The organism is Candidatus Hydrogenedentota bacterium, assembly GCA_035450225.1.
Lineage (GTDB): Bacteria > Hydrogenedentota > Hydrogenedentia > Hydrogenedentales > SLHB01 > DSVR01.
In genome coordinates this window covers 1-106,669 of sequence record DAOTMJ010000013.1, presented here as the reverse complement: position 1 = coordinate 106,669, position 106,669 = coordinate 1, and the positions used below count along the sequence as shown (strand labels likewise).

The 106,669-nt window shown below is 59.7% G+C and carries 97 protein-coding genes and 1 pseudogene; 39 read left to right on the top strand and 59 right to left on the bottom strand.

Annotation, left to right across the window (positions count from 1 at the left end; all coding sequences use genetic code 11):
• The first annotated feature begins 634 nt into the window (after positions 1 to 634).
• The 5 genes from P5540_09725 (at position 635) to P5540_09705 (ending at position 5,837) form a co-directional block, all read left to right on the top strand.
• Positions 635 to 1,897: a lipoprotein-releasing ABC transporter permease subunit gene (locus P5540_09725; protein HRT65096.1), complete on the top strand. Its 1,263-nt coding sequence runs from the start codon at positions 635 to 637 to the stop codon at positions 1,895 to 1,897.
• Entirely contained in the window at positions 1,890 to 2,585 is a 696-nt protein-coding gene (locus P5540_09720; protein HRT65095.1) for an ABC transporter ATP-binding protein, read from the top strand. The genes P5540_09725 and P5540_09720 overlap by 8 nt, the downstream gene beginning before the upstream one ends.
• A 16-nt stretch (positions 2,586 to 2,601) precedes the next feature.
• Positions 2,602 to 3,510, top strand: a complete 909-nt coding sequence (locus P5540_09715; protein HRT65094.1) for a class II fructose-bisphosphate aldolase — start codon at positions 2,602 to 2,604, stop codon at positions 3,508 to 3,510.
• Positions 3,511 to 3,689: 179 nt separating this feature from the next.
• Positions 3,690 to 4,298, top strand: a complete 609-nt coding sequence (locus P5540_09710; protein HRT65093.1) for a hypothetical protein — start codon at positions 3,690 to 3,692, stop codon at positions 4,296 to 4,298.
• 414 nt (positions 4,299 to 4,712) lie between these two features.
• Complete coding sequence (locus P5540_09705; GenBank protein ID HRT65092.1) at positions 4,713 to 5,837, top strand: trypsin-like peptidase domain-containing protein; 1,125 nt, start codon at positions 4,713 to 4,715, stop codon at positions 5,835 to 5,837.
• A 10-nt stretch (positions 5,838 to 5,847) separates the two neighbouring features.
• Here the strand turns inward: P5540_09705 and P5540_09700 are convergent, their stop codons facing one another.
• Positions 5,848 to 6,765 (bottom strand): prepilin-type N-terminal cleavage/methylation domain-containing protein, encoded by a 918-nt coding sequence (locus P5540_09700; protein ID HRT65091.1) that lies wholly within the window; start codon positions 6,763 to 6,765, stop codon positions 5,848 to 5,850.
• Between the two features lie 225 nt (positions 6,766 to 6,990).
• Between P5540_09700 and P5540_09695 the strand changes: the two genes are divergently transcribed.
• Together P5540_09695 and P5540_09690 are read left to right on the top strand one after the other, a co-directional pair.
• Positions 6,991 to 7,221, top strand: a complete 231-nt coding sequence (locus tag P5540_09695) for a type II toxin-antitoxin system HicB family antitoxin (GenBank protein ID HRT65090.1) — start codon at positions 6,991 to 6,993, stop codon at positions 7,219 to 7,221.
• Positions 7,196 to 7,696, top strand: a complete 501-nt coding sequence (locus P5540_09690; protein HRT65089.1) for a methylated-DNA--[protein]-cysteine S-methyltransferase — start codon at positions 7,196 to 7,198, stop codon at positions 7,694 to 7,696. Before P5540_09695 ends, P5540_09690 begins: the two co-directional genes overlap by 26 nt.
• Positions 7,697 to 7,740: 44 nt before the next feature.
• Here the strand turns inward: P5540_09690 and P5540_09685 are convergent, their stop codons facing one another.
• The 4 genes from P5540_09685 to P5540_09670 are packed head-to-tail and all read right to left on the bottom strand — an operon-like array spanning position 7,741 to position 11,359.
• Positions 7,741 to 8,895 (bottom strand): glycosyltransferase, encoded by a 1,155-nt coding sequence (locus tag P5540_09685; protein HRT65088.1) that lies wholly within the window; start codon positions 8,893 to 8,895, stop codon positions 7,741 to 7,743.
• A complete protein-coding gene (locus P5540_09680) occupies positions 8,892 to 9,410 on the bottom strand; it encodes an acyltransferase (protein ID HRT65087.1) in 519 nt (172 codons plus the stop codon). Before P5540_09680 ends, P5540_09685 begins: the two co-directional genes overlap by 4 nt.
• A gap of 9 nt (positions 9,411 to 9,419) precedes the next feature.
• Positions 9,420 to 10,847 (bottom strand): hypothetical protein, encoded by a 1,428-nt coding sequence (locus tag P5540_09675; GenBank protein HRT65086.1) that lies wholly within the window; start codon positions 10,845 to 10,847, stop codon positions 9,420 to 9,422.
• The gene (locus P5540_09670; GenBank protein HRT65085.1) at positions 10,847 to 11,359 is read right to left on the bottom strand and encodes a hypothetical protein; all 513 of its coding nucleotides are present in this window, start codon (positions 11,357 to 11,359) and stop codon (positions 10,847 to 10,849) included. The genes P5540_09675 and P5540_09670 overlap by 1 nt, the downstream gene beginning before the upstream one ends.
• A 609-nt stretch (positions 11,360 to 11,968) precedes the next feature.
• Between P5540_09670 and P5540_09665 the strand changes: the two genes are divergently transcribed.
• The 5 genes from P5540_09665 (at position 11,969) to rnc (ending at position 17,348) form a co-directional block, all read left to right on the top strand.
• Complete coding sequence (locus P5540_09665) at positions 11,969 to 14,131, top strand: UvrD-helicase domain-containing protein (protein ID HRT65084.1); 2,163 nt, start codon at positions 11,969 to 11,971, stop codon at positions 14,129 to 14,131.
• The gene (gene pheA, locus P5540_09660) at positions 14,128 to 15,198 is read left to right on the top strand and encodes a prephenate dehydratase (GenBank protein HRT65083.1); all 1,071 of its coding nucleotides are present in this window, start codon (positions 14,128 to 14,130) and stop codon (positions 15,196 to 15,198) included. Before P5540_09665 ends, pheA begins: the two co-directional genes overlap by 4 nt.
• A gap of 3 nt (positions 15,199 to 15,201) precedes the next feature.
• Positions 15,202 to 16,026: a glycosyltransferase family 2 protein gene (locus P5540_09655; protein HRT65082.1), complete on the top strand. Its 825-nt coding sequence runs from the start codon at positions 15,202 to 15,204 to the stop codon at positions 16,024 to 16,026.
• An 89-nt stretch (positions 16,027 to 16,115) separates the two neighbouring features.
• Positions 16,116 to 16,361: an acyl carrier protein gene (acpP, locus tag P5540_09650; protein ID HRT65081.1), complete on the top strand. Its 246-nt coding sequence runs from the start codon at positions 16,116 to 16,118 to the stop codon at positions 16,359 to 16,361.
• Between the two features lie 210 nt (positions 16,362 to 16,571).
• Entirely contained in the window at positions 16,572 to 17,348 is a 777-nt protein-coding gene (rnc, locus tag P5540_09645; GenBank protein ID HRT65080.1) for a ribonuclease III, read from the top strand.
• Here the strand turns inward: rnc and P5540_09640 are convergent, their stop codons facing one another.
• The 4 genes and pseudogenes from P5540_09640 to P5540_09625 all read right to left on the bottom strand — a co-directional run bounded on the left by P5540_09640 (position 17,349) and on the right by P5540_09625 (position 21,499).
• Complete coding sequence (locus tag P5540_09640) at positions 17,349 to 18,704, bottom strand: aspartate aminotransferase family protein (GenBank protein ID HRT65079.1); 1,356 nt, start codon at positions 18,702 to 18,704, stop codon at positions 17,349 to 17,351.
• An 837-nt stretch (positions 18,705 to 19,541) separates the two neighbouring features.
• A pseudogene (locus tag P5540_09635) lies at positions 19,542 to 19,727 on the bottom strand (ATP-binding cassette domain-containing protein).
• Between the two features lie 156 nt (positions 19,728 to 19,883).
• Positions 19,884 to 21,026: an iron-containing alcohol dehydrogenase gene (locus P5540_09630; protein HRT65078.1), complete on the bottom strand. Its 1,143-nt coding sequence runs from the start codon at positions 21,024 to 21,026 to the stop codon at positions 19,884 to 19,886.
• Positions 21,023 to 21,499 (bottom strand): tetratricopeptide repeat protein, encoded by a 477-nt coding sequence (locus P5540_09625; protein ID HRT65077.1) that lies wholly within the window; start codon positions 21,497 to 21,499, stop codon positions 21,023 to 21,025. The genes P5540_09630 and P5540_09625 overlap by 4 nt, the downstream gene beginning before the upstream one ends.
• Positions 21,500 to 21,906: 407 nt before the next feature.
• Here P5540_09625 and P5540_09620 point away from each other — a divergent pair, with 407 nt between their 5' ends.
• The 4 genes from P5540_09620 (at position 21,907) to ftsA (ending at position 27,327) form a co-directional block, all read left to right on the top strand.
• Positions 21,907 to 22,053, top strand: a complete 147-nt coding sequence (locus P5540_09620; protein HRT65076.1) for a hypothetical protein — start codon at positions 21,907 to 21,909, stop codon at positions 22,051 to 22,053.
• 199 nt (positions 22,054 to 22,252) lie between these two features.
• Positions 22,253 to 23,707, top strand: a complete 1,455-nt coding sequence (locus P5540_09615) for an amidohydrolase family protein (GenBank protein HRT65075.1) — start codon at positions 22,253 to 22,255, stop codon at positions 23,705 to 23,707.
• A 204-nt stretch (positions 23,708 to 23,911) separates the two neighbouring features.
• Complete coding sequence (locus P5540_09610) at positions 23,912 to 25,843, top strand: hypothetical protein (GenBank protein ID HRT65074.1); 1,932 nt, start codon at positions 23,912 to 23,914, stop codon at positions 25,841 to 25,843.
• Positions 25,844 to 26,040: 197 nt separating this feature from the next.
• Complete coding sequence (gene ftsA, locus P5540_09605; GenBank protein ID HRT65073.1) at positions 26,041 to 27,327, top strand: cell division protein FtsA; 1,287 nt, start codon at positions 26,041 to 26,043, stop codon at positions 27,325 to 27,327.
• Between the two features lie 292 nt (positions 27,328 to 27,619).
• Here ftsA and P5540_09600 read toward each other — a convergent pair whose 3' ends face one another.
• The 18 genes from P5540_09600 to P5540_09515 form a co-directional block, all read right to left on the bottom strand.
• Complete coding sequence (locus P5540_09600; protein HRT65072.1) at positions 27,620 to 29,239, bottom strand: calcineurin-like phosphoesterase family protein; 1,620 nt, start codon at positions 29,237 to 29,239, stop codon at positions 27,620 to 27,622.
• Positions 29,240 to 29,425: 186 nt separating this feature from the next.
• Positions 29,426 to 30,160 carry a hypothetical protein gene (locus P5540_09595; protein ID HRT65071.1) on the bottom strand — a complete coding sequence of 245 codons (735 nt, stop codon included), beginning with the start codon at positions 30,158 to 30,160 and terminating at the stop codon, positions 29,426 to 29,428.
• Positions 30,153 to 31,172, bottom strand: a complete 1,020-nt coding sequence (gene floA, locus P5540_09590; GenBank protein HRT65070.1) for a flotillin-like protein FloA — start codon at positions 31,170 to 31,172, stop codon at positions 30,153 to 30,155. Before floA ends, P5540_09595 begins: the two co-directional genes overlap by 8 nt.
• Before the next feature lie 50 nt (positions 31,173 to 31,222).
• Positions 31,223 to 31,699 (bottom strand): NfeD family protein, encoded by a 477-nt coding sequence (locus tag P5540_09585; protein ID HRT65069.1) that lies wholly within the window; start codon positions 31,697 to 31,699, stop codon positions 31,223 to 31,225.
• Positions 31,696 to 31,998 (bottom strand): hypothetical protein, encoded by a 303-nt coding sequence (locus tag P5540_09580; GenBank protein ID HRT65068.1) that lies wholly within the window; start codon positions 31,996 to 31,998, stop codon positions 31,696 to 31,698. Before P5540_09580 ends, P5540_09585 begins: the two co-directional genes overlap by 4 nt.
• Positions 31,998 to 33,419 (bottom strand): NfeD family protein, encoded by a 1,422-nt coding sequence (locus P5540_09575; protein HRT65067.1) that lies wholly within the window; start codon positions 33,417 to 33,419, stop codon positions 31,998 to 32,000. The genes P5540_09580 and P5540_09575 overlap by 1 nt, the downstream gene beginning before the upstream one ends.
• 67 nt (positions 33,420 to 33,486) lie before the next feature.
• Positions 33,487 to 34,446: a Gfo/Idh/MocA family oxidoreductase gene (locus tag P5540_09570; protein HRT65066.1), complete on the bottom strand. Its 960-nt coding sequence runs from the start codon at positions 34,444 to 34,446 to the stop codon at positions 33,487 to 33,489.
• Between the two features lie 133 nt (positions 34,447 to 34,579).
• Positions 34,580 to 34,915, bottom strand: a complete 336-nt coding sequence (locus P5540_09565; protein HRT65065.1) for a MerR family transcriptional regulator — start codon at positions 34,913 to 34,915, stop codon at positions 34,580 to 34,582.
• Positions 34,916 to 35,024: 109 nt separating this feature from the next.
• Positions 35,025 to 35,372: a hypothetical protein gene (locus tag P5540_09560; protein ID HRT65064.1), complete on the bottom strand. Its 348-nt coding sequence runs from the start codon at positions 35,370 to 35,372 to the stop codon at positions 35,025 to 35,027.
• A 55-nt stretch (positions 35,373 to 35,427) separates the two neighbouring features.
• Positions 35,428 to 35,880 carry a hypothetical protein gene (locus P5540_09555; protein HRT65063.1) on the bottom strand — a complete coding sequence of 151 codons (453 nt, stop codon included), beginning with the start codon at positions 35,878 to 35,880 and terminating at the stop codon, positions 35,428 to 35,430.
• Between the two features lie 10 nt (positions 35,881 to 35,890).
• Positions 35,891 to 36,757: a polysaccharide deacetylase family protein gene (locus P5540_09550; GenBank protein ID HRT65062.1), complete on the bottom strand. Its 867-nt coding sequence runs from the start codon at positions 36,755 to 36,757 to the stop codon at positions 35,891 to 35,893.
• Entirely contained in the window at positions 36,732 to 37,427 is a 696-nt protein-coding gene (locus P5540_09545; GenBank protein ID HRT65061.1) for a transposase, read from the bottom strand. Before P5540_09545 ends, P5540_09550 begins: the two co-directional genes overlap by 26 nt.
• A gap of 62 nt (positions 37,428 to 37,489) precedes the next feature.
• Positions 37,490 to 38,869, bottom strand: coding sequence for a DegT/DnrJ/EryC1/StrS family aminotransferase (locus P5540_09540; GenBank protein ID HRT65060.1), 1,380 nt, complete (start codon positions 38,867 to 38,869; stop codon positions 37,490 to 37,492).
• Between the two features lie 120 nt (positions 38,870 to 38,989).
• The gene (locus tag P5540_09535) at positions 38,990 to 40,024 is read right to left on the bottom strand and encodes an iron ABC transporter permease (GenBank protein HRT65059.1); all 1,035 of its coding nucleotides are present in this window, start codon (positions 40,022 to 40,024) and stop codon (positions 38,990 to 38,992) included.
• Positions 40,021 to 40,827 (bottom strand): heme ABC transporter ATP-binding protein, encoded by an 807-nt coding sequence (locus P5540_09530; GenBank protein HRT65058.1) that lies wholly within the window; start codon positions 40,825 to 40,827, stop codon positions 40,021 to 40,023. The genes P5540_09535 and P5540_09530 overlap by 4 nt, the downstream gene beginning before the upstream one ends.
• Positions 40,824 to 41,603: an ABC transporter substrate-binding protein gene (locus tag P5540_09525; protein HRT65057.1), complete on the bottom strand. Its 780-nt coding sequence runs from the start codon at positions 41,601 to 41,603 to the stop codon at positions 40,824 to 40,826. The genes P5540_09530 and P5540_09525 overlap by 4 nt, the downstream gene beginning before the upstream one ends.
• A gap of 147 nt (positions 41,604 to 41,750) precedes the next feature.
• Positions 41,751 to 42,599, bottom strand: a complete 849-nt coding sequence (locus tag P5540_09520) for a PIG-L family deacetylase (GenBank protein ID HRT65056.1) — start codon at positions 42,597 to 42,599, stop codon at positions 41,751 to 41,753.
• Positions 42,600 to 42,630: 31 nt separating this feature from the next.
• Positions 42,631 to 44,028, bottom strand: a complete 1,398-nt coding sequence (locus P5540_09515) for an ROK family protein (GenBank protein HRT65055.1) — start codon at positions 44,026 to 44,028, stop codon at positions 42,631 to 42,633.
• A gap of 556 nt (positions 44,029 to 44,584) precedes the next feature.
• Here P5540_09515 and P5540_09510 point away from each other — a divergent pair.
• From P5540_09510 to P5540_09495, 4 genes are all read left to right on the top strand, one after another.
• A complete protein-coding gene (locus P5540_09510; protein HRT65054.1) occupies positions 44,585 to 46,114 on the top strand; it encodes a neutral/alkaline non-lysosomal ceramidase N-terminal domain-containing protein in 1,530 nt (509 codons plus the stop codon).
• A 549-nt stretch (positions 46,115 to 46,663) separates the two neighbouring features.
• A complete protein-coding gene (locus tag P5540_09505; protein HRT65053.1) occupies positions 46,664 to 47,089 on the top strand; it encodes a transcriptional repressor in 426 nt (141 codons plus the stop codon).
• A gap of 211 nt (positions 47,090 to 47,300) precedes the next feature.
• Positions 47,301 to 49,490 carry a catalase/peroxidase HPI gene (gene katG / locus P5540_09500; protein HRT65052.1) on the top strand — a complete coding sequence of 730 codons (2,190 nt, stop codon included), beginning with the start codon at positions 47,301 to 47,303 and terminating at the stop codon, positions 49,488 to 49,490.
• A gap of 148 nt (positions 49,491 to 49,638) precedes the next feature.
• The gene (locus P5540_09495) at positions 49,639 to 50,148 is read left to right on the top strand and encodes a ferritin-like domain-containing protein (GenBank protein ID HRT65051.1); all 510 of its coding nucleotides are present in this window, start codon (positions 49,639 to 49,641) and stop codon (positions 50,146 to 50,148) included.
• 786 nt (positions 50,149 to 50,934) lie between these two features.
• Here the strand turns inward: P5540_09495 and P5540_09490 are convergent.
• The 12 genes from P5540_09490 to P5540_09435 form a co-directional block, all read right to left on the bottom strand.
• Positions 50,935 to 52,851 (bottom strand): SPASM domain-containing protein, encoded by a 1,917-nt coding sequence (locus P5540_09490; GenBank protein HRT65050.1) that lies wholly within the window; start codon positions 52,849 to 52,851, stop codon positions 50,935 to 50,937.
• On the bottom strand, positions 52,851 to 53,699 hold the full coding sequence (locus P5540_09485) for a hypothetical protein (protein ID HRT65049.1): 849 nt from the start codon (positions 53,697 to 53,699) through the stop codon (positions 52,851 to 52,853). The genes P5540_09490 and P5540_09485 overlap by 1 nt, the downstream gene beginning before the upstream one ends.
• A gap of 222 nt (positions 53,700 to 53,921) precedes the next feature.
• Positions 53,922 to 54,965 (bottom strand): ABC transporter ATP-binding protein, encoded by a 1,044-nt coding sequence (locus P5540_09480; GenBank protein ID HRT65048.1) that lies wholly within the window; start codon positions 54,963 to 54,965, stop codon positions 53,922 to 53,924.
• Positions 54,962 to 55,840: a CPBP family intramembrane metalloprotease gene (locus P5540_09475; GenBank protein HRT65047.1), complete on the bottom strand. Its 879-nt coding sequence runs from the start codon at positions 55,838 to 55,840 to the stop codon at positions 54,962 to 54,964. The genes P5540_09480 and P5540_09475 overlap by 4 nt, the downstream gene beginning before the upstream one ends.
• Positions 55,837 to 56,469: a GNAT family protein gene (locus tag P5540_09470; protein HRT65046.1), complete on the bottom strand. Its 633-nt coding sequence runs from the start codon at positions 56,467 to 56,469 to the stop codon at positions 55,837 to 55,839. The genes P5540_09475 and P5540_09470 overlap by 4 nt, the downstream gene beginning before the upstream one ends.
• 8 nt (positions 56,470 to 56,477) lie before the next feature.
• The gene (locus P5540_09465) at positions 56,478 to 57,014 is read right to left on the bottom strand and encodes a GNAT family N-acetyltransferase (GenBank protein HRT65045.1); all 537 of its coding nucleotides are present in this window, start codon (positions 57,012 to 57,014) and stop codon (positions 56,478 to 56,480) included.
• A gap of 312 nt (positions 57,015 to 57,326) precedes the next feature.
• Complete coding sequence (locus tag P5540_09460) at positions 57,327 to 57,458, bottom strand: hypothetical protein (GenBank protein HRT65044.1); 132 nt, start codon at positions 57,456 to 57,458, stop codon at positions 57,327 to 57,329.
• 172 nt (positions 57,459 to 57,630) lie between these two features.
• The gene (locus P5540_09455) at positions 57,631 to 57,756 is read right to left on the bottom strand and encodes a hypothetical protein (protein HRT65043.1); all 126 of its coding nucleotides are present in this window, start codon (positions 57,754 to 57,756) and stop codon (positions 57,631 to 57,633) included.
• Between the two features lie 105 nt (positions 57,757 to 57,861).
• On the bottom strand, positions 57,862 to 58,053 hold the full coding sequence (locus tag P5540_09450) for a hypothetical protein (protein ID HRT65042.1): 192 nt from the start codon (positions 58,051 to 58,053) through the stop codon (positions 57,862 to 57,864).
• Positions 58,054 to 58,277: 224 nt separating this feature from the next.
• Positions 58,278 to 58,409, bottom strand: a complete 132-nt coding sequence (locus tag P5540_09445; protein ID HRT65041.1) for a hypothetical protein — start codon at positions 58,407 to 58,409, stop codon at positions 58,278 to 58,280.
• Between the two features lie 372 nt (positions 58,410 to 58,781).
• On the bottom strand, positions 58,782 to 59,606 hold the full coding sequence (locus P5540_09440) for a carbohydrate ABC transporter permease (protein HRT65040.1): 825 nt from the start codon (positions 59,604 to 59,606) through the stop codon (positions 58,782 to 58,784).
• Positions 59,603 to 60,526 (bottom strand): sugar ABC transporter permease, encoded by a 924-nt coding sequence (locus tag P5540_09435; protein HRT65039.1) that lies wholly within the window; start codon positions 60,524 to 60,526, stop codon positions 59,603 to 59,605. Before P5540_09435 ends, P5540_09440 begins: the two co-directional genes overlap by 4 nt.
• Before the next feature lie 214 nt (positions 60,527 to 60,740).
• On the opposite strand from P5540_09435, the gene P5540_09430 reads away from it, so the two are divergent.
• Entirely contained in the window at positions 60,741 to 62,336 is a 1,596-nt protein-coding gene (locus P5540_09430) for a hypothetical protein (GenBank protein ID HRT65038.1), read from the top strand.
• A gap of 90 nt (positions 62,337 to 62,426) precedes the next feature.
• Here P5540_09430 and P5540_09425 read toward each other — a convergent pair whose 3' ends face one another.
• A complete protein-coding gene (locus P5540_09425) occupies positions 62,427 to 63,773 on the bottom strand; it encodes a Gfo/Idh/MocA family oxidoreductase (protein ID HRT65037.1) in 1,347 nt (448 codons plus the stop codon).
• Positions 63,774 to 63,915: 142 nt separating this feature from the next.
• Positions 63,916 to 64,887 (bottom strand): hypothetical protein, encoded by a 972-nt coding sequence (locus tag P5540_09420; protein HRT65036.1) that lies wholly within the window; start codon positions 64,885 to 64,887, stop codon positions 63,916 to 63,918.
• 72 nt (positions 64,888 to 64,959) lie between these two features.
• Between P5540_09420 and P5540_09415 the strand changes: the two genes are divergently transcribed.
• From P5540_09415 to P5540_09405, 3 genes are all read left to right on the top strand, one after another.
• Entirely contained in the window at positions 64,960 to 65,928 is a 969-nt protein-coding gene (locus P5540_09415) for an ABC transporter permease (protein ID HRT65035.1), read from the top strand.
• 63 nt (positions 65,929 to 65,991) lie between these two features.
• Positions 65,992 to 66,960, top strand: coding sequence for a sugar ABC transporter substrate-binding protein (locus tag P5540_09410; GenBank protein ID HRT65034.1), 969 nt, complete (start codon positions 65,992 to 65,994; stop codon positions 66,958 to 66,960).
• 167 nt (positions 66,961 to 67,127) lie between these two features.
• Positions 67,128 to 68,471: a Gfo/Idh/MocA family oxidoreductase gene (locus P5540_09405; GenBank protein ID HRT65033.1), complete on the top strand. Its 1,344-nt coding sequence runs from the start codon at positions 67,128 to 67,130 to the stop codon at positions 68,469 to 68,471.
• Here P5540_09405 and P5540_09400 read toward each other — a convergent pair.
• Positions 68,435 to 68,632: a hypothetical protein gene (locus P5540_09400; GenBank protein HRT65032.1), complete on the bottom strand. Its 198-nt coding sequence runs from the start codon at positions 68,630 to 68,632 to the stop codon at positions 68,435 to 68,437. The genes P5540_09405 and P5540_09400 overlap by 37 nt on opposite strands.
• Here P5540_09400 and P5540_09395 point away from each other — a divergent pair.
• On the top strand, positions 68,631 to 68,906 hold the full coding sequence (locus tag P5540_09395; protein HRT65031.1) for a hypothetical protein: 276 nt from the start codon (positions 68,631 to 68,633) through the stop codon (positions 68,904 to 68,906). The genes P5540_09400 and P5540_09395 overlap by 2 nt on opposite strands.
• Here P5540_09395 and P5540_09390 read toward each other — a convergent pair whose 3' ends face one another.
• The 5 genes from P5540_09390 to P5540_09370 form a co-directional block, all read right to left on the bottom strand.
• Entirely contained in the window at positions 68,907 to 69,914 is a 1,008-nt protein-coding gene (locus P5540_09390) for a tetratricopeptide repeat protein (GenBank protein ID HRT65030.1), read from the bottom strand.
• Positions 69,915 to 70,280 (bottom strand): hypothetical protein, encoded by a 366-nt coding sequence (locus P5540_09385; protein HRT65029.1) that lies wholly within the window; start codon positions 70,278 to 70,280, stop codon positions 69,915 to 69,917. It abuts the gene before it with no gap.
• A gap of 34 nt (positions 70,281 to 70,314) precedes the next feature.
• Positions 70,315 to 71,403, bottom strand: a complete 1,089-nt coding sequence (locus P5540_09380; GenBank protein HRT65028.1) for a hypothetical protein — start codon at positions 71,401 to 71,403, stop codon at positions 70,315 to 70,317.
• Positions 71,404 to 71,497: 94 nt separating this feature from the next.
• Complete coding sequence (locus P5540_09375) at positions 71,498 to 72,772, bottom strand: L-rhamnose isomerase (GenBank protein ID HRT65027.1); 1,275 nt, start codon at positions 72,770 to 72,772, stop codon at positions 71,498 to 71,500.
• Positions 72,773 to 72,880: 108 nt separating this feature from the next.
• Entirely contained in the window at positions 72,881 to 73,321 is a 441-nt protein-coding gene (locus tag P5540_09370) for a DUF1569 domain-containing protein (protein ID HRT65026.1), read from the bottom strand.
• A gap of 163 nt (positions 73,322 to 73,484) precedes the next feature.
• Between P5540_09370 and P5540_09365 the strand changes: the two genes are divergently transcribed.
• From P5540_09365 to P5540_09350, 4 genes are all read left to right on the top strand, one after another.
• Positions 73,485 to 75,347, top strand: a complete 1,863-nt coding sequence (locus tag P5540_09365; GenBank protein ID HRT65025.1) for a M6 family metalloprotease domain-containing protein — start codon at positions 73,485 to 73,487, stop codon at positions 75,345 to 75,347.
• A 96-nt stretch (positions 75,348 to 75,443) separates the two neighbouring features.
• A complete protein-coding gene (locus P5540_09360) occupies positions 75,444 to 76,610 on the top strand; it encodes a Gfo/Idh/MocA family oxidoreductase (GenBank protein ID HRT65024.1) in 1,167 nt (388 codons plus the stop codon).
• Positions 76,611 to 76,638: 28 nt separating this feature from the next.
• Positions 76,639 to 77,601 carry a sugar phosphate isomerase/epimerase gene (locus tag P5540_09355; GenBank protein HRT65023.1) on the top strand — a complete coding sequence of 321 codons (963 nt, stop codon included), beginning with the start codon at positions 76,639 to 76,641 and terminating at the stop codon, positions 77,599 to 77,601.
• 177 nt (positions 77,602 to 77,778) lie between these two features.
• Positions 77,779 to 78,120, top strand: coding sequence for a P-II family nitrogen regulator (locus tag P5540_09350; protein HRT65022.1), 342 nt, complete (start codon positions 77,779 to 77,781; stop codon positions 78,118 to 78,120).
• 3 nt (positions 78,121 to 78,123) lie between these two features.
• On the opposite strand, the gene P5540_09345 is transcribed toward P5540_09350, so the two are convergent.
• Together P5540_09345 and P5540_09340 are read right to left on the bottom strand one after the other, a co-directional pair.
• Positions 78,124 to 79,530: a sodium:proton antiporter gene (locus P5540_09345; GenBank protein HRT65021.1), complete on the bottom strand. Its 1,407-nt coding sequence runs from the start codon at positions 79,528 to 79,530 to the stop codon at positions 78,124 to 78,126.
• A gap of 152 nt (positions 79,531 to 79,682) precedes the next feature.
• Positions 79,683 to 80,825: a thermonuclease family protein gene (locus P5540_09340; GenBank protein ID HRT65020.1), complete on the bottom strand. Its 1,143-nt coding sequence runs from the start codon at positions 80,823 to 80,825 to the stop codon at positions 79,683 to 79,685.
• A 142-nt stretch (positions 80,826 to 80,967) separates the two neighbouring features.
• Here P5540_09340 and P5540_09335 point away from each other — a divergent pair, with 142 nt between their 5' ends.
• The 3 genes from P5540_09335 to P5540_09325 all read left to right on the top strand — a co-directional run bounded on the left by P5540_09335 (position 80,968) and on the right by P5540_09325 (position 84,129).
• A complete protein-coding gene (locus P5540_09335; protein HRT65019.1) occupies positions 80,968 to 81,402 on the top strand; it encodes a nuclear transport factor 2 family protein in 435 nt (144 codons plus the stop codon).
• Positions 81,403 to 81,675: 273 nt separating this feature from the next.
• On the top strand, positions 81,676 to 83,040 hold the full coding sequence (locus tag P5540_09330) for a dipeptidase (GenBank protein HRT65018.1): 1,365 nt from the start codon (positions 81,676 to 81,678) through the stop codon (positions 83,038 to 83,040).
• A 12-nt stretch (positions 83,041 to 83,052) separates the two neighbouring features.
• Positions 83,053 to 84,129 carry an SGNH/GDSL hydrolase family protein gene (locus P5540_09325; protein HRT65017.1) on the top strand — a complete coding sequence of 359 codons (1,077 nt, stop codon included), beginning with the start codon at positions 83,053 to 83,055 and terminating at the stop codon, positions 84,127 to 84,129.
• A 16-nt stretch (positions 84,130 to 84,145) separates the two neighbouring features.
• Here the strand turns inward: P5540_09325 and P5540_09320 are convergent, their stop codons facing one another.
• The 3 genes from P5540_09320 to gltA all read right to left on the bottom strand — a co-directional run bounded on the left by P5540_09320 (position 84,146) and on the right by gltA (position 88,662).
• Entirely contained in the window at positions 84,146 to 84,796 is a 651-nt protein-coding gene (locus tag P5540_09320; protein ID HRT65016.1) for a class I SAM-dependent methyltransferase, read from the bottom strand.
• A gap of 47 nt (positions 84,797 to 84,843) precedes the next feature.
• Complete coding sequence (locus tag P5540_09315; GenBank protein HRT65015.1) at positions 84,844 to 86,166, bottom strand: sulfatase; 1,323 nt, start codon at positions 86,164 to 86,166, stop codon at positions 84,844 to 84,846.
• Positions 86,167 to 86,352: 186 nt separating this feature from the next.
• The gene (gltA, locus tag P5540_09310; protein HRT65014.1) at positions 86,353 to 88,662 is read right to left on the bottom strand and encodes an NADPH-dependent glutamate synthase; all 2,310 of its coding nucleotides are present in this window, start codon (positions 88,660 to 88,662) and stop codon (positions 86,353 to 86,355) included.
• Between the two features lie 406 nt (positions 88,663 to 89,068).
• Here gltA and P5540_09305 point away from each other — a divergent pair, with 406 nt between their 5' ends.
• Positions 89,069 to 90,442, top strand: a complete 1,374-nt coding sequence (locus tag P5540_09305; GenBank protein ID HRT65013.1) for a neutral/alkaline non-lysosomal ceramidase N-terminal domain-containing protein — start codon at positions 89,069 to 89,071, stop codon at positions 90,440 to 90,442.
• On the opposite strand, the gene P5540_09300 is transcribed toward P5540_09305, so the two are convergent.
• On the bottom strand, positions 90,435 to 91,199 hold the full coding sequence (locus P5540_09300) for a glucose 1-dehydrogenase (protein HRT65012.1): 765 nt from the start codon (positions 91,197 to 91,199) through the stop codon (positions 90,435 to 90,437). The genes P5540_09305 and P5540_09300 overlap by 8 nt on opposite strands.
• A 223-nt stretch (positions 91,200 to 91,422) precedes the next feature.
• Between P5540_09300 and P5540_09295 the strand changes: the two genes are divergently transcribed.
• Positions 91,423 to 92,535, top strand: a complete 1,113-nt coding sequence (locus tag P5540_09295; GenBank protein HRT65011.1) for a Gfo/Idh/MocA family oxidoreductase — start codon at positions 91,423 to 91,425, stop codon at positions 92,533 to 92,535.
• A gap of 72 nt (positions 92,536 to 92,607) precedes the next feature.
• Here P5540_09295 and P5540_09290 read toward each other — a convergent pair whose 3' ends face one another.
• Together P5540_09290 and P5540_09285 are read right to left on the bottom strand one after the other, a co-directional pair.
• Entirely contained in the window at positions 92,608 to 93,732 is a 1,125-nt protein-coding gene (locus P5540_09290; GenBank protein ID HRT65010.1) for a tetratricopeptide repeat protein, read from the bottom strand.
• 178 nt (positions 93,733 to 93,910) lie between these two features.
• A complete protein-coding gene (locus tag P5540_09285) occupies positions 93,911 to 95,713 on the bottom strand; it encodes a metallophosphoesterase (GenBank protein ID HRT65009.1) in 1,803 nt (600 codons plus the stop codon).
• Positions 95,714 to 95,958: 245 nt separating this feature from the next.
• Between P5540_09285 and recG the strand changes: the two genes are divergently transcribed.
• Positions 95,959 to 98,004 (top strand): ATP-dependent DNA helicase RecG, encoded by a 2,046-nt coding sequence (recG, locus tag P5540_09280; GenBank protein HRT65008.1) that lies wholly within the window; start codon positions 95,959 to 95,961, stop codon positions 98,002 to 98,004.
• A gap of 204 nt (positions 98,005 to 98,208) precedes the next feature.
• Here recG and P5540_09275 read toward each other — a convergent pair whose 3' ends face one another.
• The 3 genes from P5540_09275 to P5540_09265 form a co-directional block, all read right to left on the bottom strand.
• Positions 98,209 to 99,996 (bottom strand): hypothetical protein, encoded by a 1,788-nt coding sequence (locus tag P5540_09275; GenBank protein HRT65007.1) that lies wholly within the window; start codon positions 99,994 to 99,996, stop codon positions 98,209 to 98,211.
• 157 nt (positions 99,997 to 100,153) lie between these two features.
• Entirely contained in the window at positions 100,154 to 101,614 is a 1,461-nt protein-coding gene (locus tag P5540_09270) for a nicotinate phosphoribosyltransferase (GenBank protein HRT65006.1), read from the bottom strand.
• Positions 101,611 to 102,183 (bottom strand): nicotinamidase, encoded by a 573-nt coding sequence (locus P5540_09265; GenBank protein HRT65005.1) that lies wholly within the window; start codon positions 102,181 to 102,183, stop codon positions 101,611 to 101,613. The genes P5540_09270 and P5540_09265 overlap by 4 nt, the downstream gene beginning before the upstream one ends.
• A gap of 137 nt (positions 102,184 to 102,320) precedes the next feature.
• On the opposite strand from P5540_09265, the gene P5540_09260 reads away from it, so the two are divergent.
• The gene (locus P5540_09260; GenBank protein HRT65004.1) at positions 102,321 to 103,280 is read left to right on the top strand and encodes an MBL fold metallo-hydrolase; all 960 of its coding nucleotides are present in this window, start codon (positions 102,321 to 102,323) and stop codon (positions 103,278 to 103,280) included.
• Here the strand turns inward: P5540_09260 and P5540_09255 are convergent.
• Positions 103,273 to 103,416, bottom strand: coding sequence for a hypothetical protein (locus P5540_09255; GenBank protein HRT65003.1), 144 nt, complete (start codon positions 103,414 to 103,416; stop codon positions 103,273 to 103,275). The genes P5540_09260 and P5540_09255 overlap by 8 nt on opposite strands.
• Before the next feature lie 196 nt (positions 103,417 to 103,612).
• Between P5540_09255 and P5540_09250 the strand changes: the two genes are divergently transcribed.
• The 3 genes from P5540_09250 to P5540_09240 all read left to right on the top strand — a co-directional run.
• A complete protein-coding gene (locus tag P5540_09250) occupies positions 103,613 to 104,707 on the top strand; it encodes a response regulator (protein ID HRT65002.1) in 1,095 nt (364 codons plus the stop codon).
• Positions 104,708 to 104,722: 15 nt separating this feature from the next.
• Positions 104,723 to 105,127, top strand: a complete 405-nt coding sequence (locus tag P5540_09245) for a response regulator (protein ID HRT65001.1) — start codon at positions 104,723 to 104,725, stop codon at positions 105,125 to 105,127.
• 125 nt (positions 105,128 to 105,252) lie between these two features.
• Positions 105,253 to 106,669, top strand: a 1,417-nt coding sequence (locus tag P5540_09240) for a DEAD/DEAH box helicase (GenBank protein HRT65000.1), incomplete at its 3' end; no start/stop codon positions are given.

The window sequence follows — 106,669 nt, the reverse complement described above, 5'->3', positions numbered from 1 at the left end:
TATGCCCGGTGGTGTGAGAGGGGGAGAGGGGCAACCCCCCCCCCTACTCGATTGGACGGAAGGCAACGGTTGAATAGGGCCTGACGTGTGATCTGCCCGCATTAGCACCATAAAATCCGGTTTCCAAAAAAAAAACGACAAGAAAATCTTGGGCAATTTGCGCAACCCATTGAAGTTCCATGATTAGTTTCTTTGTCCGCAACTTCTGTGCATGGTACACAGAAGTTGCGGACAAAGAAATCATATCCTTGATTGAGGCATTGTGGCTGAGCCGCGTTAGGCGAGAGCGAAAACCGCTGGGTTTTGAGAACGATTACGATTACAAGGAGCACGATTACGATCACGAGACCCCGGGTTGTGGGTAGTACTTACATTTGTAGAAAAGTATGTTTTTTGCCCGCGGAGCTGGCCGGTTGATTCGGATCCGGGTGGATGCGATCGGTTCTTTCTTTACGGCGTCGCTTTTTTCGGTTTGTTTTACTTCGGCGGATGTGTACAATGATTGCGGCAACAGGGATGAGAACGGATCGCAGGCGAAACGTGCGGCCGTCTTGCGTTTGCGGGCGTTGCGTTGATTTGCAACTTGGAATTCCCGTTCGCCGGTTGTTGCGCTTGGCCAGGAAAACATTCCACGATGCGATTTGAATCCTATGTGGCGTTCCGGTATCTGCGCGGAAAGCGAAAGAGCCGTTTTATCAGCCTGATTTCGGTGATTTCGGTGGCGGGCGTCGCCATTGGCGTCATGGCGCTGATTGTCGTGATGAGCGTGATGACGGGTTTCGACATCGCCCTGCGCGACACGATTATCGGCAACCGATCCCATCTGACGGTCGAGGAATTCGGCACGACCATTGCCGATCCGGGCGAAGTGGCCCGGGAAATCCGCGAGATCTGCCCGGAAATTCTCGCTGCCGGTCCCGTTTCGCAAACCGAGGCCGTCATCCGCGTCCGGCATCGCGATCAGGATGAATTCGGATTCGCCTATGTGGTCGGCGTGGATGTCGCGCTCGAACAGGACATTACCGAACTAGCCGACAACCTTACGTCCAAGGGCGGGCGGCAGTTTGGCGCCGGACGCCTGCCCGGCGAGAAAGAGATCGTGCTCGGATACAAACTCGCGATGAAACTCGGAGTCCGGCCCGGCGACGAGGTCCAAGTTATCACGCCCCGCCGCAAGGTCGGCCCCATGGGCGCCATCGCCGGCAGCGGCATCTGGATGACCGTCAGCGGCATTTCGCAGGCGCAGATGGCCGATTGGGACGCCCTGTACGCGTTCGTGGACATCGCGACGATTTCGATGCTGACCGGCCGGGAAGGCGTGGACGCGGTGCATTGTCGCCTGACCGATCCGTTCATCGCGGAGCGCGTGGGAAACCGCATCGAAAAAGAACTCGGACTTCGCACCACGACATGGTATGAAAGCCAGGCGGATTTTTTCAGCGCCATCTGGCAGGAAAAAGTCGCCATGTTCATCATCCTGGCCTTCATCGTGCTCGTGGCCGCGTTCAACATCATGAGCACGCTGATCATGGTTGTCATGGAGAAACGGCACGATATCGGCATTCTGCGCACCATCGGCGTCGGCAGCCGATCGATTCTCCTGATTTTCATACTGGAAGGCCTGTTTATCGGGGTAAGCGGCACGCTATTCGGAATGATCGCCGGAACCCTGCTCGCCTATAATCTGAATCCGGTGGCGGTGTTTATCGCCCGGCTCATGAACATAGACATCTTCAACAGCCAATTCTATTACTTCGACCGGATTCCCGTGGCGATCGTCCCGCTCGACATCATGTGGATCACGGTGTCGGCGGTCATTTTGACCTTTGTTTCCACGCTGTATCCGGCATGGAGCGCCTCGCGGCTCGACCCGGTGGAGGCGTTGAGATATGAATAAAACGCTTGAATGCCGAAAACTGGTCAAAACCTATGTGGATGGCGCGCGAACACTCGAAATTTTGCGCGGTGTGGACTTGAGCGTTTATGACGGCGAGATTGTGGCCATCAGCGGTTCCTCGGGCGCGGGAAAAAGCACCTTGTTGCACCTCATCGGCACGCTGGATCGCCCCACGTCGGGTGAAATTCTTTTTCGCGACCAGCCGTTGTCCCGCCTGAGCCGCGGCGCCATCAACAAAATACGGAACAAAGAAATTGGGTTTGTGTTCCAGTTCTATCACCTTCTACCCGAATTCACCGCGATGGAAAACGTGATGATGCCCGCCTTGTGCCAGGGCGCGCGGCGTTCGGCATGCCGGCCCCGCGCGGAAGAACTACTGGAGAAGGTGGGGCTTGCCGACCGCATGACCCACAAGCCCGGACGGCTCAGCGGGGGCGAACAGCAACGGGTCGCCATCGCGCGCGCGCTGTTCAACAAGCCCGGCGTCGTGCTGGCCGACGAACCGACCGGCAACCTCGATGAACGCACCGGCGAAGGCATCACCGAACTACTCTGGAAACTGAACGAAACGGATCGCATCACCCTGCTCATCGTCACGCACGATGAGCATCTCGCGGGCCGGGCCCATCGCTGGATACACCTACATGAAGGGTTGGCCCACGTAAAAAAAGCAGGGCTTGAAGGATAGACAGGAATCCGCCTATATGCCAAGCAACCGGGAAATCATATCCAGTGCCGCACGGCAAGCACTCGTCGTGCCGTCGTTCAACGTGCCCTACCTGCCGATGGTCGAGCCTGTCGTCCGGGCCGTCGTGGACACCGACAGTTTCGCGTTTATCGCGACGGCTCGCCTCGAATGGTACAAGTACGAGGCAAAGGGGCTTCGGCCGGTCTTCGACGCCTTTCAACAATGGAACCGGCCGGATTACGTCGCGCTGCACTTGGATCACGTGCCCGTCATTGACGAGGACAATCGCCGCGTGGATTATCGGTCCGTCCTGAAGGAGGCCCTCGAAATGGGCTATCATTCCGTGATGATTGACGGATCGCGCCTGCCCTTCGCCGAAAATATCGAGGCGACACGGGCGGCGGTCTCCTTGGCCCACGGCTACGGAGTCGCCTGCGAGGCTGAACTGGGCGCGGTCATGGGCCATGAATCCGGTCCCATGCCGCCCTACGAGGAGATCTTTGCCTCGGGCAAAGGCTTTACCGATGTGGACGAGGCGCGCCGGTTCGTCGGCGAGACCGGATGCGACTGGCTTTCCGTCGCCATCGGCAATGTGCATGGCGCCGTGTCGGAAGCCACGCGCCATCAAAAGAAGATCGAAGCGCGGCTCGATATCGCACACCTTGTCAAACTCCGGGAAGCCACCGGCCTCCCCCTTGTTCTTCATGGCGGCTCGGGCGTGCAGCGCCCCTATGTCCTGAAGGCCATCGAAAACGGTATTGCCAAGGTCAATGTGTGTACCGAAATCCGGCAACCCTATGAAAAGGCCCTGTCTGAAACCAACGATCTTGCCAAAGCCCAAGAGGCCTGCTACGAACGGACCCGATGGGTCATTGCCGACTATTTTGGCATTGCCGGTACTCGGCGACAATTGTTCAATTCCTGAATCGGGCCTTTGGCCCTTCTGCCGGCGCGCACTGTCCAAGCGATTGTCGTGAAATAGGTTAGCCGGTCCTCTCCCATATTTGAAATTCATGGTATAATTAGTTTGGAAAAAGGATCTTTCATTGGTTTTTTCAAATTTATACATAGGCAAGGAGAATCCAGAACGGGGAGGATAGTGCGTTGCGTGCGGGATGTATGGCTGTATCGGCGGGGATTGCGCTGTTTGCGGCTGTATGTGGGGGGGATTCCATCTCGCTGGGCCATGAAAATTACGATAACGTCTACATTGCGGAGACGCCTTCCAATTATCTGGTGTGCTTCCCGGAAACGGGCCGGATTATGTCTGTTTCCAAAGCCGATATCCGATCCGAAAACGTTTACATGGAATCCGATCGCGACAAAAGGCGGGCGCTTTATGAACAATGGGCGGCAAAGCGAAAAGAAATCAACGGCTATTCTTCCGTGCCAGTCGCCGTCGTTCAATCAGAGGAATCAACGCCATCCGAAACCCAGGAAGACGATCCGGCAGGGAAGAGCAAGAAAATCCATCGGATAGCCAGTACGCCGCCCCGGTATTACAGTCCGGAGGAGGCCGCCCAGCAAGCGCGCGAAGACGATCTCAAGGCCCAGCACCAAGCCATGATCGAGGCACAACGCCGTCAAAGGGAAGCCGCCAAGAACCGGATGTTGAACAACCGCCAGGTCTATACTTCCGAACACGCGCGGGGTGGTTCCGTTCAATGGAACAATACCGCGCAATGGAACAACGGCGGGCGTTTCGGATACTGACCGGAAAAAGTCGCCAATGAAGAAAGTCGTGATTTTCGACGCGGGGGGGCGAATCGGGCGCCCACCGGGGATGTTCACATCCTAACGCGGTGCAGCCGCAATGCCTCAATCAAGGGCATGATTTCTTTGTCCGCAACTTCTGGGCATCACACACAGAAGTTGCGGACAAAGAAACTAAATCACAGCTAATCCACCAGCCCTGCTGGTGAAAATCCATCAGGTTCCACCGTGCCGGCGGCATTTTTTGTGCTCGTAATCGTGCTCGTAATCATGCTCGTAATTGCGCTCAACCCCCGGCGATTTTCGCGCTCTTCAATTGATTGGATCGTTTGATTGGATCGTTGTCCCAGACTTACTTGTTGTTTTTTTTGCAAGGGGGCATCATAATGTCCCTGTTTTTGGAGTTTGATCAAGATGGGCAATAAAAAGAGGCGACGATCGTCGTATGCATTTTTCCTGGTATTGTTGCTTGTGTGCGGTGCGCGGGCACAGACGGATATTGATCAGAGCCGGCGGACGGCCATCGTCCAAGCCATTGAAAAGGCCGCGCCGGCCGTCGTCTCCGTAAATGTCGTTCAGGTTCGGGCCGAACGAGTGGCCAATCCGGTGCTGCGCGATTTCTGGGATCTTTTCTATTCGTGGGAACCGCAATACCGGCTTCGCAAACGCCAGTTGAATTCCGTGGGGAGCGGCTTCATTTTCGACGCGCGGGGCTATATCCTGACTAATTACCACGTAATCGAGGATGCCGATGCGGTCGCGTCGGTCACGCTGGCCGACGGACGCGTGCTCGATGCCGAAGTGGTCGGCGCGGACAAGCGGACCGACGTGGCCGTCTTGCGGGTCAAGGCTGCCGGTCTGCCGTGTTGCAGTCTAGGCACATCAAGGGATCTGCTCATCGGCGAATGGGTCATCGCGGTCGGCAATCCCTTCGGCACCCTGATGAAAGATCCCCAGCCCACGGTCAGCGTCGGCGTCGTGTCCGCCAATCATCGCCGGATCAGCCCCAGCGTCGGCGAGGGCGAGCGCCTGTACCAGGACATGATCCAGACCGACGCGGCCATCAATCCCGGCAACAGCGGAGGCCCCTTGGTCAATGCCAAGGGCGAGGTTGTCGGCGTCAACACCATGATTTTCAGTCCGAGCGGCGGCAGCGTGGGGCTGGGCTTCGCGCTGCCCATAGACCGCGTGCGGCGCGTGGCCGACGAACTCATCCAGCATGGCCGCCGCCGGGATCCGTGGGCCGGATTCAAGGTCGAGGATGTCGGCAATCTCCGCCCCGATTTTCATGAACAACTGGGCGTTCAGACGGAAACGGGCAGTATCGTGGTTAATATCCTGACCACTTCTCCCGCGTACGAGGCGGGCCTTCGCCCTGGCGACGTCATCGTCCGCATCAACGGCGAAGCCGTGACCTCTTCGTCGGACATAGATTTCGCCCTCTGGAACATGTTCGTGGGCGACACCGCGACGCTTGTCATCAACCGGCGCGGCGCCGAACGGACGTTGCGGTTTCCAATCGTCGAGTTGTCGCGATAAGGCGGGTTATTCATGATCCGCCGAACCGGCGGTCATAACGTCCGATAATGCGGGGGCCTTCAATGGTGGCCATCCACGGTTTGGGAGATGGGTAGGCGGCCCATGCGACGTGCCCATCCATGTACAACACATTCATGCCCGCCGGCACGTGGCATGATCCGGTGATCTGGCCCGTCAAATGATCCCACATGACGGGAATCTCGGTCTGGGCCGAACTTGTCGCGGCGGGATCGTTGATATCGGTGACTAAAAAACGTTCAATGCCTTCACGGATCCGGTAGTAGGTGTCGCCTCCCCCGATTTGGGTGCCCGCAAAGGCGGCGGATACCTTGAAATCCTGATCCGACACGGCGCCCTGGCTTGCGACGTTCGCGGCGGCCAGTTCGGCCCATGGGGTGCCGTTGTAGTCGGCGTCCTCGAATCGTCCGCCCGGACCGCTGCCGGCGGTTCCATCCTTGGGGCCGAGCACGTTCACGGATTCCATGATTACCCAACCCACGTAATTGTAAGGGGATTTGATGAGTTCTTCCGGTTCGATGACGCCGTTGTTGTTCCCGGAAGAAAGGGCGCCGCGGCGAACCCCGATGTCGTATCGTTCGAGCGGCGACCGGCTGGCCGTGGATGGACACCAGACCACCGTGAGGTCCGTGAGGTATTCGGGATAGACGGCCGGGCCGCTGAAGATCATCGTGTCGGAGAGGCGGCCGAAGATGTCACGTACCATCCGTTGCGGAAAACGATTTCCGTTGGATTCGTTCGCGTACATCTTGAAAACCAGTCCCAGTTGTTTCAGATTGTTTGCGCACGAGGACCGGCGGGCGGCTTCCCGAGCGCGGGACAGCGCCGGCAACAGGATCGCGGCCAAAATCCCGATAATGGCAATCACCACAAGCAGTTCTATCAGTGTAAAACCGTGCTTTTTCGACATGTCCAGTGGGTCTCTCCATGAAAACAAACGGATTTGCAAGGCCTAATAATGTCCATAGGTTTTGGAAAAATCAACCTGCACAACGGCCCTAGTTCAAACAACGGTCGGCGGAATCACATTCCAATCACCGTATGCCCGCCGGTTTTTTTGCACAAATACTTGCCAAAACGTATGCATACAAGGCATGATAAGAATAGGAAACAACGCGGCGGCGGAGCCGAAGCCATGGTTTTTTCGGTAGTCATCCATCAAAAAGAAGAAGGCGGATACGTTGGGCAGTGCCGCGAACTGCCCGAAATCGTGGGCACGGGCGCCACCATTGACGAGTGCTGTACCAATGTCCGCCAAGCCTTTATCGCCTATTTTCAGGAACACGGCATGGCGGCGATCGAGTCACTTTCGCGGCAAGAAGAAGGATCCTTCCGCGGCCATGTCGGCTTCTTCAGTCTCAACTGAACGTTGCAATTTTTTCCTTTCATTCGGCCGGATTGGGATAGCGGCGCTTATTTCAACCCAAGGCGTCCGATGGCTTGAACTTCGCGCACCCAACAGCGATGCGGAGGAAATTCCACCGGTTACGGAAACGGGCGCACGGCTCGCCCGGTTGCTGGAAGCCTATGTTGCGGGGGAGTGTGTGGATTTTGACGACATTCCGCTGGACCTTATGGGGACGCCATTCCAGCGTGCGGTGTGGGAGGGCGCCCGGACGATTCCCTGGGGCGCAACCGAAACCTATGCGGGACTGGCGGCGCGCATCGGCCGCCCGAAGGCTCAGCGGGCCGTCGGACGGGCGCTGGGCGCCAATCCCGTCCCGATACTGGTTCCTTGTCACCGAATTCTTGCCGCACAGGGCCGTCTGGGCGGCTTTTCCGCCGGCTTGCATTGGAAACAAGCGCTTCTCCGCATCGAAGGCCATGCCGTGGCCCTTTGAAACAGGTTGAACGGCGATGACGCAACGACCCGCAAAGAACACGGCTAGGTGATTTCCTCGTAAAGGAGCGAAAGGGCGTTTGCAAAATGATCGAGCGTGAAACGATCCGATACGCGTTTGCGTGCGGCCACGGACAATTCGCCGCGGAGATCATCCGATTCGAGGAGCCGGCTCAGCGCGTCCGAGAGTGATACAAAGTCGTTGGGCTGGCAGAGGAGGCCGGCATCGCCGATGATTTCGGGAATGGCGCCGCTCGACGCGCCGATGACGGGTGTGCCGCAGGCCATTGCCTCAATCAATGACATGCCGAATTGTTCCTGCCATTCGGGCGTCGCGATGCTGGGCAGGACGAACGCGTCCGCGGAACGGAACGCGGCGGGCATCCGGCGATAGGGCAGCGATCCCGCGAACACACAGTGCGCGGCAAGGTCGAGCCGCGCGATCAATGCTTCTATGCGTTCCCGGCCCGGCCCCGAACCGACCATCAGAAGCCGGATCGGCCGTCCGCCCGGTGTGCGATCCGTCAACTCGCGCAGGGCCATGAGCAGGAAGTCCAGTCCCTTGCGCGGCAGAAACCAGCCGACGAACAGGACGACCAAATCGCCGTCGTCCAATCCGAACGCCGCGCGTTCGGACGGCCCGGGGCAAAACAAATCCGCGTCCACGCCGGGCGGCACATACACGATGCGCGATGAGTCCGCCCCTTCGATGAGCAGCATGCGCCGCGAGCGTTCCGTGTGCACGATGAAGCGGTCCGTTTCCCGGAGAGCGCGGCGCTTGACGGCGAGGCGTTCTTCGGTCTGCTCGTTGTTGAATGGAATGTTGTCCCAGACCATCACCGCCAAGGGGATATCGAACCGGCGTCGCGCTTCAAGGGCTTCGGCGGTCCAGTCCGTGAACAATTCCCAGGACTGGATGGCGTCAAATCCTTGCAGGCGTTCCGCGAACGGTCGTATGCGTGGTTCACGGCGGGCATAACGTTCCCGTAGCGCATGCAGGAACGAAGCGGGTCCTTGCTGCGTGTCGAAATGCAGAGGTTCGCAATGAAACGGCGACTCTTCATCATCACGCTCGTCGAATCGCCGCTGGATTTCGGATTCGGCTCGGAACACGGTGATTTCGGGGGCGCCGCGCAATCGCCGATATCCGCGGAAATGCCACGGGGTGTGGCGATTGCCAATCAGCAGCGCGAGTTTCACCGGCCGCCTCCCCAGAAATGGCGCACGAGGAACGCCCGCGCCGCCTCGCGATCCTTCGGAATGTCGAGATGACGTTCGCGGCATTTCGCCTCGTATTCGTCCAATGTGCAGATGACGACCGCGGGATTGCCGGCCACGACCGTGTTCGGCGGGACGTCTTTCGTGACGACGCTGCATGCGCCGACGATGGCGTTGGGTCCAATGACGACCCGGGGGAGAATGGTGGCCCGGACGCCAATCTGGCAATTGTCGCGAATTTCGATCGTGCCGAATCCGGTCAGTGACTCGTACTTGTCCTGAAACGGCCAGTTCAGATCGTGATTGACAAAAGTCACGTCGTTTGAAATGCAGACGTGGTTGCCGATGCGGATCAACCATGGTTCCGTGCCGAAGTGGGCCGTGTAAATCCGGCAGCGTTCGCCGATTTGGACGCCCATGTCGCGCAGCGTGCGGATGACGGTTTCCTGCGAGCCGTACCGGAGTTTTAGTTTTTGTAGGAGGCGACCGATGTTCATCCGGCGATCCTATTCGTCAAACTCGCAGGGCAGACCCTGGAAAATCCATTTGCGGTCAATTTCAAGCACGCGGGGGCGCCGCTGCAGCACCGCTTCGATTTTCGGGAAGTGCATGAACCGCTGCTTGCTCTGGTGGTAGCGGCTAATCACGTGGAGGTAGAGCATGAGGCGGGCGGTGCGCAACTGGCGCGGCGTCGAGTAGTACACCGTCATGCCCCGCTCGATGGCGTGTTGAAACCGGTCGTGGAGCGCCTGCGGGCGCTTGGCGGCGATTTCCGACCATTCAAAGAGATCCATTTCGGGCATGCCTGCCGTTCCCTGCGCGGCCTGCCGCTCGAATTCCGCGTCGAGACGTTCGTACAACGCCACGATCTTGTCGAACCAATGCAGAATCGCGCGGTAGCCTTCGTCCGCCAGATCAATTTCGATGTGCGCCTCGTCTATGTTCGCCAGCGTCTGCCGCGCCAGGTACCGTTCGCGCTCCTCGTTGGCGTCGGGAACCATGCGAACGCGGGCCTTTTCCGCCGCCTCTCCGTAGTTGAAACTTTCAAGAATGGTGGCGATGCTGAATTTCGTGCGTGAATGCAGCGCCGACTCCTTCAGGAGGGGCACGGCCAGCGCATCTTTTTCGATCGCGGCGTCGAGCGAGGGTTCCGCCGCGAACAGGTCCGCCTTCCAATCGAGCCAGATGTCGTGGAACAACCCGCGCAACAGCCGCCCGCATCCGCGCGGGTCCGCGCTGAATGCCTTGCCGACGAGTTCGGCGAACCGCCGGCGCAGACGCCAGCCGGTCCGTTTCAGAATGTCATGTTCAAACAGATAGCGCAATACCAGCAGCCGGTCAATGGCGAGAAAGGCGGCGTCCTCCGAAAGGCCCGAATTCGCAATGATGGACTCGCGCCAATAATGGCACCACTCGTGCAAATGCCGGGCGGCTTCGGTGCGCGGCGGACGGCGGAGTTGTTCGAGCGAACCGCTGTCTATGTCCGCCTGCCGAAGGGGATCGGCCATGTCGCGGCGGAATTCGGCGGGCGTGTCCGCGCGCATCAGCAACTCGTCGGTGCGGGCGTCGTAGAAATAGGATCGGTACAGATCCGTTATGAAAGCGTAATCCACGTTGATCGCGCGCGTTTCGTTGACGAGCAGCCGGGTTGTTTCACAAAAATCCAGCCCGCGTTTCGCGAGGGATCCGGGAGGCTCAATCGCGCCCGGCATCACGAAATGCGCGGCCACGGCGGTCTGCGCTCCGCTGCGCAACAGATACGACGCGGAACCGACATGCGCCAGCACCGGCTTCGACTCGATGGGCGCCACCGTCCGCCAGCCCAACAGGTTCAGCAGTTGTTGCGCGAACCGGTGCTGGTCCTCCTTGGTGTTGTCGGCCAACTTGCCCCACCACGACTCACACAGTTTGGCGATTTCCTGCGAGGTTTCCATCAGGGGACCCCTTGTCCTTTCCGTACCTCATAACCCGCGGCTTCAATTCGCCGCCAAATTACATCTTCACGGCGTCCCAGCAGATCCACGCCGTCCACCAGATAAAAATCCAGGGACGACGCGCGCTCCGCGGTAAGCCGCATGAACTCATCCACGGACATCACCTCTATCGAATACCCCGGCAGGCTCACCGCCGGCGGACGCCCCGACGAGGTAACCACGAGCAGTTTGTTCTCCTGCGGGTTCAAGAAAGCCAGTCGAACCGACTCGTCCAGCGCCAGCAATCCCCGCGCCCGTTCCTCGTCGCTGGCGGTCTTCAAGAACAAACCCCGGAATTCAGGAAACAGCGGACATTGCATGTCCACCTGATAATACACCCGATTGCCCTCGACACGGCGATACAACAACCCCGACGATGCGAGACGATCCACTTCGCGCTGGACCGCCCGAATGGGAAGGCCCGTGGCCGACTCAATCTGGCGTTGATAATAGGCCCGAAGGGGGTCTAGCATGAAAAGTCGCAAAACGATAACACGCGCGCTGGATGAAAAAACAGCCAGTAATGCCGTATTGGGCTTTGTCTGACTATTTTTAGTAGTCGGCATGGGTCAGATTATTTGTATATAGATTCTAAAAAAGAGTTGATAAAACCGATTTATTGCTTATATCTTATTTAATTTTCAGAATTTATATACAAAATAACGTCAATAAAGTCAAGAAATAAAATGCTTTGCCTATAATTTTGGAGATGGCGGAACTTAGGGGGGCGGGAATCGAAAACGTCAAAGGAAAAAGGACGAAAAGGACGAAAAGGACAAAAAGGACTTCTTGCGCAGGGGGTGGCGCCGCGCAAGCGAGTTGATCCTTGCAATCAATCCAAGGGATTTCTTGCGCAGGGGTACTGTCCCTTACGTCCTTGTTGTCCCTTATATCCTTGCGCATCTTTGCGCATCGGGTCTTGGGCGCCGCCCAACCGGCGAACACCGCCGAATCCCGATAGTCCCAGGACAGTTGCCCTCCCGATTTATTGCCGTTGAATGTTCAACGCGGCTTCCGTCTTCTTGTTTGCGGGTTGGGTATGATACCATTCTTCTCCTGTTGGAATGGAGTGGTCGATCGGCATGCAAACCATGACAGAGGGCGGAGAATCTCTTTCGTTGAACGAGGCTCAGCGGGTGGCCGTGACGGCGCCGGACGGTCCCGCGCTGGTGCTGGCGGGGGCGGGATCGGGCAAGACGCGCGTGATCGTCGAGCGTATTGTGTGGCTGGTCGAAGAGCGCGGCGTGGATCCGCGCCACATTCTTGCGGTGACGTTTACAAACCGCGCGGCGGGGGAAATGAAGACGCGTGTGGCTTCGCGGATTGGGGGCGATCGCGCGGCCTGCTGGGTGGGCACCTTCCACTCGTTCGGACTCTACCTGCTCCGGCGCGAAATGGAGAAACTGGGCCGTCCGCGGATGTTTACGGTGTTCGACGACGCCGATCAACTTTCGCTCATGAAACGTCTGATCAAGGGATTGCCGGCGCATTACGCGAAGGTGACTCCGCGCGAGGCGCTGCAATGGATCAGCCGGCTCAAGCAGGACGTCGAAGAACCGGACATGGCCGAAACGTGCGCCACGGACGAGGACGAAACGTGCCGTGCCTTGTGGGTGCAATACCACGAGGCGTTGTTGCGCGCGTCGGCGGTTGATTTCGACGATCTGCTGGTGTTGCCGGTCCGGCTGCTCGAAGGCGACGCCGAGACGTGTGCTCGGTACCGGCGTCGCTTTCGATACATACTGGTTGACGAATACCAGGACACGAACCGCGCGCAGTACCGGCTGGCAAAATGCCTGTCGGGCGAAGGCGGCAACCTGTACGCCGTGGGCGACGAGGATCAGAGCATCTATTCGTGGCGCGGGGCGGATATCCGCAACATTCTCGAATTCGACCGGGATTTTCCCGGCGCGCGCATTTACCGGCTCGAACAGAATTACCGCAGCACGATGCCGATCCTGCACACCGCGAACGCCGTGGTCGTTCATAATCGCAACCGGCTCGGCAAGACGCTGTGGACGCTTCGGAAATCCGGCGAACCCGTGCGCCTGCACGTAGCCGAAGACGGCGAGAAAGAGGCGTTTTTCGTGGCCAAGGACATTGCCGCGCACAAGGAGAACGGCGACGCCACCGCCGTCCTGTACCGCACGAACGGCCAGCAGCGCGTGCTGGAAGACGAACTGCGCGCAAAAGGGATTCGTTATGTTGTTGTTGGGGGGATACAGTTTTATGAACGCAAGGAAGTCAAAGATCTGCTGGCGTATTTGCGGTTGATCGCGAATCCGGCCGACGACGAGGCGTTTCGCCGCGCCATCAATACGCCGCCGCGCGGCCTCGGCGCGACCACGCTTGAACATCTCGAAACCTATGCCAAACAACGCGGCGTTCCGCTGTTGTCGGTCTTGCGTGAAATCGAACACGATCAGACGCTTCGGTCAAGGGCGCGGACGGCGGCGGTGGAATTTGTCCACATGCTGGACGATCTGGCGCAACAAGCCGCGGCCGGACCGATTCTGCCGCTTGTCGAGAAAATCATCGAAACGATTGATTACCGCTCGTTCGTTGAACACAGCGACGAAAAAGATCAGCGGGACCGGATCGAAATCGTGGATGAATTCCTTGCCTCCTGCAAAGCCTTCGACGATCGTGGCGGCGGCGGCCTTGTCGAATTTCTGCAGCAGACTGCGTTGGCGTCGGATACGGACGGGTACGATCCGTCCGCGCCGGCGGTAGCGCTGATGACCTGCCATGCGGCCAAGGGCCTTGAGTTCGATTCGGTATACTTGGTAGGGTTGGAGGAAGGATTGCTGCCGCATGCGCTCTCGGCGTATTCGGAACAGGGCATTGAAGAAGAGCGGCGCCTGTGTTACGTGGCGATGACGCGCGCGCGCAAACGCCTGACGCTGACGGCCGCGCGCTACCGGGTTGTGTACGGCGAATCCGGCCTGCGCGAATTGTCGCGGTTTGTGCGCGAAATACCGGCGGACGTCCTGCACGTCGTGGGCGAGGAAGAACTGCGGCGGATGGCGCCGGCGTTGCCCGCCGGACGAGCCGAGCCGGCCGTCCGGGGCGGCCTGAAGATGGGCACCATTGTTCGCCATGCAAAATTCGGCATTGGCCGCGTCGAATACACGGCGGGCACGGGTAAAAATCTCAAGGTGCGGGTACGATTCCAATCGGGCCGGGTAAGCACGCTCATGGCAAGCCAGGCGCCGCTGGAAATTCTCGAGGAGAAAAGAAGGTGACACTCGACGAACTGAGAACCGCGATTGACGAACTGGATTCGCGCATTCTGGAATTGCTGAGCGAACGCGCAAAACGGGCGCTGGAGATTGCCGAAATCAAGCGGTCCACGCAATCCGCCTATTATGTGCCCGAGCGCGAGAAGGCGGTGTTCGAACGCCTGCGCGCGCTCAACCGGGGACCGTTGCCCGATTCCGCCATCCGGGTGATTTATCGCGAGGTGATGAGTGCGATCCGTTCGCTGGAGAAAAACATTTCGGTTGCGTATCTGGGACCGAACGACACGTTCAGCCACATGGCGGCGCTTCGCGTGTTCGGCGTGACGGCCGATTACCACCCGCTGCCGACGGTGGCCGACATCTTCACGGAAGTCGAGCGCAAGCGGATTGACTACGGCCTTGTGCCCGTCGAGAGTTCGATGGGGGGCGGCGTCCACGACACGCTCGACCGGTTCATTTCATCGGATTTGAAGATTGTCAACGAGGTCCTATTGCGCATCACGCAGAACCTGTTGTCCAACAGCCCGATGGACAAAATCGAGCGCGTGTATTCCAAGGACAACGCGTTTATCCAATGCCGGAACTGGCTGCGGGTAAATCTGCCGAATGCGAAACTGATTGACGTGTCAAGCACGGCCGAGGCGGCGCGCATCGCCTCGCAGGAAGCAGGGGCCGCCGCGGTGGCCAGCGCCCTGGCCGCCAAGACCTACAATGTGGACATTCTCGTGCCGTCCATTGAGGATTCCCCCAACAACTACACGCGCTTTTTTGTCATGGGTCGGCAACTCGCCAAACCGACCGGTAAAGACAAGACCTCCATTCTGATATCCATCAAGGATCGCCCCGGCGCGTTGTACTCGCTGCTGACGCCGTTCAATCAGTCGGACGTCAATCTTACGCGCATCGAATCGCGCCCCTCGCGCCGGAAGGCATGGGAATACGTCTTTTTCATCGATCTTATCGGGCATATTGACGATCCCCGGATTAGCGAGGTCCTCGAAAAGGTTCATGAATATTGCGTGGAACTCAAGGTCCTGGGTTCCTATCCCCAGGGCGATGTCGAGGAGTGACCCATGAGCACGATCACGGTGCTGACCCTTGTGCCCAATGCGGGCGACCGGCTGCCGCGATGTCTCGAAAGCGTGCAATGGGCCGACGACATCTTCTGCGTGGTGGATCCGGCCACAACGGACGGATCGGATGAGGTGGCGCGCCGATACACGTCCCACGTGGTGACGCATGAGTTCATCAACCATGCCGCGCAGGAAAACTGGGCCCTCGAACAGATCCAGACCGAATGGACGCTGATCCTCGACGCGGACGAATGGGTCACGGAAGAATTGGCCTCGCGCATCCGCCAAATCATTCGGGATCCGGCCAGCCATGATCTGTATTACATCCGCCGGTTGTCCTATTTTCTTGGCCGGCAGATCAGGCATTGCGGGTGGGATCGCGACTATAACAGCCGCCTGTTCCGTACCCGAAAGGGCCGCAACACGGAATGCCGCGCACATCCGCGCATCGTTGTGGATGGAACGGTCGGACGCATTCACGAACCCATGCTCCACGACGCCTACCGCAGTTTCCCCGAGTTTTTCCGGACGCTGACCCGGTACACCACCTGGGGCGCGCAGGACGCCTACGAGCGCGGTCGGCGCGCCGGCGTGGTGCATTTGACGCTGCGCCCGTTCTGGCGGTTCTTTTCGATGTACGTGCTGCGGCGGGGCTTTCTTGACGGCTATCATGGCCTGATCCTTTCGGCGCTGTATGGCGTGTCGGTTTTTGTCAAATACGCCAAATTGTGGTATATCGAACGCTTGGCCCGCGAGAACCGGTGCGCACCCGGTGAAATACCCGATCCCGATGCGCCGACGCGTCCGGAAGGTTTCAAGCAGTAGAAATTCGCCTAAAACGGCTGGTATACTTTTCACGAATGGTGGGAGTCCGTATAGACCATTGAAACCGTGTTGCAAAGGAGGTGAATTGCATGGCGGAAAGCGTGAACGTCGAAGAGACCGTATGCCGCATTATTCGCGAGCGTCTCGACAAAAAACCGGAAGAGGTAACGCTGGAAGCGCGCTTTATCGAGGATTTGGGCGCCGATTCGCTGGATGTCACCGAATTGCTCATGTCGCTCGAGGAAGAATTCAACATTGACATAGACGACGAGGCGAACAAGATCGAAACGGTCGGCGACGCGATCAAATACATCTCTTCGAAAATGAGCCAGTAGGAAAAACACCGCGTCCGCTGGGGCGCTGCGTATAGATGGAATGCGGTTGTTCCATTATGGGTAATGAATGAAATGAAAACGCTTGCCGGCGGGATCTCCGCCGGCAAGCGTCTTTGGTTTTATGGCGCCGTTTGCGCGCCGTGCGAGGGTATTGAAAGAATAGGGCGATCCACGCGGAGATGGCGGCCGGGCCGCTTCAGGAGAATATATTTGGCACAACCGAGATTGACAGGCGACTGGGACACGGGGATGTCCCCGCCGGTTTCCGCTGATGCGAACGATTCCGTACGCGCCGATCAATTGCGCGCGCTGGCGGAACGCATCGGAATGCCGATCAAGGACTATGTTCTGCTCAACCGCGCCTTGACGCACGCGTCGGTTTCGGCGGAAACGACGGAGCGGATCCACAATTATGAATCGTTGGAATTTTTGGGTGATGCGGTGTTGGGTCTTGCCATCGCGCATTGCCTGTATGAACGGATCCCTGACCGCACGCCGGGGGAATACAGCCGTATCCGGGCGGGCGTTGTCAACCGGCGTTGCCTGGCCCAAATAGCACGGCGACTTGGGATTGCTTCCGCGATACGGCTCGGCAAGGGCGAGGAACTGGCCGGGGGGCGCCAGCGCGCGTCCCTGCTTGCGGATTGCCTTGAAGCCATGATCGGGGCGTTATTCTTGGATCGCGGCTGGGCCGCTGCGCTCGAGTTCGTGGCGCGCGTGTTCGAGCCGGAACTTGTCCGCGAATTGGCCTCGGATCGAATCTGGGATTTCAAGTCGCGGCTTCAAAATTACTGCCAAGGCCGGCATCTGCCCCTTCCTGTGTTCACGATTGTCCAGTCGGAAGGCCCCGATCACCGCAAGCAGTTCGAGGTGGAAGTTTCGCTGGGGGGCGAGCCCGCAGGCCGGGGCCGCGGGTTGAGCAAGAAGGAAGCCGAACAGAACGCCGCCCGCGCCGCCTTGGCGCGCGAAGGCCTCGACACCGGCTGATTATCGCGACGCAAGATCGGCGAAACAGGCGTCCAAAATGGCGATGGCGTCGTCCACCTGCGACGGGGCAACCGTCAGCGGCGGTGTCAACGTGAGGATGTTTCCCATCGTGATCTTGAAACTCAAGCCCTTTTCCAATGCGCGGTACATGATCCATTCCGCCTCGGCGGATGCGCGCGAGCGCAATCCGCGGTTTGCGGTCAATTCCACGCCGATCAAAAGGCCGAGTCCGCGCACGTCGCCGATAATCGCATGGCGCGCCTGCAATTCGCGCAGCCGCTCGATCGCGTACCCGCCGATCGCCGCCGCGCGATCGATTAGCCCGTCCTCAATCAGGCAGTCCAACGTGGCCAGTCCCGCCGCGCAGGCCACCGGATTCTTTTCGTGCGTGTAGTGTCCGATCGCGCGGTCGGGCGCGATATCGAGACCCTCGCGCGCAATGAGCGCGGCGAGGGGGAATATGCCGCCGCCGAGGCCTTTGCCGATGCAAAGCATGTCGGGCACGATCCCGTAATGTTCGCAGGCGAACATCTTTCCGGTGCGTCCGAGACAGGTTGGGATTTCATCGAGAATCAACAGCGCGCCGTGCCGGTCGCATGCGGCGCGGACCCGTTCCCAATATGCTTTCGGTGGGATGAACGGCGTGCTACGGACCGTTTCCGCGATGACGGCCGCCACATCCCCTTCCTTTTCGAGCACGTATTCGATGTAGTCCGCGCATTTGAGGTTGCACCGGCCCTCGTCGCGGCAGAAGGGGCAATGCGCCGGGTCGGGGGGCGGCACATGTTCCGTGCCGGGAAGGAGCGGCCCGGCGTCTTTCCGGAAAATGGCCTCGCCGCCGATCGAAATGGCGTCGAGCGACGCGCCGTGGAACGAATCCCACAACGAAATCGTTTTATGGCGGCCCGTCGCCATTCGGGCAAGTTTCAGGGCCATGCCGATGACCGCGGCGCCGCCGGGCGCAAACAGCACCTTGCCGGGGGGGTTGGGCGCCAGTTCGGCCAAGCGCCGGGCCAAGGCGATGGCCGGCATGTTGGTGTAGCGCCTTGTGCAAAACGACAACGCGTCGAGTTGCGCCTTGATCGCCTCGATGACCCGACGGTTGCCGAATCCCACCTGGTGCACGTTGTTGCCGTGGAAATCGAGATACCGGCGGCCCTCCAAATCCTCGATGTACGCGCCGTCGCAGGCCCGCAACACGTTCAGGCACGGGGTCGAAAGCGACTGCCGTAGAAAATACCGTTCGTCTTCCGCCAGCCAGCGCCGCGTCTCTTCCCCGATATGTTCGCGCATCCACGCTTCGCGCAACGGCGAAATGTTCAGATCGCCTTCCGAACGCAGGGCGTCGTCGTTCATGCCGCGCAATCTCCTTCGCATTCAACCACCAAGCCATTGACGACAGGGATGTCATGGACGGGATGGACTGCAACAGTGTTTTGCTTTTCGGGCGAAGTTCTCCGGGGCCGCATGGTCCACCTCGTCCACCGCGATAGATCCGCTTTAGCCTGCCGATTCCAAGTGTAAAGGGGCGAGGGACAAACTGTCCAATCGGCGCCCCGCCGGCTGAAAAGGGGGGAGCGGCGGGCCTTGGGCACCCGCCGCTCAATGCGGGATGTGTCTGAAACCTGTTCCGTGCTTGTTGGCGCAAGAGTGTCACGGTCTTGAGACTACTGCTGAAACCATAGGGCTGCGGTATCTGGTCTCAGTCACTCAGAGTGTGTGTATTTTTCGGGGCCTGGGCTGTATTGAGAGTCAGGAACTCTCGACCCCATACACACCATCGTTTCAGACACCGAGCGCATTCTAACACAATATATGGTGGTTGTCAAGTAAAATTTCTCAAGGTGTTCTTTTGAAAAGTAGGGACTTGCGACTATAGATTGTAGTCAATTTGGATTTATTGCCCCATATATGGAAATACCGGGTATTGGGGAGAAAACGAGAGAAAATCTGGAAACACAATATCTTGTAGCCATACCCAAATACAGGGAATTGACCAAGACTCTTGCGAGTACCGAGTTCTTGAGGCATGAAGATGAGAAATTCCACGGAGATAGCCATTCCGGGCCATTTCATGTTAGAGCAGGCATCGGGATTTTGTGTGAAAATTGAAAAGGGCCGCTTTGTAGCGCCGATTTCTAAAACGGTATGTCATATCCGGGGAAGCAACGCGCGCCGATTGCCTCATGCAGACCCGGCCAGCAGTTCCATCCGGCCGCGTGCGGGGTGAAGCAGGCCGAGAAGGAGCCGGATCGTCGTGGTCTTCCCGACGCCATTCGGCCCCAGGAATTCACAGATTTATCCCCGGCGAACATTCAAATCGAGATCGGCAATCCCGATCGGGTCGCCATAGCTCGTCGTCAGTCCGAAAATGGCAATGGCGGAATCCCTTCGACCCTTTCCGACGCGCCAACAACACGCGCCGATTGCGCCGGGAGAAATGCTATAACATTGCGCCTTATGGCGCAACCCCGCGGCATTTGCCGTTGTTTCGGCCTCGATTGGGATCTTCCCGTATTACATGCGCCAGCAGGTTCAAAATCCCTCGAAGGCCTGCCGAAAAAAGCCATAGACTTCGTGTTGGGTCGGTTCGCCCGGCTGGTTTTTAAAACGGGAGCGGTCGGAAAAGATGTCTTCGGCAAAGCCGCGCAAGGCGGATTCCCCGACGCCGGCGTCTTTTGCGGCGCTCGACAAGCGAAGCCGCTGGAAGAGGTCGCGAAGGGCTTCGGCGACGGCATGCCGCGCGGCATCCGGCACTGGGTCCGCCGGATATCCGAGCGCGCCGGCTATCGCGGAGACCTTGTGTGGCTCGACATCCGCATTGTACTGGAACAGTGGGGCAAGCAGCAGGGCGTTCGCCAGCCCGTGCGCGACCCCGAAATGCAGCGTGAAGTAGTAACCCATGCCATGGACGAGCGTGGTTCCGCTTTGTGCGATGACGCATCCGGACAGCATCGCCGCATACAGCATCCAGCCGCGCGCTTCGAGATTGCCCGGATCTTCGGCGGAACGGGGCAGCCATTCGCGGACAATCCGGCAGACGGCCAGCGCGAGTTCGTCGCCCAAGGGCGTGGCGCGTTTCGACACCATGCCTTCCATGGCCTGGCTGAGGGCGTCGAGGCCCGTGTTGATCGTCACGTGCCGGGGCATGTGCGCCGCAAGGGAGGGATCGAGCAGCGCCACGGCGGGGAAAAGGCCGCGAATCGTCCGCTTGCAGCGCGCGGCGGAATCCACAATCACGGCATAGGGCGTCGTTTCGCTGCCGGTTCCGGCCGTGGTGGGAATGGCGACGATGGGAAGCGGAGGCCGCCCGAAGGATCCCGCCGCGAGATAGGTCGCGCAAGGTTCCGGATTGCGTGCAAGGCCCGCGATGGCTTTGGCCGCGTCAATGGCGCTGCCGCCGCCGATGGCTACGACACAGTCGCAGCCGCTGGAACGACAGCGTTCGGCCCCCTCGTCGCATTGCCGGTCCGTCGGATTTTCGGCGACGCCCTCGAATACATCGGCCTCCGGGCATTGCGCCATCGCCCGGTCAAGCGCGCCGCTTGCCCGCGCGGAACGTTGTCCTGTCACGATCAGCGGCTTGTGCCCAATGGATTTCATCTGATCGCCCAGCGCATCCAAGGATCCCGCGCCGAACACGATTTCGGTGGGCATCCAATAACGAAACGGATTCACAGCCTGTCTGCGCGCTCCTGCATTTCGGCCAACACGTTTCGGCTTTGTCCTTCGGCGCCCCGAAGCGCGGCCATGGCCTTTTGTCCGGCTTCGGAATCCGGGTCCAAGTCATGCGCCTGTTTCCACGCCGTCTTGGCCTCCGACAATCTACCGCATCGAAACAGCGTGTGTCCAAGATAGGTGGCCGCAAGCGCGCACCGGGGATCCTCGGTCAGCGCTTCGCGAAAGCGGTCCTCGGCGCCCGCGAAGTCGCCCGCGTTGTAGCAGGCGCGGCCCGCGCGAAGCAGGGCGCGTGCGCGACGGCGGCGGTCCGCCGACTCCGGCGCCTCGAACGTCTTGGCCCATTTGCGCGCATCGTCCCGCATTCCCTCCAAGGCTGTTGGCAGGCTCTCGCGTCCCATCGCCACGCGCTTGGCGCGGACCCATAGGTTTTTGAACAACAGAACGGTGTATCGAACGGAACTCGCACCCATTTCAAACCCCTTTCTTCTTTTCCTCACCCTCTAATTATACCTCCGAGGCGTGGCGGGCCGCAATAGGATCGAGATGGCTTTGATAGGAAACTATCCCGATCGGGAAAACGATCCCTTCCTGCCGGGAATCTTCCCGGGCACGTACGCCCATGGACGCGCCGCAACGCGCCAAGGATCGTGGGCGCAATGCCTTATCATCCGTTTTGCTCACCGCCGCCGACCGCAAGCCGCCCTAACCTGAATTTAGGTCTTGCCAACGGCCCAAGGAAGGGAAGGAATGGCCCTTGCGTATATTTCTTGCCCCGGACCGGCCACAGGACGGTAAAACTGGATTCTTGCCGGACCGGTCAATAGAATGAAATCGGCAATGGGCGCCATGGGCAGGTGGAAAAGAAAGGAACGGAGTGATGCAGAAAGCGCTTATCATTGAATCGAACGGATCCGGCAAAGAGAAACTGGACGCCATGCTGGCCGATGGCTGGACGGTTGTATCCATCACCGCCAACCACGGTAAAAGTTACAACGATTTTCTGATTATTCTTGAAAAGAAATAATGCAGCCGACTACCGGTTGAATCGTCCGTTTCTTGGTCCGCTACTTCCGTGCATGGCGCGCAGACATTGCGTACCCTGAAATCATACCCTTGAGAGGCATTGCGGCTGAACCGCTTTGGGATGGCACATGCCCGTGCAGGGCGTCCGGCCTGTCCAAACGCGATGAAAACGGTTCTTTTCCGTGAAGGAGGCGGCAACCATGCGGCGGCGGTCATTTCTGATGGGTGCGGGAACGGCGGCAGGAAGCGCATGGGCCGGAATCGGCGATCCGCGGCCGGAACCGCGATCCGCGCGGGCGCGCCGGGGAGGAAATACCGAAATGCGGGAGGACGCGCTGGCCGAACTGCCCAGTTTTTGCTCGCATGAACATTGGGGCAGCGTGGACGCCATTGGAATGTTGCCGGAAGGATTCCGGGCGGATGTGGAATGCGGCGCTTTGCCGAAACGTCCGGCGGATCTTTTCGACATCCTGCTCGATCCGTATTTTCGGGGCCAGTTGGCCGCGTCGGGCGGCGAAGTGGACCATCTGCCGCGTCCGGCCGGTCTGGCGGATTTTCGCGCATGGGCTGCGGAATCGCCCGAAGACGCCTTTGCCGCACTGGATCCCCTGATCGAACGGCATAGGGCGACGGGCGCCTTCCAGTGCATCCGGCACGGCCTGCGTCTCTTGTACGGCCAGGACATCGCCGACAGGAAGCGCGTGGATTTACATGGCCTGAACCGAGCGATTGCGGAACGGTACGGGCGCTTGTTCGACTGGTACGACGAGGCGCGCACACGCCTCGGTTTCAGCGGCCTGATCCGGCCCGTGCATCCCGAATATTATTGGCGCATGAAATCGCCGGCATCGGCGCACGAACTGAAACGATGCCGGTCGGTTGTGCGGATCGATCCGTTTTTGCATATGTGGCCCGCGGAATGTCCGCGTCGCGATGCGCTTGCGGAATTGACCGGCATCGATCCCGTGGATGCGGCGTCATGGCGCGCCTTTCTCGAAAAAATCATGAACAGGGCGGCGGAACACGGCGCGGTGGGCATCAAACAACTTCAGGCCTACGGCCGTTCGCTCGATTACCCGCCGCGGGACGACGCCCGAATTCGATGGCGCGGCGATCTCGCGCCGGACGAGGCACACGCCTTCAAGGACTGGATGGTCCATGCGTGCTGCGAACAGGCCGAAGTGCGCGGATGGCCGCATCAGATTCATGTCGGCACCCATAACCTGCCGCAGTCTTCGCCGTTGCCGCTGGCGGATATGGCGAAACGATATCCCAAGATGAAACTGGTCCTGCTGCACAACTGGCCGTTCATCAGGGAAAGCGGCTGGCTGGCGCGACACCATGCCAACGTGTATCTCGACACTTGTTGGCTGCCGGTGCTCAATCCGGCCTTCTATCGCGGGGCCTTGACGGAGTGGATGGGTTATGTGCCCGCCCACAAAATTCTTTGCGGCCATGACGCCACTTCGATTGAAATGGCCGCAGGATCGGCCCTGTTCGTGCGAAACCTTTTGACCGAAGTATTGCGGCTTCATGCAAACGAGAATCATCTTTCCGCGAAACAAGCCAAACGGATCGCCGCGGGCTTCATGCACGAAAACGCCGTCCGGTTGTATGGGTTATCGTCGCCCGATATTTCAACACCGGCGTCATAACGGGCCGATGCCCGTTTCCGCGCCTTTTGACCACAACATATTGCGCATCCGCACAACCTGTGCTACAATCCACAGCCGGAGATGATGCGCGGGCGCGTGATTAGAGATCATGCGCGGGCGTGCGATTGGTGGTCGCGTGCAAGCACGCGATTGGAGGTGGTCATGATGCGCTTCGGCAGACGGAACAAGAGCAGGCTCATTCCCATGCGTACCGACGTAAGCGAGCCGCTTCCCGACAGTTTGGGGCCGGTCGCTTCGGAAGAACGCAGCGCGTTGCTGTCCGGCAATGCCGCCCACGGCCCCATGGATGTTCCAGACGATCCGCCGCTGCCGCCATCCATGGGTGATCCGACCCAACGGTTGGTCACGGCCTTGGGACGATTTCACCGCTATGTGGCGAAGGGACAGTCCGGCGCCTCGCAGGAATACTGGTCGGACGATTGCATGGATCAATTGGGCGTGGCCATCGAGATCGCGCTTTCACAAAACTGGATGAACATTGTGGAGGCGTTGACGGATGTGGCGCGCATACTCCATTCCTATGAAAATGTTGGAATGGCCCGATCGTGCGTGCCGTTCCTAAATGAAAGTTACGAGATCCTTTCCCTCATGGCCGGCGATCTGATCGTGAACAATGTCCGTTCGGGCGTCATGGACAAATGGCGGGAACGTTACCGGCGCGCGGTGGCGGATTTGTCCGCGGCCGGCCTGACGCTGGTTCAAGATGAAGAGGACGAATCCGAATCTTCCCCGCAGGGCCGGGTCATTCCGTTTGAAACCGCGGCGCCGGCGTCCGCGGCGTCCCAAACGCCGCCTGTAACGGATTCGTTTCTTCCCTTCATGGACTTTTCACAGGATGAGGCGGCGGAAGAACCGGCCGACCAGTCTCCGTTGCCCAGTTTTCCGTCCGACGAAATGCCTACCCTCGAACCGGCGGCCCAAGATCGGACGCCGGAAGCGACAACGCCCGTCGAGGAAGGGGCGCCTGAATCCGAAATCCCCGGAGGCGAGAGGCCGGGTCGGGAATCTGCCCAGAAAGAACCACCGCCGCGTAAAAAATCGCTCAAGGATGATCCGGATACGGCCTCGTTGCTGGACGCGCTGTCGAATGAATTGGCCCGTTTGGACAAGGCGCTGGCGGGCGGTTTGGCGCTTCGACTCGATGTCGTTTGCCGTCAGGTGGCCGCGCTTGAGCAACGCGCCGGCGCGCTGGGATTCGAAGTGTCCCAATCGTTGTGTGCCCTGATGACGTCGCTTTGCGCGCAAACCCAGGAGCGTCCCGAAGCGGGTTATGAACATTTTCTGGACATGGCCTACGCGTTCTGCGAGGCCTATGTCGAGGCCAGCCTGAATTCCGAGAGTGTTGCCGTTACCACATGGCGGGCGGATGTCGAAGACATGCTAAAACCGTCTTCCTTGAAAGTGACTGCATCTCCGGGCGTTGCCGGGCCTTCCGAAGGCGCGCCCGAATCGCTGCTCGAAACGGCGCAACAGGCGGTGGCGCGCGGAGACATGTCGGGCGCGAAGGCACTGGCGCTTCAGGCCGTGGCGCAACTGGCTCGGACCGAGGCCGCCAAGGCGGAAGCGCGCGTGCAGGACGCGGAGCAGAAACTGCGGCAGGCCAGCGAGGCGATCGATCGCGCCCGAGCCCTGGTGAAAAAAGCCGAACAGGATGTGACCGTGGCGGAGAATCGTGTGTCAGGCGGTGAGGCCGAGCTGGCCGATCTGCGCAACCATGCCATTCAATGCGCCGAACAGGTCAACGGGATTGAGCGCCGCATCGCCGAAATTGATGAACAGATTCGGGCCCTTCAGGCCGCGCGCACGCTTGAGGAAAGCCGCTTTGCAGAGGCGGGCGCGGCGCTCGAGGCCGCGCGCGACGCCGAAAGCCGCGGCAATGCCGAGCTCCGGGCCCTGCAGGAAGCCGAAGACGCCGCGCGCGAGCGCCTCGAAGACGCACGACAGCAGGTGAAAGATCAACAGCGTAAACGACAGGAATGCGAGGCGGCGTTGATGCGTAGCCGCGAAACGCTGACGAAACACCGTGCGTCCCTCGCCGATATCGAACGAACGGTTGCGCAACTGGGCGAGGATGAAACACGCGGCGGCGCGGAATCGGACGGCATGTTGTTCTAGCGCCTTGAATCGCGAAACCCGATGGCCGTTTTATGGCATGTTGAACCGCAAGCATGGCGGCGCATGGTTTCGACCGGGTGGAGAGGTAAAAAAACGCCGGACGCGCAGGGCGCCCGGATGCAATCAAGAGCCTTGGACGGAATGGCCCGCCTGAAAAAAAGCGACGTTTGTCGAGGACGGGACTCGGGGAGGAAACGGTGCGTAGAAAAGGCGAAGTGATCGGCGCGGTGGATTTCGGTTCGCGCGAGGTTCGCGTGTTGATTGCGCGCCGCGACCGCGACGGATCCATCCGAATCGTGGGACACGGCGTGGAGCCGTCGCGCGGCTGCATCTCGCAAGGCGTGATCCAGGATCTTGCCGCCGCGCGGGCGGCGCTCAAGCGGGCGCTGGCCGCCGCCGAAAAAGAGGCGCAAGTAACCCTCCATTCGCTGTTCAGCGCGATCAACGGGCGCAACGTCGAAACATTCATCTGCGAGGGAAACGTCAAACTTGAACGCGGGGTTGTCGAGAGCGCCCATCTCGGCGAGGCGATCGATATCGCGTCGCGCGATATCCTTGCGCCCGGCAAACATGTCACCTCTTCGATTACCGCCCAGGAATGGTATGTGGACGAACTGCCCGTGGCCGATCCCATCGGCATCCACGGGCAGGTCCTCAAGACACGCGTCCATTTCGCGCGCATCCCGTCCGTCATCACGGACAATCTGATCCATTGCATCGAATCGCTGGGCCGGCGTCTCGAAGACCTCGTTTTTACCCCGCTGGCCAGCGCGCAGGGCTGCCTCACGCGCGAGGAAATGGAAGTCGGCGTGGGGGTTCTCGACATGGGCCGCTCGACCACGGGCCTTGCGTTGTACCGGAACCACCGTATTCTCGCGACGCAGTGTTTCGAGTGGGGCGGTTACCACATCACGCGCGATTTGGCCGCGCGCCTCCACATCTCGTTCGAGGAGGCGGACGATCTCGTGATGTCCTACGGCATTTCACCCGATCGCATCCGCGCCGGCATCCAGGGCGAAGAGGAAGACGATTTCACCGCCGGCAAGGACAATCCCCAGCACCCCGTCAAATTACGATCCGTCGTGCAGGGCATGCCGTCCATCGTGGATCGCCAGGAACTCGAATACGTGGTCCACGAGCGGGCGCGCGAACTCTACACGAAAGTCCGCCAATACCTGAAGGCGCGCGGCCTTGCCGTAAACCTTGTCAGCGGCATGGTGCTGACCGGCGGCGCCATCGGGATCAAAAACGCGATCGATCTGGCGCAGGCCGTCTTCCAGGTGCCGTGCCGCGTCGGAACGCCCGAAGGCATCGAGGGGCTTCCCCAGGCCGTGTGTGCGCCGTCGTTCAGCGCCGTTTCCGGCGTCATCCGGCACGGTTTCGTTTACCGCAGCGCCGCGGAAAGCGGCCGCCTCGAAGCCGCCAACACCAATCCTTCCGCCGCGCGCCGGATGATCGCATGGTTTCTCAAAACGTTCTTTTGAACATAAGAGTGCCGAATTCCCGGGCCTGTTTCAGTCTGAAATCTCCCATGGCATGGCTTTTTTACCGATAGAACGGGTTATGATGTTGCATTGAAGCGCCGCTCATGGGGCGCCCGCATGGCAGATACAAAGGCGAATGTGTGGGACAGGCTGTCCAGCCTGTCCACGCACGGACAGGGCCCGGCTTCGAAAAAGACAGACGGGACAGTCTGCCCTTGGAGTTTTTTCCGTTTCAGATCGGACGAATGAGACGGCGTTCGACACCAAGTTCCGGAGGGATGTAAGGCTCTGATCATTCGACGACAAAGTAACGCCTGGCCGTATAGGTTTGGCCGAACATGTCGCGAGTGCGGACTTCCAGCGTGTGCGGGCCGGGCGCGAGAGGGTCCGGCAGGTTCGCGCGCCACAAATGGGGTGTGTCGGCGGGTTTGGGGAAGCGGCGGAAAACGTCCTCGAACTCGTTCAGCGTTTTGCGGATGAATGCGTCGTCAATTTCCTTCGCTCCCCTGGCTTCGGCCCATTTGCGGACAATGAACTCCTGCCGGCCGTACAACGAGCAATAATAGGGGTCTTTGCCCGTGAAGGATTGCATCGGCGTCCATGCGCCCGCACCGTCCACGCGCATCTCGACGGTCGAGCGCGACGAACCGGCGAAAACATTGACAACGGGCTGTGTCGCGCGAAGGTTTGCAGCCGCGATTCGGCCGGGAAGCGAAATGCTCATCTGATAATCCGGCGGGCGCTGGGCCGCGCGGAATTCGACGGCATATTTCGTCCCGTCGAACGAGACGATCGAATAGCCGTTCGGGGCGCCGTCGGACATGGTGGTTTCCGGAATGCCGGTCTCGCCGAAGAATCCGCCCCACCAGCTTCCGCAGGCGGTGGCGTTGATCAAATGGTGATGCGGCGTGGATTGCGGCCAGCCGTGTGCGTGTCCGAGGAATACATGCTCCTGCCGGTGTGTGTGCGCGGAGATCGAGAAGGTATGCGGAAAATCCTTGAGCAGTTCGTACAGGGCTGTGCGGTCGTCGAGATAATGGATGGGAATGTGCATGAGGAGAACGATTAGGCGATCCGGCGACACGTGGGCGAGATCGTTCTTGACGAAGGCCCGTTGCCGTTCGCCGAGACCGCCGCGATACTCCTCCCGGCCGGCCTCGTGGCGGATGTCGTTGAGCACGATGAAATGGACCTTGCCGTAATTGAATGCGTAGTACGGCGGGCCAAAGACCCGCTCGAAGGCGTCGTCCGCGTTTTCCGGCGTGGGCGCGTCGTGATGGTGGTCGTGGTTGCCGGGCACGTAGCGCCACGGGATGCCCGTGCGGCTCATCATGGCCACGAGCGGCTCGAACACCGACAGATCGTTGAACACAATGTCGCCCAGCGTAACGCCGAAGGCCGCGTCCGTGCCCGCAAGGTCTTCAAGCAAATCGTGCGCGACGAATTCGACCTCCTCGATGTCGCGGGTTTGTGTGTCGCCGAAACAGATCATGCGGAATCGCGCGCTTTCCTTCTGACGCCGCAATGGAAAATCGATCGAGGCGGGCAACGGGCCGGTCGGCGCGACACCGGCGTATTTCATGGCCGGCGAACCCTTCGGCTTGTGGATGTAATAGAACCGCGGGATGTTGTTGCCGGGTCCGGTGGGAGTGGTCCAGCCGGCGGGCTTGATGACAAAGAAGGTCGTGTCGTCGGTTGCGGATAGGCGGTACTGTCCGCCCGCGCCGGTCTTGACAATGTCCACGCCGTTCGAGACAAGCACATTTGGAAGGCCCTTCTCGCCGGGATCGCGCATCCCGTTTCCATTTCGATCGTTGTAGACAACCCCAACCGCCTCGATTCCGTGGGCGCCGGCACAGGCCAGCGCCGCGCAAGCGATCGCGATTGAACACGTAAACATTCGTCGTTTCATGATTCCGGTTCCTTTTTCATTTTCCCATGGTGCGATCGTCATGGACGAAATGGCAAACAAGACAAAACCTTGCTGCTGAACGGCGAGGCTGATTCCTTCTTGCCACTTGTCTATGAATCAGCACGGCCCCGAGGATTTGTGCCGATGTACACAACCCTACCTCCGGGCCGTTGTCGTTCATGGATGTTATTGCATTTCGCGCAGGGCAAGCGGCGGGGCCAGGATCTCCGACAGGACAATGGCGCGGCGCAAATCCGCCTTGTCCTTGAAAAGCCAGGGATTGGCGATGGGCCTGACGCTTGCATCCGCCGCGCGGGCTGCCTTGATAAGTTGACCGGCCTCCAGCGGTTTGACCACGGTGGGCGTCGCCGGTTTTGGCGGCGGCGGCACGGCGACCTTAGGAGGCACGGGGGGGGTTGGTTTTTGAATGAGCGGCTGCATGCGCGGCCGGGTTTCATCGTCATCCGGGATTCGCGGCGCGGCGGGACGCGGTGTTTGGGGGGTTGCGGTCTGTTGCGCCACCGGGAATTGCATTTGCCGGGGTTTGGCCGGCGGCGGCGCGACGGTCACGGGCCGTGGTGTTGGCCGGCGCACCGGCGCTGGTGTTGGCGCGGGAACGGATTCCGCCTTCGCCCGTTTGGATTCGGTGGATTGGGCGGGCTTGGCGGTGGGCACGGGACGGTCCCTGTCGCCATAGAGCATGCGCCGAATCGGTTCCGGCAAATCCTCGGGTTCGATGGACGGCGAATCCGGCCATTCTTCTTCGCCATTTTTCTTCTTGCTTTCTTGGAGTTTTCCGAGAATGCTGACGATGGCGATCGCAAGAAAAATGACGATGCCCAGCCAGTCCCCGGCCGCGGGCGCGGGAATCGCGCCCGGGGACCGGAGACGTGACGTGCTTGTCGTATGCTTTTTAGGCACTGGGCGTTCCTTCGCCCGGCTTGGCGTCGGGTTTCGCGATGGCTTGGCGCATATCGGTGTCGGACATCAGATTTTTGAGCCGGTAATAATCCATGACGCCCAGGTTACCGCTGCGGAACGCCTCGGCGATCGCGCGGGGAACCTGTGCTTCGGCTTCGACCACGCGGGCCCGCATTTCGACAACCTGTGCCTGCATTTCCTGTTCGCGGGCGCGGGCCATGGCGCGGCGTTCCTCCGCGCGGGCCTGGGCAATTTGCTTGTCGGCCTCGGCCTGCATGATTTGGAGTTGCGCACCGATGTTCTCGCCGACATCCACATCCGCGATGTCAATCGAAAGAATCTCGAACGCGGTGCCGGCGTCGAGTCCGCGCGCCAACACGGTTTTGGAAATGGTGTCGGGATTTTCGAGCACGCGCTTGTGCGATTCGGACGAGCCGATGGTCGTCACGATGCCTTCGCCGACGCGCGCGATGATGGTTTCCTCGGTGGCGCCGCCGACCAGCGTGTTGATGTTTGTGCGAACCGTCACACGGGCCTTGGCCTTCAACTGGATGCCGTCCATGGCGACCGCCGCGACCACGGGCGCGCCCTTGGAGGGATCGGGACAGTCAATGACCTTGGGGCGCACGGAGGTCTGCACCGCGTCGAGGACGTCGCGCCCCGCGAGATCGATCGCCGTCGCCCGCTGGAAAGTCAGGGGAATGTTGGCCTTGTTGGCCGCGATCAGCGCCTGGACGACGCGGACCACGTTGCCGCCGGCGAGATAGTGTGTTTCAAGTTCGTTGGTTGAAATATTGAGGCCCGCCTTGACGGCCATGATGCGGCTGTCCACTATTACCGACGGGTTGACCTTTCGCAGGCTCATTCCAACCAGGCTCGCGAGGCCCACGCTCGCGCCGGACAAGAGCGCGCGCAGCCAAAGGCGGAAGAAGGTGATGATGACCACCGCCAGCACGAGGATGACGACGACAACCCCCAATCCGAGTATGCCCACTATCAGGTTCATGTTCATCGGTGTCTCCTTTTCGGTTCGGAGGAAGCCCATGCCGTCCACACGGACGGTCAGGCATCCACCCGTTCGACCACCACGCGGCTACCGCTGGTTTCAATTACACGGATCCGGGCGCCCTTGTCAATAAACGCGCCGTCGGATACGGCGTCAATGCGTTTTCCGTTGAGCAGAATGGTTCCCGCGGGCCGCAGCGCCGTGCAGACCTCGCCTGTGGCCCCCACCAGGGAACGGTCGGTTTCGCTGGCCACCCATCCGGCTTCCGCCTGCTGGCTGCTTTCAAGAATGAATCGCTTTCCAGCCCGCGTGCGCGCGAGGATATACATACCAATCATGATGGCGACGAATACGCCGGCCGCCTCGCCCAGGATGAAGAAGAGCGTATAGTCCGGATGATGGTAACAGGCCATCACGCAGCTGGCCGTCACGAGTGTGCCGCCCAGAATACCGCAGATCATGCCGGGCACGATGAATTCCGCCAGAATAAGAATCAAGCCGGCGCCGTACAATACGAGTACCCATGCTGTCATCGGGCCGAATCCTCGCTGGTGCTTTCGAGCAACGCTATCAACTGTCCGCATTCGATGCGAATGCTTTGCAAAACCTTCATTTTGTCCGCGGGATCCTTCGGATCGGCATCGGGTATTTCCTCGAAGGTGTCCAACAGGGCGTGGCCGTCCGGATAGAGTTTCCGGGCCTGTTCGAGCATCTTGTTGTAACGCCGTGCAAATGGCGTGCAGGTATAGTATCCCGAACCCTGGTGCTGGATGATCTGCATGTCCTGCAGCATCTGGTTGATCATCCGAACGAGCGACTGCCGCAAATCCATCAGGCTGCCTCCTCCGATTTTTCGACCACGTAACGGTTGCCATCCACCTGCACAATCACAATGGGCGTGCCGGGGGGAATGTATTCGCCTCGCGCCACCACTTGGAACGAAGTCTCGCCGAAACGTCCGCGTCCAGACGGGCGCAGCATTGTGACGGCGATGCCCCGCAGGCCGACTGCGGCTTGGCTGTCCGCCGTTTGCACGACATATCCCGCCGCCGGCTCTTGGACGTGTTGCTGTACGAAGCGCCCGTACAAGGGGGTATGCGGAAACAGTTTCCACATTACGTATACCAGCAACGCGAAGGTCGTTCCCGCCACCGTCAAGGAAATGGCCGCGCCGCGCAGGCGATCGTATTCCCAACTATACGTGGGAATCGTCACGCCGGTCAGCGACATGTAAATGCCCGCCAAGACGCAAATGATGCCGACCCCGCCGAAAACCGTCGTGCCGGGTATCAGGAACACTTCAGCCAAAATCAACGCGATGCCCGCCGCGACCAGCAGCACGTCCAGCCATTCGGCGATGCCGATAATCACATGGGCGCCGAAAAACAGCGCCAAGCAGGACAGCCCAATGAGACCGGCCCAGCCCAGTCCGGGCGTCTTGAGTTCGACATACAACCCGCCCACGCCGAACATGAGCAGCAACCCCGCCACCACCGGATTCGTCAGCCAGCGAAAGATGCGTTCCGCCCATGTCGGCGTGATCCGAAGGATTTCCGCCTCCTCCTTGCCGATATGGCGCAACACGTCGTCCAGCGAGTTCGCCACAAGCGGAATGAGCCCGTTGTCGAGCGCCTCGTTCGGCGTGAGCGTCAACAACTTGCCTGCCGGCAGGAGGATGGTTTCCCCGGGTTCCAGATCGGGGGCCTTGCCGCCTTCCTCGGTGTAGACGGCGGTGATTTCCTTCCGTCCGTCCTCGCCGGCCTTCATGCGCAGTTCGATGTCTTTGTCCACCATCGCCTCGCCGAGCGCGGGATTGCGCCGGGTGCTTTCGGCGAGGGCGCGCATCTTGGCGCGCATGTAGGAGACTTCCTTTTCGCCCAACGGCGTCATCCCTTCCGGTGTGACGGTGACGGGCGTGGCCGCGCCGATGTTCGATCCCGGGGCCATGACGATCGTCGTGCAGGCGAAACTGATGAGCGCCCCCGCGGAGATCGCGCCCATTCCCTGGATGTAGGCGACGGTTGGGCAGGATGCCTTCGCGATGCTTTGGGTCACGCGGACCGCCGCATCCACCAGCCCTCCCGGCGTGTCGATCTCAAATACCAGCGCATCGGCCTCCGCGGCTTCGCGGACGGCACGATCGACCACTGCCGCCACGCCGTCGTCAATCATGCCCGTAATCGGGCACACCACCACCCGGGCGGCTTGCGCGGCCGACGACACCAACAGCCCAAGAAGGAGAAGCGCCCGCATCGTATGCCTTTCCTGTTGCCGTTTGCCGATTATAACCTGCCTCCGGGCAATCCGCAATCGTGATTCGTTACGGTTTGACCGGCAATCCCGACACAATGGATTCGTTTGCGGCGATGGTCACGTTGAAGGTCTTCAACGCGTCCGCGTAGGTGGATTTGATGCGCGTGCGCTTGCCCGTGCGCACGGCCTCGATGAACACCTTGTCTTCCTCCTCGTACATGTTGACCCGCGCCTGATACTCGGTCGTCTTGCCGGCCTCGTGCACGGTGACCGTTCCCCCGGCAATTTTGAACGTCGCCTCCGGCGTAACGATGGTCAGCGTCACACCCCCGCCGTAATTGCACACGCACGAGGAGGTCACCGTCGCCGATCCGCCGTTTTTCAGGCGCATCGTCACCGCGCTGCTGTCGTGGACGTTGTAATTCTCGACCTTCGTCATGCAGCCCGTCGAGGCGACCGCGTAGACCTCGGATACCTCCCCGCACAGATAACGCATCAGGTCGAACATGTGCGTCGTTTGTTCCACCGCCTGCCCGCCGCTTTTGTCCATACGCCGCCACCACCACACGCCGGGCATGCCGCCGTTCCATGTGCCGATGACCAGCGACACCGGCTTGCCGTTCAGCAACTGCCGGGCGGTCTGGATGGTGTCGTAATAACGGAAACAGTAGCCCACGCTCGAAATGATCTTGGCCTTGCGAATTGCCGCGTCCACGCGTTTCGCCGTCTCGCGATCCGTCGCAATCGGCTTCTCGATGAAAAGGTGGATGCCCCGTTCGGCGGCGGCTTCTTCCATGCCGCAATGCGCATAGGGCGGCACCGCCACATACACCGCGTTCGGCTTTACCTTGTCGTACATGGCCTCGTATTCGGTGAACGCCTCGCCGCCGAAACGCGACGCCGCCGATTCGGCGCGATCCTTGATGATGTCGCAATGCCCCACCATCTTGACTCCGCTCATCGCGCTCAAATGCCGGTAATGTTCCTGCATGATGCCGCCGCAACCCACGAACGCCAGCTTGACCATGGTCCCCGCTCCTCTCCGTGTTGGCCGTACGCCGGACGCCAAGTCTTCCGCAACCCAGGACCGCCCGGACCAAACGACAATTCGTATATTCTAGCAAACGCGGGCCGTTTTGCAAACAAACGAATCGCCGCGATCAGCGCAGCAGGCGGAGGATGGCGCGCGCCTCGGTTTCAATCTTGTCCACCAGCGCCTGCGCGCGCCGGGGGGAACGAAGGTCGCCGCCCGTGCGCTTCTTGCGGCTGAGAAAACGATCGGCTCCTTCCCCCGTCATGCCTTCCTGCCAGCGCAAATGCTTGAGCATCCGGACCGTTTCGATGTCGGCGGGCATGTAATACCGGCGGTTGTTTCGGTCGCGTTTCGGGCGCAGGTGCTGCGATTGTTTTTCCCATTGCCGGAGCACATGAACGGCGACCCCGGTCAGTTCGCTGACCTCCGAAATCGAATAACGGCGATCGGCAATATCGTTCATCGCCACGTTCTCCTTTTCTGGACAATGCCCTGCGCTGTTTTGAGCGCCTCGGGATCCCTTTACGCCTTCCCGCATTCACACGGCTTCATGGCCGCATGTCCTGTTTCCATCAGCCCATGATGGGCTTCTCGAATTCAAGCCCACAATAAAGGCATTTCCAATGTTTTGAATTGGAAATGCGCCCACACCGCGGACACTTCAGCGGCCCGTTGGTCATCGCGCCGTCTTCGACGCCGTCGCGCAGGTCCACTTCGACAATCTTCTTTTCGAGATCCGCGTCGGTCAGGTTCATGCGCTCGCGGGCGAGTTCCCAAAGCGCCTGATTCAAGAGCGACAGCCGCGCGATGCGGAATTCGAGTTCGCGAACCGTCCGCGCCAATTCCGGATCCCGTGCGGCAGCCTGCGTTTTCATGACGGGTTCGCCGCCCATTGTTCCGCCTTTCCACAATATGCCCATGAGTCACGTCCTTTGTGGCCGCTATGTCCGCCAACCGCGCGGACGAAATAACGCCTTATTTCGAAAAATGAGTCCGGTCGTCGAGTCCTTCACCGAGCCAGGCGCGGGTGGGGAAAAGAAGTATGCCGACGCCAATTGAAGCGCCCCACAGAATGAACGAGGCGCCCAGATTCCCGGCAAGAATCGCATGGACAAGTCCAAGAACGCCGGACGAATCGGCCACGGCCATGCATACAATCGTGATGCGCAATTTGTCCGCAAGCGTCCTTCCGGATCGCGCCGTCATCATGCCGCGCAGCGGCAGCGCCGACAAGGCCGACAAAACTCCCATTGCGCCCAACAGTATGCCCAATTTCATGGCAAGGTCCGGTTCGACAATCGGCTTGAGAATGCCCAGATGCACCAGCGCGATCCCCATGACGGCGTACACGCCGACGGATCCCAGCATCGCGGCGGCAATCATCTGAACAACCTGGGGGCTGGGCGCTTTCACCGCATTCGGTTCCATGACCTCTATCCTATCGGTTTCGGTTCATGTCTTCCAGCAGATCGGCGAACGTGCCCAACGAAAAGCCCCGTTCGCGGACGTAGCGGAACGTCATGTCGAGCATGCGCATGTCCGGGTCGAACCGGTTCAGGCTCCACGGATGCCAGATTAAACTTACCAGCGGCATTTCATCCACAACGGCCTTGTCTATGAACGGCTTGTTGTTGTACGCGAATTCTTCTTCCGGCGTCTCGATGTAACGGGGCGGAATGGTTTCGGGCATTGCGGGCGGAAACAAACCGATCCGCACGGGACCGCAGTCATTATTGCCCTTGAGAAGATTCTCGTGCCAGCCGCACGGCGGAAACTCCCAGAGGTCCGGGTAGCCTTCCTCCGCGTAGGTGAACGGACGCACGAGCAGCGCCGGCAGCGACCATGACGGCCCCCAAGCCAGCGAACTCACATACCGGTATTTCGCTTCCGCCAGCAGACGCAACGCCTCCGGCGCGCTTTTCATGCCGTCAACGAAACTGACCGGCGCGCGAAACCCAACCACCTCGCGTCCGAAAGCGTCCTCGATCCGCCGCTTGCTGTCCACGATCTCGCGCGGGAATTGTTCGACCGGTCCCGCCTTGCCGAATTCCGGCGTGTCGCGCAGCACCATGTGCGTGTACGAATGGCTCGCGATCTCGAACAGCGGGTTGTCCTTCAATAGCGCGACATATTCCGCCTCATTCGCATCCAACAACTGCGCCACGATGAAAAACGTCGCCGGCGCCGCGTGCTTCTCATGCATGCGCACGATCCGCCGTACCGCCTCCAAACACGCCGGACTCTCCGTATCGTACGCGGCAACGTAATTCAGGGACAGACTACGAATTTCCTTGGGGTGTGGCATCTGCGTCCTTTCGTTTGGGCTTGCGGCCTCGCTTCTTGGGACGGAGCGTACGCTGGAGTAGGTCTTGAAGTCGATCAATGAAGGCTGGCGGGCCACAGGGTCGTCCGGTATGGGTATTTTGACGAATAGCGGTAATAATGGTGTCATTTTCTGTTATGGACAACCACTCGGACCAATTATCTATCACGCCAAGTGGCGGAAAATCGGATGCCAACAAAGGGTCACGGCGGAGGCCGCAATGAGCCGCTGCACTCGACCATTCGTATGCCTCAGCCCGTTCAATCATTCCCGCTCGGACAGGATTTTGCTCAATGTAGCGCGTCGCTGCCCACAGGTGCGCATCGTCCAGCGGGCTCGAGTAGAACCTTCCCTGCCATACATGCCCGCTCAGTCCCGTGCGGCTGTTGAAGCGCAACGCGTACACCGTGTGCGCGTCGCGCAACGCCAATCCCAACGACTCCTCGCGTTCCGGCACCACAATGAGGTGGATGTGGTTGCTCATCAGGCAATAGGCCCACACCGAAAGCCCGTACCGCGACGCATACTTGCCCAACAACGCCAAATACGCCTCGCGATCCGTATCCGTCACAAAGACATCCGATCTACGGTTGCCCCGCTGCGTCACGTGATGCGGAAACCCGGGCACTACCACTCGTCCAACCCGACTCATGATCCCCAGCCTAGCCGAATCTGCCCCGACCTGTCAATGAAATTCGTAGTCTGTCCCTGAAATCACAGCCATTTCGCGGCATTGGAATCGGGTGTGCAGTAGGCCGCAAGGACCTTGTTGATGCCTTTGGCGATGTTGCGGCAGTCGCGGGGGGTGTGCCATTGGTTTAGGTTGACGCTGATCACGCGATCGAAGAGGTCGTCGGCGACGGGGCAGTCCCCACGTGCATACGTCACTTTTCCGCCGACGTCCGTGTAGTGCTTGCAGGTGTACACGCATTCCGGCCCGTGGGGTCCCGCCTGCATCGTAATGGGGAACATGTATGAGTAGATGTGCCAATCCGGTGTATCGGAGCGCCCGCGCATCCCACACGACACGCCTTCCGCGCGCAGGGCCTCGACGATTTTCGCGCCCAATTCGATCGTTTCCGGGTAGAACCGCAGCAGGTAACCGACATCGCCCGCGGGGTCGTTGAGTTTCTGCGGCACGATTTCCTTGAAAGTCTTGAGTTCGCGCAGGATGCGCATCTTGACGGCGTTCGACCGTTTGACGGTGGCGGGCATCCGTTTCAACTGCACCACGTCTACCGCCGCTTCGAGTTCGGACATGCGGTAATTCGTCCCGCAGAAGATCTCGTTGTCGTAGCGCGGCGGCGCGAAACGGTCCGGTCTCCACAAGCCGCCGCACTCGGCGACTTGGTTGGCGCGCTCCCACAAGCGTTTGTCGTTCGTGACGATTAGCCCGCCTTCTCCGCCGCCGACGATCTTGTAGCACGAGATGCTGAAGCATCCGAGGTCGCCGAACGTGCCGATGCGCTTGCCCTTGAACGTTCCGCCGCACGATTGCGCGCAATCCTCGACGACGCGCAACTTGTGTTTGCGCGCGATGCGCATGATCGCGCCCATGTCGCACACGGTTCCCATAACATGCGTCGGCGCGATGGCTACCGTCCGGTTCGTGATGCGTGATTCGATTTTCTTCGGATCGATCGATAGGGAGTCGTCCACGTCGCAGAAAACCGGCACGCCTTTCGCCGTCACCACCGCCGCCGCCGTCGCGTAGAAACCGATGGCCGGGCAGATCACTTCCGTACCCGGTCCAACGCCTGCCGCCACGAACGCGCTGTGCAGCGCCGCTGTGCCGGAACTGACGCCGATCGCGTATTTCACGCCAAAGACCGCGCGCGCGACGCGTTCGAAGGCTTGGACCTTCGATTCCTTGAGTCCGGAGTAGTAGTTTCCGAGGAAAGGACCGCCGCCGAGGTCTTCCTTCTCGACCGCCTTGCGGATGGCATCGAGCGTCTTCGTCGAAAATCCGAAACGCTCCGCGACCGACATGAACTCTTCGATGCCGATCTTCGGTTCGCCCTTGCCCTCGATTTGCGTCACGGCCTTCATGCTGCCGTGCAGCGCCAGTTGTTGTTCCGCGCGCGAATTGCTCATAGTCCGCATCCTCGACGGTTTTGGTTTACGTCCACTCCTCTTCCCAAAGTATACGGTTGCTTCGGCGTCCATGCACCCTTGCCGTTTGCCGTCTCGGCATGCGTCCACCGGGCAAGATTTTCATGTTTCCCAGTCGGTGAAGCGGCGGCGCATGAGGAGGTAGAGGAAAAAGGGGCCGCCGAAAAGGGTCGTCACGATGCCGATAGGTGTTTCGCCGGGAAGGATTTTGCGCGCGAGGATGTCGCAGAAACAGAGGAATCCGCCTCCGGCGACGATGCTCGCGGGCATGAGCAGCCGGTGGCGCGATCCCGTCAGGCTGCGCACGGCGTGCGGCACGATCAATCCGATGAAACCAATCGGGCCGACTACCGACACGACGATCCCGGTCATGAGCGAACTGACGCCGAACGTGATCACTTGCAGCCGTTTGACGTTTACGCCTCGCCCTTCGGCCAAATCCGCGCCGAAACCGAGTTGGTCGAGTTTCGCGGCCTGCGCCCAGAGGATGATCAGGCACGGGGTCACGCCGAGGAACAAAGTCGCGACGGGCCGGTAGCCCAGCACGTCCACCCCGCCCATCAGCCAGCGGTCCATTGTGACCAGCCGTTCCGGATCCGCGAGATAGCGCATCAGCAGGATGCCGGAATTAGCGAGCATGCCCATCGTCACGCCGCCCAGGAGCAAGACGGACGGCGACACGCGATCCTTGCGCGCGGCAAGCAGGTAGACGATCAGGATGTCGGCCTCGGCAAAGAGAAACGCGAAGAGTTGCACCGCCGGAATTCCGAGCCACGCGCGCGGCATGCCGTAGCCCGCCACGAGCACGGTCGCGGTCCATGCGCCGAGTGCGCCCGCGCTCGCTACGCCCAGCGTGTACGGTTCCGCGAGCGGATTGCGCAGCATGGCCTGAAACGCGCAGCCGGCCAGCGCCAAACCCGCGCCCACGATCAGCGCGGCGAGGGTCCGCGGCAAACGCTGCTGGACGAGTATGCCGAGCATCGGGGATTCGGCGGGCGATGCGCCGCTGCGCCATTCATGCCATGCCTGGCCGAACGAAATCGTCTCGGCGCCAATCAGCAGGCTGAGGAAGATCGTCGCCGCGCTTGCGAGCACGATGCCCAGAAGAATCGTCGAATGTGCGCGGCGGACCATCATGAGTCCCTTTCCATGCGTGATGGCGTTTCGGCCCATACCAGCGGCGTGCCCGTGCCGGGATGCGCCACGACGCGGATGGCCGCGCCATAAGCATCCGACAACGTCTCCGCCGTCAGCACTTCCCCGGGGGGGCCCGCCGCGACGACGTCGCGTCCTTTCGCCAGCAGCACGAGCCGGTCGCAGAATCGCGCCGCCAGATTCAGATCGTGCGTGACGGCCGCGATGCCGTAGCCCCTGCGCGCCAGCCGTTCGAGGAGCGCGAATATTTCGATCTGGTGGTGGATGTCCAGCGCGGAAGTCGGCTCGTCGAGCAGCAGGAGGTCCGGTTCCTGCGCGAGAATGCTTGCCAGCAGCACACGTTGCCGTTCGCCGCCCGACAGCGTCATGAAGTCGCGCGCGCGGAGTTCCTCTGTTTCCGTGGCGTGGAGGCACCTTTCGACAACCTCTTTGTCGCGGGGCCGCATCGCGCCGAATCCCTCGAGGTGCGGATAGCGTCCGAGGCACACGACCTCGAAGACGCTCAGCGTAAAGGCCGGATTGACGGCTTGCGGAAGGAAGGCAATCACCCGCGCGCGTTCGCGTCTGCCGAAGGACGCCAAGACGCGCCCGTCGAGCGTCACGCGTCCGGCCTTGGGCTTCAACAGGCCGCACAGCACGCGCAGCAGCGTGCTCTTTCCCGAACCGTTCGGCCCGGCAAATCCCACTAGTTCGCCGCTGCGCACCGTCACCTCAAGCCGGGTAAACACGGGTCTCTCGCGGTCGTAGGCGCAGGCCACCGATTCGGCTGAAAGCGTGCGCGTCATGATGTGGGAATCGTCGCCTCCGGATGGATGTGCCGCGCAAGGATGCGCGCGATTTCGCCGACACGCGGCCCCGGACGCAACGCATGCGACTCATGGATCAGATGCACCCGCCCGTTTCGCACGGCGGGCAGCGAGGGCAGTTGCCGCCAATCGTCCGTGAATTTCGCTTGTTCGGATTCGTCGAGGTTCTCGCCGGCGTGAAATTCGAGGATGACGTCCGGCGCGCGGACAACGATGGTTTCCTTCGACGCGGTAAAATAGTTTGAAGGGCCATCCGCATAAACGTTTTCGCCGCCCGCGCAATCCACCAGTTCCGAAACGAACGAGGTCCGGTTCGCCGTGTACAGGCTGTTCAGCGTGTGGTCCGGGCGCGTGGTGATGATCAACACCTTCGGACGCGGCAACCCCTTGACCGCGTTGCGTACGGCGTCCAGTTCGTTTCGGATGCGCGCGCGCAGCGCATCGGCTTCCGGCGCGCAGTTCAACGCCTTGCCGATCGTTTCGATCCCGGCTTCAATGGATGCGAGGCTGTCCATGTTGACGTTCAACAGCGGCAGGCCCTTCATCTCCGCGTACTCGGTCACTTTACGGTTGCGCCCCGGCACGATCAACAATTCCGGCGACAGCGTGGAAATCTTCTCCAGATTCGGATCCAGATACCCGCCGACGCGCGGCAGCGCGGCTGTTTCCGGCGGATAGTCATCGAACGACCCGACGGCAATCACACGAGATCCTTGGCCAAGCGCAAACACGGTCTCCGTCAGGTGCGGCGCCATTGTGACGATGCCCTTGCGGGGCATGGGCGCCGACGGCGACCAACCGCAGCTTGTCGCAAACAACGAGAGGCCGACTGCAAATGCCCCGCAACCGACCCGGCCTGTTCGTATTACCCGACGCAATGTGCGTCCTTTCACATTACTTTACTATATCAGTTTGGCAAGGCGGCTCTTGACCTCATCCATGAAACGGCCGATGAGCGTCTGCACGAACACGTTGATGTCCAGCGAAGGGTCTTCGATCAACGGCGTCAGGTCCATGCCGAAGGTGAGTCCGGTCGTTTCGTCGGTGCCGTGCGACGCATGGTAGGTCGCATGCGCCTTGCGCCGGCCCATCGTGGCGAGGTCGTACCGTTTGCCGCCGGCCACCTGCGAATCGAACACGCCTAGCAAGGCCGCCTGCAAGTTCTCGTGTCCGGAACAGTCGAACGGGACCTTGTCCTCGTCGGTCATCCAATCGAGGTCGCGCCAGACCTCGCAGCCATATAATTTCTTCGGGCGGATATCGGCGGGCAGCGAACGGATCGCCTCAATCAATTTGACGGCGACGCCGACGTGTGTGTCGTGCTTGTCGGCGAGATTGTGCGTATAGACGATTTCCGGCCGCGCCGTTTTCAGCAAGATCGCCAAGTCTTCGACGGGCGCCTTGCTTGCCGGATCCTTGATCGCGCCACTGCCGTAATCGAGCAGCGCCTGTGCCGCATATTCGCCGACAACGGCGGCCTTCTTCTGCTCTTTGCGGCGCACCACGCGCATGTCCTCGTCCGTATAGTTCTTGTACACATCGTCGCGCGGCGACCCGCTGCCGTTGGTTACAACCACGCCCGTGAACCATTGGTCCGGCCGCTGGAAACACGCGAGGATTCCCGCGTACGCCATGATTTCGAGGTCGTCTTGGTGCGCGCCGACCGCCATGTGCGTCGTCCGCGCCAAGGCTTCCTCCTCCGGCAATCCATCCGGAATGAACAACTCCGCGGTGTCCAACTTGAACTTCATAAAATCCTCCGTTTCTTTTGGATGCATGCAATCATTGTAGCGCCGGTAGGCTCGCCGCGGCGATAGATTGCCCGACACGGCGGCTTTTTTCGTCTGGCAACTGGATATTGACCTTCGATGCAATCTCCGGAAATTCGGCGCGCAGCACTTCGTTCGCGCCATCGAGGATGATCTGTCCGCCGCTGCCCGAGGTGCACCGTCCCAGGATCAGCACATGTTTCAGTTCGTAGAAGTCGGCATAGTGCGCGATTCCGTAGCCCATGTAATAACCCATGCTGCGCCAGATGTCGCGCGCGCCGGCATGGCCGGCTTCGAGTTTGTCCTGCACGAGTTTCAGTTTGTCGGCGTCCGTCAGGTCTTTCGGGATGTCGATGCCGGCCTTGGGGGCAAGCCGGAAAACGCACTGCTGTGAGAAGTACAACGCGCCCACGCCGCGATCGCCGGACCATTCGTCCACGGGCGCGTCGGGACTGTAATCCACCGGGCAAAACGCGAGTTCGTTGAGCCAGCCCGTGATGTTGCCATCCATCGTCACGTATCCGCCGGCCTCGCTCGAACCGAGCGCCACGCCCAGCACCCCGTTGTCCTCGAGCGACATCGAACCGGCCAGGGCCGTCACTTCGCCGTCGTTGACCACCTCGAGCGGCACGCCCAACTCGTCACGTATCCGTAGAAACATGTTCCGGATTTCGCCGAAACGATCCTTCGGGATACCGCGGAACAGCGACGCGATCATCGGGCGGTTGTTGATGTAGACGCCCGCCGAACTGCCGCCGATTGCGTCCACGCGCGGCATCTTCGCCGCCGCCGTCTTCAAGGCCGTCATGATCTCATTGTAGTGGTAGGCCGGATCGCTGTTCTTGCGCGGCTCCCAGACGACCTCCTCGCTGTAAATCGCCTCGCCGTTCACGACCGCCGACACCTTGCGGTCCGACGCGCCCAAATCGAAACCGATGCGGTATCCGTCCAAATGGCGCCCGAGCGGTTGCGTGGTTTCCTTTTCGCGCGGGGCCTCGACCGGCGTGCACCATTTCACCTCGAAGGTGTGCTCGTACACGTCCTCGCCCATGAAATGGCAATCAAACTCATGCGCACCGCCCGGCGCGTAGTCTTTCGCGAGGAAATCGGCGATGAATTTCGGCCCGCCGACATACACGCGCCAGCCGCCCCGCTGCCACAATAGGAATTTCACGAGCCGTTCGGCATAGCGCAGATCCGCTTCCGCGCGCGGGTGACCTTCCGGAAACACCCGTGTGTCGAAACGCGATATCGAGCCATCGGACCGTTCCAACGCCAGCACGAGCGGCACGCCCGCGCCCGATTCGTCCACTTCCCTCAGAAATGCCCGGTTCGCCAATACCGCCGGACGAAAGCCCTCGTCCAACGGCGGCACAAAACGCGGCGCAACAAGTCTGAATGCATCCTTCATTGGCCAATCCTTTCCGTTGCAAACTCCTTCACCCGCTTCTCATTCGCGGGCGCTTGACGACTAACGAGATAGGCGCCCACAACCCGGTTTCTCGTGCGCGTGCATGTTGCCGCACTTGGACCCCGCGATTTTCGCACTCGCTAAATCACGGAAATTCAATTGGTTGCACAAATTATCCAAGACTATCTGGTTGTTTTTTATAGAAGCCGGATTCTAAGTTACTATAACATAGGGATTCACACATGAAAAAATGCTGACGCGGGTATCTCCCGCAGCCCAATTTCTCTTCGTGCTTGTCGTCATGCGCGTAATCGTGCTCGTAATCGCACTCAAAGCCCCGCGATTGTTACCTTCGCTGGATCAACGCTAATCCACCAGTTCTGCTGGAGAGAATCCACCAGGATCCACCGTTCCGGCGGCATTTCTTGTGCGCGTTATCGTAATGGCAGTTGATCGGAGGGACTTGTCCGCGCCGGTTGAGTTCATTGACTCGATTATGATTACGAGCACGAGTACGAGTACGATTACGCGTACGATGACGATCGGGATGTTCACAATGCGGATATTGAAGAAGATTGCGCTGGGCTTGGCGGTGTTGGCGTTGATAGCCGCGGCGGGCGTTGTTCTGATGGTGGGGCCGTGGCCGCTGTACTCGGATTCCCGTTATCAACAGTCCGGGTATTTCAAGAAGGCTCTGGCGGCCATTGACGCCGCGGCGGAAGAGACGCATCAGGGAAACGCCGCGGGGCCGTTGCAGGCGGGTTGGGCGGAACGGGAAATCACGCCGCCCATCGGTCACCCCATGGCGGGTTACGGGACACGTCCCAACAATAAACGCTCGACAGGGGTGCTCGAACCGCTGTATGTTCGGGTTCTGGCGCTGAACGATGGGACGAACACGGTGGTGCTGGTGGGTTCGGACATGCTTCAGACCCTGCCGAACTTGCTGGCGCTGGTCGAGGCGCGGATCTCGAAGACGGTTTCCTTGACGAATCGCAATGTCATGTATACGAGCAGCCATACGCACAGCGGCCCGGGCGGGCTTGCGCCGGGGCTGGCGGCCAAGGAATCCTACGGAGAATATCATCCTGAATACCTCACGTTTCTGGCGGACCGATTCGCTGAATCTATTGAGGAAGCCGTGAAAACGATGGCCCCGGCGCGATTGGCCCACGGTTCGGTGGACGTGCCGGAGTATATCCGCAATCGGACACGCAAAGGCCCGGTGGACTCCACGTTGAACATCGCCGTTGCGGAGAAGATCGAGGGCGGGCAACGCCTATATGTCGCGCGCTATTCCGCACACGGCACCGCTTACGGCGAGGAAATGCTGCAACTGAACAACGACTGGGCCGGCGCTTTTCAACGCGCAGTCAAGGAAAAGACCGGCTCCGCGCTGCTCTACATGGGCGGCGCGGTGGGATCGATGTGCCCGAATCCGCCGGGACCTCCCCTGCCAAAACCCTGGACGCCGGAGTTGGAGAAGGCCTTCGAGAACGACATCGAAAGCGAGATGGTCAAACAGGGCAAGAAGACGTTGGAGGAACTCCTTCGAGATCAACAGGCGCGAGTCGAGGCCATGGGCACGGCGATGGCCGATCGCTTGATTGCCGCCGCGAAAGACCTCCGAATCGAAGAGCGTGCCGACGTGGTGTCGGTCGAATGCTTCTATACGCCGCCTCCCGCACAGGTCCGCATGTTCTCGCCGAAGTGGCGATTGTCCCCGTTCGCCTTCAATCTGCTGGGCGTGCCGACTACGGGCAGGCTTCAGGCTGCACGCATCGGATCGATGTTCCTGATTGGAATGCCCTACGACCTGAGCGGTGAAATAAGCATGGCCTGGCAACAATGGGCGCGCGAACACGGTGCGGATTTGTGGGTAACGAGTTTCTCCGGTGCGTATCTCGGTTATCTTTCCCCGGACAAGTACTACCACGAAATCGGTGAGGATCTTCATTACAATCAGAACTACGAGATCGGCCAAATGAACTGGTTCGGACCGAACCAGGAAGCCTATGCGACCGACCTGTTTCACTACGTGTTTGAACGCATGGCAAACCTGGAGCATAAGGCGACGGCACTATGATCGGCGGCGCTCGACATTGATTTATCCTCATCTCTGTCCAAATGGCGGCTTGCAGAAAGCCATTTTGAGTAAATAAACAACGTTTTTTCCGGGAAAGCGTTCTTGGGACACCTTTTCTTCGCGATGAAGAAGAAGTGTTCCCGATCAATCGTATTTTGGGCCGCTCTGACATGCGGATTTGAGTTCGGAATCGCCTGGCCCGAATATCCGTGCCCTGTTTTCCATCTGCGTATATCTGCGTCATCTGTGGATCATGTGATTTTCCGCAGATGACGCAGATAGTCGCAGCTATCGAACCGATGAACGGAATAAAGAGGTAAAACGTGGCTCCTTGCGGTCTTGTGGTTTTTTTCAATTCTTTTGGACAGCAATGATTTATCCTGTACGTCTTCGACTCCCTACTGGGATTGCCGGCCCCATGAGATACTCGGAAACCAGGAAGGAAGAAGCGGATTTTTTCGACCTCTTGACAAGTATTCTATAAATCGGATATACTCCTAAATAGGAATTATCCTTGATATGAAGATCCGTGCGAAAACAGACGAACGAATGCGAACATTCGAGGAAACATGCAAACGACTGGGGCTGAAAGTCACCCATCAGCGAATGGAGATATTTCAAGCGGTGGCATCGACCGAAGAGCATCCCGACGCCCGGGTCGTCTATCGTCGTGTGAAGAAACGGATTCCCGCCATCTCGCTGGATACGGTGTACCGCAACCTCAAACTGCTTGCGGAACACGGACTGATTTCCATCCTGGGCATGAGCCGGGAAAACCTTCGTTTCGATGGCAACATGGCGCCGCACCATCATTTTTCTTGCATGAAGTGCGGCAGGATTTCCGACTTTGTGTCGGAGAAAGTCGCTGGATTGGAATTTCCTTCGGAAGCCAAAGCGTTCGGTACGCCCTTGTCGCTTCACGTGGAGGTGAAGGGAATATGCGTCGCTTGCCGGAAGAAGATAAAGCGGAAGTAGACCGGGTTGACCGCGCAGAAAGAACGCGTGAAAACGCAATGATCCAGAAAGGTGAATTGCAATGGAGAGAAAAGGGGAGTAGGCAGCAAGCGCCGCAATCCTCGAGGTTATTCTTGTTGCGTTGATAGGAATAACGGGAGCACAGGAACCACCGGGCCAAGTGCCGGCTTGTCCTGTAAAGAAGTGCGATAGCAACACGAAAGGAGATGCTATGAGTAACGACAGCAAGTGCCCGATAACTGGCAAGACGCGTACGACCGGTAGCGGCACAACGAACCAGGACTGGTGGCCGAACCAGTTGAACCTGGATGTTCTGCACCAGCGTTCCGCCAAGTCCAATCCCATGGGTGAGGAATTCAATTATGCGGAAGAGTTCAAGAGCCTTGACCTGGAGGCCGTAAAGAAGGATCTCCGCGAACTGATGACGAAGTCGCAGGACTGGTGGCCGGCGGACTTTGGGCATTATGGTCCATTGTTTATCCGTATGGCCTGGCACAGTGCGGGCACCTACCGAGTCAGCGACGGGCGCGGCGGCGGGGGTAACGGGAGCCAGCGTTTTGCGCCCCTGAATAGTTGGCCCGACAATGCGAATCTGGACAAGGCGCGCCGACTGATCTGGCCAATCAAGCAGAAATACGGCCGTAAGATTTCCTGGGCCGATTTGATGATCCTTGCTGGTAATGTCGCCTTGGAATCAATGGGCTTCAAAACCTTCGGATTTGCGGGCGGGCGTGAAGACATCTGGGAACCGGAAAAGGACATCTACTGGGGTTCCGAAGGAAAGTGGCTGGAAGACAAGCGCCACTCGGACGACCGGACGCTTGAGAATCCGCTGGCAGCCGTGCAGATGGGCCTGATTTACGTCAATCCGGAAGGCCCGAACGGCAACCCGGACCCGGTCGCGGCAGCGCATGATATCCGGCAGACCTTCGCCCGAATGGGGATGAACGACGTGGAAACGGTGGCCCTCATCGCGGGCGGTCACACCTTTGGCAAGTGCCACGGCGCCGGTGACGTAAAACATGTAGGGCCGGAACCCGAAGCGGCGGGTATCGAGGAACAGGGTCTCGGCTGGAAAAACAGCTTTGGCACGGGTAAAGGCGCCGATACGATCACCAGCGGCCTTGAGGTCACCTGGACCACCACGCCCACGAAGTGGAGCAGTAACTTCTTCTGGAACCTGTTCGGCTATGAATGGGAATTGACGAAGAGTCCGGCTGGCGCCCACCAGTGGACACCAAAAGGCGGTGCAGGCGCCGGTACCGTTCCAGATGCCCATGATTCGTCCAAACGTCACGCACCCGCCATGTTGACCACGGACCTCGCATTGCGCTTTGATCCGGCCTATGAGAAAATCTCCCGGCGATTTATGGAAAACCCCGATGAGTTCGCCGACGCATTCGCGCGGGCATGGTTCAAGTTGACGCACCGCGACATGGGCCCGCGTGCACGATATCTTGGCCCCGAGGTCCCGGCGGAAGAATTGATTTGGCAAGATCCCATCCCTGCCGTCAATCACCCGCTGATGGATGCGGCGGATATCGCCTCCCTCAAGGACAAGATCCTGGCTTCGGGCCTCTCCGTATCGGAGATGGTTTCGACCGCATGGGCGTCGGCTTCCACTTTCCGCGGCTCCGATAAGCGAGGCGGCGCCAATGGCGCCCGCATTCGGCTGGCGCCGCAAAAGGACTGGGAAGTCAACCAGCCTGCCCAGCTTGCGAAGGTGCTCAGGACTTTGGAAGGCATCCAGGGTGCATTCAACAGCGCGCAGTCCGATGGCAAGAAGGTATCGCTGGCCGATCTGATCGTTCTCGCTGGCTGTGTGGGCGTCGAGCGGGCAGCCAAGAACGCGGGGTGTGCCGTGGAAATTCCCTTCACGCCGGGACGCATGGATGCATCCCAAGAGCAAACCGATGCGGCCTCTTTCGCCGTGCTCGAACCAAAAGCGGATGGCTTCCGCAACTACCAAAAAGCCCGCTATGCCGTGCCGGCCGAGGAACTGCTCGTTGACAAGGCGCAATTGCTGACCCTGACCGCACCCGAAATGACGGTGCTCGTGGGCGGCATGCGCGTCCTGAAGACTAACGTTGGAGGTTCTCCGCACGGTGTTTTCACCAAGCGGCCGGAATCGCTGACCAATGACTTCTTCGTGAATCTGCTCGACATGCGTACGGTGTGGAAGGCAACCGCGGAAGACCATGGCGTGTTCGAGGGTCGGGACCGCACAACGGGTGCGGTCAAATGGACCGCTACGCGTGTCGATCTAATCTTCGGTTCGAATTCCCAACTCCGGGCGTTGGCCGAAGTATATGCATGCGAGGATTCTCAGGAAAAATTTGTGCAGGATTTCGTGGCGGCATGGAACAAGGTCATGAACCTCGACCGTTTCGACCTCGTGTGATCGCAAAGCAAACGCAGTGCAAGGGCGATCATGGTTGGCCGGAAAAAACGGGCGCATATTGCGAGTGCGCCCGCTTCATCCATATAATGGTCATCAGGAATAGCCGATTAGGATTTGGGATTAGTGGGATTAGGAGGAGAAACGCTCCATGCATGAGAAGAGCATTACGTTATTGAATCAAGCGATTGCCGACGAACTAAGCGCCGTTCACCAGTACATGTACTTCCATTTCCGCTGCGACGACCAAGGACTGGACCTGTTGGCAAATCTTTTCCGACGTACCGCCATTGAGGAAATGCTGCACATCGAGCGCCTCGCGGAACGCGCGCTGTTTCTCAAGGGCGAGGTCGAATTGCACGCTTCGGCTGAGGTCAAGAAAATCAGGGACGTGCGAGAGATGCTGATGACGGCGACCAAGATGGAAGAAGAAGCGATCTTGGCATACAACCGTTTCGCCAATGAGTGCTCTGCGAACGCGGACTCGATGTCCAAGAAACTTTTCGAAGATCTAGTGATGGACGAGGAACGACACTACGACCAGTTCGACACGGAACTGGGCAATCTCGGCCAATACGGAGAAAGCTACCTCGCGCTTCAATCCATCGAACGCAGCAAGACGATTGCCGCCGCCCTGGGGCCGACGGCGCCGCCTGCCTGATCGTTCGAGGAAATCGGTTGTGGCCTCTGCCCGGTCCTCTTGTGCAGGACTCGCAAAGATGACCCCGCCCGTGAACGCCAGCAGGAAATGGGCGTGGATTCGGAAAGGACCAAGGCGCCTACGTAACCGACCCGTTTCACCACGCATTTGATTGCATGACACGAAGCGTGTCTTGATGGCGCGAATCCGGAGGAATCTGTGTCTTGCTTTGGCCGGTGTCTTATTGACGCTTTTGCCACGTTCAGGCGTAGTAGCCCTATGGCTCCTCCGGACAAGCGCCGAATTGGGTTCGGCTTACAATATGAAGCGGTTCGCTTCCGATATTTTTGTTGAGGGTCTTACGCCAGGGTCTATCGGATTGTCGGAATTGGGCTTTATCCCACTGGTGGCCACCGTCCGACAAGGACCGCGCACGAGCCAGCGCCAGAGGAATGCCTCCGCCCGAGGACATGTTCTTTGCCCAAGACTTCGAAGGCCGGAATATCTTCGCCATTCCCTCGCGCCAAGTGGTCGTGGTACGCTTGGGGCTTGCGTACTTTGCTGCGACTATTCGGTACGATTCCCTTCCGGACATTCTGGCGGCGCAGCCCATGCCGGATTGAACTGGTGTAATGTCCACGGTGCAGAATTTTATTGGATTGTCCCCTCGAAAGCCCCGCCCAAGCGCCTGTCCATGCTGCACCGACTTCATGCGCGGGCCAAACACTGACTGTACGCCATGTTGTAAAAAATCCCTTCAGGAAAACCGCATACAGATATTCGCGTGGATCGGCCGGGGATTCGGCGTCACGCCTCGAGTGATAGCATGAAAACCTCGACGGGTTCATACGCGCCGTGCAGGTAAAGGGCCTCCCGCAATATGCCGGCGGAAGCAAAGCCGGTCGCCTCGAGAAACGCGCGCAATCCCCGTTCGCGCGCGGACACGGGCAGCAGTACGCGGCGCAGAACCTGCCGGCCCGCGGTTTCCTTGAGCAATGCGCGGAACCCTTTGCGGATGCTTTCGGAGGCGTAATCCTTTTCGTCGTGCATGTACAGCCACGCCGTGGCGGCGCCGGGCAGGCGCTCGGGCCGGATTTTCAACAGGCCGAACGCTTCGCCGTTCTTGCGGACAAGCACCCATTCCTGTTCGAGGGGATTGGGGTGCAGCGAGTCCATTTCGCGGTCATACTGCGTGCCGAGCATTACCCCGCTCTCATTGAACAGAAAATACGCCGATTCGTTCCAGTTTTCCCAGCGGGTCAGCAGGGGCGCGTCTGCTTCCGCGATGGGCCGCACGCCGATGGTCATGGTCAACGCCGCGCGCGCCATGGTGAACAGCGACGGTTTTTCCTGTTTTCCGAGGCCGCCGTAAATTCGGTCGAAATGAACGCCCGCCGCCACAAGTTGCTGGAAGATGGCAATGGCGGCGCCCATCCATGCGCGTTGCGCGTCGCACCAGGGTTCATGCGGACGGCGATACGATCCCGTCAGCGCGTGATGCACGACAACGCTTCCGCCGCCGCACAACCGCCGGGCCCAGCAGCGAATGCAGGGCGCGGTGGTCAATGATCCGACATCGTCGAAACGCTTGACGGCATCCTCGTCCATTGTGCCGTCGTCCAGGGAACCCAGCCGGAATTCGCCGATGCCCGCCAGCCCCGCGCAGGGATAGATGCCGCCATCCGCGTCCACGGCCAGTTCGTTCGTGCCGGCCGGGTCGCAGCGGCTGACGGGCGTTCCCGTGTAGATCCGGTGGAACAGCCAGGCTATCGGATCCAGGCGAAAATAGCGATGCTGCATCAGACGCTGGACGTAATAATCGGCGCACTGCCCAAGTCCCGCGACGACGGCCGCCGGATCAATCGCCGGATTCGCCGCATACATCGCGTCGAGATCCAGTTCGATATGACGAAATCCGGCCTCATCGAGTTCTTTCACCACGTTCCCGAATTCCGGGTGGTTCGGGCGGACAATGAACTGGCCGCTTACCCCTTCGGTGGACGGCTGGATCAATTTCGCGATGCGGCCCAGCGCCGCACCGGGAACCTGCGCCAGCTCACGCGCCAACGAGGCGGCGTCCGTATCCTCGAATCGCATCCGAACGCCAAAGGCGTGCCCTTCAAGCGTTTTCGGCGTCTTGGCGGGCGAAAAACCGTCCATGCGGACCGATGCTGCAAATTTCTTGCCCGCCAGCCGGGCCATCTTGATCGCCTGCGCGCAAAGTGCCCCGATCAGTTCGGGATGGCGTAGCGATCCGCGCACGCGAAATTCCAGTTCGAGATCTTTCTGCGCCCCGGAACGATTCAACAAAAGAGCGACCGCTTCACGGGCGCGTTCCCGCAGGTCCGCCGGCGCGGCGGCCGTGCCGCGTCCGAACCACGCGCGGCGCGCGGTGTCTTCGGGCGGCGCGTCCCCCAAAAACACCACCAAGCGTTTCAGGCCACGCTCCACCTCAAACGCCTTGAGCACGTCCGCCGCCTTGGGCGGCGTAAGGATGGATTTCGTGGCGCGAAGCCACTCCAGTTCCCCGATGACCTCCGACAATTCCCTGCGGTCATACCGGTCCTCCAGCGCGTGGAACACCGCGTTTACGCTCGATTCGGGATAAAGGCCAAGCACATCCCACGAAATCGCGTCACACTCGAAACAGAAACACGTCTCCGGATCGAGGGCAAAATGTTTCCCGCCGTATTCGAATCGGTGCAGAAGGGGAATAGGCCGCATCAATACGCCCCCAGCGTGCCCTTGGTCCGGCTGTGGTTCTCGAGCACCTTGAAGCAGAAAATGCCGATGAACGTCCACGCGATGCTGTTGACGACCAGAAAATAAAACGACGGATGGGCAAACACCGATTCGAAGATCATTTCGCCGGACGCATCCATGACATGCTGGTTCTGGATCAGCACATACTTGAGGCAGATGGCCGCGTCGGTAATTGGAAGGGCATGCGCGAATAACTGCGCCACCGTGAACCACTGGTTGATCTTGTCCGTCGCGAAAATGGCCCACCCGAAAAGACACATGCGGATGATCACGGCCACCTGCCCGGTCTGTTTGAAAACAAGGACCAGTCCCCCCACCATGAAGCCGAATCCAACCAAGTTGAAGTAGGTCAGGGCCAACAGGACCGCCGTCGGAACAAGGTCGGCGTGCAACGTGCCCTGGACGCTCTTCGATATCAGCCAGATCATCAGCGAAGACGTGAGGATGTTCGAGACGGAACTGACCGCGGACCGCGCCATGAAATTCGTCACGAGACCGTGCGGGCTCATGCAGAGTTGTTCGAGCTGACCGCTTTGCGCAAGTTCCTGAAGCCCCTGCGTGAACAGGCCGACCACCCCGAACGCGAACATTCCGATGATGAAGCCCAGCGCCCAGTTGGTCGCATCCTGGCCCGCGCCTAGTTTCGACGCGGCCTGGCCGACCGCCTGCCCCTTGTACATCATCCCGAGGACGAGCATCAGCAGCATGCTGTAACCGATGATCATACCCGTGACCGTACGGAACCAATACCGGCGCATGATGATGAACGTCCGCGCCAATTCGGCCTTCATAACCAGGAAAAAGCCCATCGAAAACCTTTCACTCTTCAGGATTAGCCGTTTGGACTCGGTAGTCGTAAGTTGCAGGATGACAGACACCCTTTCGCATTCGCGTGTCCGCAGACGGCACGAATCTTACCCGCTACGCCGTTTCTCAACCTTGCATTGCGCCTTCCACGTGACATACCGACTCCCAACTGTTTCCACCTTCTAACTTCTAACTTCTAACTCCTAACTCCTAACTCCTAACTCCTAACTCCTAACTCCTAACTCCTTCTTCTCCGGCGCCCGCGTCAGACGCAGGAAGACGTTCTCAAGGGTCTGCTGGCGTTGCGACACGGATCGAAGACGCAGTCCCAGTTCCTGAAGGCGTCGCATTGTGGCGTACAGGGCCTCCGATCGCGCTTCGATCTCCGCATCCACCGACACCACAATCAACGGGTCGTCGCCGTTTGTTTCAACAGACACGCCCCGGACTTGGGGGATGGCGTCGAGCGCCCCGGACTCCGGTGCGCGGTCCACGCGAAATTCGAATACCTGGTCCGAAAAATAATCGAGAAGTTCCGCCGTCGGTTTGCAGGCGACCAGCTCGCCGTGATTGATAATACCGATGCGATCGCAAATCTCCTGCGCGACGTGCATGTCGTGCGTGGTCACCAGGACGCACTTGCCCTGCGTGCGCGTCATCTCGAAGATCTTGTCCTTGATGTTTCGGCTGCTCTGAACGTCGAGCCCCGTCGTGGGTTCGTCGAGCAGAATGACCGGCGGATCCGCGATGAGCGCGATGCAAATGGCCAGTTTCTGCTTTTCCCCGCGCGACAGTTGCCGGACCTGAATGTTCATTTTTTCCTTGAGGCCGATGAATTGCAGCAATTCCGCCGCGCGCGCGCGCAACACGTGCCCCTTGACGTTCTTGAGATTGCCGTAGTAGATGAGATTTTCCATCGGCGTCAGCGGCCAGATGCTCGTGCGCGTGCCCTCGAGCACCACTCCCACTTTTTTGAGGATTTGCAGGCGTTTGCGCTCGACATCCATCCCGTCCACGAACACGCGGCCCTTGTCGGGCCGGACCAGCCCGGATACCATTTTCACGGTGGTCGTCTTGCCCGCCCCGTTGGGGCCAAGCAGGCCGAAGATTTCGCCGGGCTTGATGCCAAAAGCGATGCCGCGGGCGGCATGCACGGACTGTTTCTTGTGCAGCACGCGGCGGCCCGTTTCCGGATCGTTCTGAAAAAAATGATGCGTATAGAACGTCTTGTCAACGTGATCGATCTCGACCAAATACGGTTGTGTCATGATTGCTCCATGGCGCGGGCCGGACCGGGAATCGTCCGGACGTATTCAAAACATGCGACTCCGCGCAGGCCGGCGCCCGCCAGCAGCACCGCCGCACGATGGCCAGCCCGGTACTCACGCTCGATTTCAGCCAGTCCCTCGCCGCCGCAGGCTTCCGCATGCGCCCATTCCTCCAAAAAGGCTATTTCGATGTTGCGGACCGCATGCACCACGATGACGAGGATGAGGCTGCCCGTCCAATAATACAATGCGCCCAACAGGACGGCGAACAGAAAAAATTCCGCCGATTGTCCCGGCGGATTTTTGAAAAAGTGCTCGTGAACGATGCAAAAAGCGATCGCCACAACCACAACGGCCATCCACGGTGAACCCGTCAGGGCGACAAGCGCCGGCTGCGCGCTGACCCGGTACATCATTTCCTCGGCGACGCTGATGGCGATGTACTGCATCAGGACCGCGGGATTTTCGACGATAAAAGACCATAGCGGATGAAGATCAACCAGGTGCAGCGCGGCCTCGCGCACCGACGCCTGTGTAATCAGAAGACTTGCGCCGAAAACCAAATGGCCTATCAGCACCCCCATGCCGATGTCCAACGGCGAAACCAGTCGCCGGCTGAAAATGCCGTGTTCCACCCCGATCACACAGGCGAGGGCAAAAAGACCCAGTTGAAGATACCCGGCCAGAACCCGGCCGGGGGTATGCGGTTTCAGCGCCGACAGACAGGTCACGACAAATGGGGGGGACGAAAAACAGACCGGGTACAATTCCGGATGGACGGGGTCGGTGATGCCGGCGCGCCGCCGGTTGCGGTACACGGAATACGCGACATGCAGCGACAAGAGCACGAGAAAGGCCGCGGCAAGGACGCTCACGACAAGTTCTCCGGCGCGGGTTCGGATGATCGGTGATCGTCAACCATGGACGACATCAGGTTTTCGATGGAACGCGCATGCTTCGCCTTGAACGCCTCGAATTCGGAACGAAGCAGGCCGTAACCGTATACATCGTGCAACTGGCCGTCCCTAGCCACATGTTTCGGCAACACCAGTTCGCGCACCGCGCCGGACTTTTCGAAAATGCGCCACGACCGTTCGTTGAACGCGTAAATAAACGCGCCAACCCGATGCAGGTTGAGTTCCTCGAAACAATACTCCATCGCACGCACGAAAGCGATGGCCGCGACCAGCCGGTTGCGCAAATGTTTCTGGCCGATGTAGAGGTCGAGGGTACAGGCGCGGTTTCGCCAACTGATGTTCTGAAGCGACAGCATGCCGATTGGACCGTATTCCTCGGAGTCAATTACAAGATAAATTGCGCCCGGCACGGTTTGCCCCGCGGAACGCCCAAGCATCTGCACGATGGTCTCGCGGATTTGGCGGGGCGAACGGGCCGGATCGCCGTACAGAAACTGCGTGAAATCCGGATCTTCCATCCAGCCGACGACCGTGTCCAGATCCTCGCGCTCGGCACGGCGAAGGAAGGTTTTGCTCTTGACTGCCATGATGTACCTCAGACCGGGGATGCGCCGTTGGTTCGGAACAGCGAAAATGCCTCGATATTGTGCCAGCCCCCGCCCCAAAAGACAATTTCGCGCTGAATCCCGTTACTTTGAAAACCGTGGTTCAAAAGGAACCGCCGCAACGAGGATTCGGTGTCCAGCGCGTAGGCAATCAATTTGCCGAGTTTCAGTCGAACGAAGGCGTATTGCACCAGAAACGCAAAGGCCTCTTCGGCCAACGGCGTGTCGAAATGGCCGTCCTCATGAAACATCAGGACCGTTTCCATGAAACTGGCTTCAAGATTGACGCCCCGCAGCGAACAAAACCCGCGCACCACGCCCGCCTTGTCCTCCACGGCATACAACATGCTGCGGCCCATCTCCTTTTGGTTCATGACTTCCCGGATCTCGTCGCGGGTGGGAATGATGAACTCGCGCCGCCCATCCAGGAGACAGCATCGGGGACGCGACGGATCGTAAAGCCCCAACAACGCGGATGCGTCATCGGGCTCCGCCGACCGGATTACCGCATGTTGGCCCAATATCACGCGACAACGCGCCTCCGATATCCTGGCTCTCCATTCCCCCTGTCATTCCACCGTCGTATGAAATCAAGAAAAACGCCGGGACTCAACCCGCCTTCGTCCCGGCCAGATCAAAACACAATCACTCGATTAGATGGCGATCTCGTTCTTTTTCTGGTAGACAAAATCGGACCAGACCCGCCACATTCCGTTCCAAAAATCGGTTATCGCATAGGCTCTGCCTGGCGCATGCCAAGCGCCAAAACCTTTGGATGCTGCCGAAACCCGTCCAATATGTTTCATCGCGGATCTCCGAATTGCCTGGCGGAAGGCCTATTACCCCGCCGCTTCCTTCTTGATGTCCGTGCGCCAAAACGCATCCAATTGCTCACGGAATAGATCCCACCATTCCGCCAATGTATCCGCCCGTCCGGCTTGCACGGCGGTAATGCGTGCCACATGTCTCATTGCGTCCATCCTCCTTGCTCCCTATTTTACGTGCAAACACCTCTTCATGGCAAGCGGAAATAATTCCCTTGCCTCAGATCCTGTCAACCACGCAAAGTCCATCAGCCGGTTGGAGAGAAGAAGCCTCTCTCCAACCGTCTGATGTCAAAAAGGAGTTTCTGGCTGTAATGGACTACTTCTTGCCTTCGCCTTCGCCTTCGCCTTCGCCTTCGCCTTCGCCTTCACTCGGCACCAAGCCATTCAGGATGTCCCACAGGCTTACCGCCTTCGCGACCGATACCTTCTTTACGTGCTTCATTTCGTTTCTCCCTTGTGTTTACGCTTCTTCTTCCTACTTTATCGGCATTGCAACCTCGCCGCCGACATACAAAACGCGAAATAACCAGCCGGTTCTTCCCGGTCATTACGGGAAATCGGGGATGTCGTCGCCGGATCCCGCAAATTTCGGCTGTTGCGCCTTGAGCGGCATGGCCGCCGTAAGCAGCGGTTGCGCCGCCGACAACAGCGCTATCAGGAACTGAACGACCACTGTCGCCGTGCCCATCGTCGAGGAACCTGGCGCAGGAACCCGCGAAATTACCTGCAAATGCTTCATCGCCATCGCCTCCTATCAGAGTCAATGTGCTTACGCGGTTTGTTCCTTTTCCATTGCCACAACCAACGGCTTCACCGCCTGCAGAATGGCAATCAGAAAAGATATGATCAACTCTGCGGTGTTGCTTTCGGTCGTTGTTCCGCGCGCAGGCGCCCGGGAAATTACGTGTACATGCTTCATGGTTTTCATCTCCAAATGGTTGTTGAATGTCAAGACCGCTTTTCTTACGACTTGTCCAGCAAGGGAAGGATTCCCTTGAGCAACGCCACGATAAATGCCAACACGGCCGTTTCGAGCGCCACTTTATTCTGAACCTCCTCCGGAATATTTGTGTTCGATGTTGCAATTGCCGGCATGCGTGAGATCATATTCACATGTTTCACCGCGCTGCCACCTCCGTTTTCATCGGGCTGCAATCCCGCCTCGGGGCCACATACCAAATGTCTTGTGGCACAATAGTTTGAAACGCGATCCCAACCACAACGTGTTGTATATTACTGGAATTTTCCTCTCTTGTCAAGCATTTACCGCTTTGTGCCGGGCACGATGCCGAAAATTCCTTGTCTCGCGCATCCTACACCAATCACGCATTCAAATCAAGTCTGCTGCGCAGCGTTCCGAACATAATACCTTTCGCCGTCCCGGATGTTACACACAGGCGCCAATCCGTTTGGGTACGACACAAACGGGCGCGCCTTTTTTCCGTGGGAACGAAAAGATGCAAGTCGTTATCCCTTGATGCCGGTCATTTTGATGCCTTCGATGAACTGTCGCTGCGCGAAAAAGAACAAGACAACGATGGGGCAGGTCATCAGGGCCGAAGCGGCCATAAGGCGTCCGTATTGCACCTCGTATTGTCCTTGAAACATCGCCAGTCCAAGCGAGAGCGTATACCGGGTTTCGTCCAGCAGGTAGATCAACGGCCCGACAAAATCGTTCCATGCGCCGAGAAACGAAAACAATCCCACCACCGCCAGCGCCGGCACGGAGAGCGGCATCACCACCCGCCACCAGATGGCAATCTCGCCGTGTCCGTCCACGCGCGCGGCATCGAGCAGATCGCGCGGCACGGTCATGAAGAACTGGCGCAGCATGAAAATGTAAAACGCGTTGCCGAACAATGCCGGCACGGTCAACGGCAGAAACGAGTCAATCCAGCCGAGACGCCGGAAGAAAAGAAAAATCGGAATCATCATGGTTTGCGCGGGCACCATCATTGTCGCCAGCATCGCGTAAAACAATAGATTACGTCCGGGCCACCGCGTGTGCGCGAAACCGTAGGCCACCATGGCCGAGGCCAGCACGTTGCCCGCGACGACGAACGCGCACACATACAGCGTGTTGCACAGAAACTGCCAGAACTGGAACGGGGAATCCGGCAGGAATAGTTCGCGTACATGTTCGAGCGTCGGCGTGAACACCCATACCGGAGGAAACTGTTTCAGCAGCGCGTTGGGCTTCACTGCGCTCGTCAGCAGCCACACGAAGGGAAACAGGAACACGAGCGACAGCGCCAAGGCCAGCGCATGGGTCGTGAATCCGCCGCGTTTCATTCCGAGCCGCCCCCTTCATAGTACACATAGCGGCCTGTCGTCCGGAATACGAACGCCGTGATGACGCCGATGATCGCGAACAGGATCCACGCCATCGCGGACGCATAGCCCAGCCGGAAATACTCGAACGCGTTCTGGAACAAATACAGGCAGTAAAACAGCGTCGAAACGCCCGGCTGGCCGCCCTTGGTCATGATGAAGGCCTGCGTGAACACTTGCAGCGCGCCGATCAGCCCCATCACCAGCGTGAAGAACAGGATCGGCGAAACCATCGGCAGCGTGATGTGCCACACCTTCTGCGCGGCATTCGCGCCGTCCAGGTCCGCGACCTCGTACAGGGTCTGCGGCACATCTTGCAGCGCCGCGAGGTACAGGACCATCGTGCCGCCCACGCCCCACACGCTCATCAACACCAGCGCCGGCTTGGCCCATTTCGGACTCTGGAGCCAGTTGGGCGGCGCGAGATGCGCCCCGAACGCGTGATTCAGCATGTCGCAAACCGGCTGCAGGGCCCAGTTGAGATACCCGTACTGGGAATTGAAAATCCACACCCAAAGGACCGATGCCGCCACAATCGGAACGATCGAAGGCAAAAAAAAGATCGTGCGGAACACGGGACGCGCCACAATCCGGCGGTTCAGCAGCAACGCGAGCATAAACGCCACCGTCATACCCAGCGGCACCGAAAAAACCGTAAAAAACGCCGTATTCCAGAGCGAGGTCCAGAACAGGCGATCCTGCGCCAGCCGCTTGAAATTTTCAAGGCCAATCCATCGCGGCGCATTGAAAATATCGTAGTCGGTGAAACTGAACAGAAACGAGGCCAGCAGTGGAATCAGCGTCAGCCCCAGGAAGCCGATCAGGTACGGCGAGACGAAGAATAGCCCCGCGAACAATTCTTGTCTGCGCCTGCGCGTCATAACCCTTCCTTCAAACCGTTTTTCGAGTGGCGCGGATTATACACAACCCCCGCGGGACGAACCAAAAGGCCCGGCGCAGGCGGTTTCAGGGGCGCTGGAGGAAGCGGGCGCATGAGGGTCTTTTTTTGTTGGTTGAAAATCACTTGGCGCAAACCGTACTTTGGGAAATACTATTTCGCGGATTTGTATTGCAGACTACCCGCCAAGGAGACCGATGCGCTGGGCAAAATGGAAAATTGTCTTGGGGGCGCTTCTTTGGGCGCCGGTCGTGGCGCTGCTGCTGGAGGCCGCCGTCGTGGCCGGGGATCGTTGGGTTCAACGCTTCAATCCGTACATTTTGTTGCGGGATGGGAGGCCGCTGTCGCGATTGAATCCCTATGTGCTGGCCAATGGAAACAATCTGTCGAAATTCCTGCCGAACAATCGGGCACAGCCCGCATTGAAGAAGAGCGCCTCGTCAATTGGCTGGGAAGATTGGAACAATCAACGCCCAATCGCCGCCGACTGGGAAATCCCGGTGAAAAACGAAAGTCTGGAACAAAAAGAGCGCCGGCGATCGCACTTTCTTCAACTGAATCACGAGGAGCGCATGTCCTTTGCCCGAACGCAAAGCGAAACGGTGCTGAAGTATTCCGCAAGCGGAATGCTGGAAACAGTCTACGACGACCTGTTGGTGACGTTGCGCGTTCGGAAATCCCTTCCCGTCGTTTCGCCTATTCGCCTCGACGACTTGGCCGCGCTTGCAAATCGGGCGCTGCGCGACGGCGCACCGGTGTCCGCATCCCTGGCAACCGTTCCGCCCGCAAGGCCCTATGCCGTCGAAATGTATGGCCTGCCCGACAGGGACAAGAAATCCGCGTATGTGTTTGCCCCGCTGCGATTGCTTTACACCGACGCAGACCTCTGCGTCCCGGAAACATCCATGTATGAAACCTATCAGGTCCGGTACAAAAGGGGACTTCGCGGTTCCCGGCCCGGCGAGTACCCGGAACAGCATTTCGAGACCAACCGCTATGGGTTTCGCGCGCCCGACGTTGCCGTGCCGAAACCGGTCGGAACGTTCCGCATTTTGTGCATCGGCGGCTCGACCACAGTGGAGGGTCCATCGAACGATCTGACTTATCCGGCGATCCTCGAAGGAGAATTGCGCGGGAGGTTTCCCGGAAAGGCCATCGAGGTCCTGAATTGCGGCATTGAAGGCATCGGCACATCGAATCATTTTCTGCTTCTGCCCGATTACCTGGAACTGCAGCCCGATCTGGTCATTGCATACGAAGGGGTCAACGACGTGGGGCGCGACCTCCAGTTTGTCGGCGAATTGGAAAAACCGCACGCACTGCATATCGCTGCACGGTCGCGTTTCGTCTGGCGTTTCGGCCAGCGCCTGTACCGGACCGGCGAAGACGCCATGCGCCGTAAAATCAGGGATCTGACCATCGCCAACATGGAAATGCTCCGCCGGATTTTTGCCCGCAACGGCATTCGGTTTGCCCTGTGCAGCATTGCGCATCCCCATTTCCCGCTTCCGTGCGCGCAACGCCAATATTACGACCGGACATGCAATTACACGTCGGCCAATCACTGCGCCTTGATGGACCTGTTGAACGACGAGATCCGGCTGTTCTGCCGCGACAGAAACCTGTTGCATATTCCCGTTTACGAGAGCCTGGAAAACGTTCCTCCGGTCGAGTACCTCGGCGATATCTGCCACATGAACGGCAAAGGCATACGATGGAAGGCGGAAATCGTCGCCGCCGCCCTTGTGGATTACATTGCCCCTGCCATCGAGGCCCTTCCCCCGGTATCTTGATCCCGCCGGGTTGCCGTATGAGTCCGAACGGAACGAAACGCCGGCCCGGACGTTTTGCCCGGGCCGGCGTCATCACATCAAAGCAAGGATTCACGCGAGTTGCGGGACTTCAAAGCCTTTGCGATACTCGCGCTTGTCGAGTTTGTTGGCGTCGGCATCCTTGAACTGTTCCGTTTTGGGGTCGAATTCGAGCGAACGGCCCAGGCGGTACGCGATATTGGCGATGTGGATATGGGCACAGGAGGTGTGCGAAACCTCCTCGTTCGCGTAATTGTCCTCCGGCTTGCGCGTACGGATGGCCTTCAGCCAGTTGCCCCACTTGCCGTCCGTGGGGCCTTCCGGTTGATCAACCGGAATGGGCTTGTCCTGATAGTCGAAGAAGCCGATGCCGCGCACGTAATAGCCCTTGCTTCCGAAGAAACTGTTGCCGCAGGCGTCGCCTTCCTTTCCGTCCTTCGTCGTGCCCTCCTTGTATGAACCCTGATTGCGCACTTCAAAGGTCATGATTGAGCCGTCCTCGTAGGTGAACACGGTGGCCATTGTGTTGGGGGTTTCACCCTGATCTTTCCACCAGTAACGTCCGCCGGCGCTGTGGACTTTCACCGGAAGGCCGCGGTTGTGTCCCCAGCATGCCACGTCCATTTCATGCACGCCCTGGTTTCCAATCTCGCCGTTGCCGTATTCCCAGCACCAGTGCCAGTTGTAGTGGACGTACAGCCCCGGTCCCGCCTGCTTCACCACGCCCGGACCGGAATCGTCCTTCACGAGAAAGTCGTGATCGACCGACGGACCCTGCCACAACGTCCAGTCGAGGTAGTCGGGCGCCGGACCCGGTTTGCCAAAGCCGATCGGGCCGCGGTTTCCGTTCTTGTAGACATATCCGCGTGAATGTGAAATCTCTCCGATGAACCCTTCATGAATCAAACGGATGTCGCGCAACAGCGTTCCATTCGACCGGGATTGCGTGCCGTGCATGACCACGCGCCCGTTTTTCTTCGCGGCGGCGATAACCTGACGGCCCTCGTAGATGCTGTGCGACATGGGTTTTTCGATATACGCGTCCTTGCCGGCCTGGCACGCCCATACGGCGATGAGCGAATGCCAGTGGTTCGGCGTGGCCGTCGTGACGGCGTCTATGTCCTTCGCCGCCATGACCTCCCGAACGTCCTTGTAGAGTTTCGGGGCCTTTTTCGTGGCGCCCTCGACCATTTTCCCGCTCGATTCGAGCACTTTCGCGTCCACGTCGCACAAGGCGACCACTTCCGCGTCGTTTCGTTTCATCAAATCCGAGATATGGCTCCGGCCTTGGCCGCGAATTCCGATGCAGCACACGCGAATGCGATCGTTTGCGCCGAACACCTTGCCCTTTGCCATCGTTCCCGCCACGATTACCGCCGAGGCCGTGGAACCCAAGAATTGCCTGCGTGACATTGCCATGGTTCATTTCTCCTTAGACGATTATTCGCCGTTCCTGCCCATTTCGACCCGAAACCGGCCGTGCAAGTTTCAACCGGTGATCGTTTATTGTGCTGAATTTTCCGGACAAACGCAAGAGCCCGCGGAGCAAATTCCACGGATTTCATGCCCCCGTTTCTTTGGGCGTTTTTTTCGCGCGCGCCCGCTTGATGGGCCGTCCCTTTTCCTTCAATTCCGCATAGGCGGGGCAGGCCGCCTCGACTTTGCGATCCCATTCGGCGTCGGGCGCCAAAATCTCCGCCTCGTCGAGGAACGTAACGACCATGGCCGCCGAGGCGCAGGGATCGAACACGGCCGACTTGGCAAAATAGCCCATCAACAACCCCGTGGCGAACAACGCGAAATGCGCAACGCTCCACGAGGCCGGCGTTGACCATGCCAGCATGCCGAGCGGGATCAGGCACACGACGGCCACCGACAGGCCAAAGGCATACCCCAGCCATGTCAGGGTGATGGCCCGGCTCAGCATGGATTTCCAGCATTGGCAATAGATCAGAATGGCGGCGCGCAGGGACTCGTGGACATTGTCGTTGCGGGTGTGAAACGCATACGCGGCAAAAGCCTCCTCGATGTAGCCCACGCTCAGATCGGCCACATGCCAGGCAAACCGCGAACCGCCCTCGAGACCCGGTACAGGCAATACCGCCGAGGAGTCGAACAGGTTGCGATCCAAGGATCGCATCGTTTCCCGGATGATGCGGCGCGCGTTCAGCAGACCCGCCAGCCCGCCGAAATAGTGCAATACGCGGCCCTCGGCCCATTTGACCTGCGAAATGCCCCCCGGCAAATGGCCTTCCGTGGCCAATTCGGTCAAAATGGCCACATGGCCGATCCGGCGGCGATACAGTAGATACACGCTGACGAATCCGCCCATGCCGATCAGCAGCGCTATGCCCGCCGACCCGATGAACAAGGTCCAGAACGCGATGGCCCCGAACACCCCGCCCACGACGGCCAGCATCCACAAATAACAGAACAAACCCAGGCACAGCGCGCCGTACACCGCCGCGCGGTGAACCGCGTAGGGCATGGCGCCGCGCACCAATGACCACGCCCGGCGAAGTGGAAAATCCATGGTTGTGTGTTCTCCCTTGTTTTCGGCATTCTATCACAGGAATCGCCAGGGAAGTACACAGGAGAAATGGACATGGCGCGGATCGTCCGGGTGTTGCGAAAAGTCGGCGTGGTCGTGTTTCTCGCCGCCTTGTGCGCCGTCATGGCCGCCCGGCAGCCCGAATTCCTCTCGATGGACAACATCAAAGACGTGCTCGTCCAGATTTCCGGCATCGCCATTGCGGCGGTCGGCATGACGCTCGTGATCCTGACGGCGGGGATCGATCTTTCCGTCGGCAGCGTCCTGGCCTTGTCCGGATGCGCCGGATCGCTCGCGGGACTCCGGTGCGCCGAATTCGGCCCGGCATGGATGGGCGTCTCGGTCGGCTTTGCGGCCGCCATTGCGACCGGCGCGGTCTGCGGCCTGCTGAACGGCCTGATGGTCACGAAGATTCCGCTCACGCCGTTCATCGCGACGCTCGGCGTGATGGGCGTCGCCCGCGGCATGGCCTATTACATCAGCCACAGTTCGCCGGTGCAGGTCACCGCCGGCATGCGCGCCATCGCGCTCGCGCGGCCATTGGGCATCCCGTTTCCCATCATCCTCATGCTGGCCATCTATGCGATCGGCTGGCTCGCGCTGAGGCACACCCGCTTCGGGCGCAACGTCTACGCCATCGGCGGTAACGAGGAATCCGCCCGCCTGAGCGGCATCCGCATTCACACAACCAAGATTCTCGTCTACACGTTGACCGGCGCGCTGGCGGCCGTCAGCGGGCTGATTGTCGCTGGACGCCTCGCATGGATGATGCCGCAGGAGGGCGACGGATTCGAACTCGATGTCATCGCAGCGGTCGTCATCGGCGGCACGAGTCTCGCCGGCGGGCAGGGAAACGTCCTTGGCACACTGCTGGGCGCGTTGATCATGGGCGTCGTGCGCAACGGACTCAACCTCGCCGCCGTGGACTACAACGTGCAAAAGGTCGTCATCGGCGGTATCATCATCGCGGCCGTGGCGGTGGATGTCCTCGCAAGACGCCTCGGGCGCGCCGGCAACAAATAGTTGAAAACGTTTTTGCCCTTCTTGTAGAGGATGGGGAGTTACAGCCATAAACGGGAGACTTTTATGCGGAACCTTTTATCATTGATCATCATTATTGGGGGGATAATCTTGATGGCCGGTTGCGGCAAACCCGGTTCCACGCCGCCCGCGGCGGACGCGCCAGGCAAGCCCATCGTCGTCGGATTCGTCTCGCCCGCGTTGACCAGCACGTTCCACGTCACACTGATCGAAGCGGCCCGGAAAGAGGGCGAAAAACTCGGCTGGAAGGTGGAGTCGCTGGCGCCCGATCGCGAAACCAATTTCGCCGCGCAGGTGGACATGGTCCAGGCGCTCGTGCGCCGCAAGGTAAACGCCATTTCGATTTGCGCGATCAACGACAGCGCCATCATGGGCGCCGTCGAACAGGCCAACGCCGCCGGCATCCCCGTGTTCGTGCACAACTCGCTCATGCCGCTCGCCGGCGGAAAAGTCGAGGCCTACATCGGCTACGACCAGCAGAAGGCCGGACGACTCTGCGGCGAATATGCCGCCGAACTCCTCAAGAAAAAACACGGCGATTACACGGGCAAAGTGTATCTGCTGCTCGGCATTCCGGGCATGCACACCACGGAACGTTCCACCGGCTTCCTGTCGGCAATCGGGGCGCACCCCGCCATCGAGGTCGTCGCGAAAACCCCCGCGAACTGGGAACGCCAGCAGGCCATGAATGTCGCCGCCGCCGCCCTCAAGGCCACGCCGGATGTTGATCTCTTCTTCGCATGTTCGGACGCGATGGCCCAAGGCGCGGCCCAAGCCGCCCGCGAGGCCGGCAAATCCGTCTTTACCATCGGCATTGACGGCAATCCCGATACTCTCAAAGACATCAAGGACGGTGTCGTGACTGCTTCCTGCGCCGTGTACCCCGGCGAAATGGGCCGCATCACCCTGGAAACGATCCGCCGGCGCATCGAAGGCCAACCCATCCCGCCCAAAGTCGAAACGCCCATCCAAATCATTGATCAGACGAATGTGGACGAACTGTTGCAACCCTGACAGCCGGTTGTACAAGTGTGGCCGGTTGCCGGAATGGCGCGCCGGTCTGCCGGCTTCCGCGGACGCTGAAATGCACATCGGTTTTGAACGCGCCACGATTTGCGTTACCGGACGTATTGGCTTATCGTGATAAATTGACTGGAACATGGAGGCGGGAGGACCTCGTTATGGACAGGATGGACCGACGGCAGTTTTTGGCGCGCACGGGCGCGGCGGCATGGGCTGCGGGCGCCGTGTCAACATTTTCGATCAACGCGGCGGGCGCGAACCAAAGAATCCGCATCGGCGTGATGGGTGCGGGCGGACGCGGCACGCAGTTGGCGGAATGGTTTGCGCAACGCCCGGACGTGCAGGTGGTGTATGTAGCCGATCCGGATAAGGCGCGCCGCGATATGTGCGTCGAGCGCATCAAGAAGATCGCGAAACGGAAACCGAAGAGCATACCGGATTTCCGGAAGATGTTGGACGACAAGCGGGTGGATGCCATCATCAACGCGACGCCGGACCATTGGCATGTCCTCGGATCGATCCTGGCTTGCCAGGCGGGCAAGGACGTCTACCTGGAAAAGCCGCTCTCGCACAACATGTGGGAAGGCCGCAAACTCGTCGAGGCGGTGCGAAAATACAAGCGCATTTTGCAGGTGGGCACGCAGAACCGAAGCGCGCACTACTGTCATGCGGCGCGTGAATTCCTGCAATCGAAAGACTTCGGCGACATTCACTTCATGCGCGTGATGAACAGCAAGCCGCGCAACACCATCGGCAAACTACCGGACACGGACGTGCCGGAGGGCATTGACTACGACATGTGGCTCGGTCCCGCGCCGATGCGCCCGTTCAACATGAACCATTTCCACTACAACTGGCACTGGTTCTGGGCCTATTCGGGCGGCGACATCATCAACGACGGCGTACACCAAATAGACATCACGCGATGGATGTCGGGGCAGACGTATCCGGTGTCCGTTTATTCGACCGGCGGCCTGCACCACTTCGACGACGACCAGGAAACGCCGGACACGCATGTCGTCAATTGGGACTTCGGCAAGATGACCATCGTGTTCGAGCAGACGCTGTGGTCGCCCTACGAAAAAAAGGTGCCGATGCCGATACGCGAAGGCGAGGGATTCCCGAACTGGATGTTCACCGGCACGCGCATCGAGATCAGCGGCACGAAATGCTTCATGAACCTTGCCCGGCACGGCGGCGGCTGGCAGGCCTACGACAAGGATTGGAACGTCGTCAAGGAAATGCGTGGCGCCTTTTCGGAATCCAACGCGGACCACATCGAAAACTTTCTCGATTGCATTCGCACGCGCAAGGAACCGAACGCGCCGGTCGAGGAGGGCCATCTCTCGACGGCGTGGTGCCATTACGGGAACATCGCCTATCGTACCGGCCGCAAGTTGTTCATCAATCCGGCGACGGAAGGTTTCGTGAACGACGCCGAGGCCGACGCCCTGCTCAAGCGCGCCTACCGCGCGCCGTGGGTCGTGCCCGAACAAGTGTAAAAAGGACTCATTCGTATGTCGGTGAAGACGATTTCGGCGTCCAGGCGGACGAACTCGTGACGCTGCTCGACGAAATCTTCGAGGACCCGGACGCGAAAGCCGTCGTGTTCAGCCAATGGCTGCGCACACACGATTTGATTGTGCGCCGGATTGGCGGCCATGGAAGACACTCCCGCCGGACCGCCGCCGGTCTCGCGTGAAGAGGCATGGAATGCTTGCATCAGCGCGGGCGCCTCGTTCCTCAAGTCGCTTGGCGATGCGCTGGCCGCTGCGCCGCCGGAAAACAAGGCGGATTTTCTTTCGCGCATGCTGCCGGTTGAGCATGACGAAAAGACGGGCAGGTCCTACGTCAAGTTGCCCATGCCCGAACCGGCTGTGCTGAACGCCGCTCTGGGCGCGCTTACATCGCTGGTGGAACGTCTTGCGAGGCCGTGATTACAGGCCCAGGGCTTCGCGGGCGGTTTGGATGTAGCGGGGGCCGTCCGCCCACGCGGGATCGCACGCCAAGGCGCGTTCGAAACAGTCGATCGCGCGATCCCATTCCTTTGCGTCGGCATGAAGCACGCCGAGGTTGCGCCAGGCATCAGCAAGACCGGGGTCAATCTTGACAGCCAATTCGAATGCGCGCCGCGCCTCGGCGCCCTTCCGCATGAGATAAAGAGCCGAACCCAGATCCTTGATCAGGGCCGCGTTCGACGGCGCGAGTGCGACGGCTTGCCGGTACGCCTGCGCCGCGCGCGCATAGTCGCCGAGTTCGGCGTACTGGTTGCCCAGTTCCGCGTGGACATTGGGATCGTCCGGCGTCTCCGCCGCCTTGGCCAGCCCCAGGCGCAAATACATCTCCTGTTTGGCGCGGATGCGCTCCGGTGGTTTTGCGAACGGATAATGATGAATCGGCACATCGCACAACACAGCCACAATGCCTTGCGCCTCGAGGGAACGGTTCACGAGTTCATGGACCCGTCCCTCGAAACGTGCGCCGATTCCGTTGGGAAAAAGGCGCACCTTGACGCTGGGATGCCATCCGGCGAAACCGCGAGCCAGGGGTTCTCCCGGCGCACAGGGCACGAATCCCGCCAAGTGGGATTGGTTCGTGTAATTGCGCGTGACGAAGCGATAACAGCGGTCACGCGGTCCATCCGCCAGCGCGCGTATCGCGGGAAGGTCAACCGCCTCGATTCGCTCGTCGGCGTCAATGACGAAAATCCAGTCCCCCGTGCACGTTTCGATCGCGGCATTGCGCGCCGCGGCAAAATCCTCTTGCCACGGTACATGTTGAACGCGGGCGCCGTATTGGCGTGCGATGGCCGGCGTCTCGTCGCGCGACCCGGTGTCCACCAGGCAAATTTCGTCTATCCATCCGGTAAGACGCTCAAGGCATTCGGGCAGTTGATCCGCCTCATCCTTCGCGATGATGGCCGCCGAGATGGCCGGGCGCTTCACTCAGTAAGGATCTCCCTCGGTTTCGGTATGATCGAGCAAGGCGGGCTTGGCGGATTTTGGCGGGGTATGGCCTTGGGGAGCGCGCACGGCGCCGGCGGCGATCAATGCGTGCAACGTCTCCTCGTCCACCATTTCGCCGCTGGTAACCAATCGTGTCGAACCGTTGACCGTCACGCCGTATTGCCGGACCGGACCGCCGCGGCGCTGGTAAATGCTGCCTTTGAGCATCATGTCGAAATCAATGCGATACAACGGGGTCCGTTCGGATGGGGACGATACCTCGGATGGCCGCGCAGCGGGATTCATGCCGCCGTCCCGCCGGCCGCCGAACAAAAAGCCAAGTAACCGCTTCATTTGTCTGAACATGCTCGCGGCCTTCCGTGGCCGCGTCCTTCATGGGTCATTGTGCCGCAGGCGCGGGCTTGGGCGGATTGGATTGGATGGCCGCCGCCGCGTTTTTGCGTCCTATTACCGCATCATGGGCCTCTTTGGCCGCATTTCGTATGGCTTCGTTCGGGCCGTTGGCCGCCAGTTCGGCCACAATGGTTTCCGAACTTGGATCGGCCAGGACAGCCAACGCGGCCAATGCGGCCAGTTTGGCCTCCTCATCGAAATCACCCGATCGCACTATGTCATGGAACACGCCCAGGCTGTCGGTGGCCGGCACGGAAGCCAGCAGCGTCAGGATATCCTGTTTCTCGGCAAGGCTCGTGCCGGGCTGCGAAAAGAATTCTATGAGTTCCTTGCGGCCCTGCGGGGATCGCACCGCCAGCGCCCGAAGCGCCTGAAAACGCACTTGGTGATCGGCATCGGCCTTGAGTTGCGCCAGCGCCGCGTCAATTTCGGCCCCGGCCAGGTTGGTCAGGAGTTTCGTGGCGCAGACCCGCGTGGTAACGTCGTTCTCGGGTTTGGTCATCGGCAACAACCGTCCCGACGCGTCTTTGTCCAAAACAGGAACAAGACTGATGGCCGCCAACGCCTTGGCGCGCGGACTCGATGCCTTGTCGGCAAGAGTATCGTAAATCGGTTGCAGCGCCTCAGGACCGAATTCGGCCAGTTTTTTGGCCGCCATGGTTCCTTCCACCAAATTCGGTTTTTCGGCGCTGGCCGTTTTGGCCGCCTCTTGCCACATGGCCAATGCTTCTTCCTTGGATTTCGGCGTGGAAGGATCCGTTGTCGAGGCGACCGGTTCCATGGGCGCCGGCGCCGGCGCGGCTTCCGCGGGCGTCGGTGCGGCTTCCGCGGGCGTCGGTGCGGCTTCCGCGGGCGTTGCCGCCGGCGCGGGCGCCGGCGCGGGCGTTACCGCCGGCGCGGCGCTTGGCGTTTCAATGGGCACGGGCACGGGCGCCGGCGCCACGGGCGCGGGCGGGGGCGGCGCCGGAGGCGGCGCTTGGGGCGCCGGCGCGGGACCCCAACAACCGATCATTACACACAGTGCAACGGCCAATGCGGCCACACCCACAATCGAAACGCGTTCCATCTTGCACATAGGGTTTCTCCCTTCGGGACTTGCGCCGAAGAACGGTTCTGTTTTCAACGGCTACCGTACATCATCAGTATATCACAATCGAAATTGGCAAAGTCTATCCGCGTTTTGCCAATACATTCTTTTCGTATTTCCGGACTTCGTCCAGCCACGCCAGACCCGGCGGCACGTCCTGTCTGACGCAATAATAATCCCATACCGCGCCGAACGGCATCATCTTCAACTCTTCCAGCAGGGCCAGCCGGCCCGTATAGTCGCCCGACCGCTCCGCCTGCCTCAGCCGATCCGTGGGTTCGAGCAACGCGATCAGCAAGGCCTTGGCCATTGCGCGCGTGCCCGTGACCCACGCCGCCACGCGATTGATGCTCGCGTCGAAGAAATCAAGCCCGATATGCACGCGATCCAGGAAGCCATGCCGAACGATTTCCTCCGCAATTGCGCGCAAATCGTCCGACAATATAACGACGTGATCGCTGTCCCAGCGGACACCCCGGCTGACGTGCAGCAGCAGTTCGTTCACATACAGCAGGATGGACGAAATCTTGTCCGCAATGCCTTCCGTGGGATGGAAATGGCCCGCGTCGAGGGTCAGCAGCACGCCCTTTTGGACCGCGTATCCAAGATAAAACTCGTGGGAACCCACCACATAACTTTCGGAGCCGATTCCAAACAGTTTGCTCTCGACCGCGTCCAGGTTGAATCGCGGGTCTATCGGTCTTGCAAAGATCGCGTCGAGCGATTGCCGCAGCAACTCGCGGGGTGTTTTGCGATCGGCGGGAATGTCCTTGAATCCGTCCGGTATCCACACATTCGTGACGCACGGCGTCCCCAGCGCCTGCCCGATGGCTTCGCCGATGATCCGGCATGCGATGCAATGGTCCACCCAGAATTTTCGGATGCCGTCGTCATAGTTTGACAAAGTAAAACCGCTGTCGGCCTTGGGGTGACCGAAACAGGTCGGGTTGAAATCCATTCCGATCCCGCGCGCTTTCGCCCAATCAATCCATCCCGCGAAATGCTTCGGTTCCAATGCGTCACGGTCCACCTTCGTCCCGCCGGTTTCGGCATACATGGCGTGCAGGTTGATCCGCTTCTTGCCGGGAATGAGGCCGGCCGCCTTCTCGAAATCCATCCGGAGTTCGTCCGGCGTGCGCGCCTTGCCCGGATAATTTCCCGTGGCTTGGATGCCGCCCCCTGAAAGGGCGTCAAGGTTCTCGAACCCGCCGACATCGTCGCCCTGCCAGCAATGCAGCGAAATCGGGATTTCCGAGAGAATCCCGAGGGCCTTTTCGGTATCCACGTCCAATGCCGCATAGGCTTCTTGCGCATGCAGGTAGCCGGCCTCGACATGCTTGTCGCTCATTTTCGCCATACCCGAATCTCCAAACCTCCAAATGGTGTAGGATTTATTATAGCCCATTTTCGCCGATAGCCGCCAAGAGGGTGTTTGCCCGTGGAGTCCTTTTCCCGCTCTTTCCCGCTATACGCCGAATTGCCGCATGTGGTGTTCAAAATGCAAGCCGTGCATGACGGCCCATCCATCAACGCCGATGGGGCCGAACAGGGGATGCGGCATGGGTTCGAGTTCGCCCGCCTGAACCAGGGCCAGATATTCCTCGAGGACGGCGTGCAGTGTTTCGAGATCGCCGCGTTGCGCGTATTTCGGATACACGGGCCCGGAAGCATTGCGCGGAATCCGTATGATGCCGTGTGCGAGCAGCGGATAAATCACATTCCGGAGAAACCAGTTGCTCTTGTCGGGCAGCCGGCCCAACCGGCCCATGGAATACCGCACCGTGTCGGCCAGGTGTTCGAGCATTTCGCCGGACGTCATGCGACCCCATGCCGGGGGCGAGTCCGCCCGGAGTTTTTTCAGGCGCGCAACGGCCTCTTCGACGTAATCGTGATCGAAACTAATCATAACGGCATTTCAATCCCCGCACATTTCCGAATGCTGTTCCTTTCGTGTCAATAGTACCAAAACGGGCGCGCACAAAGGCAGAAGCCCCCGATCATTTCCTTGACGCACCGCGGAATTGGCCCTATACTCACAACGTACACCAAGTTTACGGGAGCGGCACGACATGAATATTCGGAAAACCATGGCATGTGTTGTTTTGGCGGCGATGTCCGGCTTTGGAAACGGGGCGGGGGCGGCGCCGGTCCATGGGGAGATTTTCGATTGGCGGCAGCCCAGCGGCGAAACGATCCAGGTTCGCGTATGGGGCGACGAATATTACCGGATCGTCGAATCGCTGGATGGCTACACGGTCGTGCTCGATCCCGTCTCGGGCGCGGCATGTTATGCCGAATTGTCCGCGGACGGCGCGCGACTGCTTTCGACGGGTATCCCTGCGTCGGAATCGTATCCGGGCAAGGCGAATGTGCGTCCGCATCTGCGAGCCGACCCGGCGGTTGTCCGCGCGCAGGTGCGGGCGGCTCGGGCCCGAGCGCGCATGGAGCAATTGACCGCCATCAAAGACGGCGGCGATCCGCCGTGGCGCGGCAACACGCGCGGCCTTTGTCTGCTGGTGGATTTTTCGGATCAGCCCGCAACGATTCCGGCCGACGAAATCGATCGTTTCTGTAACCAGCCGGGCTATTCGGGCAACGCCAACAACGGTTCCGTGCGCGACTACTTTTACGAGGTGTCCAACGGGTTGCTGACCTACACGAATTACGTCTCGCCGGCCTATCACCGGGCCAGCCAGCCGAAATCGTACTACGACGATCCGAACGACGACGACAATCTCAAGGCGAAGGAACTGGTATACGAAATCCTGCAGGCGCTGGAGGACGGCGGCTTCGATTTCAGCGAATACGGCAACGGCGACAACATCGTTGACGCGCTGAACATTTTCTATGCGGGTACCCGGCAGAGTCCGTGGTCGAAAGGGTTATGGCCGCATTCCGGCACACTGGTGCCGCCTTTCCAGGCCGACGGCATGGCCTGTGCCGCCTATCAGATCACCAATATCGGGTCCAGCCTCTACATCGGCACATTCTGCCACGAAAACGGGCATATGATATGCCGGTGGCCGGATTTGTACGATTACACCTATTTTTCGACCGGAGTGGGCAATTTCTGTCTCATGAGTTACGGCGGCCCCGACCGGAACCCGGTTCACCCTTGCGCGTACCTCAAGGATCTTGCGGGCTGGACGACCACCCTGGTGTTTCCGGTGGGACCCGAGGACCTATCGCTGACGTCGGGAACCAACGTGGTCTACAAACTGCCCCATCCGGAGAAGGCAAACGAGTATTATCTGATCGAGAACCGCCAAAAGACGGGGCGCGACGCCGGATTGCCCGACGCGGGGCTTGCGATATGGCATTGCGACACCCAAGGCAGCAACGATTACCATGAGCAATTGCCGAACAAACACTTTGAAGTGACGCTGGTCCAGGCGGACGGGCGATGGGACTTGGAGAACGATCGCAATTACGGGGATTCGACCGATCTCTGGAAAGCGCCCCTCCACACCCTTTGCGGTCCCGAATCGGATCCCAATACCTCGTGGTGGGACGGATCGCCTTCGTATCTGCGTTTGTCGGCGATAGGCGCGTCCGCATCCACGATGCCGTTCCGTTTTCGGGGAATCGGCGGCAAGGAGGTGGACACGGACGGCGACGGCATTTCCGATTACGACGAAACGCGCGACCTCGATTCCGCAACACCCGGCATCCAAAATCCGTTCGATCCCGAAGATCCCGACGTGGTGGGCAACAACGGATTGATCGGCCCCGACGGCATTCCGGACGGCGACAACGACTGGGACGGCGATGGACTGTCCAACGCGGATGAATTTCGCTTCGACACCAATCCGTTCGACGCAGCCAGCGGATTGCCCGCCGCGGCTGGACTGTTGCTCGCCTTGGCCGTTCTGGCCATTGCGAATTATGCGCGGCTGCGGGGCGTGGTTTCGTCGTATCAATCCAAATCTTGACGCGCGGGCCGGAAGATTGGCACTATTGACGGCAACTGTTGTGATACGTTTGAGTTTAGGGCTGACCAAAACAACCCGGGCATAGGAGGGAGTACCATGGCCAAGAAAAAAGTCAACGTGGCGCTGATTGGCGCGCAATTCATGGGCAAGACCCACAGCAACGCATGGCGGAAAGTCGGCATGTTTTTCGACCTGCCCGTCGAACCCGTCATGAAGGTGTTGTGCGGAAAGTTTCCGGAAGAACTTGCCGTGGCGGACAAGTACGGCTGGCAGGAAACCAGCCTCGACTGGGAAGCCGTCGTGAACCGGCCCGACATTGACATCGTGGACGTGTGTACGCCGAACTTCCTGCATCCACCCATTGCGATTGCCGCCGCGAAGGCCGGCAAGGCGGTTATTTGCGAGAAACCCCTCGCCAACACGCTCGGCGAGGCGGTGGATATGTTGAAGGCCGTGAACAAGGCGGGGGTAAAACACATGTGCGGGTTCTCGTACCGGTTCGCGCCGGCGGTGGGGACCATCAAGAAAATGATCGCCGGTGGTGAATTGGGAAAAATCTTTCATTTCCGCGCCGCGTACCAGCAGGACTGGATCGTGGACCCGAACTTCCCGATGGTGTGGCGCCTGAAAAAGAAACACACGGGCAGCGGCGCGCTCGGCGACATCGGCGCGCACATCGTGGACCTCTGCCATTATCTCGTCGGTGACGTGTCCGAAGTCTGCGCCGCCATGCAGACCTTCATCAAGAAGCGTTTCGTGTCCGAATCCGACACGGGCATTTCCGGCAAGTCGGGCGAGAAGCGCACGGGCAAGATGGATGAGGTGGACGTGGACGACGCGGCGGTTTTCTTGGGCCGCATCAAGGGCGCCGACACGCTGGCGACTTTCGAGGCCACCCGATTTGCCCCGGGCCGCCGAAACTACAACAGCATCGAAATCTACGGCAGCGAAGGCTCCGTGCTCTGGAACCAGGAAGACATGAACGTGTTCCATTATTTCAGCCGGAAGGATCCCGGAACGCTTCAGGGCTTCCGCCGCATTCACGCGACCGATCCCGGCCATCCCTACACGTCCGCATGGTGGCCGACGGGCCATATCATCGGCTACGAGCACCTGTTCGTGCATGAGATATACGATTTCCTGAGCCATCTCGGCTCGAAGAAGGCGCCGTATTCGACCTTCGAGGACGCCGTGAAGTGCCAGAAGGTGCTCGATGCCGTCGAAAAGTCCGCAATTACGAAGAAATGGCAACCGGTGAAATAGTCACCATCACGAATTGGGAGGAAACGACATGAAACTCGGCTGTTTGACCGCGATGTTCAGCGCGAAATCGCTGAAGGAAACGCTCGACATCCTGCGCCCGCTCGGCCTGCAAGCCGTCGAACTCGGCGCGGGCAACTACCCCGGTTCGGCCCACATTGACGTGAAGGGATTGCTGGCGTCCGACGCGAAATGCAGGGAATTCAAGGCCCTGCTGGGCGGCGAAGGCCTCGAAATCAGCGCATTGAGTTGCCACGGCAATTGCCTGCACCCCGACAAGGCGTTCGCGGCGGCGAACATTGCGGTGCAGACGGACGCGATTCGGCTCGCGGAAAAACTCGGCGTCAAGACCGTCATTGATTTCTCCGGCTGCCCGGGTTCCGAGGAAAACTCGACGAAGCCGAACTGGGTCACCTGTGCATGGCCGCCCGACTATCTCGAAATTCTCGATTGGCAGTGGAACAAAAAAGTGATTCCGTTCTGGAGCAAGCAGGCGAAGTTCGCCGCCGATCACGGCGTCCGCATCGCCTTCGAAATGCATCCCGGTTTCGTCGTGTACAACACCGACACGCTGCTCAAACTGCGCAAGGCCTGCGGCGCGAACCTCGGCGCGAACCTCGATCCGAGCCACTTGTTCTGGCAGGGCATGGAACCCATCGCCGTGGCGCGTAAACTCGGCAAGGCCATCTTCCACGTCCACGCGAAGGACTCGAAGGTGGACCCGTTCAACACGGCCGTCAACGGCGTGCTGGACACCAAACATTACGGCGACGAGATCAACCGATCGTGGATCTTCCGCACCTGCGGCTACGGTCATTCGATGGAGTGGTGGAACGATTTCGTGTCCACCCTGCGCATGGTCGGTTACGACGGCGTGATCAGCATCGAACACGAAGACAGCCTCATGTCCAACATGGAAGGCCTCAAGAAGGCTGTGGCCTTCTTCAAGCAGGTCCTCGTCTTCGAAAAACCCAGCGCCATTACATGGGCATGACGCACGCCCGTCGGCCGGCACGGTAAAAGGCGCGGCAAACGAAAGGACATAGAAGGAGGCATGGGACACAAAGGGCCGTGATAGGCGTCCTTTGTGTCCCTGCAGTCCTTTGAGTTTTATGCCCGGAAAAGTCTTTCTCAATCACAACCGCCGAACCCGGGGTGGAGGATATTGCCCGTGAAAAAAGTGGAAGCAATCATCAAACCGCACAAACTCGAGGAGGTCAAATCGGCGCTCATGGCCGCGGGCATCCAAGGGATGACGGTCTCGGAAGTCAAGGGGTTTGGACGGCAGAAGGGACACAAGGAACTGTATCGCGGCGCGGAGTATTATGTCGAATTCCTGCCCAAGGTAAAGGTCGAAATGGTCATCGTGGACGAAGACGTCGAGAATGTCGTCAAGACGATCGTCAAGGCTGCCGCGACGGGCCAAATTGGCGATGGTAAGATTTTTGTGTCTCCCATCGAGGAAGCCGTGCGCATCCGCACCGGGGAATCCGGCGAGGGCGCGATAGAATAACCGCTACCCGAAGAAGATAAGGGTGATTAGGCCGAAGAGGGGAATGAGAATCAGGCCGCTGTAAATCATGTATCCGAAAAAGGAAGGCATCCTGATCCCGCGGCTCTCGGCGATGCTTTTCACGAGGAAATTGGGGCCGTTGCCGATGTAGGTGTTCGCGCCCATGAACACGGCCCCGCAGGCAATGGCGACCAGATGGGGATTCGGGATGACGCCGGTGGCGGTCGTCACGTTGGACAGCATCGGCACATCGAGGTGGCGCAGGCTGCCCGCCAATTCGAAAAAGACGGCATAGGTAGGCGCATTGTCGAGAAAGCTCGACAATCCGCCCGTGACCCAGAAAAATTGCAGCGGCGTGGTCACGCCTAATGACGCGCCTTCGATCTTCAGAATTTCGATCGGCGCCTGCATCGTGATGAATATGCCGATAAACAAGGCGCCCACTTCGCCGATGGCCGTGAAATTGAAATGGTTTTCGGCGTGAATGCGGCGGGGAGTCAGGGCAAGGGAAATGCCCGTGAGGGCAAGTTGGACGATTTCGCGCAGATACCACTGCGGAAGGATCCATTGCGTGAACGGCAGACGCTGGCCGGGCGCCAGGATCCCCACCGCCAGCACGACGCCGCCCAGCAGCACGAGGTTGCGTTTGCCGTGGAGGCGAAACGCGTACCGACGGGACTCGTCACGGGCAATGTCTTCCGGACGTTCTTTTCGGTAGGCCAGCGTATCCATCACAAAATACAGCGCGAGCAAAAGTCCCGTGGCGAACAGCCAATGCGGAAACAGATGAAGCGTCCAGAGAAACGGCACGCCTCGCAGATAGCCAAGGAAAAGCGGCGGATCGCCGACGGGCAGCAGCGCGCCCCCGATGTTGCTGACGAGAAAAATAAAGAAAATGACGGTATGGACGACATGTTTGCGCTCGCTGTTGGTTTGCAGCAGCGGGCGAATCAGCAGCATTGAGGCGCCGGTCGTCCCGATGAAACTGGCCAGCAAGGCTCCCAAAAGCAGGAACCCGCAGTTGCTCAATGGCCGCGCGGGAATGTCGCCCGTCAGCCGGATGCCGCCGCTGATCGTGTAGAGACTGAACAGGAGCACGATGAAGGGAATGTAGTCGGCGACAACGGCATGGTGAAGCATTTCGAGCAACGATTCCATGCCGGGGCGGGCGTGACCGAACCCTCTGTCGCGCAGAAGATAATACGCGCAGACCACGGTCGCCAACGACAAGGACACGATAAGTTTGTTTCCGTTGGGTTCCCACCAATGGGAAACACGCGGCAACAGCGGCAACAAGCCGATGGCCAGAAGCAGGCATGCAAACGGAAGAACCCAAAGCAGGTGCGGGGCCGCGGAAGCGGGGGCGGCGCCATCCGCAAACGCGGCGCCGAAAAACAAAAATCCCGACAACGCAACAAAAACGCCGAAAGCCGCCGGAGAAAAAAAACAGGAAAAAGCGCGGGGTGTTCCCCGGAAAGCGGGAGTGGGGGGGAGAAGGGTAGGATAGGGCGCATGTGTGCGCAATCGAAACGGAGCCGGCAAGTCGTGAACCTCAAACCCCGTCATTTGATAAAGTCCGGAATCGTCACGTTGATGGTTTGCGGTTGGCCGTTTCGCAAGATACCGACTTGGAAAGATCGGATGTTCTTGTATTTTTCAATCAATGCGGGGATTTTGTTTGGATCGAAACGATCGCCGTTCACCGATACCAGCACGTCGTTGTCCTTGAAGCCCAGCATGGCGGCCGGCAGAAACGACGAGGCGTTCTTCATGGCGATTCCCGCAAAGTTGCCGTTGGCGTCCCGGTACGGCGCCAGCCCGAGCAATTGTACGATGGGATCGTCCATGTACTTGGCGATTTCGGGGGGCAACGGCATGTTGTCCATGGTGCGTGGCGCAGGCCGCACAACGGCTTGCGGGGGCGGCGCCGAAGGACCTGGCGCTTCCAACGGAGATTCTTCCTTCGGAATATCGCCGAGGTTTCCCTTGGCCGCGACGACGGGTGTGTCCTTTCGGGGTTTTATGGGAAAGCATTTCCGGCACGGCAGATAACCCTGCGCTTGCGCGTCCTTCAACATGAGGGATCGCCGCGCGGATTTATCCAGTAGGACGCAATCCGCCTTGTGAAACTCTTTGTCATCCGTATCAACGAACACCGCCCCGCCGGAGGGAAGATCCGATGCGTCGGCGGGGGCGGACACGGATTGCTCCGCCCTTTCCTTTCGGGCATCGCCCCGGAAATCCCACGGCGCCAAGGGCGCAGCATCCGCCCAAAGGCCTTTCTTGCCGGCGCGCGCCGCAGCCATCAATCCGGGGATCGCCGAATCCACGACGGGGTAACGATCATAGGCCCACGCATAGCCTTCAGCGGCCAGTTCCCTGTTCAGCACGCGCCCGTCACCAAAACGAACAACGGCCAAGGGCCGTTCCAAGGCGTCCTTGCCGAACAGTTCGACTTGGACGTCCTTGTCCAACACGAGCGATGCCGTAAAATCGCGCGCCTCCTTGCCGAAGGACTGGGCCGGTTCCGGACAATCAATATCCGCGAGTCGAATGGTTTCAACCGTTTCGCCATGAGAAAAGGACAGGAGGTCGCCTTCGACCACCGCCGTGATTCGGCCCGGCACGGATTCGCCGGCGGCAATAAGCGCCGCGGCGCACGCCAACGCCCAAATTCCATACACATGCGGCCATCCATTCATCATGTCCGCTCCTCTTGTTGCTCGCTTTTGGATCGTACCCCTTTTATGTCCGGTTTGACAACCCGGCGGCGGGGGTATACGATGGAGGCTCTGCAATCGGGCGGAGAGCGGACCCGAATCGTACAAAACAGACAGGAGAAAAGCCATGAAGAGACTCATTGTTGGACTGTTGACGGTTGGCCTCGTGATGATGGTTGTGGCAGGATGCGCCAGCACGGGCGGCGAAGCCAAGGGACCGTCGGATGCGGAACTGTTGAAAAAGGCGGTGGCCGACTGGAAAACGGCGGGCATCGCCAAAAACATGGACGCGTTGATCGCCTGCTATTCGGACGGTTTTCAGCATTACGAATACGGCGACAAGGCCGGCTTGCAGCAATTCCTGAAAGACGCCCTTTCGATGGGATACCTGGAAGGCGTCGAGATTGACGAGACGAAAGCCCAGACCACGATAACGAAAGACGCGGCGGTGGTCGCGCCCATCGCCATGAAAGCCGCCTTCGGGGAGGCCGCCATCAGCCTGAACTTCAAGAAAGAAGCCGCGGGCTGGAAAATTGTGTCCATGGACGTCGAAATGAACTGACGCGCCGCCCTGAAATGTTTGAGGATGACGTTCCCTTCGTCATTCGTTTTCATGGCGCAACAAAACAGACCAAAGCCTTGGCCGTCCGCGCACGATTGACCGAGCCGCCAGTCGCCGGACAGGAAAAAGGAGTTGGTTTATCATCGAAAACCGTCACGTTTATATGGAAACCGAGACGGGGAGATCCATGTTGCCAGCTTTTCAAATTACTTTCCATATCCACAACGCCGAGGAATGCCGGATCTTCCCCGGTCGTCCCGCGGGATGTTGCGCATGCTGACCCAGGCACTTGATTTTGCGCGGGGCAACCAGGCGCGTTTTTTGGATGAATTCAAGGAACTGTTGCGAATTCCCTGCATTTCGACGCTGCCGGACCGCCGTGACGACGTACGCCGCGCGGCGGAATGGCTGGCGGACGAATTGCGCCGGCTGGGCATCGAAAAGGCGGAGGTCCTGAAAACGCCCGGCCATCCGATCGTTCATGGCGAATGGCTACACGCGCCCGGCAAGCCCACTGTGCTCGTATACGGCCATTACGATGTGCAGCCCGTGGATCCGCTGGACGAGTGGGTTTCCGATCCGTTCGATCCGGTGGAGCGCGACGGCAATCTGTATGCGCGCGGCGCGTCGGATATGAAAGGTTCGATCGTAGCCTTTCTAAAGGCGGTTGAGTCCTTGCGTGCGTCGGATGGACTGCCGATCAATCTTCGTTTCCTCTTCGAGGGCGAAGAGGAAATCGGATCGCCGAACCTGCCGGATTTCATTTCCAACAACCGAGACATGCTCGGCGCGGATGTCGCGCTCAACTGCGACGGTCAAATCCTTCGTCCCGATCTGCCGTCGCTTACCTATGCCTTGCGCGGCCTGGCTTATTTCGAAATCGAGATTGTCGGGCCGAAACAGGACCTTCATTCCGGCATGTTCGGCGGCGCGGTGCATAATCCCGCGCAAGTACTGTGCGAACTGATCGCCGGCATGCACGACGCGGACAACCGCGTCACGCTGCCCGGGTTCTATGATCGCGTGCGGCCGCTGGACGACGAGGAACGGGCCGCCTTGGCCGGCAATCCGGTTACCGACGAAGATTGGAAAGCCTTGGCCGGCGTCAAGGCCCTGTGGGGCGAGAAAGGGTACACCGCCACGGAATGCACGGGGGCGCGGCCGACCCTTGAAGTCAACGGCATCATCAGCGGATTCACGGGCGAGGGCGCGAAGACCGTCTTGCCGGCGCGGGCCATGGCCAAGGTGTCCACGCGACTCGTGGCGGATCAGGATCCGGCCGCGATCCATGGGCAACTCTGCGCGTACCTGCGCGCCCACGCGCCCGAAACGGTCTCGTGGGAAGTCCGCGAACTTTCGCACGGCGACGGCGCCATCATGGACCGCCGTTCACCGTTCATGCAGGCCGCGGTCCGGGCATTGCGCGAGACGTTTGGAACCGGGCCGGTTTTCAAGCGCGAGGGAGGCAGCGTGCCGGTTGTCGCGATGATGCAGAAACAACTCGGATTCGATTCGATCATGATGGGATTCGGGTTGCCCGACGACAATATCCACGCGCCGAATGAAAAACAGCATCTGCCAACGTGGCGCAGGGGTATCGAAGCCTACATCCGCTTCCTGTCGGCGCTTGCAGAGTAAGGAAACGTATCCATGAAACGCGCCGTTTCGCGATGGATGGCGGTTGCGGGCGTGAACGCCGTTGCGTTGCTGATCGTTGTTTTCGCATTCGATCGCCTGTTCGATTTCGGGCGCTCATTGTCCCCTTTCGGCGAACCATTCCACAAGTACACGATCCTCAAAAATGCGCCGATAAACGACGCCAGCCTCCTGCGGTCGCACAATCCACATCCGACGCGCGGATGGACGCCCATGCCCAACTTGACGCGCATGGACGCCGGGTTCGTGACGAACCGCAGGGGGTTTCGCTCAATGCGCGAATACGCGCACCGGCCCGAAGCCTTTACCGTGATGATTGTGGGCGATTCGTTCACCTTTGGAACGGACGCGGAAAGCGAGGATGACGTGTGGCCGGCGGCGCTCGAACAGATCGATGGCCGTTTGCACGTGCTGAATTTCGGTGTCGGCGGCTACGGTGTCGATCAGATGTATCTCACGATTCGTGAATCAATCGTTGAATATAAGCCTCACCTCGTGATCCTTGCGTACATAGACGAAGACCTCCAGCGAAGCATGTTCGGTTTTTACTTTTACAAAAAACCCAAGTTCGTTTGGCGGGACGATGAGTTGGTGTTGACGAATACCCCGATCGGCGCCCCCGAAGAGGTCTACGCCGAACTGAGGCGGCAGTATGGCGTCTTCCCCTATTGGCGGCTCTGGAAAGAAGATCGCGCCTTCAGGGAATGGCTCGGTTCAGAGGACAGCATGCGCGAAATATGGCGGCTCAACGAGAGAATTGTGCGGGAAGCGGCGGCATGCGCCCAAAAGCACGGCGCCGATTTCCTGTTGGTCCATTTGACGCAGGGTCTCGGACTCAATCCCGCCTTTTACGGTCCGGGATACAAGGATTTCCTCTCCGATCTCTTGTCCAGGGTACCCCTTCCGCACCTCGAAACCCGTGATGCTTTTCTGAAAGCGGGGAAAGAATGGACGCTGGGCCACTACAAAGGCCCCGAGGCGCGTTTCGTCGCGCAACTGGTCTGGGGGCGCATCCAGGAAATGGAATCTTGGAGGCGGTTTGCGCGGACAACCGGCCCCTCCGGTTCATAACGTAAAGGGAGACGTCTTATTCTTTTTTGGGCGTGCGGCCTATTTTACAGGTGACGGCCATGCCGTCGCCTTTTTCGTCGGAAGCGCGCACAATGACGGTTTCATATTCCGGACTGGACTGAACATAGTCCAGATAGTCCTTCATAGCCTCCGCCGATTTGATGGCATTGTCGGCGACTATCACGGCGCCGTCCTTGAGCCGGGATTCGACCATCTTGAAGTACTTGAAATAGTCCTTCTTGACCGCGTCGAGAAAGACGAAATCAAAATCGCCCTCCAAGGCAGGCAGGGTTTTCAAGGCATCGCCCTCGATGCACGTTACCGATTTTGCCAGGCCCATTTTCTCCACGTTTTCGCGGCAGATCTTGACCATTTCCGGCGCGATTTCAAGGGTATAAAGGTGTCCGCCGGTGCGTTCGAACGCGAGGCCCATGTTGATGGCGCCGTATCCGGTGGCCGACCCCACCTCGACGCCCCGCTGTGCGTGCCGGCTTTCCACGAGAATGCGCAACAGCATCGCGTCGCCCGGCGTCGTGTTGAGGCCGGTGCGGGGAAATCTCGCCAGAAAATCCTGTCGCTCCGCGTCGGTGGGCTGTTTCGTTTCGGCGGCCACGGCGGCAAAGGCCCCAACGATCAGCGCGGCGCCGATATATGCAAATTTGTACATGATCGTCTCCTCTTATTGACGTCGGAATGCCGAAACACTCCCTTCGATTATCCGGACCGTGTCGTGGGATCCCGCCGATCTTTCCACGCCTTTCCGAGGGTAATGCCGTGTGCGACAAGCGGGTCTTGCGCCAGACCGTTCCGGGCCATCTTTTCGGCAATCCACGATTCAAGCGTGCGTTCCATCTCCCGCGCGGTTTCGGGATCGGTTTCCGCAATGTTGTGCAACTCCCGCGGGTCGGCGGCAAGGTCGTACAATTCCCGCGACGGCGTCCGGTAAAAATCGTCCTCGCGCGCAAGGATGAACTTGTGGGTTTTCGTTCGCAGCGACCACTTCATCTGCCAGGTGCATTCCTGGCTGACGGCATACTCGCGCACGGGCTTGGAGGAATCCTCGCGCAGCATGGCGGCAAGGCTCTCGCCCTCCATGGCGCCGGGCACCGGCACGCCGCACAAGTCGAGAATGGTGGGCGCAAGATCCATGTGCCCCACGATATGCGGCACACGTTTCGGCGCAAAACGGGGATGCCGCACAATCAACGGCACGTGCAGGTTGCCGTCGTAAAGCCCGTGATGGTCGAAAAAGACCTTGTGGCGAAACATCAACTCGCCATGGTCGCTCGTCAGAATCACCACGGTATCGTCGGCAATGCCGAGGGACTCGACGGTTTTGAGCAGTTTGGCGATGCCTTCGTCGCAAAACCGGATTTCGGCATCGTACAGCGCTTCGAGATAGGCCGCGTCGGTAATGGAACCGCCGAGTTTGGCAAACCACGTTTCCTGCCATGTCCGCCCCAACGGATGATCCATGAGGCCGTCAAGCGTGTGATTGTCCGGCGCGTGCGGATCGCCCGAGTAGAAAAGGTTTCGGTAGGCGCGCGGCGGCAGGTAGGGCGTGTGCGGGTCCCAGTAATGAACCATCATGAAGAATCGCTCTTTGGCATGCGCCTTGAGCCATGGAATCGCGCGTCGGTTGATCTCGCGGTTGTCGCAATTGATGCTCAATGCCCGGCGGCGGGTCGGGTCGATATAAAACTCATAACCCTGCGAGAAACCGAAGCGCCATTCGCCGAGGTTGTCGATCGCGCAGGTCGTGTATCCGTTTTTCTGCAGCAACGACGGCAGCCACGGCGCGGTCCGCGGGATCGCGCGTTCGCCGCCGTGCGCCACGATGCCGTGCGTGATGGGATATTGCCCCGTGTTCATCGTGGTGAAGGAGGGATGCGTTGGAATGGCCGGGGCGATCATCGCATCAAACACAACCCCGCCCGCGGCCCAGTCGTCAATGTGCGGCGACGTGTTGCGCGAATAGCCGTAACACCCCAGGTGATCCGCCCGAAGCGTATCCACCACAATCAATAAAACGTTCACATCAACCATCCTCGGCCATACGCGGATCATACTCGACGCGCGGGGGGCTTTCCAGCACACGGCATCAGGAGCGACGCCAAGGGGGAAAGGATCTTTTTCGTGCATTCATATCGCCCGCCGTATCGCCGGCCAAGCCTATCGCCGAATTCCGGATGACGCGCTGCCCTCACGTTTTCACAAGGACGACTATACCGCCGCGGCGGCCTTCTTGGCGTCGAGGTAGGCGTGGATGGACTTGGCGGCCCGCTTTCCGGCGCCCATGGCCTCGATGACGGTTGCCGCGCCGGTCACGATATCGCCGCCGGCGTACACACCGGGCAGGCTGGTCGCGCAGGTCTCCGGATCGGCCACGATATTGCCCCACTTGTTGAGTTCGAGACCCTTGGTGTTGCTGGTCAGGAGCGGATTGGCGACCGTGCCGAGCGCGGGAATGGCCATGTCGCATTCGAGAATGAATTCCGAACCGGGCACGGGCACGGGGCGGCGGCGTCCGGAGGCGTCCGGCTCGCCGAGTTCCATCTTGATGCACTCCATGCCGCAAACATGGTTCTTCTCGTCGCCGATGATGCGAACCGGCGCCGTCAACAGGCGGAAAACGACGCCTTCCTCTTTCGCGTTTTCGACCTCCTCGGCCCGGGCGGGGATTTCCTGGTCGGAACGGCGGTAGACGATGGTGACACGCTTGGCGCCAAGGCGCAACGAGGTGCGCGCGGCGTCCATCGCGACGTTGCCGGCCCCGATGACGGCGACGTTCTCGCCGACGACCACGGGCGTGTCGTAATCGGACCGGTAGGCTTTCATCAGGTTGACGCGCGTCAGGAGTTCGTTCGCGCTAAGGACGCCGATGAGATTTTCGCCGGGAATATTCAGGAACATGGGCGCGCCCGCGCCGACGGCGATGAACACGGCCTCGAATCCCTGCGCAAACAGTTCGGCAATCGTAATGGACTTGCCGATAATCATGTCGAGTTCAATCTTGACGCCGAGGCTCTTTACATAGGCGACCTCGCGATCGACTATCACCTTCGGCAGACGGAATTCGGGGATTCCGTAGCGAAGCACGCCGCCGGTGTCGTGGAAGGCCTCGAAAATCGTCACATCGTATCCCATGCGCGCGAGGTCGCCCGCGCAGGTCAACCCGCCCGGCCCGCAGCCGATTACGGCCACCTTGCGGTGATTCGGCGGCGCGATGTTCGGTACGACAGGCGCATGGAGCGCTTCCCAATCCGCCGCAAAACGTTCGAGACGCCCGATGGTGACCGGCGTCGAACTCCGAGCGAGGACACAGGTTTTTTCACATTGGTTTTCCTGGGGACAGACGCGCCCGCAAATCGCGGGCAGGTTGTTCTTCTCCTTCAGAATGAACGCGGCCCGCGCAAAATCGCGTTCCTGGATGGCTTGGATGAATCCGGGAATATTCACCTCGACGGGGCACCCCTTCATGCACGAGGGCCGTTTACACAAACGGCACCGCAAAGCCTCGGCCACGGCACGTTCCTCGGTATATCCTTCGTTGACCTCGTCGAAACTCCCGCGACGGTGCGCCATCTTGCCGATGGCGTTCGCGACCAGCGAGACACTCTCCTTCTCGAAATCCAAAGGGGTCTTGCGCCGGCCGTTTTCGATCGCAATCGCCGCGGCTTCCAGTTTGCAAACGTGGCCGGGATCGTATGCCGGGGCCGGCTCCTCGACGGCTTTGCGCTCCAGGGCGCGATAGGCGCCCTGCCGCGCCATCAACTCGTCGAAATCTACTTCCGCGCCGTCGAATTCCGGGCCGTCCACGCACGCATACTTGGTCTTGCCCCCCACGGTGACGCGGCAACCGCCGCACATGCCCGTGCCGTCCACCATGATGGGGTTGAGGCTGACCACGACCGGCAGGTTGTATTTCTTGCAGCAATTCACGACCGCCTTCATGTGCGGCACGGGGCCGATCGCGATGACTTCGTCAAACTTCTCGCCTTTTTGGATCAATTCCTCGAGGATCTGCGTCGCGAATCCTTTCCGGCCCGATGAACCGTCATCCGTGATGTAATAGGTTTCGTCGCTGGCGGCCTCGACGCGATCCTGCCAGAAGAACAGCGATGTGTTCCGCGCGCCGATGATCGAAATGACGCGGTTGCCCGCGGCCTTGGCCGCCTTGGTCTGCGGATACATCGGCGCGACGCCGAGCCCGCCCGAAACACAACAGATGGTTTTTCCACCCTCGTGAAACTCGCGATCCTTGCCCAGCGGTCCCACGACATCCGCAAACGCCTCGCCGACCTTGAACCCGCCTAGTTTGATCGTGCCCTTGCCGACTTCCTGCAGCACCAGCGTGATGGTGCCGGCCTTGGCGTCGCTGTCCGCAATGGTCAGTGGAATCCGTTCCCCTTTTTCATCGCTTCGCACCAGCACGAAATTGCCCGGTTTCGCCGTCCGGGCGATATGCGGCGCCTCGACCTCGAATGCCTTTACCTTGTCCGCCAGAACTTCGGCCTTGCAAATCGTAAACATACTGCACCTGCTCCTTTGGTAAGCGTTTTCCGGAGGGCAATACCCAATGCGGAACTACGAACCGTATTATAGGACGCGCCGAACGGCGGATCAAAACATGGCATTTTCATGGACGTTACGGAGACGATTGAACATCGCACCCGCCCTTTCCCGTGCCCCTTGTCGTCATCAGACAACGAAAATCCCTCCCCTTCAGGATATCCTGAAATACAACGGTATACCCTTTGAAACATCATGTTGCTGGGAAGGGATCACCTCGGCGTTTCTTCGCAAACCATGGTGCGCTTTTGGATTGCCTGCACCGGCCAGCCGGTTCGGTATATACTGCATCTGTAGGAAATGACATGGCGGCCGGGGTGTGTTGTGGAATATTTTCATTGGCCGGACGCGTCGAACGGAAAAGGACATGCACGATATGCACGGATTGATGGCGGGCGCATGGGTGGCGGGTTGTGTGTTGCTGGCGGCGCCGGTGACGAACCAAGGAGTCGAGACGACTGGGTGGAAGGCCGGTGTCGCACGCGCCGACATCACGCCGGGCGAACCGGTGTGGATGGCCGGTTACGCCTCGCGGACGCACGAGGCGGACGGCACACTGTTGACGCTGTTCGTAAAGGCGCTGGCGATCGAAGACGCATCGGGCCGGAAAGCCCTCATCGTAACAAGCGACACCCTCGGTTTTCCCCGGGACCTTGCGGAACGCGTCCGCGGACGGCTGAAAGCGTCCCTCGGCCTTGAACGCGAGCAGGTTGTTCTATGCGGTTCGCATACCCATAGCGGGCCGGTGCTGCGCGATTCGCTGTCGGCGATTTATCCGTTGAACGGCGCGCACGTCGAGGCCATCGAACGGTATTCGGTTCAATTCGAGGATCGCGTCGTCGAATGCGCCGCCGCGGCCTTCGACGCGCTGGCGCCGGCGCGCCTGTCTTCCGCGAACGGCGTTGCGCGCTTTGCGGTGAACCGACGGAATAACCGCGAAGCGGAAATACTCGACACGCACGATCTCAAGGGGCCCGTGGACCACGCGGTTCCCGTGCTCAGGGTGGATCGCGCGGACGGCGGTCTTTTGGCGGTTCTGTTCGGGTACGCGTGCCACGCGACCACGCTCGACATCTACCAATGGTCGGGCGATTATCCGGGATTTGCCCAGGCGGAGTTGGAGGCGGCGCATCCCGGCGCGACCGCGCTGTTCTTCGCGGGTTGCGGCGCGGACCAGAATCCCCTGCCGCGCCGCACCGTCGCCCTGGCCCGGCAATACGGACGCGAATTGGCGGCTGCGGTCGAACGTGTGTTGGAAGATCCAATGACGCCGATCGATGGCCGGCTTGACCTGAAGCAGACGGAAGTCGAGTTGGCGCTGGCGCCGGCGCCTTCGCGCGATCACTGGGCGGAACTGGCGGCGGGCAGTTCCTGGCAGGCCGCCGCCGCCAAGGCGTTTCTGGCGGATCTCGATGCGGGCAAATCGCTTCCCTCGTCGTATGTGTATCCGATCCATGTCTGGCGTTTGGGCGGCCTGACGATGGTGGCGCTTGGAGGAGAGGTCGTGGTGGATTATGCCGTCGCGATCAAAAAGGAACTGGGCCGCGATGTTTTTGTCATGGGATACTGCAATGATGTCATGGCCTACATTCCGTCGGAACGCATCCTGAAGGAAGGGGGATACGAGGGCGGATCGGCGCAAATGGCCTACGGACTGCCAAGCCCGTGGGCGGAAGGCATCGAATCGCGCATCCTGAATGCTGTTTATGAACTCGCGAAGAGCGATCCGCCCGTCAAATAAGGCGTCCGCCGTCGCAGGCAATAATGGCGCCGGTGGTGTAACTGGACGCGTCCGACGCGAGATAGATGGCGGCGCCGACCATCTCGGACGGTTGCGCATGGCGTCCCATCGGCAAATCGCGCACGAAGATCTGGTAGATTTCAGGCGTGTCAATCAACACGCGCGCAAATTTCGTTTCCGTCAAACCGGGACAGATCGCGTTGCACCGGACCCCGGCGCCGCCCAGTTCCTTCGCGAAGACCTTCGTCATCGAAATCACGGCGGCCTTCGTCATCGCGTAGACGCCCTGGAGCGGCGCGGGCGACACGCCCACGATTGACGCGATGTTGATGATCGAGCCGCTGCCCCGCGCGACCATCATGCGTGCCGCATGCTGGCTCATCAGGAAATATCCCTTGACGTTGACTTCGAACGTCTTGTCGAAAACCGATTCCGAAGCGTCAATGACAGGCCCGAAATAGGGATTCGTCGCGGCATTGTTGACCAGCACGTCAATCCGACCGAATTCGGATTGTACACGATCGAAGAGCGCCGCGATCTGATCGGGCCTGCCCGTGTGGCACGAAACGGCCAGCGCGCGGCCGCCGCCATCGTTAATGGCCTGGGCAACCGGTTCAAGCCCCGGCATGTTGCGCGCCGCCAGCACCACCGTGGCGCCGTATTCCGCCATTCCGCGCGCGATGGATTCGCCGATTCCCCGGCTCGCGCCCGTAATTACCGCTACTTTGTCCTTCAAACTGAAATCCGCTATCGGCATGTCGGCTTCCTCCGTGGGTTCGATGCCAGCCCTGCAACGATAAGCGCAAACGCGCGCCATGTCAACCGCGCAAACCGATCCGACCGAGCCGACTGAACACATTCGGGAAGTGGCATTGCCGGGCCCAAACGTTGTAACGTATGCAACCGGTGCGCCGTGTGGCGCGAAAAGGATATCGGCAACGTGCTCCGGGTGGAGCACATAAGCAGGAAGGTAGGAGATTATGGCGGAAAAAAGCGTGGGCACCGAGTCGTTGGCAATGAAGGTGGAAAAAAAATACGAGGGCAAGAAATTCCGCGTGGCCTTCATCGGGTGCGGCGGGATTTGCCAGACGCACATGGCGGCGTTACGCCAAATGCCCGACGTCGAAGTGGTCGCGGGCGTGGATATTCTGCCCGAACGGCTGAAACAGTTTCAGGAACGTTGGGGCGTGACGAAACTGTACAAGGACTGGAAGAAGATGTTGAAGGAGGTCAAGCCCGACGGTGTAAGCATCTGCACGCCCAACGGCGTCCATGCGGCCCCGGCCATTGACGCCGCCAACGCGGGCTGCCACGTGATCTCCGAAAAACCGATGGCGATGAATCCCGCCGAGTGCGAGAAAATGATCGCCGCCGCGAAGAAGAACAAAGTGAAACTCACGATTGGATTCCAGTACCGTTACCATCCGCACACGCAGTTTCTCAAGCGCGCGCGCGACAACGGCGAATTCGGCGACATCATGTTCGTGAAATGCCAGGCATTGCGCCGGCGCGGCATTCCAAACTGGGGCGTGTTCGGACAGAAGAAACTCCAGGGCGGCGGGCCGATGATTGACATCGGCGTGCACGTCATTGAAATGGCGCACTATTTCATGGGGTCGCCGAAACCCGTCGCGGCATCCGGCAACACATGGACCTATATGGGCAACAAGCCATCGAAGGTTGTGTGCCCCTGGCCGAATTGGGACTACAAAACCTATACGGTCGAGGATCTCGCCATCGGCCAGATCCGTTTCGACAACGGCGCGATTCTGCAAATCGAAGCCAGCTTCGTCGCCCACATCGAAAAGGATGTCTGGAATTTCAGTTTTATGGGCACCAAAGGCGGCGGCAACTGGGATCCCCCGGCATTGTTCAGCGATCATCACGACACGATGATCAACAGTTCGCCGTATTTCGTGGGCGATCAGACCTCGTTCGACACGCTCTTTACGATCAAACTGCGCAACTGGATTGATGGATGCACGAAAAACACACCGCTCGAGGCGCCCGGCGAAGCGGGCCTTGCCGTCCAGAAAATGCTCGACGGCGTCTATCGTTCCGCAGCCGCCGGCAGGGAAGTGACCATCAAATAACCCTGTGTGAACGGCCGGGGACTGTCCGATGCGGGGGTGGTCCCCGGCCGGCGATATGGAGGCCGGGCCGCGCTATGAAGCCGGTTCCGGCCTCGGATATTCACGCACCAGCACATGCGTAATCACGCCGTCGTTGTCCGATGCGCCCGAATCGGCCGCAACGCCAATGCGCCCCCACCACAACACTTTCCCGGCCAACCCAATGCATTTTGCGTTGTGCTCCCACAATTCGATGCGCGTGGGCTTTCCACACGAGGCAATCAATCCGGCCAGATCCGTAATCTTGCCGGAAGCAAAATTTTTCACGTCCTTCCCTTGCAAAGGTCCTGTAAATCCCATCGCCTGCCGCGGCAGTACAAGCGTTTTGACCATGCGATCGCGTGGAACGCCACCCAGCGGATCGCCGCCGTTCATCGCGCGCATGGCCCGGCCCGTGTCGCGTTCCATCGCGTTCCATTCTTCCGCGACGGCGTTGCCCACGCATTCGTCCGCGGTTCCTGTATCGGAACTCGGCGTGGCGCCGTCCCACGGGGTCATAAACACCACAAACCGGTACGGGCGCTCCCGTTCCGCCGGATAGAAATTCACGATTTCCAGATATTTGTCGGGTACGGGACCCGGTGGAACGGGCAGCGGTGCATTGGCTTCCGCCTCCGCCGCCAGCATGGCCTTGTGCCGGTGCACTCCAACGGCGACGATCGCGAAGATCAGGCAAAGGATTAGAATCCCCGCAACGACATACCCCTTCCACCAAGAGGAAGGAACCTCCGACACGAAATTTTCCGATATGCTTTGCGAATGCGAAGCCCGCTGCGAGGACAGAGAAGTAGGCTGAAGCGAGTTACGGGAGCCATCGTCGCTGCTTGTTGCGGCAGGGGGCGGCGGCTTCGGGGCGTTCCCGCCATGCAACCCCTCCATCTGCTCGATTCGGACACGATCGGCAATCCGGACCGAAAGTTTCGCCGTCAGACGGCGGCCCGATTCACTCGTATGGGAAGAGAGCCGGTCGCAAACCGAACTGGCCTCGGTCAGGCGTCCAAGCGCCAGCAGACACAAGCCGCGATAGTACAAGACGTGCTTGCTGTCCGGACGGTCGCGCTGAAGTTCGTCAAGCAAGCGCAGCGATTCTTCGTATCGCCCTTCCTTGTAGAGTTCCGTCGCGACAAGATAATCGCGCTGGGCATCTCCCGACCGCATGGGCTGATTCCTCCGCAATCACAATCGTTCATGGTATAAAATCTCCGCTTTCCATTATACCGGAAAAATCGTAAGAATGAAAAATAATGAGAACAACACGATGGCCAAACATCTTGAGCGAAAAAAGGATATTATCCGAATTATGATAAATAACAGGATCCATTTTCCGTCATGATGACTACTCTTTGAGCATAATCTTCATGTCCGAATCGCCGGGCCACAACGACAGTTCATGTTTGGGTCCCCCCTCGTAGTCCACATCGGCGACCAGCGCCTTGAAGCGGAAACTTGAACCGGTTTCAAGGGCCAGCGGTTGGACAAGGCGCTTTGGAAAGGCCATTTCATAAAGGGTTCGGTCCTTTTCCCGGCGGACGGCCAGCGGCACATCCTTGTTGACCGTTTCGGCGGACAGGCCTTCGCTGTAATACAAAAAGACTTCAGGGCCGTTTTTCGTGAGGGAGACTCCCCACGCATGGCGATCGATGCCGAATTCGATGGCGTCGGCCAGCCAGACGATGTCGCCGCCATAGGGTTGATAATGCGCATTGTCGGTGATTTCAAAGGCGATGTACAGATGATCCGTGTCCCACATCGCGCGGCATTTTCCACTTAAATCGCCGGGATCGTATGCGCCCTCGGCAAATCCCAACGGATACGCGAGCGCAATAGGCGCGGCGGCATTCCATTCGTCCAATACGCCGTCCACACGGATTGCATCGGCCGCCTTTACGGCTTCCGCGACCGGTACAAGGGGCATCTCGCGAACAACGTCCAGCGGTTCGCCAAACGAGGTGTTGGCGTAACGGGTCCTGAACGAAGGCACGGGATGCCGCACGGCTTCCGGCGTGTCCGCGGCAACGTGAAACGCAAGCGCGATTTCCCCGCTTGCAGCGACGGTGTAATCCCGCGAAGTCGGTTCGACCTTCCAGCCTTGCGGGATTTCCCATGCGAGGGAGGAATCGAAGGGTTTGTCGAAGGGATTCAGGATCCGAACGGTCACTTCGCGATCGAAAGACTGCCCTTGGGAAACCGGTTGATCGTCGCAGGCCACAAGCCGGTGTGTGATGTCGAAGACTTCGGCGGCCCGGTCGTTTGTCGCAACGTCCGGCGGAAGCACTGCGCCCGGTTTGATGACCGACCAGCCCACGTGTTCGCCGCGCACGCGCACAAGCAAGTAATGATTGAATCCGCCCTTCCATTCCGGGCCTTTTCCGAAAGAAGCCGCGCCCGCCGCGATGACATAATGGACGCCGTCGCGGATGCCGAAGTAGCGGTAGCCATGCTGGTGTCCCGCGAAGACCGCGCGAACGGGGTGGCCGCGCATAAGTTCCGCCAGATAGTTCCAGCGCCGTTCCCACGCCCGGTCCGCGAGGCGGGGATCGTCGTAATCCATGAAATAGGGTTGATGGATAAACACGAAGATGTTGGCCGCCTTCGCGGTTTCCAGTTCATGCTTGAACCACGCCGTTTGCGCGTCCGAAAGGCGGTCGAGCGCGTCCACCTCCTCGCTGTTCAGCACGATGAACCGCGAATTTCCGCATGAGAACGCATAATGCGCGGGGCCCATGCGTTCGTTCCAGATTTTTTCGCTGGCGGCGTCCGAAATGTCATGGTTGCCCGGCGCTGAAAAATAGGGGGGCCGGCATTCCGCGATGGTGCGTTCGAAAAGGTCCCACTGAACGGGAAGATTGTCGGCCGAACCGCCGAGAACCAGATCCCCCACTTCAATCACAAAAGCCGGTTCGAGGATGTTCCATTCGCGAATCATCTGCTTGAACACGTCCGTCTGGAAGGCCAGTTGTCTGTTCGAGTGGGAATCGCCCGTCACGATGAAATCGAAGGAATTCGGCGCGACCGGCGGCGTTTTTTCGAGCAACGCCAGCGATTTCGCGATGATGGGTTCCGCAGGGGAGGCAAACGGAACCGCCGCCAGGCCGGCCAACATCACAACCATGCCCAACACACAATATCTGGCCATCATGAGACTCCTCTTTTTCACGGTCGCATGCGTTTTGCCGCGACGTCCAAGGCGGTCCAAGCGTTTCATGTATCGTAACACAGCGCAGGACCGGCGCTCATGCGCAAACATGCTGCACGCCCGCCTCTTGACGGTACGGCGCTTCGCTGGTAGACTCCGCCCCGTAATGCGCCCTGTATAATGGATGGGAAAAAGGCGCGCGAAGACGGACATGAACAAGCGCCGTTCTTCGCGCCTGCCGGATCTGCATGATGACGCTCGACGATCCCGTGGAATCGCTTTCCGGCATCGGCCCGAAGACGGCCGCTCTGCTGGGAAACTTGGGTGTTGCAACCCTCCGCGATCTCTTGTTTTACATGCCGCGCGACTACCAGGACCGCACGCGGATCTCGCGCATCGCGGATGCGCGGGAAGGCGAAACCATCACCATCGCAGCCGAAACCGTTCGCGCGCGGCAAGTCCGGCTGCGCGGGCGGCTGTCCATGGCGGTCGCGACGTTGCGCGACGAGTCGGGCGAAATGCAGGCCACATGGTTCGGGCGCGGATTTTTGGCCCAAACCTTCAAGCCGGGCACGCACGCGCTGTTCACGGGAACCGTCGGACAGTACAAGGGGCCCTGCCTGAAAAATCCGGACTATGAATTGCTGTCCGGCGACGAGGAGGACCGGCTCAACACGGGCCGCATCGTGCCGATTTACCGGCTCACGGAAAAAGTGACGCAGCGCATGCTGCGCCGCTGGATGGCCCTGGCGCTGGATCAACTCCTGGATGATCTCGACGAGACGCTGCCCGCGGAATCGCTCGAAACCTACCGGTTTCCGCCCATTCGCGCCGCCATGCGCGCCATTCATTTCCCGAATACGTTCGATGATGTGCCCGCCGCGCGCGAACGCTTCGCCTACGAGGAACTGCTCGGCATCCAGCTTGGCGTGCAGCGTTCGCGCCTGGCGCACCGGCACGAAATCAAGGCCAACATCCATGTCGTCAACGGGCCGAGGCTGCAGGCGCTTCGCGCGGCGCTGCCCTTTGCGTTGACTACGGCGCAGGCGCGCGCCATCGCGGACATCCTCGGCGATATGGCGTCGCCACGGCCCATGACGCGCCTGATCCAGGGCGATGTCGGCTGCGGCAAGACGATTGTCGCCCTTCACGCCGTCGCGGCGGCGGCGGATGGCGGGTTCCAGACGGCGATCATGGCGCCCACGGAAATTCTCGCCGAACAGCACTATCTCACATTGCGCCGCGCGCTCGACCCGCTCGGGATCACGGTCGTGCAACTCACCGGATCCATGTGCAGTCCGGCCCGGATCCGCAAACGCATCGCGCGCGGCGAGGCGCAGGTAATCGTGGGTACGCAGGCTCTTGTGCAGGAAAAAACAGTGTTTCAACGGTTGGGTCTCGTCATCGTGGACGAACAACACCGTTTCGGTGTGTGCCAGCGCGCCGCGCTGGCGGCCAAGGGCGAGTATCCCGACGTGCTTCACACGACGGCGACGCCCATTCCCCGCACGCTCGCCATGACCGTCTACGGCGGCATGGACATCACCGTGATTGACGAGTTGCCCCCGGGACGTCTGCCCGTCAAAACAAGGCGAATACCCTCCGACAAGATACCGGATCTGTACGCCCACGTCGTCGAACAGGCCCGGCAGGGCTTCCAAGCCTACATCATCTGTCCCCTTGTGGATGAATCCGAGAAACGGAACTTGATCGCCGTCAAATCCCATTTTGAGCAATTGTCCCGCGGCCCGTTGTCCGGCGTGCGGACCGCGCTCCTGCATGGACGGCTCGACGCCCGGGAAAAAGATGACATCATGCTCCGGTTCAAGGACGGCGAAATTGATGTCCTTTTCAGCACAACGGTGATCGAGGTCGGCGTGGATGTGCCGAATGCGACGATCATGATCATCGAAGACGCCGGCCAGTTCGGAGTCACCCAGTTGCATCAATTGCGCGGGCGCGTCGGACGCGGCGCGGCACAGTCGTATTGCTTTCTGCTCGGCACGCCCAAGACGGACGACGGCATCCGCCGCCTCGAAATCCTCTGTGCGACGACGAACGGGTTTGAAATTGCGGAGCAGGATCTGCTCCTGCGCGGTCCGGGCGAATTCCAAGGCGTTCGGCAGGCGGGTCTCAGCGACCTCCGCGTGGCCGATCTTGTCCGCGACACGCGCCTGCTCGACGCCGCCCAGCGCGACGCGCAGCGCATCCTGGCGCGCGATCCCGATCTCGCCTCGTCGGAATTGCGTTATCTTGCCGCCGCCGCGCGCCGCTTCGGACATTTTGTCGCATAAGGCGCCGGAGCCATGCGCCTGCCCCCATAAACCCGTTCCATTTCTTTGTCCGCAACTTCTGTGCATGGAGCGCAGAAATGATGAACCCGGAAATCATACCCTTGATGGAGACTTCGCGGCCGATCCGCCTTGGGAGCCTTCCTCAAGCCACCGGATTTACTGGTGGCGACTGACTCTCCGGAATTATCAGGCCTTATGGGCATTTCATTGGACGTATCCGAAACTTTGCGGGGGGGCGGTGAAGGCGTTCGCCGTGATTTCCTCGGTTGTGCCGGATTCGCGGTCGCCGGACAACGTGGCCTCGGTCATGATGCGGACGGACGACGGCTTCATGCCGGCCATGCGGATCCTGACGTCTCGATCCGATTGATTGACCCAGAACAGGGTCTTGCCAATCTTCGCGGCGAGAACGTGCGGCGCGCCGTCGGATTCGCAGACGTAGACCTTGTCGCCGGCTTCGGTCAGGCGTGAAAACGCCGCCCATGCATGATAGACGGGCCGCACCTGCCAGTTCCGGTCCTTGAAGTTCCACAGACCGTAGTTCATGAACCCGTTGCCGGGATAGTAGACTTCGCTCAAGCACCAGATCGAAAACCCCGACACGCCCCGGTTCAGCGCATCGAGGACGAGCGCCTGCGTCCATACCGCGTAGCGATACTCCTCCATGAGGGGATTTTCGAGCGTGCCGGATCGGTTGTCCTGAAATCCGAATTCGGCCAGGACGAAAGGCTTGTCCACGCGGTTTTCCCGCATCAGCGCGAACCGCGCATCGAGGAAAAAGGGAACGAGCCCGCGGTCGGCGAAGGGCACGTAGCGGTGCGACGCGAAGAGGTCCGCCGTGGCCGCATATTCCCTGTTTTCCACGCATTGCCGGAACCACGCGAGACCGCTGGTGTCGTCGCTGCCGATCACGCGAATGGCGAGGCCGCGCCGTGCGCATTCGTCCTTGACGAGCCGGTGCAGCCGGACGTACTCGTCGAAGGTCTGCCCGAGCGCAAGCCATGATCCGTTCGGTTCGTTGGTCAGCGTCCATTCCTGGACGCAGGTGTAACCCTTGACGCGGATCAGGTGTTCGAACAGCGAGACGATGGCGCGGGCGGCTTTCGGCAGGTCCGTGAAGGGCCTGTGCATGCCCCATTCGACGCCGACCACGTTCACGCACGCGCCGATTTCCTGATAGAGGTCGAGCGTCCGGTAATGGCTTTGCATGTTCGGACTGTCGAAGGTGAAGGTTTCCCAATCGTCCTTCGGGCACCAGTCGCGGTACCAGAAAAACATGCGCACCCAGTCCGGGTCCATCCACCGGATGCGGCCTTCGCGAATGGCGCAGTCGTCCGGCGTCACGCCGTGCGCGGCATTTTCCGGATTGTAAAACCAGCCGTCGTCTTCCGCGCCGAATCCCTTGAAAGTTTGGCAGGCGCGCTTGCGCGTGACCGTAATCGTGACGGGGCCCGACAAGGGCTTCGGCGTGATGTTGCCGGTGCATGCCAGCGACGCGCCGGTAAAATTCGCCTCGCCTGCGCCGTTGAGAATCAGACACCAGCGAACCGTGACCGCGTCCGGCGGGGCCACGCTTGTTACGGCAAGACGCGTCCAAACGCCTTCCGGCGATGCCGCTTCGGTCTGGTTGAAACACAGGCGTTTTCCCGCCGCGTTGTGGAATTCGATCGCGCCGTAAACGCCATATCCTTTGTTGACGCCGCGCGGCAGCGCATCCACGCGCGCCTCGAACACGTCGCCAGGTCGCGCGGGCCGCTCCTGGTACAGCGCGGGAAAACCGATGGCCGCTTCCGAAGAGACGGTGATGCGGCCGGCGGTCTTGCCGTCTTCCATGACGGCGGCGGCCTGAATTTCAGCCGGCCAGTTTCCCTTTTGCCAGCCGGTCAATTCATTCGAGAACGAGGGGTTTTCGAGCAGGTTGCCGCCAGCCGCCGAAATCTGGGCAAGAAAAAGAAGAGGAGGGACTAGCGCGGGGATGATCGGGATTGACATGTTTTTTCTCCAAATTCAAAGAATGTTTGTTTCAAAAGGGCATTTTTTGAAAATCAGCTGATTCTCGTGCTGTTTGCTCCCTGTGTTGTTTCCATTGTCTCCTTCATCTCCTCATCTTCATTTCTTGCGCATAACAAGGGATCGGCATCCAGGGTAATTACCCCGGATTTTCGAGCATTTCTTCTTTGATGCGCCCGACGGCGCCGGAGAGCAGGACGCGGTAAACTTCGGGATTGCGCAGGCGCTTGAATTCGTCGGGGAGGCGGGCAATCTGATCGAGGACCCGGCCGCGAATGGATTGAATCGGGGGCGTTTGCGCCGTGCGCCGCCCGTTTTCGAAGACGGTTTGGAACAGATCCTCGCACCGCCGCGCTTCGGCCAGCCGGACGGTGATGTGCGGATGGATCCGATGACGCCCCGCGACCGTTCCGTCCGGCGCGGGCGATGGTTCGTCGGAGAGACAGATTATGTCGCCGCAAGGATGGCCTTCCGCGTCCTCATAACGCACAAGGCGCTTCCGTCCGGGATCGGTCGCCTTTTCAATGTTCGAGGAAATCTTGATGCGGGGCATCCATTCGCCGTCGTGACGGACGGCGACGAGTTTGTAGACGCCGTTCAGGGACGGTGAATCGCGGGACGTGATCAGATGGGTGCCGACGCCCCACGCGTTGATCTTCGCGCCCTGCCGCTTGAGGTCCGCGATGAGGTCTTCCTCGAGATCGTTCGACGCGACGATAAGGGGATTGTCAAGCCCCGCTTCGATCATCATCCGGTACGCCGTCTTGCTGAGTTTGGCGAGGTCGCCCGAATCGAGCCGGATGGCCGGGCGCGTCTCGATCCCCTGTTCGTGCAGTTCGCGGAACACGCGTATGGCGTTCGGCACGCCGCTGGCGATCGTGTCGTAGGTGTCCACCAGCAACACGAGCCGTCCGGGATAATGCCGCGCGAAGGCGCGAAACGCCTCGAGTTCGCTCGGAAAACTCATTACCCAACTGTGCGCGTGCGTGCCGGAAACCGGAATGCCGTAGACCTTCCCGGCCAGCACGTTCGACGTGGACGTGCAGCCGCCGATATAGGCGGCCCGGCTGCCGCTCAGTCCGCCGTCGGGACCGTGTGCGCGGCGCAGGCCGAATTCGAGCACCGGATCGCCGTTGGCGGCAAGACAGACCCGCGCCGCCTTGGTGGCGATCAACGTCTGGTAGTTCAGGATGTTCAACAGCGCCGTTTCGATCAACTGGGTTTCAAAGATTGTGCCGGATACTTGAACGATGGGTTCGTGGGGAAACACGAGTGTTCCTTCCGGAACGGCCTGCACGGTGCACTGCGGCTTGAAGCGCCGGAGAAAGTCCAGAAAATCCGCGTCGAACATTCCCAGCGATCCCAGATACGCCACGTCGTCTTCTTCGAACGACAGATGCTCGAGGTAGTCCAGAAACGGTCCCAGACCCGCCGCGACCGCAAATCCGGCATGCGGGGGCAGGTTGCGGAAGAAATAATCGAAGGTGACTTCTTGGTCGGCGCGTCCCTCCTTGAGATACCCGGCCATCATGGTCAATTCATAGAGATCGGTGAGCAGGGCAAGGCCTTTGCGTTCAAACCATGCCTGGGGCGCGCTCATTGCGTCAGATCCCCTGACCAGCATATCTTGATGCCGGCCCGGCGCATCTCCTCGACGGCGGCGGTGACGGAGCCTTCGGGAAAGTTGACGCCCCGGCATGCGTTTTCGACCAGAAAGACGTCGAATCCTGCCGCGAGACCGTCCAGCGCCGTGTGTTTCACGCAGTAGTCCGTGGCAAGACCGCACACGAAGATCCGGGTAACGCCGCGCTGCCGTAATTCGTCCGCGAGCGGCGGGGTTCCCTGGAATCCGCTATAGGCTTCCTGGTCCGGATCCGTGCCCTTGTTGACGATGATCGCGTCAACGGGAACGCGTAGATCGCCGTGGAATTCGGCGCCCGGCGAATTCGCCCGGCAATGTTCCGGCCAGCTGCCGTCCGTGAATTCGGGCGGATCGCCGAAACTGCAATGATTGTGCGGGTGCCAGTCCCGCGTGAAGACCACCAGATCGAAGCGCCTGAGCAACAGGTTGATGATGGGGACAACGTGGTGGCCCTCGTCAACCGGCAATGCGCCGCCGGGGCAAAAATCGTTTTGAACGTCCACTACAATCAGCGCATCCGTTGGCAGTATAGTCATGTGCGTATCCTCGCAAGAAAGGCCGCTGTACGGAAAGCATTTTACCGCAAGAAGTGTTACCGTTACAGCGCCTATCAATCCGGCGGCGCGGCGGCGCCCGTCGGCAGGTAAATGGAAGGAGAAAAACCGTGACGCGAAACCACGATTCCGTTATTACCGTTGATTGCCATTACATGTCGCCCGAACACGCGGCATCGTATCTGTTGATTGAAGAAGGGCGCGCGGCGTTCATAGACAACAACACGGCGCATGCCATTCCGCACCTGTTCGCCGCGTTGTCCGAACACGGACTCCGCCCGGAAGATGTGCGATACATCATCGTGACGCACCTGCATCTCGATCACGCGGGGGCGACATCCGCCCTCGTCCGGCGATGTCCGAACGCGACCGTCGTGGCGCATCCGCGCGGACTCCGCCACCTGGTTGCGCCGGACCGCCTGATTGCCGCGGTCAAGGCCGTCTACGGCGAGGCGGAATACCACCGCCTGTACGGCGAGATCCTGCCCATTGACGAAAGCCGGATACGCACGATGGAGGACGGGGAAGTGCTTGAATTTGGACGTCGTTCACTGCGGTTTATGCATACGCGCGGCCATTCGAACCATCACGTGTGCATTCACGATTCCCTGAGCAACGGCGTGTTCACGGGCGACACCTTCGGCGTCGAGTACAAGTCCAGCCGCCCCACGAAACGCCCCTTCCTGCTCTGTTCGTCCGCGCCGCCCGATTTCGATCCCGAAGCCGCTCGGGCAAGCGTCGAACGCATCGTGGCCACGGGCGCGGATCGCGTCTATCTGGCCCATTTCGGCGAACTGGGCAACGTGCGCGAATCGGCGCAAAGCATCCTCGCGTCCATTGGGCACATGGAGGCGATCCTGCGCGAGGCCGCCGCCGGCGATCTCGTTGGCGAGGCATTGCTGAAATTTTGCGAAGAAAAAATCCACGCGGCCATCGCACGCCACGCGGAAGAATGCGGCACGATTTTCAGTCCCGAAGACGAACACCTGATCGGGACGGACGCCCGCATAGACGCGCAAGGCATTGCGCTATGCGCGGAGCGTCTTCGGAAACAAAGGGTGATTACGTAGCCGGCGTTTCGGTCGGAAACAGAAAATCGGCGATGCCGGTGATGATATCGAAAAGTTTGCCCAACACCATGAGAAACTGGCCGATAATCGTCGCGATCATCGAAATCTGCATGGTCACATCAAACAAATCCCACATAAAACTCCTCCTTGTTCAATAGCGCCATTATCCGTCCCATGCCCCCAAAAGTCAAGATGGATGTTGGCGCATTTTCATCCGAAGTCGGCAGCCGAATGAGGTGTTTTCATCCAAGCGGTGGACGGGATAACCCGGCATTTTTTGGATATGCAATTTTTTCGCGGTACAATTACCGGCATGGAGGATGTTGCCGGATATGAGCGAGACGGCCGTTGTGGAGGCTGAAAGCCGCCCGAAAATATTGATCATTGACGATGAACCGTTGAACCTGCGCATCGTGGAGGCCATGTTGAAGCCGCTGGGTTACGAATGCTTGACGGCATCGGACGGCGCCACGGCCCTTGCGAAGGCGCGGGAATGGAATCCAGACTGTATCTTGCTGGACGTCATGATGCCGGACATGGACGGGTTTGAGACGGCCCGGCGGTTGAGGCAGGCCGGCGCGACAAACCACACACCCATCGTGATGGTGACCGCGCTGCAGGAAGTCGAGGCGCGCGTCAAGGGACTCGAAGCCGGCGCGGACGATTTTCTGGCGAAACCGGTGGACAAGACGGAACTTCGGGCGCGGGTCCATTCGCTGGTCAAACTCAAGCGATATCACGACCAACTCGAGAACCAGCAAAAGGCGCTCGAGGAAGCCGTGGCCCGGCAGACGGAACAACTGCGCCGGATGTTGCAGGATTTGCAGCAGGCCTCGCTCGATTCGATTGTGCGCCTCGCCCGCGCGTCCGAATACAAAGACGAGGACACGGGCATGCACATCCAGCGGATGAGCCATTATGCCGCGGCCATCGCGCGCAAGATGGGATTGCCCGACGAGGAAGTCAACAACATTCTCTATGCGGCGCCGATGCACGACATCGGCAAGATCGGCATTCCCGACAGCATCTTGCTCAAGCCCGACCGGCTCACGGATGCCGAATGGGACGTGATGAAACAGCACACGGTCATCGGGGCGTGCATTCTGGAGGGGTCGAAATCGCCTTTGGTCGAACTGGGGCGTATTATCGCCCTGACCCATCACGAGAAGTGGGACGGATCGGGGTATCCTCTGGGGTTGAGCGGCAAGGAAATTCCGCTGGCGGGGCGCATCGCGGCCTTGTCGGACGTGTTCGACGCCCTTGTTTGCAGGAGACCATACAAGGATCCCGTTTCGATCGAGGAAACGTGCAAAATGATGGAAACGGGGCGCAACAAGCATTTCGATCCCGATGTTCTGGATGCGTTCCTGTCCACCATGGACGAAATCAACGCCATTCGGAACCGGTATCGCGAACATAATGGATGAGAGGCGGCACAGGGCATGAAAGCGCTTATCGTGGACGATGTGCAGGCAAACTGCCGGATGCTGAAGGGCTTGCTTGCGCCGTTCGGCGTTTGTGAGGTGGCCACCACGGGACGCGAAGCCGTGGTCGCGTTCCAGCGCGCATGGAATGCCGGCGAACCGTTCCATCTGATCTGCCTCGACATCATGCTGCCGGACCTTGACGGCCTCAAGGTGCTGGAAGTCATCCGAAAAATGGAAGACGCCATGCACGTAACCGACGATCAGCGCATTCGGGCCGTCATGATTTCCGCGGCAGACGATTTTGACCACCAGGCTCGCGCGCGTACCCTGCATTGCGACGGCTACTTGCAGAAACCCATTTTCCGGAAAGACCTGATCGCCGTGCTCAAGCAAACGCATCTCATCGCGGAAGACGCCTAATCCCGGAAACTGCCAAGTTTCAAGTGAGCATAGCTGTGTTCATGCCGGGCGGAGAAAAACCGCTTCTCCGATTGCCACGCGAATACAAACCCGGTCCAACCGGCCTAGGAAAGGTAGAATGAAATATGGTATCTGAGTTTAATCCAGATTATTCAATTAAGACAGATGGTTCCGAATTTGTGCTTGGGCAGATCGTATGTGTTCGATCAGCTCCAACTATTCGGGGTGCGGTGATATCAGTTATTCCAGGCAAGCCTGAAAATCGTTACAAGGTCTTTGTAAATGACGAAATCCAAACTTTTTATGCTTCTCAGTTACGTGCGGATAATGTTCATGATGATGGTTGTGAATCCTTGACCTGTGAACATTTTCACGCTTACTTAACTGCGTTGCAAATTCAATATCCTGGTCTTTCGACACTCTATTCACTCAATGCCGCCCGAATCGATTTCGTTCCGTATCAATTTCGTCCCGTGTTGAAGTTCATCCGATCGGATCGCCCGCGATTATTGATTGCCGATGGTGTGGGTGTTGGCAAGACCATAGAAGCGGGTCTTATCCTTCGCGAATTGCAGGCAAGGCGTGATATCCGGTCAGTTCTTATTGTGTGCCCTCGCCCGTTGGTGACCGAGCGCAAATGGATGAACGAGATGAAGCGCTTCGAAGAACGTTTTACACATCTCGATGGTGGCACACTTCGCTATTGCATAAACGAGATGGATCTTGAAGGCGTCTGGCCCGAGCAACATCAGAAGGTGATAGTTCCCTATTCCTTGTTCGATGAAGCCTTGCTTTATGGTTCAGGACCTGACAGCAAGCGAAAACGCAAGAAGGGCCTGCTTGATTTGGATCCTCCTCCCCGATTTGATCTTGTTATCGTGGACGAGGCGCATCATATTCGTAATCGGAACACGTTCAGCCATAAAGCTGTGCGCTTTTTCTGTGACCATGCCGAGGCTGTCATCTTCTTGACTGCGACACCGATCCAGCTCGGCTGCAACGATCTTTTTGTTCTCCTCAATACTCTCCGCCCCGACCTGATCATCGATCAGGAGAGTTTTGCACACATGGCGGAACCCAACCCTTACATTAACCAAGCGATATCTTTGGCGCGGATTCAAGAGCCGGAATGGCAAACACGGGCAATCGAGGCCCTTGACCAAGCCGCGGCCACCGCTTGGGGCCGATCTATCTTCCGCCATAATCCGAATTTTATCCGAATACGCTCCAATCTGTTAGAAGGCGATGTCACCACTGAGGAACGTGTTCAAATCATTACGGATATGGAAGATCTACATACTTTCGCGGGGATAATCAATAGGACCCGTCGCAGGGACATAGGCGATTTCACAATACGGAAGCCAGAAACAGTGATCGTCCCATTTACTGTTGCACAGCAGCGTCTGCATGATGAACTTCTCAGGGTTCAGGCCGAGATATTCGACCGGCTTCACGAAGATATCAATGTCAAATTCATGATGACCACAATCAGACGCCAAGCCGCGAGTTGCCTTTTCGGACTTGTGCCCTTTCTTGAGGATA

Coding starts and splice junctions, on each gene's coding strand:
- P5540_09725 (HRT65096.1), top strand. CDS start 635: ATGCGATTTGAATCCTATGTGGCGTTCCGGTATCTGCGCGGAAAGCGA.
- P5540_09720 (HRT65095.1), top strand. CDS start 1,890: ATGAATAAAACGCTTGAATGCCGAAAACTGGTCAAAACCTATGTGGAT.
- P5540_09715 (HRT65094.1), top strand. CDS start 2,602: ATGCCAAGCAACCGGGAAATCATATCCAGTGCCGCACGGCAAGCACTC.
- P5540_09705 (HRT65092.1), top strand. CDS start 4,713: ATGGGCAATAAAAAGAGGCGACGATCGTCGTATGCATTTTTCCTGGTA.
- P5540_09700 (HRT65091.1), bottom strand. CDS start 6,765: ATGTCGAAAAAGCACGGTTTTACACTGATAGAACTGCTTGTGGTGATT.
- P5540_09695 (HRT65090.1), top strand. CDS start 6,991: ATGGTTTTTTCGGTAGTCATCCATCAAAAAGAAGAAGGCGGATACGTT.
- P5540_09690 (HRT65089.1), top strand. CDS start 7,196: ATGTCGGCTTCTTCAGTCTCAACTGAACGTTGCAATTTTTTCCTTTCA.
- P5540_09680 (HRT65087.1), bottom strand. CDS start 9,410: ATGAACATCGGTCGCCTCCTACAAAAACTAAAACTCCGGTACGGCTCG.
- P5540_09675 (HRT65086.1), bottom strand. CDS start 10,847: ATGGAAACCTCGCAGGAAATCGCCAAACTGTGTGAGTCGTGGTGGGGC.
- P5540_09670 (HRT65085.1), bottom strand. CDS start 11,359: ATGCTAGACCCCCTTCGGGCCTATTATCAACGCCAGATTGAGTCGGCC.
- P5540_09665 (HRT65084.1), top strand. CDS start 11,969: ATGCAAACCATGACAGAGGGCGGAGAATCTCTTTCGTTGAACGAGGCT.
- P5540_09655 (HRT65082.1), top strand. CDS start 15,202: ATGAGCACGATCACGGTGCTGACCCTTGTGCCCAATGCGGGCGACCGG.
- acpP (HRT65081.1), top strand. CDS start 16,116: ATGGCGGAAAGCGTGAACGTCGAAGAGACCGTATGCCGCATTATTCGC.
- P5540_09640 (HRT65079.1), bottom strand. CDS start 18,704: ATGAACGACGACGCCCTGCGTTCGGAAGGCGATCTGAACATTTCGCCG.
- P5540_09625 (HRT65077.1), bottom strand. CDS start 21,499: ATGGGTGCGAGTTCCGTTCGATACACCGTTCTGTTGTTCAAAAACCTA.
- P5540_09620 (HRT65076.1), top strand. CDS start 21,907: ATGCAGAAAGCGCTTATCATTGAATCGAACGGATCCGGCAAAGAGAAA.
- P5540_09615 (HRT65075.1), top strand. CDS start 22,253: ATGCGGCGGCGGTCATTTCTGATGGGTGCGGGAACGGCGGCAGGAAGC.
- P5540_09610 (HRT65074.1), top strand. CDS start 23,912: ATGCGTACCGACGTAAGCGAGCCGCTTCCCGACAGTTTGGGGCCGGTC.
- P5540_09600 (HRT65072.1), bottom strand. CDS start 29,239: ATGAAACGACGAATGTTTACGTGTTCAATCGCGATCGCTTGCGCGGCG.
- floA (HRT65070.1), bottom strand. CDS start 31,172: ATGAACATGAACCTGATAGTGGGCATACTCGGATTGGGGGTTGTCGTC.
- P5540_09585 (HRT65069.1), bottom strand. CDS start 31,699: ATGACAGCATGGGTACTCGTATTGTACGGCGCCGGCTTGATTCTTATT.
- P5540_09580 (HRT65068.1), bottom strand. CDS start 31,998: ATGGATTTGCGGCAGTCGCTCGTTCGGATGATCAACCAGATGCTGCAG.
- P5540_09575 (HRT65067.1), bottom strand. CDS start 33,419: ATGCGGGCGCTTCTCCTTCTTGGGCTGTTGGTGTCGTCGGCCGCGCAA.
- P5540_09570 (HRT65066.1), bottom strand. CDS start 34,446: ATGGTCAAGCTGGCGTTCGTGGGTTGCGGCGGCATCATGCAGGAACAT.
- P5540_09565 (HRT65065.1), bottom strand. CDS start 34,915: ATGAACGATATTGCCGATCGCCGTTATTCGATTTCGGAGGTCAGCGAA.
- P5540_09560 (HRT65064.1), bottom strand. CDS start 35,372: ATGGGCATATTGTGGAAAGGCGGAACAATGGGCGGCGAACCCGTCATG.
- P5540_09555 (HRT65063.1), bottom strand. CDS start 35,880: ATGGAACCGAATGCGGTGAAAGCGCCCAGCCCCCAGGTTGTTCAGATG.
- P5540_09550 (HRT65062.1), bottom strand. CDS start 36,757: ATGCCACACCCCAAGGAAATTCGTAGTCTGTCCCTGAATTACGTTGCC.
- P5540_09545 (HRT65061.1), bottom strand. CDS start 37,427: ATGAGTCGGGTTGGACGAGTGGTAGTGCCCGGGTTTCCGCATCACGTG.
- P5540_09540 (HRT65060.1), bottom strand. CDS start 38,869: ATGAGCAATTCGCGCGCGGAACAACAACTGGCGCTGCACGGCAGCATG.
- P5540_09535 (HRT65059.1), bottom strand. CDS start 40,024: ATGATGGTCCGCCGCGCACATTCGACGATTCTTCTGGGCATCGTGCTC.
- P5540_09530 (HRT65058.1), bottom strand. CDS start 40,827: ATGACGCGCACGCTTTCAGCCGAATCGGTGGCCTGCGCCTACGACCGC.
- P5540_09525 (HRT65057.1), bottom strand. CDS start 41,603: ATGGCGCCGCACCTGACGGAGACCGTGTTTGCGCTTGGCCAAGGATCT.
- P5540_09520 (HRT65056.1), bottom strand. CDS start 42,599: ATGAAGTTCAAGTTGGACACCGCGGAGTTGTTCATTCCGGATGGATTG.
- P5540_09515 (HRT65055.1), bottom strand. CDS start 44,028: ATGAAGGATGCATTCAGACTTGTTGCGCCGCGTTTTGTGCCGCCGTTG.
- P5540_09510 (HRT65054.1), top strand. CDS start 44,585: ATGCGGATATTGAAGAAGATTGCGCTGGGCTTGGCGGTGTTGGCGTTG.
- P5540_09505 (HRT65053.1), top strand. CDS start 46,664: ATGCGAACATTCGAGGAAACATGCAAACGACTGGGGCTGAAAGTCACC.
- katG (HRT65052.1), top strand. CDS start 47,301: ATGAGTAACGACAGCAAGTGCCCGATAACTGGCAAGACGCGTACGACC.
- P5540_09495 (HRT65051.1), top strand. CDS start 49,639: ATGCATGAGAAGAGCATTACGTTATTGAATCAAGCGATTGCCGACGAA.
- P5540_09490 (HRT65050.1), bottom strand. CDS start 52,851: ATGCGGCCTATTCCCCTTCTGCACCGATTCGAATACGGCGGGAAACAT.
- P5540_09485 (HRT65049.1), bottom strand. CDS start 53,699: ATGGGCTTTTTCCTGGTTATGAAGGCCGAATTGGCGCGGACGTTCATC.
- P5540_09480 (HRT65048.1), bottom strand. CDS start 54,965: ATGACACAACCGTATTTGGTCGAGATCGATCACGTTGACAAGACGTTC.
- P5540_09470 (HRT65046.1), bottom strand. CDS start 56,469: ATGGCAGTCAAGAGCAAAACCTTCCTTCGCCGTGCCGAGCGCGAGGAT.
- P5540_09460 (HRT65044.1), bottom strand. CDS start 57,458: ATGAGACATGTGGCACGCATTACCGCCGTGCAAGCCGGACGGGCGGAT.
- P5540_09455 (HRT65043.1), bottom strand. CDS start 57,756: ATGAAGCACGTAAAGAAGGTATCGGTCGCGAAGGCGGTAAGCCTGTGG.
- P5540_09450 (HRT65042.1), bottom strand. CDS start 58,053: ATGAAGCATTTGCAGGTAATTTCGCGGGTTCCTGCGCCAGGTTCCTCG.
- P5540_09445 (HRT65041.1), bottom strand. CDS start 58,409: ATGCCGGCAATTGCAACATCGAACACAAATATTCCGGAGGAGGTTCAG.
- P5540_09440 (HRT65040.1), bottom strand. CDS start 59,606: ATGAAACGCGGCGGATTCACGACCCATGCGCTGGCCTTGGCGCTGTCG.
- P5540_09435 (HRT65039.1), bottom strand. CDS start 60,526: ATGACGCGCAGGCGCAGACAAGAATTGTTCGCGGGGCTATTCTTCGTC.
- P5540_09430 (HRT65038.1), top strand. CDS start 60,741: ATGCGCTGGGCAAAATGGAAAATTGTCTTGGGGGCGCTTCTTTGGGCG.
- P5540_09425 (HRT65037.1), bottom strand. CDS start 63,773: ATGGCAATGTCACGCAGGCAATTCTTGGGTTCCACGGCCTCGGCGGTA.
- P5540_09420 (HRT65036.1), bottom strand. CDS start 64,887: ATGGATTTTCCACTTCGCCGGGCGTGGTCATTGGTGCGCGGCGCCATG.
- P5540_09415 (HRT65035.1), top strand. CDS start 64,960: ATGGCGCGGATCGTCCGGGTGTTGCGAAAAGTCGGCGTGGTCGTGTTT.
- P5540_09410 (HRT65034.1), top strand. CDS start 65,992: ATGCGGAACCTTTTATCATTGATCATCATTATTGGGGGGATAATCTTG.
- P5540_09405 (HRT65033.1), top strand. CDS start 67,128: ATGGACAGGATGGACCGACGGCAGTTTTTGGCGCGCACGGGCGCGGCG.
- P5540_09395 (HRT65031.1), top strand. CDS start 68,631: ATGGAAGACACTCCCGCCGGACCGCCGCCGGTCTCGCGTGAAGAGGCA.
- P5540_09400 (HRT65032.1), bottom strand. CDS start 68,632: ATGGCCGCCAATCCGGCGCACAATCAAATCGTGTGTGCGCAGCCATTG.
- P5540_09385 (HRT65029.1), bottom strand. CDS start 70,280: ATGTTCAGACAAATGAAGCGGTTACTTGGCTTTTTGTTCGGCGGCCGG.
- P5540_09380 (HRT65028.1), bottom strand. CDS start 71,403: ATGTGCAAGATGGAACGCGTTTCGATTGTGGGTGTGGCCGCATTGGCC.
- P5540_09375 (HRT65027.1), bottom strand. CDS start 72,772: ATGGCGAAAATGAGCGACAAGCATGTCGAGGCCGGCTACCTGCATGCG.
- P5540_09370 (HRT65026.1), bottom strand. CDS start 73,321: ATGATTAGTTTCGATCACGATTACGTCGAAGAGGCCGTTGCGCGCCTG.
- P5540_09365 (HRT65025.1), top strand. CDS start 73,485: ATGAATATTCGGAAAACCATGGCATGTGTTGTTTTGGCGGCGATGTCC.
- P5540_09360 (HRT65024.1), top strand. CDS start 75,444: ATGGCCAAGAAAAAAGTCAACGTGGCGCTGATTGGCGCGCAATTCATG.
- P5540_09355 (HRT65023.1), top strand. CDS start 76,639: ATGAAACTCGGCTGTTTGACCGCGATGTTCAGCGCGAAATCGCTGAAG.
- P5540_09340 (HRT65020.1), bottom strand. CDS start 80,825: ATGATGAATGGATGGCCGCATGTGTATGGAATTTGGGCGTTGGCGTGC.
- P5540_09335 (HRT65019.1), top strand. CDS start 80,968: ATGAAGAGACTCATTGTTGGACTGTTGACGGTTGGCCTCGTGATGATG.
- P5540_09330 (HRT65018.1), top strand. CDS start 81,676: ATGCTGACCCAGGCACTTGATTTTGCGCGGGGCAACCAGGCGCGTTTT.
- P5540_09325 (HRT65017.1), top strand. CDS start 83,053: ATGAAACGCGCCGTTTCGCGATGGATGGCGGTTGCGGGCGTGAACGCC.
- P5540_09320 (HRT65016.1), bottom strand. CDS start 84,796: ATGTACAAATTTGCATATATCGGCGCCGCGCTGATCGTTGGGGCCTTT.
- gltA (HRT65014.1), bottom strand. CDS start 88,662: ATGTTTACGATTTGCAAGGCCGAAGTTCTGGCGGACAAGGTAAAGGCA.
- P5540_09305 (HRT65013.1), top strand. CDS start 89,069: ATGCACGATATGCACGGATTGATGGCGGGCGCATGGGTGGCGGGTTGT.
- P5540_09300 (HRT65012.1), bottom strand. CDS start 91,199: ATGCCGATAGCGGATTTCAGTTTGAAGGACAAAGTAGCGGTAATTACG.
- P5540_09295 (HRT65011.1), top strand. CDS start 91,423: ATGGCGGAAAAAAGCGTGGGCACCGAGTCGTTGGCAATGAAGGTGGAA.
- P5540_09290 (HRT65010.1), bottom strand. CDS start 93,732: ATGCGGTCGGGAGATGCCCAGCGCGATTATCTTGTCGCGACGGAACTC.
- P5540_09285 (HRT65009.1), bottom strand. CDS start 95,713: ATGATGGCCAGATATTGTGTGTTGGGCATGGTTGTGATGTTGGCCGGC.
- recG (HRT65008.1), top strand. CDS start 95,959: ATGATGACGCTCGACGATCCCGTGGAATCGCTTTCCGGCATCGGCCCG.
- P5540_09275 (HRT65007.1), bottom strand. CDS start 99,996: ATGTCAATCCCGATCATCCCCGCGCTAGTCCCTCCTCTTCTTTTTCTT.
- P5540_09270 (HRT65006.1), bottom strand. CDS start 101,614: ATGAGCGCGCCCCAGGCATGGTTTGAACGCAAAGGCCTTGCCCTGCTC.
- P5540_09255 (HRT65003.1), bottom strand. CDS start 103,416: ATGTGGGATTTGTTTGATGTGACCATGCAGATTTCGATGATCGCGACG.
- P5540_09250 (HRT65002.1), top strand. CDS start 103,613: ATGAGCGAGACGGCCGTTGTGGAGGCTGAAAGCCGCCCGAAAATATTG.
- P5540_09245 (HRT65001.1), top strand. CDS start 104,723: ATGAAAGCGCTTATCGTGGACGATGTGCAGGCAAACTGCCGGATGCTG.